The sequence below is a fragment of the Caballeronia jiangsuensis genome (genome assembly GCF_046030135.1).
GTDB lineage: Bacteria > Pseudomonadota > Gammaproteobacteria > Burkholderiales > Burkholderiaceae > Caballeronia > Caballeronia jiangsuensis.
In genome coordinates this window covers 1-113,008 of sequence record NZ_JAQQDB010000012.1, presented here as the reverse complement: position 1 = coordinate 113,008, position 113,008 = coordinate 1, and the positions used below count along the sequence as shown (strand labels likewise).

Sequence of the window (113,008 nt, the reverse complement as noted above, 5' to 3'; positions counted from 1 at the left end):
CGGCAGGGACGGAGCCCACAGGCGCGTTCGGTCGAGTCGATCGTCGACGGTAACGGATTTTTGGTCAAAAAGAATTTTATCGGCGAGAAGCGACGGCGCCCGGCAAGCAAAGCCGGATGCCAGCCCGAATCGACCCTGCCATCGAGCGGGAGAAATAGGCAAATCGAGGCTCGCCGGTTTTGCGAACAATTGCCGGCGAAAACCGCTGCTGCGCTGAATTCTGCGAAGCGCGGCGACGCCGCAAAATGAGGCGAGACACACGGCTGCGAGCCGACGGGAGCAATCGAGCCCGCGGCCGCGCCGGCGCGGTATGGCAGCGAAGAGGATCGGTCACGAAGCATCGCGCTGGTTTGCGCGAGACCGTTCGTCCCCGCAGCCGCCGTTGGGAGGAATCAGGCTTTTCGCAAGAGCGCGGTCGGTTCGGCGCGTCTTTTTTGAGACGCGCAGCCGCAGCGCCGCCGTTCATCCTCGCCACGCGCCGCGCGACGCATCCGACGCCTCGCAGTTGTTTCGCAATGAGCCCCACGGCGCGGCTGCCCCATTCGGGCGCCAACGCCTGCTTTCGGCAATTCTCCCGCCAGAAGTCCCGCTCCAGCGTGCTTTGTGACAACACACAAAAAAGCGTGGCACGCCCACCCTCCCGCTTCGCGCGCGTGACGTTACCTGTCACTGACGCCGATTCGCCCGACGAGGAAGGACGGAGCCGCTCTGGAGCCGTTTCATGAAACGCATGCTGTTTAACGCGACGCAGCAAGAAGAATTGCGCGTCGCCATCGTCGATGGGCAGAAGCTCATCGACATCGACATCGAAACCGCCGGACGCGAACAGCGCAAAGGCAATATCTACAAGGGAGTCATCACCCGCATCGAGCCGTCGCTCGAAGCCTGCTTCGTCAACTACGGCGAAGACCGCCACGGCTTTCTGCCGTTCAAGGAAGTCGCCCGCCAGTATTTCCGCGATGGCGTCGAGATGCGCTCCGCGCGCATCCAGGACGCGCTGCGCGAAGGCCAGGAACTCATCGTTCAGGTCGAGAAGGAAGAGCGCGGCAACAAGGGCGCGGCGCTGACCACATTCATTTCGCTGGCCGGACGCTATCTCGTCCTGATGCCGAACAACCCGCGCGGCGGCGGCGTGTCGCGCCGGATCGAGGGCGACGAGCGGCAGGAACTGCGCGAAACCATGGCGCAGCTCGAACTGCCGGAAGGCATGAGCATCATCGCGCGGACTGCCGGTATCGGCCGTTCGGCGGAAGAGCTCCAGTGGGACCTGAACTACCTGATGCAACTCTGGCGCGCGATCGAAGCCGCGTCGCAGAGCGGCGTCGCCGGCCAGCCGATGCTCATTTATCTCGAATCGAGCCTCGTGATCCGCGCGATCCGCGATTACTTCCAGCCGGACATCGGCGAAATTCTCATCGACACGACCGAAATCCATGATCAGGCGCGCGCCTTCATGGACATCGTGATGCCCGACAACCTCTCGAAGGTGAAGCGCTATCACGACGACGTGCCGCTCTTCTCGCGCTTCCAGATCGAGCATCAGATCGAAACGGCGTACTCGCGCACGGTGCCGCTGCCCTCGGGCGGCGCGATCGTGATCGATCACACCGAGGCGCTCGTCGCCATCGACGTGAACTCGGCGCGCGCGACCAAGGGCGCGGATATCGAGGAAACCGCCACGCGCACCAACCTCGAAGCCGCCGACGAAGTCGCGCGCCAGTTGCGTCTGCGCGATCTGGGCGGGCTGATCGTGATCGACTTCATCGACATGGAGTCGGCGAAGAGCCAGCGCGAAGTCGAGCAGCGCCTGAAAGATGCGCTCAAGCACGATCGCGCGCGCGTACAAATGGGCAAGATTTCGCGCTTCGGCCTGATGGAACTTTCGCGTCAGCGTCTGCGTCCGGCGCTGTCCGAAGGCAGCCACGTGACCTGCCCGCGCTGCAACGGCACGGGTCATATCCGCGATACCGAATCGTCCGCGCTGCAAGTGCTGCGGATCATTCAGGAAGAAGCGATGAAGGAACACACCGCGGCGATCCATTGCCAGGTGCCGGTCGAGGTGACAGCCTTCCTGCTGAACGAAAAACGCTCGGAAATCAACAAGATCGAGTCGCGCTTCAAGGTCAACGTCGTTCTGATTCCGAACAAGCATCTCGAAACGCCGCACTACAAGCTGGAACGTCTGCGTCACGACGATGCACGTCTCGACGAACCGCGCTCGTCGTGGAAGATGGCCGTCGAAGCGGCGAGCGAACTGGAGTCGGAGACCGGCTACAGCAAGCGCACCGAAGAAGTGAAGCCGAAGCAGGAAGCGGCCGTGAAGGGCATCACGCCCGAAAAGCCGGCGCCGAGCGCACCGGTCAAGCCCGCGCCCGTCGAGGCCGCGCCCGTTGCGGCGCCCGCGCCGGCGAGCGGCGGTTTCATCGCGTGGATCAAGAATCTGTTCGGCATTCAGCCGCAAGCGCAGCCCGCTCCGGCACCGGTGGAAGCTCAGCCGGCCACGCGCGCTCCGCGTGAACGCGGCGAGCGCACGGGCGGCGGCGATCGCAATCGCAACCGTCGTGGCGGTAGCAGCGGCGCCGGGCGTGAAGGCGCTGCGGCAGGCACCGCGACGGGTAGCAACGGCGCGAGCCGCCAGGGCGCGCGTCGCGAGGATCGCGAACCGCGTGGCGGCCGTGAAGGACGTGAGCTGCGTGAAGTCCGCGAGCCGCGCGAGACCCGTGAACCGCGTGAGGCACGCGAACCCCGTGAGCCGCGTGAAGCCCGTGAACCGCGTGAAACGCGCGATCGCAACGCGGAACGCGCCGCCCGTCCGGAAGCGGCCGAGCGTCAGGAACGCCGCGAACGCCCCGACCGTGGCGAGCGTGCCGAACGCGGTGAACGCACTGATCGCGGTGAGCGCACCGAGCGCGCGGAACGCGGCGAGCGCCGCAAGCCGCAACCGGAAGCCGCCGTCGAGGCGCTGACGCAGGGCGAAACGGTGCCGTCGGAAATCGTCGAAGCGACGCAACTCAATCTCGATGCGCAACAGGCTGGCATCGACGCCGCCGAACAGGCAGCCGCGCGTGAGGGCGAAGAGCGTCGCCGCCGTCGCCGTGGCCGTCGTGGTGGCCGCCGCGACCGCGATGAAGACGGCATGACCGTGAATCACGCCGCCGACGTCGCCGAAGCAGAAGGCTCCGCCGAAAGCGTCTCCGCGCAAGCCGGCGTGTTCGACGCCGAAGCCGCGCAGGAAGCGTCCGCGCGTCGCGAAAGCCGCCCGGTCGCACCGCAACCGGTCGAGCAGGTCATCGAGCAGCCGGCTGCGACGCCGGTCGAGGCGAAGGCAGAAACGCAAGAGCAAGCGCCTGTAGCGGCCGAAGCAGCGCCGGTCGCCAAAGCCGTCGAAGCCGAGCCGTTCGAGCTGAAGTCGCAAACGCCCGAACCGGCCACGTTCGATGTCTTCGCGAAGCCCGCTTCCGCGACGCCGGTCGAGAATCCGTTCGGCCCGTCGCCGAAGGTTGCCGACACGACGATCGCCGATCCGTTCACGCCCACCGTGACGGAAGAGCCGAAGCCGGTCGAAGCGGTAAAGCCCGTCGAAACGGCGCCGACGCCCGTCGAGCCTGTAGCGGCTGAGCCCGTCGAAGTCGCCGAGCCGGTGAAAACCGCAGCGGTCGCGCCGACGCCGGAAGCGACGATCGTCGAGCCGGTAACGCCTGTCGAGAGCACGGAAGTGCAAGCGCCGGCGCCCGTGGCCGCGCAAGAGCCGGTCGCCGTCGTTGCCGAGCCGGTGAAGTCCGCCGCGCCGGCCGCACCCGCGACGTCGAAGCCGATCGCCGTCGAAACGCTCATGCCGATGCTGGAGCAAGCGGGTCTCGTCTGGGTCAACACCGACGAAAGCAAACTGCGCGAGGCGAATGCCGCCGCCGCGCGCGAGCCGGCCGCGGTGCGCGTGCCGCGTGAGCGCAAGGTGCTCCCGCCGGCCGACACCACGCCGATGCAGCAAGTGGAAACCGGCAAGCACGTCCACTAAGCGCGCGCGCACGAGCCGGTTCGCTTCGGTGAACCGGCAGCAGCAGAAAAAACGCCATCGATCCCGGTCGATGGCGTTTTTTTTGGTCGATGACAAGGGAAAACCGCGACTTAGTGCCGGTGCGTCCTTACGTCCGGTTCCGCTAAAATGAGACGGTGTAACCATCATTCGAACAAGGCCGCAGGCCAAGCCCCGAGTCATCATGTCCCGACGCATCATTCCTCTCGCCGACGTCAGCGCAATCCCGGATTTCTCCGGCGTGACGGCGTCGCCGTCCGGATTGCTCACGGACACGCTCGCGCGCCCGCTGCGCGACTTGCGCATTTCGGTGACGGACCGCTGCAACTTCCGCTGCGTGTACTGCATGCCGCGCGAAGTGTTCGACAAGGATTACCAGTTTCTCCCGCACGCCGCCCTGCTCTCATTCGAGGAGATCGAGCGGCTTGCGCGCGTGTTCGTCGCGCATGGCGTCGAGAAGATTCGCCTGACGGGCGGCGAGCCGCTTCTGCGCAAGAACATCGAATTCCTGATCGAGCGGCTCGCGCTCCTCCGCACGCCGGAAGGCCGTCCGCTCGACCTGACGCTCACCACGAACGGCTCGCTGCTCGCGCGCAAGGCTCGGTCTCTGAGGGACGCGGGCCTGTCGCGCGTCACGGTCAGCCTGGACGCACTGGACGATGCGCTCTTCCGCCGTATGAACGACGCCGATTTCGCGGTCGCCGACGTGCTGAACGGCATCGAAACGGCCCAAGCCGCCGGCCTCGATCCGATCAAGGTGAACATGGTCGTGAAGCGCGGCACGAACGATCAGGAAATCGTGCCGATGGCGCGCCATTTCAAAGGCAGCGGCGCGGTTCTGCGCTTCATCGAATACATGGATGTCGGTGCGTCCAACGGCTGGAACATGAGCGAAGTGCTGCCATCGGCGCAGGTGGTCGAGCGCATCGACGCGCATTTCCCGCTCGAACCGCTCGAAGCCCATACCGCGGCCGAAACGGCGCAGCGCTGGGGCTATCGCGACGGCAGCGGCGAAATCGGCGTGATTTCCAGCGTCACGCGCGCCTTTTGCGACTCCTGCACGCGCGCGCGGCTCTCGACCGAAGGCAAGCTCTATCTGTGTCTCTTCGCGGTATCGGGCCACGACCTGCGCGGCCTGATCCGCAGCGGCGCGAGCGACGAGGAAGTCGCGACGGCCGTCGCACGCATCTGGGAAGCGCGCGGCGACCGCTATTCGCAATTGCGCGGCAGCGCGTCGGCGCCGACGCGTGACGATGCGCGTCGCGTCGAGATGTCGTACATCGGCGGCTGAGCGCGTTGGATCGCTCGTGCTGAACGCCCATTCCGCCTCGACTGTCACCGCGCTCGTGCTCGCGGGCGGACGCGGTTCGCGCATGGGCGGCGTCGACAAAGGCATGCAGCCGTTTCACGGCGAGCCGCTCGCACTGCATGTCATGCGACGCATCGCGCCTCAGGCTGACACGCTCCTGATCAGCGCGAATCGTTCCATCGAAGACTACGAGCGCCTCGGCGCTGCGTTCGGCGCGCGCGTCATCCCCGATACGCGAGCGGATTATCCGGGGCCGCTCGCCGGCATCGCCGCCGCACTGCGCGCCGCCACCACGCAATATGTGCTGACCGCGCCTTGCGACGCGCCTTTCGTCGACGAACATATCGGCGTCACGTTGATGCAAGCGCTCGACGCGCATGGCGGCGACGTTGCGTACGCCGCAACAATCGATGCGTCCGGAGAAGTCACGGCGCATCCGGTTTTCGCGCTCCTGCGCACCTCGCTCGCCGACGATCTCGACGCCTGGCTCGACCGCGGAGAACGCAAGGTCCGCGCGTGGTACGCGCGCCACAAGCCGGTGGAAGTGCGATTTCACGATGAACGCGCGTTTTACAATATCAATGATTTACAGCAGCTGGCCGAGCTGGAACGCCGCTGATTCTCACGTCCGCCATTGCGGCAATCCGCGTACAGGCGTTCTACCACCGCGCGGCCTCGTGGCTGCTTCTTCGCCGGGTTCCGGCGCGATCCACGCCGATTCATGACCACGTCCAAGGACCTCTCCGCCTGCGTCGCCCAGTACGATCCGAATGCGCTTCCTGTCGAAGCCGCGCAGGAAATCGTGCGTCAGTGGGCCATGCCGCGCACGCGGGACGCTCACGTCGAGCGCGTGGGCCTGCACGACGCGCTCGGCCGCGTGCTCGCCGACGACGTGATCTCGCCCATCGACGTGCCTGCGTTCGACAACTCCGCGATGGACGGCTACGCGTTCGCCGGCGAGGCGCTCTCGCGCGGCGGCGATACGATCGACTTGTCCGTCGCGGGCACCGCGCTCGCGGGACGACCTTTCGAACGCGCGCCGGGTGCGAGCGAGTGTGTACGCATCATGACGGGCGCGCTCATTCCGCCGGGCTGCGACACCGTCGTGCCGCAGGAGCTCGTCACGCGCGAAGGCGATGCGATCCGCTTCTCCACCGCGAAGATCCGCGCGGGCCAGAACCGGCGCCTCTCAGGCGAGGATCTCGCGAAAGGCAAGCCGGCGCTGCTCGCTGGCCGCATCGTGCGCGCATCGGATCTGGGTCTGCTCGCGTCGCTCGGCATCGGCGAAGTGTCCGTTCGCAAGCGCCTCACCGTCGCCTTCTTTTCGACGGGCGACGAATTGCGCTCGGTCGGCGAAACGCTGAGCCCGGGAAGTCTCTACGACAGCAACCGTTACACGCTCTTCGCGATGCTCAAGCGCCTAAACGTCGAAACGGTCGATCTCGGCATCGTGCGCGACGACCGCGCATCGCTCGAAAAGGCGCTGCGCCATGCGACCGAAAGCGCGGATGTCGTCATCAGTTCGGGAGGCGTGTCGGTCGGTGATGCGGACTTCACGTGCGAACTGATGAATTCGCTCGGCGACGTCGCCTTCTGGAAGATCGCGATGCGCCCGGGCCGGCCTCTCGCGTTCGGCCGCCTGTGGTCGGGCGCGCGCGCGGGCACGGGCAAGTCGGCGCTCTTCTTCGGCTTGCCGGGCAATCCGGTCGCCGTGATGGCGACCTTCTACTTCATCGTGCGCGAGGCGCTGACCGCGATGTCCGGCGCGACGCGCCAGCCGCTCACGGTCATCCGCGCGAGCGCCGCCGAGCCGATGAAAAAGCGCGCGGGCCGCACGGAGTTCCAGCGCGGCATCGCAACGCGCGACGACGACGGCCGCTTTCGCGTCGTCACGACCGGCCCGCAAGGTTCCGGCGTGCTCAGCTCGATGAGCGAAGCCAACTGCTTCATCGTGCTCGAGCACGCGCGCGGCGACATCGACGCCGGCGACGAAATCGAGATCGTGCCGTTCGACGGCCTGATCTGACGCGCGCCGCAACGAACGTCGCCAGCACACATATTCCTACATCGATAGACGGGGCTTTCCTTCCATGAAAAAGCAGATCTCATTCATTGCACCCGGACAGACCGCCAAGGCGCTGATCCTCGTGTACCTGACTTTCAGCGTGCCCATCGTGCTGCTCGGCGTCGTGGTCGCGTTCGTGCGATACGGCTCGGTGGAAGTGAGCACGGTCACGAGCGCGCTGCTGCTCAACGCGATTCTCGGTTTCATCCTGCTGTGGATCGCGTGCCACGCGTACAACTGGGTGGCGTCGCGTTTCGGCGGCATCGAAATCGTGTTGTCCGACGCGCCGGAGGAAGCATGAGCACGGCGAACGGGAATGCGACGATCCGCGCGGCCACGCCCGCCGACGTCGCCGCGATCTTCGGCCTGATGTACGAGCTCGCGGAGTTCGAGAAGCTCACGCATCTGTTCATCGCGACCAAGGAAGGCGTGCACGAGGCCCTTTTCGGGGCGCGTCCCGCCGCGGAAGCGCTCGTCGCGGAGCAGGAAGGGGAAGTCGTGAGCTATGCGCTCTTCTTCCAGAACTTCTCCACCTTTCTCGGCAAGCGCGGCCTATATCTCGAAGACCTGTACGTGCGTCCGTCGATGCGCGGCAGCGGTCTCGGCACGCTGATGCTGAAGAAGCTCGCCGCCCTCGCGATCGAGCGTCAGTGCGGTCGCTTCGAGTGGTCGGTGCTCGACTGGAATCAGAACGCCATCGACTTCTACGAGAAGATGGGCGCGACGGTTCTCCCCGACTGGCGCATCGTGCGCGTGACCGGCGAGCCGCTCGAACGCCTCGCCCAGTAAGTCACAGGTCGTCGTCGCTTTCCGGCGATGACGGATCTCCGAGCGCATCGCCCAATAGCCCCGCCGTCTGTTCTCCCGGCAGCGCCTCGACATCGCGCAGGCGCTTGCCCATCTGCCGCGTGCGCGTCTGCGCGGCTTCGATCGAGCGCGTGACGGTTTCGAGCTGCGACTTCGTTCTCGCCAGCACTTCGCCGAACTTGCCGAACTCGGTCTTCACCGCGCCGAGGACCTGCCACACTTCGCTCGAACGCTTCTCGATGGCGAGCGTGCGGAATCCCATCTGCAGGCTGTTGAGAAGCGCGGTCAACGTGGTCGGTCCGGCGATCGTCACCCGATAGTCGCGCTGCAGTGAATCGCTCAGGCCGGGGCGGCGCAACACCTCCGCATAGAGTCCTTCGGTCGGCAGAAAGAGCAACGCGAAGTCCGTGGTGTGCGGTGGCGCGACGTACTTTTGCGCTATCGATTTCGCTTCCGCGCGCAGGCGGCCTTCGAGCGCGCGCGACGCGTCTTCGACTCCGACCACGTCCGCCCTCTCCTGCGCGTCGATCAGGCGCTCGTAGTCCTCACGAGGAAACTTCGCGTCGATGGGCAGCCACACGGGCGTCGCGGCATCGCCCGGCGCGCCTGGCGCATCGTGCCGGCCCGGTAGTCTGATCGCGAACTCGACGCGCTCGTTGCTCTTCGGAATTGTCGCGACGTTCTTCGCGTACTGATCCGGCGTAAGCAATTGCTCCAGCAGCGATTCGAGCTGCACTTCGCCCCAGATGCCGCGCGTCTTGACGTTGGTGAGCACCTTCTTGAGATCGCCGACACCGGCCGCGAGCGTCTGCATTTCGCCGAGCCCGCGATGCACCTGTTCCAGCCGGTCCGACACGAGCTTGAACGACTCGCCGAGCCGCTGTTCGAGCGTTGCGTGCAGCTTTTCGTCGACGGTTCGGCGCATCTCGTCGAGCTTCGTCGCGTTGTTGGCCTCGATGTCCTTGAGACGCGCTTCGAGCGTTGCACGCACTTCGCCGAGCCGACGCTCGTTCGCATCCGACATCTGCGACAGATGCAGCGACATCGAATCGGCGAAACGCTTCAGCGCGTTGCCCTGATCCTCGCGCGCCTGCTGGCTTTGTTGCGCGAGTTGCTGGGCGAGCGCGTCGAACTGCGCGTTCTGCACGCTCGACGTGCTCGCCAGTTGCGTCGCGAGCGTCTGATGGAATTGCGTGAAGCCGCTTTGCGATTCCATGCGCGACACGCGCGCGCTCTCGGCAATGTCGCCGCGCAGCCCGCGTTCGAGCCGCTCTTGCGCGCGCGCATGCGCCTCGCCCATGTCGTTCACGCGATCGGTGAGCGCCTCGAATTCATCGTAAATATGCGCGTTCGAGTTACGCCGTATCACGACGATAAGCGCAAAAAGCGACACGACCAGCGCGATCGCCAACGCAGCGACAGCGCCATACAGCAATTCCGTCATTTCTTCAGCACGTCCGGATTGATCGGGTTGGGCGGATTTCCGGCGCGCGGCCCTTCGCCGAGCCCGGCGATGAGGTTGTCCGCCGCCAGATTGGCCATCGCGCGGCGCGTGCCCTCGGTCGCGCTCGCGATGTGCGGCGTCAGCACCACGTTGTCGAGCAGCAGGAAATCCGGGTTGAAGTCCGGCTCTCCCTCGAACACGTCGATGCCCGCCGCCGCGATGCGCTTGTCGCGCAATGCGACGATCAAGGCCGCATCATCGACGATGCCGCCGCGCGCGATGTTCGTGAGCGTCGCTGTCGGCTTCATCAGCGCGAGCTCGGACGCGCCGATCGTGTGATGGTTCTCCTTCGTGTACGGCAGCACGAGCACGACATGATCCGCGCGCTTGAGCAGGTCTTCCTTCGACACGTATTCGGCGTTCAGCTGCGCCTCGATCTCGGGCGCGACACGCGAGCGATTGTGATAGATCACGCGCATGTCGAAACCGCCCGCCCGCCGCGCGAGCGCCTGTCCGATGCGCCCCATGCCGATCACGCCGAGCGTCGATCCGTACACATCGGCGCCGAGGAACGAATCGAACGACCACTTCTGCCACTTGCCCGCGCGCAAATAGTGTTCGGATTCGGTGACGCGGCGCGCAGCCGCCATCATCAGCGCCCAGCCGAAATCGGCGGTGGTTTCGTTCAGCACGTTCGGCGTGTTGGTGCCGAGGACCTTGTGCGCATCGAATGCCTTCATGTCGAAGTTGTTGTAGCCGACCGCCATGTTCGCGACGACTTTCAGGTTCGGTGCGCCCGCCAGTTCCTTCTCGCCGACCCACTCGCCCGCGGTGAACGCACCGTCCTTGTCGGCGATACGGCGCGCGAACTCGTCCTGCGGGAGCACGTCGCCGAGGTTCACGTCGACATCGAAATACTGTTTCAGGCGCTCGATCACATCGGGAAAAGTGGGACGCGCGACAAGTACCTTCTTCATAGATTGCTCCTAGAAAAATAGCCAGCCCAGAACGGCGAAAATCGGCAGGAGGACCACGCCCGACCATGCGATATAGCCGAAGAAACTCGGCATGCGCACGCCGCGCGATTCCGCGATCGCCTTCACCATGAAATTCGGCGCATTGCCGATATACGTGTTCGCGCCCATGAAGACCGCGCCCGCGGAGATGGCGGCGAGCGTCGTGGCGTCGGTGGTCATGAGCGTGTGCGCATCGCCGCCCGCGAGATTGAAGAACACGAGGTAAGTTGGAGCGTTGTCGAGGAACGAGGACAGCAGGCCCGTCGCCCAGAAGTAAGCGATGTCGATCGGCTTGCCGTGCGCATCCGACACCGCGTGCACGATGCCGGCGAACGCGCCCGCCTCGCCCGCGCGCAGGATCGTGATGACTGGCGCGATCGTGATGAAAATTGCCGCGAACAGTTTCGCCACTTCCTCGATGGGCGCCCAGTCGAACGCGTTGCCCGCGCGCGCACTTTTCGGCGTGAGCGCGAGCGAGGCAAAGAGCACGGCCATGAGGAGCACGTCGCGCACGAGATTCTGCAGTTTCACCTCGGTGCCGAACACGTCGAACGCGATGCCGGGCTTCCATATGCCGCTCATCAGCACGAGCACGACGATCACGGCGAGCAACGCGAAATTGATCTTGCCGTCGATACCGAGCGGCGGCGTGTCGGGCGTCGGATCGAGAAAGGCGGGCCGCGCGTCGTGCCTGCGCCAGTAGTAGCTGTCGAGCACGTGGAACACCACGAGCAGCACGCCGCAGACGAAGAGCATCGGCAGTGCGAGATGCACTGTCGTCCAGAAGAAGCCAACGCCATTTAGAAAGCCGAGAAAAAGCGGCGGGTCGCCGAGCGGCGTGAGCGAGCCGCCCGCATTCGCGACAAGAAAAATAAAGAACACGACGACATGCACGACATGCTTGCGATTGTCGTTCGCGCGCAAGAGCGGACGGATCAGCAGCATGGCTGCGCCCGTCGTGCCCATGATGCTCGCGAGCGCGGTGCCGAGCGCGAGCAGCCCCGTATTCAGACGCGGCGAGCCGTGCAGATTGCCGCGCACGGAGATACCGCCCGCGACCGTATACAGCGACGCCAGCAGGACGATGAACGGCACGTACTCTTCGAGCATCGCGTGAACCAGTACGCCGCCCGCCGTGCCGGGCCCGAACGCGAGCGCGAACGGCGCGAGAAACGCGACGGTCCACGCGGCCGCGATCTTGCCGAAGTGGTGATGCCAGAGCTTCGGCGCGATGAGCGGAAACACCGCGATGGAAAGCAGGACGCCGATGAACGGAATGCCCCACGTAGCCGGAAGCGTCGCGCCATCGGGAGTCGCCGCGCTGGCCGGTGCGGCGATGAGCGCCAGCCCCGCGCACAGCGCGCCGGAAACGAAACGTCGCATCGTGCTCAGGCCCCGCGCACGATGATCACATGCACGCGATACGGCCCATGCGCGCCGAGCACGATGGTCTGTTCGATATCGCCGGTGCGCGACGGCCCCGAAACGAAGTTCACCGCGCGCGGGAGATCGCCCCGCTCGGCGCGCATCAACGCGAACGCGTCTTCGTGCGCCGCCACGATACGCGACGCCGGCACGATGGCGATATGCGTCTGAGGCAGAAGCGCGCCGGATGCGGGTGTATCGGCGCCCGAGAGCAGCACGAGCGAACCGGTTTCGGCCGTCGCGCAAAAACATCCGGTGATGCCGACGAGGTCTGCGTCGGCCGGCTTGCGCAGCGCCGCCTGAATGCCCGCTTGCGCCCAGGGCAGATCGCCGAGCGCGGGCCACGCGACGACATCGACGGGAAGGTTCAGCGACTGAAGATAGCGCGCGGCTTCGACGGGTGCATCCGCGAGCGATTCCACTTCGGCGATGGTCGTGGAAAGACGCTCGGCTTCGAGCCTGAAGCGCGCGATCAGCTCATCACGGTCCTGAGGCAACGGAGGACGCGGACCCGCCGGATGCCGTTCGACATACTCCTGCGCCGCCTCGCGCTCGGCTTCCGTTGGCGTGCCGCGACGGCCCTGCGCGCTGCGAATGCGCGCGAGAATATTGCGGCGCGCGACCGATGTATCCATGGTGCCGTCCTCGTGTTGGCGTACTTGAGATTCGAACGCGCCGGACTGATCGACGACGCGTTCGAATTATAGCGAGCGACATACGCGCACGAACCTCGGCCGAACGGCATAGGCCCAATGCACGGCTGCGATGCCGTCAGTCGTCGCCGACCGGCTGCTCGATGCCGAACACCTGACGGAGATAGGCGAGATAGGCCTTGTCGTCGCACATGTTCTTGCCGGGCGAATCCGAGAGCTTGGCGACCGGCTGGCCGTTGCAGCGGACCATCTTGATGACGATCTGCAGCGGCTGATAGCCGAGATCGTTGGTGAGATTCGTGCCGACGCCGAACGCCAGCTGGCAGCGCCCGCGAAACTGCTGATAGAGCTGCAGCACCTTGGGGATGTCGAGCGCGTCGGAAAACACGAGCACCTTGGTGCGCGGGTCGCAGCGGTTCTCCTCGTAATGCCTGAGAAGGCGCTCGCCCCAGTCGAAGGGATCGCCGGAATCGTGGCGCGCGCCGTCGAACAGCTTGCAGAAGTACATGTCGAAGTCGCGCAGGAACGCCTTCATGCCGTAGACGTCCGACAGCGCGATGCCGAGATCACCGCGATATTCCTTCGCCCACATCTCGAAGCCGAAGATCTGCGAGTCGCGCAGCCGCGGGCCCAACGCCTGACACGCCTGCAGGTATTCATGCGCCATCGTGCCGAGCGGCCGCAGGCCGTGCTTCATCGCATAGAAACAGTTGCTCGTGCCGGCGAACTGCGCGCCGAGCTTGTCCTTCAGCGTCAGCACGACTTCCTCGTGCCACTGTCCGGAAAAGCGGCGGCGCGTGCCGTAATCGGCGATCTTGCAGTCGGAATATTCGGGCGGCGTAGCGAGCAGCTTGATCTTCTCGCGCAGACGCGTGCGGCCGGTTTCGTACTCGGGCTTGCGCTGCGTGTTGCGGAAATAGACCTCGTTGACGATCGCGAGCACGGGAATCTCGAAGAGGATCGTGTGCAGCCACGGCCCTTCGATCTCGATGTCGATCTCGCCATTATTCTTGGGCGACGGCGCGATACGGATGGACTTCTCGTTCAGATGAAAGAGCGCGAGGAAATCGATGAAGTCGCTCTTGATGAAGCGCATGCGCCGCAGATAATCCAGCTCTTCTTCCTTGAAGCGCAGATTGCAGAGCTGGCGCACCTCGTCGCGAATCTCGTCGATGTACGGCACGAGATCCACGTTCGGCGTGCGACAGCGGAAGCGATATTCGACATGCGCTGCGGGAAAATGATGCAGCACGACCTGCATCATCGTGAACTTGTAGAGGTCGGTATCGAGCAGCGAATTGATGATCATGGTTCTGACTGGAACATCCACGCGAATTGGCCGTGCGCCCGGCGCCAGGCCGTATGCCTTTAGGGCCATGTTACCCGAATGTGTTCGACGGCATGATCCATGCCCTCCCTTACCGAAGCCGCGCATACATACATCACGAATCGATATAAAGCGCGTCGCGTGCGGCCCGCGCCCGCTTTTACCGTTACGCTACAATATGCGTTTCGATACGCGCACCTCCCGGCCCACGTAGCCGCTCAGGGCGCCGCCCCCAAGAATTCCGCATGCAGGAGCCTGAATGACTCACGTTGTGACCGAAAGCTGCATCAAGTGCAAGTACACCGATTGCGTGGACGTGTGCCCGGTGGATTGCTTCCGCGAAGGTCCCAACTTTCTCGCGATCGATCCGGACGAGTGCATCGACTGCGCCGTTTGCGTGGCCGAGTGCCCGGTGAACGCGATCTACGCCGAAGAAGACGTACCCGGGGACCAGCAGCACTTCACCGAACTGAACGCCGACCTCGCGCGTAACTGGCCCAGCATCACGAAGACGAAGGGCTCGCTTCCCGAGGCCGACGACTTCAAGGACGTCAAGGACAAGCTGAACCTGCTCGAGCGTTAAATCGCGCGTTTGCCCGCATCACGCTTCGGTTTGACTGCAAAAATTTGCTTTTCGAGTGAAGATTGGGCGTTGACACGATAATCTCGGCCCCCTATAATTTCGCTTCTCTGCTGTAGATGTTCCCCGATAGCTCAGTCGGTAGAGCGCCGGACTGTTAATCCGTAGGTCCCTGGTTCGAGCCCAGGTCGGGGAGCCAAAAACTCCAGCAAGTCGGTTTCAAAAGAACCCAGTCAATCGGCTGGGTTTTTTATCTCAGCAGCAGATATCTCAGTTGTTCCCCGATAGCTCAGTCGGTAGAGCGCCGGACTGTTAATCCGTAGGTCCCTGGTTCGAGCCCAGGTCGGGGAGCCAAAAGCTTCAGCCAAAAAGCCCAGTCATATGACTGGGCTTTTTGCTTTTCCACCGCCTGGAAGCACTGACGCTTCACGCAAGCCACACGACAGTGAGCGAGCGCACGCCTTGAGCGCCGCGAATCAGCACGCCTTCGATATCCGCCGTCGCGGACGGTCCCGTCACGAGCACCGCATAGCGCGCCGATGCGAAATCGGGCCGTCGATACACCTGTTGCAAGCCCTCGACGAGCAGCGCGGGATCGAGCAGCACGACGAGATGTTGCGACAGATAGCCAACTGAGTTCACGACATACTCTTGCTCGCTGAACCACACCGAGCCCGTTTCCGCGACGCCGAAACGCCCTCTCACGACGCCCACATCGACATCCTGCAGCGACGCCGGCGGCGTATCGGGCGAAAGCGGCCGCGTGCCGTCGACGCCCGGCACCGCCGACGCGATCACCTTCGCATCCGGGAAGCGCGAGGCGATCAGCGCGTTCACATCGTCCAGACCACCAGCGTCGATACACGTTCCGCCCATCGCGGTGAGCGCCGCCGTGAAACGCGCCTTCAGATCGCCTTCGAGCGTCGGAAAGAGCGGCACATCGGGACGCGGACGCGATGCAGGCTGCGCCGCGCGGATCTTCGACAGAAAAGCTTCGCGAGTCGTCATTTTTCAGGCTTCCGGTTTTTCTTGTACCACTCGTGAAAAGTCTCGGCGGGCGCTTCGGGCAGATCGCGCTGTCGTCCCCAGATGTTGAGCGGGTTGTAGAGCACGAAATTGGGCAGACGCTTCAGCGCGCCGCCGAGCGACGCGACCGTCGCGCGATAAAGCGTCGGACTCGCGAGCAGGCGCCCCGCCATCTTCAGGACTTCCTGCTTCACGAACGGCACTTCGTGTTTCTCCGCAATCACCTCGCGCCACTTGTAGATCTGCTCGTGGATGTTCACCTTCACCGGGCAGACGTTGGTGCAACTGCCGTTCATCGTCGAGGCGAACGGCAGCGCGCTGTAGCGCTTCAGGTCGTGGGTCGGATTGATGATCGCGCCGATCGGCCCGGAATACGTCCCGCCATAGGAAAGCCCGCCGCTGCGCCGATACACCGGACACGTATTCATGCACGCGCCGCAGCGGATGCATTTGAGCGAGTACCAGAAATCGTCCATCGCGAGCCGCTCGGCGCGGCCGTTGTCGACGAGGATGTAGTGCATCTCCGTGCCCGGACGCGGCTGGCGAAAGTGCGATGTGTACTGCGTGATCGGCGACCCGAGCGCGCTGCGCGACAGCATGCGCACGAACACGCCGAGATCGGCGATCGTCGGAATGAGCTTCTCGATGCCGATCGACGCAATATGCAGCGGCGGCACGTTCGCCGACAAATCCGCGTTGCCTTCGTTCGTGCACACGACGACCGTGCCCGTTTCCGCGACCGCGAAGTTGCAGCCGGTCATGCCCGCCGTCTTCTCGCGCACGAAGTACGGCCGCGTGTTCATGCGCTGGCTTTCGGCGAGATAGTGAATGTCGCTGTTCTGCGGATCGGTGCCGATGGTCTTGCCGAAGAGCTCGGCCACGTCCGCGCGCAGCTTGTGCACCGCCGGCACGACCATATGGCTCGGGTCCTGATGATCGAGCTGCTGGATACGCTCGCCGAGATCGGTTTCCATCACCGTGATGCCGCGCGGCTCGAGATAGTCGCGCATGTAGCACTCGTCGGTGAGCATCGACTTGCTCTTGACGAGCGAGGTCATGCCGCGCTCGCTCATCAGCTTATAAACGAGTTCGTTGTGTTCCTGCGCATCGGCCGCGAAATGCACGACGACGCCATTCTTCTCGGCCTGATCGACGAACTGCGCGATGTAATCGGCCAGATTGGAAAGCGTGTGCTCCTTGATCTGCGACGCGAGATTGCGCATCGTCTCCCATTCCGGGATGCCGTGCGCCTGCGCGTCGCGCTTGCTGCGCAAGTCCCACAGACGCTTGTCGTGGAACGCGACGTGATCCGGCTTTTGCAGGAACGCGCCCGCCGCCTTCGCGTGATCGATGCGAACGGTCTTACTCATGCGCGTGCTCCGTTCAGGACCTGCGCGATATGGATGAACTTCGCATCGGCCTTCATGCGCTCCGCGCAGCCTTGCTGATGCATGAGACACGACATGTCGCCCGACACGATGTACTCCGCGCCCGCCCCGACGTGATCGCGCACCTTGTCCTGCCCCATGCGCACGGAGACCGCCTCTTCGGTGACCGAGAACGTGCCGCCGAACCCGCAGCATTCGTCGGGACGCGCGGGCGTGACGAACTCGATGCCCTTCACGCCTTCGAGCAGCGCGCGGGGCTTCGAAAACGGCGTGCCCGCGACTTCCGAATTCGATGTCTCGCGCAGATGCCGCACCGCGCTGCAACTGTTGTGCAGCCCGACCTTGTGCGGAAACTCGGCCCACGGAAACTCGCGAACCTTCAGCACGTCATGCAGGAATTCGACGAGCTCAAACGTATTGCGACGAACCTTCTGTACCGCGCTCGTCTGCTCGATCGCGGTGAAGTGCTCGCGGACATGATGCACACAACTCGCCGACGGCCCGACCACATAGTCGTAGTCGGCGAAATTCCGCGCGAACACGCGCTCGGCGCCCGCGGCGTCCTTGTGCGCGCCGCTATTGGCCATCGGCTGGCCGCAGCACGTCTGATCCGGCGGATAGTCGACGTCCACGCCGAGCCGCTCGAGCAATTCGAGCGTGGCGATGCCGATCTGCGGATAGAACGCGTCGATGAAACAGGGGACGAACAGGGCAACTTTCATGAGGTCCGATCGTGGGGTTGGACAATCAATTTTGGTAAGCTTGGTCTGACCAAGACTTTAATGAGATGCCTCTTTCGTGTCAAACTCGGACATTCACCAGCTTTCAACCGGCCTATACGTCCAGCGATGAGTTTTCAGCCCGTCCATGCGCACTCGTACGCTCGCGTGCGCCTCTCCGATGTCGTGTCCGGTCAGATTCGCGAACTGATCTCGAACGGCACGCTCCTGCCTGGCCAGCGTCTGCCCGCCGAGCGCGATCTGGCCGAGCAGCTGAACGTGTCGCGCCCGTCGCTGCGCGAGGCGCTGATCCGGCTGGAATCGGACGGATTCATACGCGCGGCGGGACGCGGCGGTTTCGTCGTGTCGGATGTGACGGCGCCGCTCGTGTCGCATCCGCTCGCCGCACTGCTCGAACAGCAGCCGAACGCCAGCGCCGACGTGCTCGAACTGCGCCACGGCCTCGAAACGCTGTCGACCGCTTACGCCGCCGAGCGCGCCACCGATGCCGATATCGCGCGCATCGCCGCCGCGTTCGACGCGCTGCAGACCGCCGTCGCCGACAAGAGCACGCGCATCGCGGAAAAGGATGCGGCGTTCCATCTCGCGATCGCCGACGCGACGCACAACGTGGCGCTCACGCACGTCATGCACGGCCTCAACGAACTGGTTCGCGAATCGATGCTGACCTCGCATCGTCTCGTCGATTACGACGATGAAGTCGAAGCGAATCTGATGACGCAGCATCGCGCGATCTTCGATGCGATCGTCGCGCGCGATCCCGCGCGGGCGCGCGAGTGCGCGGGCGCGCATCTCGACTACGTGCGCACGCTCTACGCCGACATCGCGGCACGGAAGAAGCGCGTCGCCTGAATCGAATCGCCTTACGAATCTGTAAGCCGCGAGAAAGTCCTGATAGGACAACACCTACACAGATTTCGGACATGCACGGCTAACGCCCGCCGGCCTTCCTCGCGATACTGGAATCGTCAACAACAACACGCGAAGGAGGACGACATGCCTTACCTACTTGGATGGTTGCTCGGCGTGCCGGTGATCGTGCTGGTGATCCTGTATCTGATCTTTCATTGACTGCATGCGAAGCGCGAGATGCATCGAAGAGCCAAGGGCGTCGATACAATACGACGCCCTTTCTCTTTTCCGGAAGACGACGATGAAACCCTCCGTCCTTGCGCTCGCCCGAAACCTGGCCTTGCTCGCCACCCTCCTCGGGGCGGGATTCGCGCACGCGGAGGAAATCGCCAGCGTCAACACCAATTTCCGTTTCACCGGCTCGGATCGCGTGAGCGTCGACGCTTACGACGACCCGCTCGTCCAGGGCGTGACCTGCTATGTGTCGCGCGCGCGCACGGGCGGCGTGAAAGGCACGCTCGGCATCGCGGAAGACCCGACCGAAGCGTCTATCGCCTGCCGTCAGGTCGGGCCGATCAAGATCTCCCAGCCGCTCAAGCAGAAAACCGATGTGTTCTCGGCCGGCATGTCGTTCATCTTCAAGACGCTGCACGTGGTGCGCATCGTCGATGCGAAACGCAATACGCTCGTCTATCTGACGTATAGCGACCGCGTCGCGACCGGCAGCCCGAAGAACAGCGTGACGGCCGTGCCGGTGCCCGAAGGCACGACCATACCGGTGAAGTGATGCGCAACTGTCCTGTCCGGCGCGTAGCAAAGTTGTAAACTGAGCGATTCCGCCCGCCTCAGACTTTCCCGACGATGAACGCCGACCGTTTCCGCAACGCCGCACGCTACTGGCGCTCGCCGCTCGTGCCGGACGCGGACATGGTCACGGCCGAATACTACGATCACGAATTCTCGCCGCACTGGCACGACGCCTACACGGTGCCCGTCATCGAAGCCGGCGCGGAATGCTACGACTATCGCGGTGCGCATCATGTGGCCGAAACCGGCTCGGTGCCGGTGATCAATCCCGGCGAGGTGCATACAGGCGCGCGGGCCGTCGATGCGGGCTGGCGCTATCGCGTGTTCTATCTGCCGGTGCCGTTCGTCGAAGGCCTCGCGCGGGACATGTCGGGGCGGCGGGAATCGTCGCCCTGGTTTCCCGATGACATCATCCGCGATCCCGATCTGGCGCGGCGCCTGGTCGTCGCGCATCGGCTACTGGAAAGCGGCGCGGACCCGCTCGCCGCGGAACTGGCGCTCGTCGATGCCGTGACGACGCTGCTCGGCCGCCACGCGCTGGAACGCCCGGACATCGCGCCGCTTGCCGCCGACACACACCGCGTCACGGCGATGAAATCCCGACTCGCCGACGATCTGCTCGAACCGGTCACGCTCGCCGAACTCGCCCAGACTGTCGGTCTCTCGACCTTCCATGCGGCGCGTCTCTTCACACGCGAAACGGGCCTCGCGCCGCACGCATGGCGCAACCAGTTGCGTATCGTGCGCGCGTTGCCGGCATTGCGCGCGGGCGCTTCCGTGACCGACGTGGCCGCGGCGAGCGGCTTCACCGACCAGAGTCATTTCACGCGCCATTTCAAGCGAACGTTCGGCGTGCCGCCCGGCCGCTGGCGCTGAGCGCTTCGCCCAGCCAGGAAAGCGCAAGAACGTACAAGCGTGTAAGCCGGCGTCTTGCGTATCCTCGCTTCCATAGGAGGAAACCTTGAAAGCAACACCCGCACAACCTTCCGGCGCCGCATTGCGCGAATTCGCTGCCGGCGCACGCGACACCATTCCGATGATGATCGGCGCCGCGCCCTTCGGCGTGATCTTCGGCACGCTCGTCACCGCAAGTCCGCTCGCGCTCTGGCATGGCCAGCTGATGTCGCTCGCGGTGTTCGCGGGCTCCGCGCAGTTCATCGCGGTCGGCCTGATCGCGTCGCATGCGAGCTTCGCCGTCATCTGGGCGACGACGCTCGTCGTCAATCTGCGACACGTGCTCTATTCGGCGACGCTCGCGCCGTATGTCGCGCATCTGCCGCGCCGCTGGCGCTGGGCGCTCGCGGGCACTCTCACCGACGAAGTCTTCGCCGTCGCCTACGCGCATTATCAGAAGCGCGCGCCGGGCGAGACCGGCCCGCATTACTTTTTCGGCTCCGGCGTCGCGATGTACCTGAACTGGCAGTTGTGGACGCTCCTCGGCCTGTTGTTCGGCGCGGCGTTTCCCGGTTTGAAATCGCTCGGCCTCGACTTCGCGATGGTCGCGACGTTCATCGCGATCATCGTGCCGCAGCTTGTCGCCGTGCGTTTCGTCGCGGCGGCGCTCGCATCAGGCGTGCTGTCCTTCGCTTGGCAGGGCTGGCCGTACAAGCTCGGGTTGCTTGCGGCGGTGTTCGTGGGCGTCGCGGTCGGCATGGTGCTCACGCTGATGGAGAACCGCCCGCACGAGAAAAACCGCCTGAAGAACGCCAAGGAGCGCACGCAATGAACTACATCACGCTGATCCTCGGCATGGCGGTGGTCACATATGTGATCCGCGCCGCCGTATTCGTGCTGGGCGAGCGCCTGCCCTTTCCGCCGATCGTGCGCACCGCGCTTTCGTTCGTGCCGGTGACGGTGCTCACGGCGATCATCGTGCCGATGGCCGTCTCGCCGCACGGCAACGGCGCCGAAATCACCTGGCGCAATCCGCAGCTCGTGGCGGCAATTGTCGCGATCATCGTTTGCGCGCTCACGAAACGGCCGCTTTTGACGATTGCGGTGTCGCTGACGGTATTTTTCGTCTGGCAGTTCGCCGTGCTGCGCTAAACGTTTCCGTCAATTCGCTAGCCAACGGCTTTCAAAAAGCATCGAAAAATCCTCAAGTTCCCGGAAAGCGCGCCGATATCAGAAACGAATGGACTCCGCCCCGAGAGCGGCGCCAAAGGCATTTCTCGCGCTCCGGACCATCCGGACGCGGAACCGGGAACCAACATGCGTCAAATCACCCTTTCGTTGCGCGAAGAGACGATCGCTTCGCTGCATCGCGATTTCGAAGCGTTCATGCGCCTGTCGCTGAAGCTGGATCCGCAATTCGTCACGCCGACGTTCGAAGACTTCCTGCGCGCGAAGCTGCTGGACAACGACACGCCGCTGACCGAGCAGGCGGTGCAGCGCATGCTCACGCACGGCCAGTACGCGTGGGCCAAGCGCGCGCTCGACAAGGAGTTTCCCGATGTCGTCGAAATCCTGATCCGTCAGGCCTCCGAGCACGGATTCGCGTTCGCGATCCGCGCCGACTGGACCGCGGAGGATCTCATCGCGGCGTCGCGCGCGTGGGCGACCGCGATCGTCACCGAGGCGAAGGGCGATGTGTCGCAAGTGGACATGCTCGCGTCGCAAATGAAATCGGCTGCGGCGGACATCCGCGAAGTCGAAGAAAAGATGCAGACGCCCGCGTGGCGTCTCGCGGATTCGCTGCGCCAGCGCGTGTACGAAACGAAGATTTCCGTGGAGACGAGCATCGGCTCGACCGCGCGTGAAAAGCTGGGCGAACTGCGCTGCCTGCTGCGGCTCGGCATTTTCTATGGGTCGATCCAGAAGCAGGAAGCGCAACAGGTGCTGGAATATGTGCGCTCGCTGCGGCCCGAACTGTTCGTCGAAGAGCCTTACGACGGCTTCACGCGCTTCGCCGCGTGGCTGCGCAGCATCTTTGCACCGTCGCCGCGCGCTCCGCGACCGTCACGCGCGCAGCGTTAATCCCACATTCCCTTCAGGCGCGCCGCGATATCGATTTTCGCTTTCGCGGCCGCCGCCAGCCCCGCCGCCGTCGGCGCGGCGGGCGCGATCACCGGCGGCCACGCGGCCGCTTCGAAGTTCTGCATCAGATGCGGCGGGATGAAGCGCGTGCGCTGCGCCCAGACGTGCCGGTCGCCCAGATGCGTCTGGTTGTGCACGTAGAACCGCTGTGGCGTGATGATGTGCAGGTCTTCCTTCGCGCGCGTCATCGCCACGTAGAGCAGACGCCGCTCCTCGTCGATTTCCTCGTCGCTGCCCGTGCCCAGATCGGACGGAATGCAGCCGTCCACGCCGTTCAGCACGAACACGTTGCGCCACTCCTGGCCCTTCGCAGAGTGGATGGTCGAAAGAATCAGATAGTCCTCGTCGAGCATCGGGACGCCGGATTCGTCGCTCGTCGCGTCGGGCGGATCGAGCGTGAGTTCGGTGAGAAAGCGCTCGCGCGTGGGATACGTCGACGCGATGCTCTCCATCTGCAGCACATCGCCGATGCGGATCGCCGCGTCCTCGTGATTGCGCTCCAGGTGCGGCTCGTACCAGCGGCGGATCATTTCGAACTCGGCCGGCCAGCCGGATTCGCGGCCGCAAAGTTTCGCCATCAGCCCGACGAAGCGCGGCCAGTCTTCGCTGGCTCGCGCGGGAGCCTGAAATCTGGCAATCGCGCCTGGCGCCTGATCCTGCGCGACGCTATCCAGCAAGCGCCCGGCGATGGCCGGACCGATGCCCGGCAGCAACTGCGCGACCCGAAAACCCGCGACGCGGTCGCGCGGATTTTCCGCCCAGCGCAGCACCGCCAGCACGTCTTTCACGTGGACGGAATCGAGAAACTTGAGTCCCCCGAATTTCACGAAAGGAATGTTGCGCCGCGTGAGTTCGATTTCGAGCGTCGCGCTGTGATGCGCGGCGCGGAACAGCACCGCTTGCGCCTTCAACTTCATGCCCGCCTCGCGCGCTTCGAGCACCTTTTCGACGACATAGCGCGCCTGATCGGCTTCATCGGCGACGGAGACGACGCGCGGCTTCTGCGCCGATGCCTTGTCGGTCCACAGATTCTTCGTGTAGCGCTCCGACGCGAGCCCGATCACCGCATTCGATGCCTCGAGAATCGGCAGCGTTGAGCGATAGTTGCGATCGAGCGTGACGGTCGCGGCGGGCGGATCGAAATGGCCGGGAAAATCGAGGATATTGCGCACGGTCGCGCCGCGAAACGAATAGATGGACTGCGCGTCGTCGCCGACGACCGTGAGGCCGCGCCCGTCGGGCTTCATCGCGAGCAGGATGGACGCCTGCAGGCGGTTGGTGTCCTGATATTCGTCGACGAGCACGTGGTCGAACCGACTAGCGAGATCCGCCGCCACTGAAGGCTCCGCCGCGAGATGCGACCAGTAGAGCAGCAGGTCGTCGTAATCGAGCACGCTTTGCGCCTGTTTCGCGGCGACGTAGGCGGCGAACAGACGCTTAAGGTCGGCTTCCCACTCGCGGCACCACGGATACGACTGATCGAGCACGTTACCAAGCGACGCGCCCGTGTTCACGACGCGCGAGTAGATCGCGAAACAGGTCGACTTCGCGGGAAAGCGCTTCTCCTTCGACGACAACCCGAGCTCGTGCCGCACCAGATTCATGAGATCGGCGGAATCTTCGCGATCGTTGATCGTGAACGATGGCGCGAGCCCGACGAGATTGGCGTAATCGCGCAACAGCCGCGCGCCGACGCTGTGAAACGTGCCCGACCACGTCAGCCCCTGCGCGATCGCGCTCTTCTTGCCGAGCGCGTTCATCGCGATGCGCGAGACGCGTCGCGTCATTTCGAGCGCCGCGCGCCGCGAAAACGTGAGCAGCAGAATGCGATGCGGATCGGCGCCCTTCACCAGCAGATGCGCGACGCGATGCGCCAGCGTGTTGGTCTTGCCCGAGCCCGCGCCCGCGATCACGAGCAACGGCCCGCCCGTGCGACCCGGTTCATCGACGCCGAACTCGACGGCCTCACGCTGCGCCTCGTTGAGCTTCGCGAGATAGTCGGCGACCTGTTTCGCGGTGGAATCGGAAGCGGCGTCGGCGGTGTCGGGAAGCGTGAGCACGTGAAGGAAGGCGGCGGCAAAAGAGTGACGCACACTGTATATCCATACAACCCGCGCGCGCAAGTCTTTGGCTCGACTACGCTTTTGGCCCCAAATGAAACGAGCCCGGTTCGCGATGAACCGGGCTCGCGTCGCTACGAAAGCGCGTACTACTCCGCTTTCTTCGCGTTCTTCAGCTTCGCGTCGGCGGCGGCTTCGTTGGCGTCTGACTGCGCCTCCGTTTTCTTCTTGTCGGCCTTGGCTTGCGCGACGGCCGACTTCTTGTCGGCCTTCGACTGTTCCTTCGCGGCCTTCTGATCGGCGGCGGTCGGGGCGTCGGATGTCGTCTGCGCGAACGATGCCGCACTCACGCTCGCAAGCGTCCCGGCGATCAGCGCCGCCAGCAGCGCATTGGTTTTTCGATTCATGATGTCCTCCCTTCTTTTAGATGCCGCGAGCGCCGCGACGCGCGGCCTCGCGACGCGTCACGCTCAGTGCTGCAGGCCCGCGTCCTTCGGCGTGCCCGGCTCCGTCGCGTTCAGTTCCGCCTTGGCGGCGTCCTTGTCCGCCTTGCGGTTGATCTTCGCGTTCTGCACCTCTTCCTTGTATTGCGCCTTGGCCTGCTGGTTCTGCGCCTTCAGCTCGGCCTTCGACGCCTTCTTCGACGCGCGATACTCGGCGTTGGCCTGCGCGTTCGCGTTGCGGCGCTGGACGAGCGGATCGGTCGGCGCCGGCGCGACGACGTTCTGCTGCGGCGGCGTCATCGGCTGCTGGGCCTGCATCGGCTGCGGTTGCACCGGCTCGGGCTGTGTCGCGGTCTGAGCGTAAGCGCCCGAAGCGGCGAGCGTGGCGATGGCGGAGCCGATCAAAAGGATTCGTGCGCGAGTCATAAGCTAGTCCTCTCTGTAGTTGGCGTCGGCGGCGCGCTGAAAGCGGTGAAACGAGCGAGCCGCGCGACTTTTGTCGCTTGGAAAGATGACCGAAGCTTCATCGATCAAACGGTCGGACCGGGCACCGATCGGGCGAGTTCTTTAAAACCAGTCATTGTTACCGACGGTTTCATCTGGCTACATTTGCCAACCAGCTCGCTTGCGATCCGATTACCGGTCCCGCGATGGCACTCAGCACGACGCATGCCCGGCGCACGTTTGTGCGTGGTTTATCATGGAGGCCTTTCCCGCATCACCCGTCCCATGCCGCCACTCCAGTTCACCCTCACCGGCGATTACGTCGAACTCCACAATCTGCTGAAGCTGATGGGCCTCGCGGACAGCGGCGGCTCCGCGAAGGCGCGCGTCGCAATGGGCGATGTCACCGTCGACGGCAAGGTGGAGCTGCGCAAAACGTGCAAGATCCGCGCGGGTCAGCGCGTGAAGCTCGACGGCCAGACGATCCACGTGCGCGCGCCCGAATAGCATCGCCGCCAGTTGCGCGCACGCGCCGCGCACTTGAGAAAATCCGGCCATAAGCGATCGCGTCATCGACATGCCGCACGCGACGCAATAAGCTAGTCGTCTTTCGTTCTGGTTTCAGCGCCGGGTCTGTAGCGTCGGTTTTCCCGTCAGCGCACGTTTCGCAGCGCGCTCCGCTTGTTGCCCTTCCGCTTTCCAGTCCGCGACGCTCAGTGCGCTGAGCGCCGCCTTTGTTTTCGATCCGAGCAGCCATGCAACCGCAAGTCACGCGCACGACACGCGCGCATCAAGGACCGCCGAGCCTCTCGCGTCATGCCGTCGATACGGCGCGCCTCGCCGCGCCGCTCGCCATCGCGCAACTCTCGCAGATGGCGATGGGCGTCACCGACACCATCCTGCTCGGCTCGCTCGGCCCCGACGCGCTGGCGGCGGGCGGGCTCGGCGCGAACCTCTTCTTCGTCGTCGTGACGCTGCTGCAGGGCGTGCTGACATCGGTTTCCGTGTCGGTCGCGCACGCGCGCGGCTCGAACGCCGACGATCGCGTGCCGGGCATCTACTGGACGGGGCTCGTGCTTTCCATACTGCTCGCCGTGCCCGCGTTCGTGCTGCTGAGCTACGCCGAGCCGATCCTGCTCGCGTTCCACGAACCCGCGACGCTCGCGAAGAACGTCGGCGAATACTGCGCGGTGCTGCGCTGGGGGACGCCGGCCAGTCTTATCGGCGTCGGGATGATGCGCGCGTTTCTGCCCGCGATCGGTGCGGCGCGCAGGCTCCTGTGGATCTCGATCGGCGGCGTGTTCGTCAACGGCTTTCTCAACTACGGGCTGATCCACGGCGCGTACGGCCTGCCGCGCGAAGGCTTTCTCGGTTCGGCCGCTGCGACCACGATCACCGTCTGGGGCATCGCGATCGCGCTCGTCGCGGTGCTGCATCTGCGGCCGCGCTACCGGCATTTCGTCGTGCGCGCGCGCCCGCGTCTGCCGCTGATGGGCGAGCTCTTCGGCCTCGGCTGGCCCGTCGCGATCACCTACGGCGTCGAATCGACGCTCTTTCTCGCCACCGGCATGATGGTCGGCCTGCTCGGCGAAGCACCGCTCGCCGCGCATCAGATCGCGCTCAACGTCGCGTCGGTCGCGTTCATGGTGCCGCTCGCGATCGGTCAGGCGGCCAACGTGCGCGTCGGCTACTGGGTCGGCGCGGGGGTGCCGGTCGCGGCGCGGCACGCGGGCTTCGTCGCGCTCGCGCTCGGCGTCGGCTTCATGGTGTGCTCCGGACTCGTGCTGATCACCGTGCCGCGCGCGATCGTCGGCCTGTATCTGAATCTCGACGATCCCGCCAACGCGCATACCGTTGCGCTCGCGGCGTCGCTCCTCGGCGTCGCGGCCGTGTTCCAGATTGTCGACGGCATGCAGACGGTCGGCTCCGGCTGCCTGCGCGGCCTGAAAGACACGCGCATCCCGATGCTCGCCGCCGCGTTCGGCTACTGGGGCGTCGGCTTTCCGACCGGCTATGTGCTCGCGTTCCACTTCGAGCTGGGCGCGAAAGGCCTGTGGTGGGGACTCGCCGCCGGACTCGCGAGCGTCGCCGTATTGATGACGCTGCGGTTCCATCGCATCAGCCGGCGCTTCATCGAAACGGGCGTCGCGCCCCTGCCCGACGACACGGATGCCGCGAGCGCCGCGCCGCACGGACACGTCTGATAAGCACACGATGCGCGCGCCGATTTGCATAGCACGAATGCTTGGTTGGGCCGCACGGCGCGCATTGCTACGATGAACCCGTCTCCTCCTTGAGACATCTGTGACAGGGGTTGTCAGCCCGCTTCAGCCAAGCGGGCTTTTTTTTGTCTTCAGCGTCCTCTTCCACTCACTCGCGGGCATTCCGTCCGACCTTTTTCCGATTTCCCATAAAATAATTTCGAGATGCGCGGTGCGAGAACGCGCCTTGCTTCATCGTGCCGTCCGTCGAATGCGTCAGGACGTGCCGAGTCGCGACAGCTAAAAACGAGGAATCGAAGTGTCGGAAAGCCGGGGGATGTGGGAAGTGAAAGAGCGTGGCGCGAAGCACGCCAGCATCGAAAGAAGATTGAGCGACGCCGTGCGCAATGTGGCCATCGTCGTTTTGACGACGGCGCTCGCCGCCTGCGCGACGCGCCCGCCCGCGACGGCGTTCGATCGGCCGGCGAGCCGCGGGCTGGCGTCGAGCGAAGCGACGCCGCTCGCGAACGCGCTCGCGCCGCTGGAACGGCAGCATCCGCATCAGTCGGCGGTGCGCCTTCTGCCGACCGGCACCGACGCGTTGCAGGCCCGCATCGCGCTCGCGCGCGCGGCGACCAAGACGCTCGACATGCAGTACTACATCGCCGAGGAGGACAACACCGGCAAGCTGCTCTTGGGCGCGGCGCTCTATGCGGCGGATCGCGGGGTGCGGGTGCGCATGCTCGTCGACGATCTGAACTTCAAGGACATCGACCAGATCATGGCGGCGCTCAATTCGCACGACAAGATCGAGATTCGCGTGTTCAACCCGTACGGCAGCGCGCAGCGCAGCTTTTCCGAGCGCACGCAGAATTTCTTCACGAATCTCGGCCACTTCACGCGCCGCATGCATAACAAGGCGATGATCGCGGACAACCAGATCGCGATCGTCGGCGGACGCAATCTCGGCGACGAATACTTCAACGCGAGCCCGACGCTGCAATTCCGCGATCTCGACGTCTTCGCCGCCGGCCCGGTGACGCACGAAATCTCCGCGAGCTTCGACGATTACTGGAACAGCTCGCTTGCGTATCCGCTGCGCGCGCTGAACAAGCAGAAGTTCGATCCGTCCGAGCTCGACAAAACCCGCGACGACCTGCGCGCGCATTGGCGCCAGCAGGCCGAGCCGCTGAACGCGAAGCCGCTCAATGCGACGCCGCTTGCGCAGCAGATCACGCGCGAGGAAATGGGCCTCGTGTGGGCGCCGACGGAATTCCATGTCGATTCGCCGTCGAAGATCGAGCATCCGAGCGACGACTACAAGAGCCCGCCGATGCAGCGCCTCATCGACTTGCTGAAAGACGCGCAGAGCGAATTCCTGATTCTCTCGCCCTACTTCGTGCCGCACGACGCGGGCGTGAAGGCGCTCGGCGATCTGACGAAACGCCATGTGCGCGTCGCGGTGCTGACCAATTCGCTCGCCGCGACCGATGCCGTCGCCGTGCAGGCGGGCTACGCGCCGTATCGCATTCCGATGTTGCAGAACGGCGTCGAACTGTACGAATTCAAGCCGATTCAGGCCGAAGGCGAAAGCAGCCCGCGTGCGGGCCTGTTCGGCTCGCAGTCGCGCGCGAGCCTGCACGCGAAGGCCTATGTGATCGATCGGAGTATCCTCGTGATCGGCTCCATGAATCTCGATCCGCGCTCGGCCAAGCTGAATACCGAACTCGCGCTGGTAATCCACAGCAAGCCGATCGCCGAGGAAGCCGCGAGGCTCTTCGCGAACGGCATCTCGCCGAAGATGAGCTGGCGCGTGCAACTGGCGAGCGCGGCGGTCACCGAGGAGCTGAGGCGCACGGGCGCGCCGCAGTCGGGCCTCGTCTGGACGACCGAGGCGAACGGCGATCTCGTCACCTACAATTTCGATCCCGAGGCAGGTTTTTATCGCAATGCGATGACGGGCCTCTTCATGCTGCTGCCCGTCGACAAGCAGCTTTGATCCAACTTCGTAAGGGAACTCACGCCATGACACACGATGCGAAGGGCGACGTACGGATGGAGAAGGACACGTTCGGCGAAATCGCCGTGCCGAACGACAAGCTTTGGGGCGCGCAGACGCAGCGCTCGCTGCAGAACTTCAAGATTTCGACGGAAAAGCAGTCGCCCGAGCTGATCACCGCGCTCGCGATCATCAAGCACGCGGCCGCCGAGGTGAACGAAGGGCTGAAGGTGCTCGATTCGAAGAAGGCGAAGGCGATCATTCAGGCCGCTGAGGAAATCATCGACGGCAAGCATCCCGATGAATTTCCGCTCGCCGTGTGGCAGACCGGCTCGGGCACGCAGACCAACATGAACCTCAACGAGGTGATCGCCAATCGCGCGAGCGAGATCATGGGCGGCTCGCGCGGCGAAGAACGGCTCGTGCATCCGAACGACGACGTGAATCGCGGCCAGTCGTCGAACGACGTGTTCCCGACGGCGATGCACGTCGCCGCGGCGATGGCGATCACGAAGCATCTGATTCCGTCGCTGAAGACACTGCGCGATACGCTCGACAAGAAGGCGAAGGCCTTCGACAAGATCGTGAAGATCGGCCGCACGCACTTGCAGGATGCGACGCCGCTCACGCTCGGGCAGGAGTTTTCGGGTTACGTGGCGCAGCTCGATCAGGGCATCAGGCATGTCGAGGCGACGCTGCCGCATCTGTATCAGCTCGCGCAGGGCGGCACGGCGGTCGGCACGGGACTGAACGCGCATCCGGACTTCGCGGTGAAGGTCGCGGCGGCGATCGGCAAGCTCACCGGCCTGCCCTTCGAAACCGCGCCGAACAAGTTCGAAGTAATGGCCGCCGCCGATGCGCTCGTCGCCGCGCACGGCGCCCTGAAGACGATCGCCGCGGGCATGATGAAGATCGCCAACGACATCCGCTGGCTCGCGAGCGGGCCGCGCTGCGGGCTCGGCGAACTGTCGATTCCGGAGAATGAGCCGGGCAGCTCGATCATGCCGGGCAAGGTGAACCCGACGCAATCCGAAGCCGTGACGATGCTGTGTTGCCAGGTGTTCGGCAACGACGTCGCGGTGAACTTCGGCGGCGCGAGCGGCAACTTCGAACTGAACGTGTTCCGGCCGATGATCGCGCATAACGTGCTGCAGTCCGTCCGACTGCTCGCGGACGGCGCGCAGAGCTTCAACGACAACTGCGCGGTCGGCATCGAGCCGAACGAGAAGCGCATCGACAGTTTGCTCAATGAATCGCTGATGCTCGTGACGGCGCTCAATCCGCATATCGGTTACGACAAGGCCGCGCAGATCGCGAAGAAGGCGCACAAGGAAGGCACGACGCTCAAGGCCGCGGCGCTCGCGCTCGGTCATGTGACCGAGCAGCAGTTCGACGAATGGGTCAAGCCGGGCGATATGGTGGGGAACAAGTAGGCGCGCCCTTTTCCGACAAAAGCGGCGGGATCAGACCTTCCCCGCCGCGACCTCTTCCGGCTTCAGTTCGACAATCGCGTCGAGCGCATCCTTCACGTCCATCGCGTATTTCGCGAGGCGCTTTTCCTCGTCCGTTTCCGGCACGAAGGCCGGCACGGGCGTCGGCTGACCTTTTTCATCGACGGCGACGAAGACCATCAGGCAATCGGTCGTCTGCTGAAGCTCGCCGACTTTCGGATCGCCCGCGTGCACGGAGATATGAATGTGCATGCTGGTGCGCCCGGTCGTCACCACGCGCGCGCGCAACTCAACCAGATTGCCGACGAGAATCGGCCGACGAAAGCGGATGTTACCGACGCTGACCGTCACCGCGTAGCGACCGGACCACATCGCGGCGCAGGCATAGGCTGTTTCGTCGATCCATTTCATCAGCGCGCCGCCGTGCACCTTGCCGCCGAAGTTCACCGAGGTCGGCTCGGCGAGAAAGCGGAAAGTGGTTTCGGCGCGGCTTTTAGGAACCGCGGGAATGGGAGATGAGGTCGGCGTATTCATGGGGATGCCCGTCTGGTGCGGAAATGAATGCCGATTATAGGGTCGGCAATATTCAATCGTGGACGGTAATGCCCTGATCGATGGTGCCGTACATCGTGATGCTGCCGCCGCCGCCCGCCGATGACGACGGGCCGCCCGCGCAGCCCGCACAGAGCATGAGAAGGCTGATCACGCTCGCGAGAATGAATCTGGACATGGAAATTCTCCTGCTGGCTGAGATGCCAGCGGTCATTCTAGCTCTGCGCTTCGTGCATCGACATTTCGGCGCGCGGTGAAACATCGGATGCGGAGCCGCGCTAGAGTGGATAGGTCGATTACTACGCCCGACAGGGACATCGCCATGAACTCCGCTTTCGACGAAGCCGAATCGCGCGTGCGCCATTTTCCCGGACTGTCGCGCATCGGCGCGCTCATCGCCGATCCCGGCCGCGCCGCGATGCTCTGGTCGCTGATGGACGGCACCGCGCGCCCCGCCGGCGAACTGACGATGATCGCGGGGCTGTCGCCGTCGGCGGCGAGCGGGCATCTCTCGCGTCTGACCGAAGGCGGGCTGCTCGCGCTCGAAGTGAGCGGGCGGCATCGCTACTACCGCATCGCGACGCCGGATATCGCCGCGGCCATCGAGGCGCTCGCCAATCTCGCGCGGGCAAGCGCGCCGCAGCGCGCGCCGGAACGCCCGCCTTCCGCCGTGCCGGTCGAGATGCGTTTCGCGCGGACCTGCTACGACCATCTCGCGGGCGAACTGGCCGTGCAGCTCTTCGACCGGATGATCGCGCGCAACTGGCTCGCCGCCGCCGACGATCACGAACAGGCGCACGGCCCCGCCGCGCTTGACGCGACACCGGAAGGCGCGCAGGCGTTCGCCGAGCTCGGCATCGACCTGAAGACGCAACGCGCGCGGCGGCGCCGGTTCGCTTGCACGTGTATCGACTGGAGCGAGCGCCGGCCGCATCTGGGCGGCGCGCTCGGCGCGGCATTTCTCGAAGCGTGCGAGTCGCATGGCTGGATCGAGCACACGGCCACGCGGCGCGTATTGCGCGTGACGCCGGCGGGACATCGGCACTTCGACGGGTTTTTATCCACGCGATAAAGCTTTGTTACGCGCACCTGCGCGCCGTTACAAACGGCATCGTACGGATACACGCCCCGGCGATACATTGATCCGACAGGCTCGCGCACCGACAGCGTCACACACGACGCACGCGCGGCCGCCGGAGAATACGATGAAAACCAAGACCATCGCGGCCGCCACGTTATGGGCGCTCGTATCGATATCGGGGTCCGGCGCGTTCGCGCAAACACCGCCCGACGAGGCGGCGCAAGCGGGCCAGAGTGATCCGCCCGGACGCATCGCGCGCCTGAATTACATGGCGGGCACCGTGACGACCGAGCCCGCCGGCGCGTCCGACTGGTCCTACGCGCAGATCAACCGCCCGCTCACGACAGGCGATCAGCTCTGGAACGACGAGAACGCGCGCTCGGAAATGCACATCGGTTCGACGGCGGTGCGTCTGGGTTCATCGACGGCCCTTTCCGTCCTCGCCCTCGACGACAACACCGCGCAACTCAAGGTCGCCCAGGGCACGCTGTCGACGCGCGTGCGCGAACTGCCGCCCGGCACGCGCTATGAAATCGACACGCCGAACGCCGCGCTCGCCATCACGACGCCCGGCGACGTGCGCGTGGACGTCGCGCCCGACGGCCGTTCGACGACGGTGACGGTGCGAAGCGGCGGCGTCACCGCGTATGGCGACGGCGGTTCGGTGCAGCTCGCGGGCGGCCAGCAGATGACGTTCGAGGGTACGAATCTCCAGCAGGCATCGGCGAATGCCGCGCCCGCGCCCGATGCGTTCGATCAATGGGCCGCGAGCCGCGATGCGTCCGAGGATCGCTCGGTGTCGGCGCGTTACGTGTCGCGCGATATTCCCGGCTATCAGGATCTCGACGCCAACGGCACGTGGCGCAGCGATCCGTCCTACGGCCCGGTCTGGGTGCCGAATGCCGTTTCGGCCGACTGGGCGCCGTATCGGCAGGGACACTGGGCGTGGCAGGACCCATGGGGCTGGACCTGGATCGACGATGCGCCCTGGGGTTTCGCGCCGTATCACTACGGGCGCTGGGCGTATGTCGGATCGCAATGGGCGTGGGTGCCCGGCCCGATGGCCGTGAGCGCGCCGCCCGCCTATTCGCCCGCGCTCGTCGCGTTTGTCGGCGATGGCGGCAGCGGCGTCGACTGGAACGTCGCGCTGACGGTCGGCGGCATCGCGGCGGCGGGCGTCGCGTGGTTCCCGCTCGGGCCGGGCGAGGCGTGGCGTCCGCATCGCGATGGCTGGAGCCAGCGTTATTACGAGCGCGTGAACCGCAATGTCTACGTCGATCGCTCGGTGCGCGTGAACAACACGTACGTCAACTACCGCGCCCCGCGTGGGCTGACAGCCGTGCCGGCAAACATGTTCGTGCATGGTCAGCCGGTCGGACGTCAGCCGTATGCGGTCGATCCGTCGCGCTGGCGCAATCCGCATTTCTTCGCGGGGGCGCCGGGCATCGCGCCGGCGCACGACAGTTTTGCGCCCGGTGCGCGGCGCGCGGATTATCGGCCGCCACAGGGCGGATTCGGACGTCCGGTGGTCGCGACGCGCGCACCGGTTGCGCCGCCGGCTTTTCACGATCGATACCCGCAGCAGGATCGCGATACGCACGGGCCCGGCGCGCGCAACGAACAGGTGCATCTTGTGGCGACGCATGGGCCGGCGCGTTCGGTGATCGCGGGCGGCGCGCCGTCCTCGCCCGCTCCCGTGCAGCCCGGACAGCCGCATGGCAACGGCGTCCCGCATCCGCCTCAGGCATCACAGTTCGGCGGCGGCGATCCGCACTTCGCTCACGGCGACCCGTCGCGCGGCCACGATGTCCAGAGCGGGCCGCGTGCGCCGCAGCAGGCGTTTCAGCCGAACAGGCCGCCGCAACAAGGACAGCCGCCGATGCAACCGCAGCCCAACCACGCGCCGCATGTCGAGCGCGGTACGCCCAATCCATCGATGCAACCCGCGTTCGCCCAACACGCGCCGCCCGCGCCGCAGCAACACCAGCCGCGCGTCGAGCAGCCGCGTCACGAGATGCCGTCGCCTCGCCCGCAGCAGGAAGCGCAGCGGCCTCAATTCCATCCCGAACCGCCGCGCCAGCCGATGCATCAGGAAGTGCGTCAGCCACCGCATCAGGAACCGCATCAGCAGCCTCAACAACCGCAGCAGGCACAGCAGCCGCAACACGGCGGCGGCAACAACGATCATCATCGGAGTTGAGGCGATGAGCAGGCGGCACAACGAAAACGCGCGGCCCGAAGCCGCGCGTTTTCGCATGCAGAACCGAGGCGCTCAGACCGCCATCGGCGCCGTGAGCGGCTCGTGATGCTTGTAGCCTTCCAGCGCGAAATCCTTCGGCTCGATCTTCTCGAGCCATTCCGGCTCGTAGCGTTTCGTGACCGCGTAATCGGGCACGCGATCGGAGATGATCAACTGCGGCGACGGCAGCGGCTCGCGCTTCAATTGCTCCTGCAGCATGTCGAGCTGATTCTCGTAGATGTGCGCATCGCCGATGAAATACGTGAACCAACGCGGCTTGAACCCGGTCAGCCGGCCGACGAGATGCAGCAGCGCCGCGCCTTCGGCCAGATTGAACGGCGTGCCGAGCCCGACGTCATTGCTGCGGATATAGAGACACAGCGAAATCTCGCGCGTCACCGCGTTCGGGATGAACTGATACAGCAGATGGCACGCGGGCAGCGCGATCTCGTCGAGCTTCGCCGGATTCCACGCATGAAACAGAATGCGCCGGTCGGTCGGGCGCTCGATGATCGTGTCGAGACACTGACGCAACTGATCGATCGCCTTGTACAGCAGCACCTGTTCGCGCCCGTTCTCGACGAAGCTCGTCACGACCTGGAAGCCGCGATTGGTCGCATCGGCGATCTGGTCGTTCGCGCCGGCGTCGACGAGCTTGTACGCGGGCCATTTGCGCCACTGCACGCCGTAGACGTCGCCGAGATCGTCCGGGCCTTGCCGGTACGGATTCTCGAGCCATTGCGGATTTTCGTTCGCGTTCGCGTCCCAGACCTTGCAGCCGAGCGCGCGGAAATCCGCCGCGCTCTTCGACGCCCGCAGAAAGCCCACCAGTTCGCCGATCGCGGATTTGAACGCGAGCTTCTTCGTTGTCACGGCCGGAAAGCCTTGTTGCAAGTCGAAACGCAGCATCGCGCCGGGAATGCTGATCGTGCGGATGCCCGTGCGGTTTTCCTGCCAAGTGCCGGTATCGAGAATCGTCTGGACGAGCTCGAGATACTGTTTCATTCGATGTTCCCTGGGTGCGCCGCATACCCTCGCGAACGGAGGGCGTAAACACGAGATTTTACCAAGCGACGGGGACCGGCGCTTATTTCAGCGGCACGAAAAAACGGGCGCCTGAAAGCGCCCGTCCGGTGGTGAATCTCGGTGATGTGCGCTCAGCCGCGCGTGGCGTGCTCCGACGGTGCATCGACCTCGATGTGACGCATCCCATGCGCGCTCAATAGCCGATACAGCGTCACGCGCGAGATGCCCAACTCGTGCGCCGCGTCGCCCAGACGTCCGCGATGGCGCAGGAGCGCAAGCTCGATGGCCTGCCGTTCCGCCGCCTCGCGCGCCTGCGCGAGCGAAACCGGCGCCACTTCGACGTACTCGCCGAGTTCGAGATCGCGAGCGGTGATCTGCCGCCCCTCCGACATCACGATCGCGCGCCGCACGCGGTTGATGAGCTCGCGCACGTTGCCCGGCCAGCCGTAGTTGTGGATCGCGGCGATCGCATCGGGGGAAAATCCGCGCAGGCGCCGGCTCGCATCCTTCTTGAAGCGGTCGAGCATATGCTTCGCGAGCAGTTCGATGTCCTTGCCGCGCGCGCGCAGCGGCGGCTCGTCGATCTGCAGCACGCACAGCCGGTGATACAAGTCCGCGCGGAACCGCCCTTCGATCATCGCGGTCTGCATGTCGACGTGCGTCGCCGAGATGATGCGCACATCCACCGGCGTCGAGCCATGACCGCCCAGGCGCTCCACCTTGCGTTCCTGAAGGAAGCGCAACAGGCTCGCCTGGCTTTCGAGCGGCAGATCGCCGATTTCATCGAGGAACAGCGTGCCGCCATTAGCCGCCTCGACGCGGCCGATCTTGCGCTGATTCGCGCCCGTGAACGCGCCGCGCTCGTAGCCGAAAAGCTCCGATTGCAGCAGATGCGCGGGAATCGCGCCGCAGTTGATCGCCACGAACGGTTGATCGCGACGCGCGGAGCGCTCGTGAATGGCGACGGCCGTCAGTTCCTTGCCGGTGCCGGATTCGCCCGAGATGAACACGGGCGCATCGGTCATCGCGACCTTGCGGATCGAACGGAAGAGCGCGAGCATCGCGTCGCACGAACCGACCATCTCGCCCTCGGCGCGGCCTTCGCTGCGCGCATCGTGCGACGCGGCGTCGTGCAGCGAAACCATGCCATACGCATGACCGACGGAATCGACGATGCGGTCGTTCGACGTCGGCAGCGTCACGTAATCGAAGCAATAGTCGCGAATCAGACGCCGCACGGCAGCGTCTTCCAGTTGTCCGGCAACGGTGGCCGCGACCCAGCCCACGTTGGTCATCGTCAGCGACGATTCGAACGCCGCCAGTTCATGAGATTCGAAATGACTCGACAGATCCAGCAACCCGCCGGTCGCCAGATCGCTACGCAGTGCCTTGCGCGTGTCGCGCGCGCTCGCGACGATTTCGATATGCCAGCCGCGCTCCTCGAATCGCGCGCACAGCGTCTCGCTTGGATCGCGAGTCACATAGATGAGTTGCCGCCGAGCGACGTCCATTATTCAGATCCTTTGTTCAACATTCGTTGAAAAGGTCACGTAGTTCAGGCTCGCACTACATCGCAGACTTCGTTGCCCTCGCACGTTTCTCTCAAACGTATGGAGAGGGACTTGCCCATTCGATACGACGCCCCCGGGACATAGCGCGACACACCACGCGCTCTTCCACGAAACCCTTTATGTCTGATTCTGTGCCGTTTTTGAGAGACTACTATAACCCAGAAACCCCGAAAACAAATATCGCGAGAGCCGCCGGTTTAGCCACAAAACCCTGATAGGACGGGCCTCGCAAGAATTTCTCACACGATTATTAAAAACTTTACGCACAATTTAATAAGACAAAATCTTATACCGATTTCACGAGAACTTCATGTTTTTCTGCCTGTATGTTTCAACTGTGAAACGTTTTCGTCCAAGTTTCTGCAGCGCGCCTGCCGTCGACTTCCGCCATTCATTGCGTGGCAATGCTTTCCGACGCATGGCACATTATTCGCTCGACTCGGAACGCGTCGGATGGTAAGAAATACTGTCTATAGAACGCGCGTTCATATTCTGTCCCGCATTCATCTTCAGCTTAATCGTTCATACCGGCGAGACGATTACTTTATTTCCGGATCTTTCTGCGCCGGGAATAATTACCTTGGGTTATGTCGTTACGATGGCACTCGATAGTTCATACCGGCGCGACGAATCAGGCGGCGCGCAACAAGACCGCGAGGAAGCGGACGAACCGGGCGATGCGGAACAGCCCGCTATCCGTCCGACGGGCTCAGGCGTCAGCGTGATGCTATGGGACGAGGTCGCGCCCGCCCCGACTTACGCGCCGCCGCTCGACGACGATTCGCCCGAGGCGTGAGTCCGCGCGGCGCTCCTGCGGCAGTATCGGTCCGAGGTGTCGGTTAGAATCGAGGCCCCGGCGGCGCGGCCCGCGCGCCTGTTTGCCTCGACCTCCCTCACATGACGACGCTGACCCTGATCGTCGCCCGCGCGCGCAATGGCGTGATCGGACGCGACAACCAACTGCCCTGGCGCCTGCCGGAAGACCTCGCATTCTTCAAGCGCACGACGATGGGCGCGCCCATCATCATGGGCCGCAAGACGCATGAATCGATCGGCCGGCCGTTGCCGGGGCGGCGCAATATCGTCATATCGCGCGATGGCACGCGGCGCTACGACGGCTGCGACGTCGTGACGAGCCTCGAAGCGGCGCTCGCGCTCGAACCGGCGAAGGAAGCGTTTCTGATCGGCGGCGCGCAGTTGTATCGCGATGCCATCGCGCGCGCCGACAAGATGATCGTCACCGAGATCGACGCCGATTTCGACGGCGACACACGCTTTCCCGCGCCCGATCCGGAACTGTGGCGCGAAGTGTCCCGCGAGCCGCATCGCGCGGCGGCGCCGAACGATTTCGCATTCGCGTTCGTGACCTACGAGCGCATCGCGGCCTCGGAATGAAAAAAGGCTCCGGATGCGTTCCGGAGCCTTCGTCTTTCAGCGGATGCGGATCACTGTCCCGCGATCGTCATCCGTTCGATCAGCACCGAGCCGATTTCCTTCGTGCCACGCACGACGGTATCAGCGCCGATCGCCTCGATGTGGCGGAACATCTCCTGCAACGTGCTCGCCACGGTGATTTCCTCGACCGCATGCACGATCTTGCCGTTCTCGACCCAGAAGCCCGACGCGCCGCGCGAGTAATCGCCCGTCACGTAGTTCACGCCCTGCCCCATCAGCTCGGTCAGCAAGAGGCCGGTGCCGAGCTTCTTCAACATCGCTTCGAAATCGTCTTCGGGTTTCGTATGCGTGCTCTTCATCGTCAGATTGTGCGAGCCGCCCGCGTTGCCGGTGGTCTTCATGCCGAGCTTGCGCGCCGAATACGTCGACAGGAAATAGCCCTGCACGACGCCATCCTCGACCACGCTGCGACGCTGCGTGCGCACGCCTTCCTCGTCGAACGGCGCGCTGCCCATGCCGCCCTTCACATGCGGGTCTTCGACGATCTGGATATGCGGCGCGAACACCGGCTTGCCGAGGGTGTCGACGAGGAACGTGGTCTTGCGATACAGCGCGCCGCCGCTCACCGCCTGCACGAACGCGCCGAGAATGCCCGCCGCGAGCGGCGCCTCGAAGAGCACGCGGCACTTGCGCGTGTCGAGACTCCTGGCGCCCAAGCGTGCGAGCGCGCGCTCGGCGGCGTAACGTCCGACCGCTTCGGGCGCGGCGAGGCCGGACGCGTCGCGTTTGGACGTGTACCAGTCGTCGCGCTGCATGTCGCGGCCCGCTGCCGCGATCGGCGCGCACGCGATGTAATGCCGCGAGTACGGATAGCCCGCCATGAAGCCGCGCGAGGTCGCGAGCACGAATTGCGAATGCTGCGCCGAAACGCTCGCGCCTTCCGAGTTGGTCACGCGCTTGTCGACCGCGAACGCGGCGGCTTCCGCGCGGCGCGCGATCTCGGCGGCTTCCTCCGCATCGATGTCCCACGGGTGATAGAGATCGAGGTCCTGCGGCGCCTTCTCGAGCAGTTCCGCTTCGGCGAGGCCCGCCGCGCTGTCCTCGGCCGTGAAGCGCGCGATGTTGTACGCGGCGGCGACCGTGTCGCGCAGGGCGTCGCGCGTGAAGTCGGCGGTGCTCGCATTGCCGCGCTTCTTGCCGATGAAGACGGTCACCCCGACCATCTTGTCGCGGTTGTGCTCGATCGTCTCGACTTCGCCGCGCCGCACGCTCACTGACAGGCCGTCGCCTTCGGAGATCTCGGTGGCGGCATCGCTCGCGCCGAGTTCCTTCGCGTAACGCAGGATGTCGGAGGCGATCTCCTTGAGTTCGTCCTGCGTATGCGGGAAGTAGCGTTGCTTGACGTCCATGTCTGCTGCCATTTTTGGTTGCCTTTGGAAGTCGGGCGGCGCGCGCCCGCGCATGTCGTGGTTGCTTCGGAATGTCCGGCTCGACGCGCACGCAATCGGGCGTCGAGCAACGGAACTGGCCTATCACGCGATCATAGCAAGGACGGCGTGCATTCACCCGCCAAGCTTTGTCGCAGACCCGGACGCGCGCTTCAGGCACGGTGCGCACGCAAGCTACAATGTCGGGATGAACCGTAAAACCCGCATTCAACCGATCGATTCCGGCCGCGACGACGAGCGCGAGCCCGACGAAAACGGTTACGACCGTCCGAGCAAATCCCAGCTCAAGCGCGACATGCACGCGCTGCAGGAGCTGGGCGAAGCGCTGATCGCGCTGCCCAAAGATGCGCTCAAACGCATGCCGATGCCGGAGAATCTCGGCGACGCCGTGCGCGAGGCGCGCCGCATCACGGACCACGAAGGCAAGCGCCGCCAGGTGCAGTACGTCGGCAAGGTCATGCGCTCGCTGATCGAGGACGAGGTCGCGGCGCTGCGCACGGCGCTCGATACGTATCGTGGCGTGAACAAGTCCGAAACCGCGCGGCTGCACTGGATCGAGCGCACGCGCGAAAAGCTTCTCGCCGACGACGCCGCGCTCACCGAATTCATCCGCAATCATCCGGGCGTCGATCCGCAGGAAGGCCGCACGCTGATCCGCAACGCGCGCAAGGAGCGCGAGCAGCAAAAGCCGCCGCGCTATTACCGCGAACTGTTCCAGTGGATCAAGAACGCGGCGGGCGCGGAAGACGACGAAGACGTCGAAGGCGATGAGGACGATCGTGACGAAACCGAAGCGTAACCACCCGGACGAGCTGATCGTCGGGCTCGTGTCGATCAGCGATCGCGCGTCGCAAGGCGTCTACGAGGACAAGGGCTTGCCGTCGCTGCAAACGTGGCTCGGCGAGGCGCTGACCACGCCCTTTCGCGCCGAGACGCGCCTGATCCACGACGATGCCGCGACCATTTCTGCGACGCTCGTGGACCTCGTCGATACGCTCGGCTGCGATCTCGTGCTTACGACGGGCGGCACCGGCCCCTCGCGCCGCGACGTGACGCCCGAGGCGACGCTCGCCGTCGCCACGAAACCGATGCCCGGCTTCGGCGAGCAGATGCGCCAGATCAGCCTGAATTTCGTGCCGACGGCGATTCTTTCGCGGCAAGTCGCGGTCATCCGCGAGACGGAAGATCACGCCGCGCTGATCATCAACCTGCCGGGACAGCCGAAGTCGATCCGCGAAACGCTCGAAGGATTGAAAGACGCAGACGGCAAGCAGAACGTGCCGGGCATTTTCGCGGCCGTGCCGTACTGCATCGACCTGATCGGCGGACCGTATATCGAAACGCGGCCCGACGTGGTCAAAACGTTCCGCCCGAAAAGCGCGATCCGCCCGCCGAAAAGTTAAGACGCGGCAGCCGGCGCCGACGGAATCAAGAAGTGCTCGCGGTAATACTTGAGTTCGTCGATGGACTCGTGAATGTCGGCGAGCGCGCTATGCATCGCGCGCTTCTGGAAGCCCTTGTAGATCGCCGGCTGCCAGCGGCGGCACAGTTCCTTCAGGGTGCTGACATCGAGATTGCGGTAGTGGAAAAACGTCTCCAGCTCGGGCATCCAGCGCGCCATGAAGCGGCGGTCCTGGCAAATCGAGTTGCCGCACATCGGCGACTTGCCGGGCGGCACGTACTGGCCGAGAAACTCGCGGATCTGGCGCGTGGCTTCGGCTTCATCGACCGTCGAGACCTTCACGCGTTCGGTCAGCCCCGAGCGTCCGTGCGTGTTGCGGTTCCACTCGTCCATGCGGCCGAGCGCCTCGTCCGTCTGATGAATCGCGAGCACCGGACCTTCCACCATCCTGTCGAGCGTCGAATTCGTCACGACCACCGCGATCTCGATGATGCGATCGTTGTCCGGATCGAGACCGGTCATCTCCATGTCGAGCCACACGAGGTTCATGTCGCTGCGCACGAGCGCGTTTTCGTCTGATTCGGGGGCGGCGGAGATGTCGGTCATGAGAAGCGGCCTGAGAGATGGGAAAGCCACTGCGCGTCGGCACGGCCTAGAACCTATAATTCTCGCATAGTTCAATCGGAAGTCCCGGATGACCAACCTCACTCTTGCTTTCTCGACGATCTTCGTCGTCGCCCTGGTCGCGATGGTCTCGACCAAGCTCTGGCTCGCGTCACGGCAGATTCGCTATGTCGCCGCGCACCGCAACGGCGTGCCCTCGCAATTCTCCGGCACGATTCCGCTGACTGCGCATCAGCGCGCCGCGGATTACACCGTCGAGCGCACGCGCCTCACGATGATCGAGGTCGTCACGAGCGCGGTCGTGCTCGTCGCGCTGACGCTGCTCGGCGGCGTCCAGGCGCTCGATCTCGCCATTTCGGACTGGCTCGGCCGCGGCTATCTCGGTCAGATCGCGCTGGTGGCGTCGGTGGTCGCGATCACGAGCATCATCGATCTTCCGTTCGACTACATCCGCCATTTCGTGATCGAGGAAAAGTTCGGCTTCAATCGCATGTCGAAGAGGCTCTTTTTCGTCGATCTCGTGAAAGGCACGGTGCTCGCGGTCGTGATCGGCGCGCCGCTTCTGCTGCTCACGCTCTGGCTGATGGACCGCGCCGGCACGTTCTGGTGGCTGTGGACGTGGATGGTATGGGTCGCATTCCAGTTGCTCGCGATGATCATCTATCCGACCTTCATCGCCCCGCTCTTCAACAAGTTCGAACCGCTGAAGGACGAGGCGCTCGTCGCGCGCATCACGAATCTGATGTCGCGCACGGGCTTCGCCGCGAAGGGCCTGTTCGTGATGGACGGCAGCCGCCGTTCCGCGCACGGCAACGCGTATTTCACGGGCTTCGGCGCGACGAAGCGCATCGTCTTCTTCGACACCCTGCTCGCGCGTCTTTCCGGCAGCGAGATCGAAGCGGTGCTCGCGCACGAACTCGGCCATTTCAAGCGCCGTCACGTGCTCAAGTTGATGATCGTCATGTTCGGCATCAGCCTCGCGATGCTCGCGCTGCTCGGCTGGCTCATTCAGACGACGTGGTTCTACGAGGGTCTGGGCGTGCGGCCGTCGCTCGTCGGCAGCAACAACGGGCTCGCGCTCGTGCTCTTCATGCTCGTGCTGCCGGTGTTCATGTTCTTCATCACGCCGCTCGGCAGCCTGACGTCGCGCAAGAACGAGTTCGAAGCCGATGCCTTCGCCGCGAGCCAAACTGATCCGAAGGATCTCGTGAACGCGCTCGTGAAACTCTACGAGGACAACGCGTCGACACTCACGCCCGATCCCATCTACACCGCGTTCTATTACTCGCATCCGCCCGCTTCGCAGCGCATCGACCGCCTGATGCAACACGCCGCATGACGCGCGGGTCCAGGCGTCCGAGCGTGGGCGAGCGACTCGAAGGCACGGTGATCGCGGCGCACGGGCGTCACTATCTGGTGACGCCGGAAGACGGCGGCGCGATGCTTCAGTGCTTCCCGCGCGGCAAGAAAAGCGAAGTCGCCGTCGGCGATCGCGTGATCTACGAACAGTCGTCGGCGGATCAGGGTGTGATCGTCGAGATCGGCGAGCGGCGCAATCTGCTCTACCGATCGGATCAGTTCAAGTCGAAGCTCTTCGCCGCGAATCTCGATCAACTGCTGATCGTGCTCGCCACGGAACCGCATTTCAGCGAGGACCTGCTCGGACGCGCGTTGATCGCGGCGGAGGCGCATGGGCTGGAATCGCTCATCGTGCTCAACAAGATCGACGTCGGACATGCGGTGCCGCTCGCGCGCGAACGGCTCGCGCCGTATCGCGAACTCGGTTACACGGTCGTCGAGCTGTCGGCGAAGATGATGCCCGGCGATGTCCATCCGCAACTCGATGCCCGCCTGAAAGATCGCTCGACGATCCTGCTCGGCCAGTCGGGCATGGGCAAATCGACGCTCGTGAACCTGCTCGTCCCCGATGCCGACGCTGCCACGCGCGAGATTTCATCGGCGCTCAATAGCGGCCGCCACACGACCACGTTCACGCGTCTCTACGAGTTGCCCGGCGGCGGCGCGCTGATCGATTCGCCGGGTTTTCAGGAGTTCGGCCTGCATCATCTGTCCGAAGGCCAGCTCGAGCGCGCGTTCGCGGATTTCCGGCCCTATCTCGGGCATTGCCGCTTCTACAACTGCCATCATCTGCACGAGCCTGGCTGCGCGGTCCTCGAAGCCGTCGATGCCGGCAAGATTCGCCCCGGGCGTCACGCGCTCTACGCACAGCTCGTCCACGAAGCCAGCCAGATCGTTCGATGAAGCGGCTCACGCGCGCTCCCAACCTGATCACGGCGCAGCACTGGGTGAACGTGCTCGCGACCGCGGGCGTGCCGTGCGAGTTGCACAACCGCTATCTGAACGGTGCGATGGGCGAGATTCCGGCGGATCAGTGCGCGCCGGAGATATGGATCGTCGACGATCGCGACGAAGCGTTGGCCTTGCGCCTTCTGGAGCGCGCGAGAAAAGGGCCGGACGCGAACGCCCGGCCCTGGAGATGCAAGCATTGCGGCGAGTGGCTGGAACCGCAATTCACCGTGTGCTGGAACTGCCAGACGGCGCGCGATCCGCTCGACGACTGATTACGCCAGCCACACGGCGATCGTCAGCATCAGCAGCAACAGCATCCACAGAATCACCGCGCGCCACACGAGACCGACGGCCGATTGCAGCGTGCGCGGCGTGCAGTCGTCGCCGACGGGCAGCGGGCTCGCATCGCCCACGGCAAGTGCTTCGACCGAAAGCGGCTCCGCCAGCGGACCGGCGAGACGCGCGCCAAGCGCACCGCTGCCTGCGGCGAGCAACACGCCTTCGTTCGCGTCCGGCCACTGACGCGCGTGATTGCGCCAGGCGTAGATCGCATCCTCGAAATTGCCGACGATCGCAAAGCCGAGCGCGGTCAGACGCACCGGCACCCAGTCGATGACAAAAAACGCGCGCTGTGCAAACGACGAAAACTCGGCGGTCCGCTCCGGATTCGGCTTCGCCCACGCGCGCGCCAGATATTCGGCGATGCGATACAGCACCGCGCCGGCCGGGCCGATCGGAATCAGGAACCAGAAGAACACGCCGAACACATGCCGGTGCGACGCCACCACCGCGTGAACCAGCGTATGCCGCACGATTTCGCTGACGGGCATATCGACCGTGTCGATGCCAGTCCATTCGTTCAGCACTTCGCGCGCGCGCGGCACGTCGTCGTTGTTGAGCGCGAGGTGGATATCGGTGAAATAGTGGCTGAACTGCCGGAAGCCGAGCGTGAAGTACACGATCACCACGTTCCAGAGAAACGCCAGAGCGAAGTTGATCCGGTAGAGCACGTAATAGACGAGCCCGACCGCGAGCGTCCACGGCAGCACGACCACGAGCCACGCGACGATGCCGTGTTTCTCCTTGCCAGCATCGAAACCGTGCGCGGTGGATTCCGCATGATATTGGAGCAACGCCGAAATCGGATTGTGCGGCGACAAGGCGCGCATTTGCTCAATGACGAGAGCCAGCAATACGGAGAAAAAAGTCATGCGAAGCGCCGAAACGGTCGGATTAGTTCGAGTTTCGCGTAACGATAGCACAGCGCCATACGCGTTTAGCGCGCTGAGTAATTGCGCAAGCCGCGGCGAGCACGCGGACTTTCCGCGCCGTCACGCGCGAGCCGCGAGAAAGCGATAAAAATTGCGCAACATGCCGGCCGTTGCGCCCCAGATGAAATAAGGAGCCTTCCTTTCGCCCGGCGCGTAAGGCATCGCAAAAAAACGACGCTCGCCGCCTTCCCAGCGAAAAACGCGCACTTCGTGGTTCGCCGGATTCATCAGCCAGGCGAGCGGCACTTCGAAGATATCGGCGACTTCGCATGTATCGGCCTTCAGGGTAAAAGGCGGATGCACCAGCGCAACGACAGGCGTCACCTTGAAACCCGTGCCCGTCAGATATTCGGGCATCGCGCCGATGATCTCGCAATGTTCCGCGCCCAGGGCGACTTCTTCGTAGGCCTCGCGCAGCGCGGTGGCGGCGGCATCGGCGTCTTCGGGCTCGCGTCGGCCGCCGGGAAAGCTGATCTGCCCGGCGTGATCCGACAGATGATCGGCTCGCTGCGTCAGCAGCACGGTCAAGCCGCCCTCACGCACGACGAGCGGCACCAGCACGGAAGCCACGCGCGGATCGCCGCCGATCGCCTTGATGCGCTGCTCGCGTTCTTCCTGCGTCCAGTCGAGATTCATCGCGAAACGCGCGCGCAAGCCTTCCGGCGTGAGGCGCTCTGGCGGAATGGGCGGGAGTGTCTCACCCGTCGAGAGGACGGGCATCTTTTCGGGTTCGAGGATGCGGGGAGTCGAAGTCTTTCCGGTGGACACGGGGTCGAGAACTGGGCTGTCGAAGTCTCAATTTGAACACACCAAAGAAAAAAGCACCCACATGGGGTGCTTTTTCCGTACTACGCCTGGACAGCGGCTTACTCTGCGGAAGCAGCAGCCTTGTCTTTGAAGACCAGCTTTTCCTTGATCCGAGCCGACTTGCCCGAACGCTCGCGCAGGTAGTAGAGCTTCGCGCGGCGAACATCGCCACGGCGCTTCACGACGATGCTCGCGAGCAGCGGCGAGTACGTCTGGAACGTACGCTCGACGCCTTCGCCCGACGAAATCTTGCGGACGATGAAGTTCGAGTTCAGGCCACGGTTACGCTTCGCGATGACGACGCCTTCGTAAGCCTGGACACGCTTACGCGTGCCTTCGACCACGTTCACGTTGACGATGACGGTATCGCCCGGCGCGAAGTCGGGGATGCTCTTCTCGCCCAGAACGCGTGCGATCTCTTCCTTCTCGAGTTGCTCAATCAGATTCATTACTGACTCCTTGTGCCATCTTGCCGAAGTTGCGTGCCTTGTATTTGCGTCAGGCCTCGGTAGAGGATGGGTTTGCTTCAGGCGCCGATTTTCAGCCAGCGCCCCCATTTTCCCGCTCGTCCGCCCGAAATCTATGCAGACTTCGACGCTTCCTTCGCGAGTTCTGCGAGCCACGCCTCGTCGGTGCGGCTCAACATCTTGCTGTCACGCGCCCGTCGGATCAGATCGGGCCGCTTGTTGAATGTGTTGCGTAATGCTTCGCGCCTGCGCCAGGCGTCGATTTCCTTGTGATGGCCGCCGAGCAGCACATCGGGAACACGCACGCCCTCGTATTCTTCCGGACGCGTGTAGTGCGGGCAGTCGAGTAATACGTCGACGAAACTGTCCTGCACCGCCGATTGCGCGTCATTCAGCACGCCGGGCAACTGGCGCACCACGGCGTCCATCAGCGCCATCGCGGGAAGTTCTCCGCCCGAAAGCACGAAGTCGCCGAGACTTACCTCTTCGTCCACTTCACGGTCGATCAGGCGCTGGTCGATCGCTTCGTAACGGCCGCACAGCAGCACGAGACCCGGTTCCTGCGCAAACCGCATCACGCGGTCGTGGTCCAGTTTCGCACCTTGCGGCGACATCATCACGACGCGCGTCGACGTAATTCCCTGCTCGCGCTGCGCAGCCTTGGCCGCGTGGATCGCGTCTTCCAGCGGGCGCGCCAGCATCACCATGCCGGGACCGCCGCCATAAGGGCGATCGTCGATGGTGCGGTAGTTGTCCGTAGTGAAATCGCGCGGATTCCACGTCCGCAAACCGAACCGCTCCTGCTTCACCGCCCGGCTGGTAATGCCCCAGTCGGTCAGCGCGCGAAACATCTCGGGAAAGAGCGTCACGACATCGAACTGCATCGCTCTCTCCGTAACGTGACGATGTTCAATAGTCGGCGTCCCAGTCGACGACGATACGCTTCGCCGCCCGGTCCACCGTCTTCACATACACGCCGACGAACGGAATCAGCCGCTCGCCGGCGACGGGCTTGCCATCCTTGTCGGTACTCGGATACTCGATCCGCAGGATGGAATGCGCGCCGTTGTCGATCAGATCCGCAACGCGGCCCAAGGCCACGCCCGCTTCACTTTCGACATCCAGGCCGATCAGATCGACCCAGTAGAATTCGTCTTCGCTGTCGAGCTTCGGGAAATCGCTGCGCGCGATATTCACCGTGTGCCCTTTCAGCGCGAGTGCCGTATCGCGGTCATCACAGCCGGCGAAGCGCGCGACGATCGTATCGGCATGCACTTTCGACTGCAGACAGCGCGCGGACTTGTAATCGCGGCCTTTGACGAGCCACCAGCGTTTGGCGTTCAGCAGCGCGTCGCCGCCCTGCTTGCCGTTCGCGTGCGGCACGATCTTGACCCAGCCTTTGAGACCGTATGCATCGGCAATGAAACCGAGTTCGACGGCATCGTCAGGCAAAGCCTCGACCGATTCGATTCCGCCTTGCGGCGTCTTCGAGCTCGAAATGTCGACCGCCACGTGACGCGCGCCCGGCTTGCGGACGAACGCGCCAAACGTGGCGGAACTCTCATCGTGCCCCGGCTTTGTTCGGTCGATATCTTCCGGCACGCGACCGGATTCAGTATTGCGCGTAGACATCGGCGAATCTTTGGGCAGGTTTCGAGCGGCTGTTACAGCGTCGACGAAGCGAGCTTAAGCAGCCGGCTGGGCTTGCTGAGCTTGCTTGACGAGACGCTCGACGGTCGGCGACAGTTGCGCGCCAACGCCTTGCCAGTACGTCAGGCGATCCTGAGCGATGCGCAGCGATTCGCCTTTGGTCGCGACCGGGTTGTAGAAACCCACGCGCTCGATGAAGCGGCCATCACGGCGGCTACGCGAGTCGGTTGCAACGATGTTGTAGAACGGGCGCTTCTTCGAGCCGCCACGAGCCAAGCGGATGATGACCATGCTGAAATCCTTGAAAACCGGGGTTCGGAACAACGAGAACAGGCGATTATAGCCGGAATGTGAAGCTCTAACAAACACTTAACGCATTTTTTGGATGCAAGCCGGATTCGCAGCGATTCCAGCACGTTTCCGGATACCGGGAATCACGCCGACGCGGCGATGCGCCATTGGTGGTGCGGACACACGTCGGCGTAAAATGGCTGACCGCGTCGGCTTGCAAGCGACGCCCGCCTCTTTCCACCACCGCTTTCGCTGATGACTTCCTCGTCCGTCGCCACGCAAGCCGGCTCAAAACCGGCCGGCAAGCAGGTTCCACCCTATTTCCGCTCGAAGACGCTGACCGCCGCGCTCGCGTTCCTGTTCGGCTACATCGGCTTGCACCGCTTCTATCTGTATGGAATGCGCGACAAGTACGGCTGGGCGCATATCGTCGGTATCGTTCTGGGGGCGTTCGGCTATCTGTTGCTCGCGAAAACGGAGCGCGCTTCGCTTCTCGGCTGGGTGCTGGCGTTCCCGGGTGCGATTTCGCTGCTGGCCGCCTTTCTCTCGGCCATCGTCTACGGCCTGCGCCCCGACGCCAAATGGGACGCGCAGTTCAATGCACACACCGGCCGCAGCAGCCGCTCTGGCTGGACGGTCATTTTCGTCGTGATTTTTTCGCTCCTGTTCGGCGCGTTCCTGCTGATGACCGGTCTCGCGCTCACGTTTCAGACGTACTTCGAAAGTCAGGTCGAGGCGGCGAAAACGCTGTCGCAATAAAACGTCAGAACAGGTCGAGTTGCGGGCTGGACGGCGGGCCCGCTCGTTTCGCGGGCCGCTGGAACTCGGACATGTCAAGAATGCCGCGTTGCCGTGCATTAAGCCCGAGGCGTTTCGTCGCCTTTTGAAAGCGCTGCTTGAGCATATCGGCCCACAGACCCTCGCCTTTCATGCGCGTCGAAAAATCCGAGTCGTAGTCCTTGCCGCCACGCATGTCGCGCACGCGACTCATCACGCGATCCGCGCGATCGGGGAAATGCGCGGCAAGCCAGCCCTTGAAGAGCGGCGCAACTTCCCACGGCAGACGCAGCACGATATAGCTCGCGCTCGTGGCCCCTGCTTCGGCGCACGCTTCCAGAACACGCTCCATGTCCGGCTCCGTCACGAACGGAATGACCGGTGCGATGCTCACGCCTACCGGAATGCCCGCCTCGGCGAGCGTCCGGATCGTGCGAAGACGCCGCGACGGCGTCGCCGCACGTGGCTCGAGCGTTCGTGCGATATCGGCATCCAGCGTGGTGACCGTGATCGCCGCCATCACCTGGCCGCGCCCGGCCATCGGCGCAAGCAGGTCGATGTCGCGCTCGATCAGCGAATTCTTCGTGATCGCCGCGAACGGATGCCCGCAATCGTGCAGCACCTGAATGACACGCCGCGTGATTTGCAGATCGCGCTCGACCGGTTGATACGCGTCCGTGTTGACGCCGAGCGCGATCGGCTCGGCTTCGTAGTTCGGTTTCGCCAGTTCGCGTTCGAGCAATTCCGGCGCGTTGATCTTCGCGTAGATCCGGCTTTCGAAATCCAGCCCCGGCGATAGTCCGAGATAGCTGTGTGTAGGGCGAGCGAAGCAATAGATGCAGCCGTGCTCACAGCCGCGATAGGGATTCAGCGAAACGGAAAACGGAATGTCCGGCGAGCTGTTGCGCGTCAGAATGCTTTTCGCCCGCTCCTCGAAAATCTGGGTGCGCAGCGGTGGCGCGCCTTCGTCCTCGGGATCGGCGGTGTGCGCCCAGCCATCGTCGACACGTTCACGCTCGTCCTTCTCGTAACGCCCCTGGATATTCGTGACCGCCCCGCGCCCCTTCAGCGGAGCGGGTGGCGCGACGGGATACTCACGATCGTGCGATGACATTGCGACGAAATCCATCGATTAATACTGTATAAATATACAGTATTGCTTCGCCATCGCAAGCGGAAAATCACGTCTCGACGAGAATCTTCAGCGTCTCCTTTATCTCCTCCATCACCACATAGCTCTTGGACTGCACCGCGCCCGGTAACTGCAAAAGGATGTCGCCGAGCAGCTTGCGATAGTCCGCCATCTCGCCGATCCGCGCCTTGATCAGATAGTCGAAATCGCCCGATACGAGGTGGCATTCGAGCACCTCGGGAATCTTCTGAACTTCGCGCCTGAATTGCTCGAACATGTTGCCGCTCTTGTGATCGAGCGTGATCTCGACGAATACGAGCAGCGCAGCGCCCAGCTCGTTCGGATTCACGCGCGCGTAGTAGCCCATGATGACGCCATCGCGCTCCATGCGTTTGACGCGCTCGATGCAAGGCGTCACCGACAGCCCGACGCGCTCGGCCAGGTCTTTCATCGCGATGCGGCCGTCCTCTTGAAGAATGTTCAGGATCTTGTGATCGAGCTTGTCGAGAGCGCGTACTGGATTTCGCTGAGTTCGCATTGGTTTTTCCTGAAAATCGATAAAATACAATAACTAAAACTGGGTCGAAGTCCATACCATAGTCGATAACACTATACGAGCTTCAGTTTGTCGCGTCGATCGCCTTAAGGCCCGCGCACTCGGAAGTTTCATCGAATCTGGATGGAGATCACATGCGAATCGTTATTCTCGGAAGCGGCGTCGTCGGTGTCACGAGCGCGTATTACCTCGCTCGCGCCGGTCACGAAGTCACGGTCATCGACCGCGAAGCTGGCCCCGCCCTCGAAACGAGTTTCGCGAACGCCGGACAGATCTCCCCGGGCTACGCATCGCCGTGGGCCGCGCCGGGCGTGCCGCTCAAGGCTGTGAAGTGGATGTTCGAAAAGCACGCGCCGCTCGCCATCCGCCTCGACGGCACGATGAACCAGTTGCAGTGGATGTGGCAAATGCTGCGCAACTGCACGCAGGATCGCTACACGGTCAACAAAGGCCGCATGGTCCGCCTCGCCGAATACAGCCGCGATTGCCTGCAGGCGTTGCGCGCCGACACCGGCATCTCGTACGAAGGCCGTACGGGCGGCACGTTGCAACTGTTCCGCACGCAGCAGCAATTCGACGGCGCGGGCAAGGACATCGCGGTGCTGAAGGACGCGAACGTGCCGTTCGAACTGCTCACGACCGATGAATTGAAGACGGCCGAGCCGGCTCTCGCCGCCGTGTCGCACAAATTGACGGGCGGTCTGCGCCTGCCGAACGACGAGACCGGCGACTGCCAGATGTTCACGACGCAGCTCGCCGCCATGGCCGAAGCGCTCGGCGTCAAGTTCCGCTACAACACGTCGATCGACGCGCTCGCCGTCAGCAACGGCCGCATCGCGGGCGTGCAGTGCGGCAAGGAACTGGTGACGGCGGATTCGTATGTCGTCGCGCTCGGCTCGTATTCGCCGAAGCTGCTCGGCGATCTCGTGAAGATTCCGGTTTATCCGCTGAAGGGCTACTCGATCACCGCGCCGATCGTGGATGCGAAGCGCGCGCCGGTCTCGACCGTGCTCGACGAGACGTACAAGATCGCGATCACGCGTTTCGACGACCGTATCCGCGTGGGCGGCATGGCTGAAATCGTCGGCTATGACAGGAAGCTGAAGCAGGCCCGTCGCGAAACGCTCGAAATGTGCGTGAACGACCTGTTCCCGGGCGGCGGCGATACCGCGAGCGCCACGTTCTGGACCGGCCTGCGTCCGATGACGCCGGACGGCACGCCGATCGTTGGCCGCACGCCGGTGCCGAATCTGTTCCTGAATACCGGTCACGGCACGCTCGGCTGGACGATGTCGTGCGGCTCGGGTCAGTTGCTGGCGGACCTGATGTCGGGCAAGCAGCCCGCGATCCGTGCCGACGATCTGTCGGTGCACCGCTACTTCGGCGATGTCGGCGTGAAGACGCGTCCGGGATACGCGAACGCATGATTGCCGCTATCGCATGAAAAACAAAGGCGCCTTGCGGCGCCTTTTCTTTTAGTCTTTTAGAACTGGTCTTCGCTCAACGCGAGTACGCCTTCCCGCCCGTTCGCGCTGACGATCGACGCCTCGATCCCCGGCGCGAGCGACAGAATGTGCTCGGCGAAGAACTCCGCCGTCGCGATCTTCGCGGAATAGAAACGCTCGTCGTCCGCGCGCTTCGCCTGTGCGACGAGCATCGCGCGCGCCATCTGCCATCCCGCCAGCACGATGCCCGCGAGCCGCAGATACGGCACGCTGCCCGCGAACACCGCATTCGGATCGCTCTTGAATTTCGCGACGATGAACTCGACCGCGCGCGCCAGCGAAAGACTTCCCGCGCTCAAGTGCCGATGCATCGACTTGAACGGCTGGCCGTCCGCTTCCGCGAGCGCCGCGATGGTCTGATCGATCTGCGCGAGCAGCGCCTGCGCCGTGGCGCCGCCATCGCGCACGGTCTTGCGGCCGATGAGATCGTTGGCCTGAATCGCGGTCGTGCCTTCGTAGATCGGCAGGATGCGCGCATCGCGATAATGCTGCGCCGCGCCCGTCTCCTCGATGAAGCCCATGCCGCCATGCACCTGCACGCCGAGGCTCGCCACATCGACGGACATTTCCGTGCTGAAGCCCTTCACGATCGGCACGAGGTACTCGTAGATCGCCTGATGGCTCTTCCTGGCGGCGTCGTCCGGATGACCGTGCGCGAAATCGCTATGCGCCGCCGCGACATACGCGAGCGCGCGGGCGCCTTCGGTGTAGGCGCGCATCGTCGAGAGCATGCGGCGCACGTCGGGATGATGGATGATCGTTACGGGCTCCTTCGCGCTGCCATCGACGGGACGGCTCTGCACGCGCTCTTTCGCATACGCGACCGCCTGCTGATACGCGCGCTCGGCGACCGCGACACCCTGCATGCCGACGGCAAAACGCGCCGCGTTCATCATGATGAACATGTATTCGAGACCGCGATTCTCCTCGCCGATCAGATAGCCGATCGCGCCACCGTGATCGCCGTATTGCAGCACCGCGGTCGGGCTGGCCTTGATGCCGAGCTTGTGTTCGATCGATACGCAATGCACGTCGTTGCGTGCGCCGAGCGAGCCGTCTTCGTTGACGAGAAACTTCGGCACGAGAAAGAGCGAAATGCCTTTCACGCCTTCGGGCGCGTCGGGCGTGCGCGCGAGCACGAGATGCACGATGTTCTTCGCCATATCGTGCTCGCCGTAGGTGATGAAGATCTTCGTGCCGAAGACCTTGTACGTGCCGTCGCCCTGCGGCTCGGCGCGCGTGCGCACGAGCGCCAGATCGGAGCCCGCCTGCGGCTCCGTGAGATTCATCGTGCCGGTCCATTCACCTTCGATGAACTTCGGCAAGTAGAGCGCCTTCTGTTCATCGCTGCCTGCGGTGAGGAGCGCCTCGATCGCGCCGTCGGTGAGCAGCGGACACAATGCGAAGGAGAGATTCGCCGAGTTCAGCGCTTCGATGCACGGCGTCGCGATGAGCTTCGGCAAGCCCTGCCCGCCGAAGTCCACCGGATGGATGACGCCTTGCCAGCCGCCTTCCGCGAACTGACGGAACGCGGCCTTGAAGCCGGGCGTCGTCGTGACTTCGCCGTTCGCCCACGCGCTCGGCGTGCGGTCACCGGCGACATTCAGCGGCGCCAGGACTTCGCCGCAAAAACGCGCGGCTTCCTCGACGACGGCCTGCGCCGTGTCGAAGCCTGCATCTTCGTGACCAGGCAGCGCGGCGATGCTGTCGATATCCGCCAGTTCCTTCATTACGAACAGCATGTCCTTGACCGGGGCGCTGTAGCTCATCGTCTTGTCTCCTCTCTCTAACGATATTTCGGTACAAAAAAAGGGCGCAACGTTCGTCGCGCCCTTTGTTTTTCTTTGTGGCGAGTGTTCGACTCACACGGCGCGGTTTAGCCGAGTTCTTTCACCAGTTCCGGCACGACCGCGAACAGATCGCCGACGAGACCGTAATCGGCCACGCTGAAGATCGGCGCTTCCGGGTCTTTGTTGATCGCGACGATGACCTTCGAATCCTTCATGCCCGCGAGATGCTGGATCGCGCCCGAGATGCCGACAGCCACATACAGTTGCGGCGCGACGATCTTGCCGGTTTGACCGACCTGATAGTCGTTCGGCACATAGCCAGCATCGACTGCCGCGCGCGATGCGCCCAGCGCCGCGTTGAGTTTGTCCGCGAGCGGCTCCAGCGTCTTCGTATAGTTCTCGCCGCTACCCAGTCCACGTCCGCCCGACACGATGATGTGTGCGCTCGTCAGTTCCGGACGATCCAGCTTCGTCACTTCACGGCTCACGAACTGCGAGATGCCCGCGTCGGCTGCTGCTTCGATCTTTTCGATCTGAGCGTTACCACCTTCCGCAGCAACCGGATCGAAACCCGTTGCGCGAACGGTGACGACCTTGATCGGATCGCTCGATTGCACCGTTGCGATGGCGTTGCCCGCGTAGATCGGACGCTCGAACGTGTCTGCGCTATCGACGGCGGTGATATCGCTGATCTGCGCGACATCGAGATGCGCGGCGATACGCGGCGCGATGTTCTTACCGTAAGCGGTCGCCGGCGCGAAGATATGCGAATAGTCCTTCGCGATGTTCAGTACCGTGCCGTCAATGTTCTCAGCCAGGCCGTCGGCGAGTTGAGGCGCATCGGCGAGCAGCACTTTTGCGACGCCCGCGATCTTCGCTGCCGCATCCGCCGCGCCCTGCGCGTTCGAACCTGCGACCAGCACATGCACATCGCCGCCAACCTTCGTCGCCGCTGCAACCGTGTTCAGCGTCGCTGCCTTGATCGACGCATTGTCGTGTTCCGCAATTACCAGAATCGTCATTTTTTCGCGTCTCCTTTACAGCACTTTGGCTTCGGTCTTGAGCTTCTCGACCAGCGTCTTCACGTCGGGCACCATGATGCCCGCGCTGCGCTTCGGCGGCTCGACGACCTTCAGCGTCTTCAGACGCGGCGCGACATCGACGCCCAGATCGGCGGGCTTCACCGTCGTCAGCGTCTTCTTCTTCGCCTTCATGATGTTCGGCAGCGTCACGTAGCGCGGCTCGTTCAGACGCAGATCCGTGGTGATCACTGCGGGAAGCTTCAGCGACAGCGTTTCCGCGCCGCCATCGACTTCACGCGACACAGTCGCCTTGCCATCCGCGACCACGACCTTCGATGCGAACGTCGCCTGCGGCAGACCTGCCAGTGCAGCAAGCATCTGACCCGTTTGATTCGAATCGTCGTCGATTGCCTGCTTGCCGAGGATGACGAGTTCAGGCTTTTCCTGATCGACCAGCGCCTTCAGAATCTTCGCCACCGCCAGCGGTTGCAGTTCGTCGGCGGATTCGACGAGGATCGCGCGATCCGCGCCAATTGCCAGCGCAGTACGCAGCGTTTCCTGACACTGTGTCACGCCGCACGACACGGCAATCACTTCCGTCGCAACACCCGCTTCCCTCAGACGCACCGCCTCTTCGACGGCGATCTCGTCGAACGGGTTCATCGACATCTTCACATTGGCGATATCGACGCCCGTGTTATCCGACTTCACCCGGACCTTCACGTTGTAGTCGACCACGCGCTTGACTGGCACCAGAATTTTCATGCACACGCTCCAAAGTTACGATTACGTCAACCCAGCGTCATTATACGAGCGACGCGACGGATAACCCCTCCCGCGACGGGTGGGTTGAGGCATCGTGCAATAGCTATGCGCTTATTTTTATCGAACGGTCGTTCTATTTCTATCCACGAAAACCCGAACATCACCCGTGAAATCGATTACCAGGCCGTAATCACCGCCCCCGCATATTTGCCTTCGACGAACTGCTTCACCTCCGGCGAGTGATACGCCGCGATGAGTTTGGCGACCCACGGCTTGTCCTTGTCGGCCGCGCGGATCGCAATGATGTTGACGTACGGACCGCGCGGATCCTCGATGGCGATCGCGTCCGACTTCGGCTTGAGGCCGGCTTCCATCGCGAAGTTCGTGTTGATTGCGGCGGCGTCGACGTCGTCGAGCGAGCGCGGAATCTGCGCGGCGTCGAGTTCGACGATCTTCAGTTTCTTCGGATTCTCGACGATATCGAGCGGCGTCGCCTTCAGGCCCGCGTCCGCGCGCAGTTTGATCAGGCCTTGCTTCTGCAGCAGCAACAATGCACGGCCGCCGTTGGTCGGATCGTTAGGCACCGCGATGCGCGCGCCGTTGCCGAGCGCCGACAGCGACTTCAGCTTCTTCGAATAGATGCCCATGGGAAACGTCACGGTATCGGCGATCCGGATGAGCTTGTAGCCGCGGTCCTTCACCTGTGCGTCGAGATACGGCAGATGCTGATAGCTGTTCGCGTCGAGATCGCCGGCGGCGAGCGCGGCGTTCGGCTGCACGTAATCCGAGAACTCGACGACCGTGATCTTGAGGCCGTTCTTCGCGGCGACCTGCTTCACGACATCCATGATCTGCGCGTGCGGGCCGCCGGTCACGCCCAGCTTGATCGCGTCTTCAGCGTGCGCGACGCCGTTGAACAGCGTTGCGCTCAGAAGCGCGGCGGCGAACTTCAAAATGAATCGACGTTGCATGGTTTTCTTGAGTGGTTATTTATGGCTGAGACGACGAACGAGCCAGTCGCCGAAGGATTGCACGAGCTGCACGAACACGATGAGGATGACCACGACGGTGAGCATCACTTCAGGCAAGAAGCGCTGATAGCCATAGCGGATGCCGAGATCGCCGAGACCGCCGCCGCCGATCGCGCCCGCCATCGCCGAATAGCCGACGAGCGACACGAACGTGATGGTGAGCCCCGCCACGACGCCCGGCAGCGATTCCGGCAGCAGCACCTTGAAGACGATCTGGCTCGTGGTCGCGCCCATCGCCTGCGCGGCTTCGATGAGACCGCGATCCACTTCGCGCAGCGCGGTTTCGACAAGCCGCGCGATGAACGGCGCAGCGGCGATGGTCAACGGCACCACAGCGGCCGCGGTGCCGATCGACGAGCCGACGACGAGCCGCGTGAACGGGATCACCGCGACGAGCAGGATGATGAACGGCGTCGAACGCACCGCATTGACGATGCCGCCGAGCACGCGATTCACGCCGATGTTCTGCAACACGCCATCGCGATCGGTGAGATAGAGCAGCACGCCGAGCGGCAGGCCGACGGCCGCGCCGACGAGCCCCGAGATGCCGACCATGATCAGCGTTTCCCAGAACGACTGCACGAACATGTCGAACATTTCACTCAACATGGGACAACTCCTCCACGACGACGCCCTGAGAACGCAAATACTCGATCGCTTCCGCGATCTTCACCGGCTGACCACCCGCGAGCACCGCGAGCGAGCCGAACGCCTGGCCCTGAATCTCGTCGATCTGGCCGTGCAGGATGTTGAAATCGAGCTCGTAACGGCGGATCGTCTCCGAGAGAATCGGCTGATCGACGCCCGAGCCGGTGAACGCGAGCCGCAGCAAATGGCCGCTGCCGGTCTTCAGGCGCTCGATGACGCGCGCCTTCAACGCGGGCGGCAACTCATGCGCGATCACATCGCCGATCAGCGCGCGCGTGACTTCGTGATGCGGCTGCATGAAGACATCGACGACCTTGCCCTCCTCCACCACGCGGCCCGCGTCGAGCACCGCGACGCGATCGCACACTTGCTTGATCACTTCCATCTGATGCGTGATGAGCACGATCGTAAGACCAAGTTCGTGATTGATCTTGCGCAGCAGATCGAGAATCGCGCGCGTGGTTTCCGGATCGAGCGCGGACGTGGCTTCGTCGGAAAGCAGCACTTTCGGCCTGCTCGCGAGCGCCCGCGCGATGCCCACGCGCTGCTTCTGCCCGCCGCTGATCTGCGCGGGATACTTGTCCTTGTGCGTCGTGAGACCGACGAGATCGAGCAGCGGCAAGACGGCCGCCTCGATTTCCGCGCGCTTCTTGCCGGCGAGTTCGAGCGGCAACGCGACGTTGTCGTACACCGTGCGCGAGCTCAGCAGATTGAAATGCTGAAAGATCATGCCGATGTCGCGGCGCGCCGCGCGCAGATCGTCCTTGCCGAGCGTCGTGAGATCGCGTCCGTCGACGATCACGTTGCCTTCGCTCGGCCGCGTCAGCAGATTGATGGTGCGCACCAGCGTGCTCTTGCCAGCGCCGCTGCGCCCGATGATGCCGAACACTTCGCCGGCGGGAATCGTCAGATTGACGTTGTGCAGCGCCTCGACCCAGCCCCGGGGCCCCGCGAAGCGCTGCGAGAGATTGCGTATTTCGATCATGAAAAATGCAAACGGCGGAAGGCTCGCCGGGTGAAACGCACCCGCGCCGCCGGCCGCCGCCTGTTTGTAGTCGTAGTAGTACCGTCGCCCGCGATTTTACCGGACGCGTTACATTCTGTTTAATAATGATTTCAGATCGACTAATAACGTGGAGATATTTACAGGCTCATGTCCCGGCATATTTATTCGACGAGCGCAGTCACGACGCGAAGCGGCGTGGAACTGTTCCTGCATCGCTGGCAGCCCGCGCCGGATGTCGAACCGAAGGCGCGCATCGCGCTCGTGCACGGCCTCGGCGAGCACGCGGGGCGTTACGACGCGCTTGCGGTCGCGTTGAACGCGGCGGGCATCGAAGTGATCGCGATCGATTTGCGCGGTCACGGGAAGTCGTCGGGCGATCGGGCCTGGGTGCGCGTGTTCACGGACTATCTGCGCGACGCCGACGTGCTGCTCGAAGCGTGCGCCGCGACGCCGCCCGTCGCCACGCCGCTCTTTCTGATGGGCCATAGCATGGGCGGCACGATCGCGGCGCTCTATGCCGCCGAACGCGCGAAAGAGAAAAAGCTGGCCGGGTTGATTCTGTCGAGTCCTGCGTTGAAGATCGGCGCGGGCACGCCTCGCTGGAAGGCGAAATTTTCGCGCATCGTCGGGACTGTAGCGCCGCGTCTGGCCGCGTTCAGCATCGACCCGGCGCTGCTTTCGCGCGCGCCGGGTGTCGTCGAAGCGTATAAACGTGATCCGCTCGTGCTTCACGGCGCGGTCCCGGCGCGCACGGCCGCGCAGATTCTCGCCGGGATGGAGCGCGTGGCGGCGAAACGAGGCGAGATCGCACTGCCGCTTCTCGTCTTCCACGGCAGCGAGGACGCGATCTGCGATCCCGCCGGCAGCCGCGAATTCGAAGCGAACGCGGGATCGACCGACAGCACGCTCTCGATTCACGTAGGCAGCGCGCACGAGACGCTCAACGATCTCGACCGCGATCGCGTGATCCGCGAGCTCATCGACTGGATTCTGGTGCGCGCCGACTACGCGCGCACGCATACGCCCCGCTAGATTTCCGCGAGCACCCGTAGATGCGCGACGACGCTGCGACCCAGCGCCGACAGGTTGTATCCACCTTCCAGACAACTCACGATGCGCCCTTGCGCGTGACGCTTCGCCACCGCGCGGACCTGCTCGGTGATCCACGCGTAATCGTCCTCGACGAGACCCATGTTGGCCATGTCGTCTTCGCGATGGGCGTCGAAGCCGGCGGAGACGAAGATCATCTGCGGCTTGAATTCCTCGAGCCGCGGCAGCCATAACATGTCGACGACTTCACGCACCTGCATGCCCTTCGTGCGCGCGGGCAGCGGCACGTTGACCATGTTCGACGCGTGATTGTCGGCGCCGCTGAACGGGTAGAACGGATGCTGGAAGAAGCTGCACATCAGCACGCGCGAATCGCCGCTGAACGCGGCCTCGGTGCCGTTGCCGTGATGCACGTCGAAATCGACGATCGCGACGCGCTGCAAGCCGTGCACTTCGAGCGCATGACGCGCGGCGATCGCGACGTTGTTGAAGAGGCAGAAGCCCATCGCGCGCGCGGGCTCCGCGTGATGGCCCGGCGGGCGCACGCTGCAGAACGCGTTGTCGTAACGGCCTTCGATGACGGCATCGGTCGCCGCGATCGCCGCGCCCGCCGCGCGCAACGCGGCGCGATAGGACTCGGGGCACATCGACGTATCGGGATCGAGTTCGCTTCTGCCCGACTCCGGGGTGCGGCTCTTGATGTAGTCGATGTGCGCCTGCGTGTGCACGCGCGCGAGGTCGGTTTCCTCGGCGAGCGGCGCCTCCTCGCGCTCGATGAGCGAATCGATCCGGCTCGCGATCAGCTGATCTTCGATCGCCTGCAAACGCGCCGGACACTCGGGATGCCACTGGCCGTTGTCGTGTCGAAGGCAGTCGGGGTGGGAGTAAAAGCCGGTGGCCATGATGTCTCGCAATGCCGCTTTCGTCGGCTCTCGTCTCGTATTTTTTCGTCATACGCGACCACGTGTCGCGCAATTGACGTTAAGTTACCACACCGTTCGGCACGTCCGCCCTCCCTCCGGCACATGGACAGTATGGGCGCGATGCGTCGGTTATACTGCCCCGACGCCTTGCCGGCCGAGCGGTTGCGCGCGGCATCTCGCAGGCCGTTGCGTTCCGTTAGGCGTTTTGGCCGCTCGTGCATCTGGCATCGCCCCTACCGCCCTCAACCACGCACACTATGACTTTCCAGTTTGCTCCGTTCGACTTCACGGCTACGTTCAAGCCGGCAAAGCGCGCACTCGTTGCTTCCCTCGTCTGCGCGCTCGGCTTTCTTTCCGGCAACAGTGCCTTTGCGCAGTCGCAGCAACCGCAGGCCGCGACGCCGCAAGGGCAGATGTTCGAAGAAGAGATCGTGCCGCAGCGCTACGCGAACAATCCGAATGTCGAAGCCTTCATCAACGACATGGTCGCGCGCTACGACTTCGACTCGTCGGCGCTGCACGACCTGTTCGCCCGCGTGAGTTATTCGGCGACGGCGGCGAAGCTGGTCCTGCCGTCCCCCACGCCGCAAACCAAGAACTGGCGCGCGTATCAGGCGCGTTTCATCGAGCCGGTACGCATCAATGCCGGCGTGAAGTTCTGGCGCGCGAATCAGGCCACGTTGCAACGCGCCGCGGAGCAATTCGGCGTGCCGCCTGAAGTGATCGTCGGGATCATCGGCGTGGAGACGATCTACGGCAAGTACATGGGCAACTTCCGCGCGCTCGACGCGCTGACCACGCTCACCTTCGATTATCCGAACACGCCGAACCGCACCGAGCGCATGGCGACCTTCCGCAAGAATCTGGAAGACCTGCTCGTGTGGACGCGTGACTCGCAGATCGATCCGACGACCGTGCTCGGTTCGTACACCGGCGCGATCGGGATTCCGCAGTTCCTGCCGAGCAGCATCGTGCAATACGCGGTCGATTACGACGGCAACAGCCGCATCGATCTGCGCACGAGCCCGGCGGATGCCATCGGCAGCGTGGCGAACTACCTGAAGCAGAACGGCTGGGAGCCGGGTCGGCCGGTCGTGTGGCGTATCGCAGGGGATGTCGGCAGTCAGGGCATCGCGCAGGCCGCCGCAGACGGCGCGCCGGAACCGAAGTGGTCGCTCGCGCAGCTGACGAAGGCCGGCATGCTGCTCAACGAGCCGGGACTAAACATCGCGGCTGAAGCGCCGACGCCGCTCACCGTGGTCGATCTGCCCACGCCCGGCCGTGCGACCGAATACACGTTGGGGCTGAAGAACTTCTACGTGCTCACGCGCTACAACCGCAGCTTCTTCTATGCGCTCGCCGTGTATCAACTGGGCGAAGCAGTGAAGGCGCGCATGATGGCGGGCGATACGGGCACGAACCCGCAGTGATGTCGTCCCGGCGCTGAAAACACGAAACCCCGGCACGCCGGGGTTTTTTCATCGAGCGGGCGAAACGCGCGGCATCAAGCCGGAAACACGCCCGTCGACAGATAACGATCGCCTCGATCGCAGATGATGAACACGATGGTCGCGTTCTCCACCTGACGCGCGATGCGCAGCGCGACCTCGCACGCGCCGCCGGACGAAATGCCCGCAAAGATCCCCTCAACCGATGCGAGGCGTCGCGCCATCGTTTCGGACGCCGCCTGGCTCACGTTTTCCACGCGATCGACACGGCTGCGATCGAAGATCTTCGGCAGATACGCTTCCGGCCACTTGCGGATGCCCGGAATGCGCGAGCCCTCTTCCGGCTGTGCACCGATGATCTCGATCTTCTGATTCTGTTCCTTCAGATACTTCGACACGCCCATGATCGTGCCGGTCGTGCCCATCGACGAGACGAAGTGCGTGAGGCGGCCTTCGGTCTGACGCCACAGCTCGGGCCCTGTGCCTTCGTAGTGCGCGAGCGGGTTGTCGGGATTGGCGAACTGATCGAGGATGATGCCCTTGCCATCGCGCTGCATCTGATCGGCGAGATCGCGCGCGTATTCCATGCCGCCCGTCACCGGCGTGAGCACGATTTCCGCGCCATACGCGGCCATGCTCTGACGGCGCTCGACCGACAGATCTTCGGGCATCAGCAGCACCATCTTGTAGCCGCGCATCGCGGCGGCCATCGCGAGCGCAATGCCGGTGTTGCCGCTCGTCGCTTCGATCAGCGTGTCGCCCGGCTTGATGCGGCCGCGCTCTTCAGCTTTCCTGATCATCGACAGCGCCGGACGATCCTTCACCGAGCCCGCCGGATTGTTGCCTTCGAGCTTGCCGAGCACGATGTTGTTGCGGCTGCGGATTTCATCGTCCACGACGCGGACGAGTTGCACGAGCGGCGTGTTGCCGATCGTGTCTTCGATAGTCATGTAAGCCATATGCGAAAGCGGTCGATCCCCACGCACGACGCGTCTGCAGCGGGGAATTTGGTATAGGGGATGCGTCGATTGTAGCCCAGCGGTCCCGCCGATGCCGGCGCGCCCCTGATGCGCGGATGGCGTGGACGCCGAAACCTGCGTCGCGACCGCCGAGTTTGCGCCGCCGGGCGGTGCGGCGTTACCCGGTGTGGCGGCCGCTGCCGTCTTCGACGCGGCGCCCACCGTCAAGCCCTCCGCTTCGAGACGTTGAACCGTCTTGCCGCCCATACCCTTCACGCGCGTGCCGAGATCGTTGGCGTCCTTGAACGGGCCGTGCGCCTGACGTTCATCGAGAATGGCTTTCGCCTTCGCCGGACCGATGCCCTTGATGCCGCGCAGCGCGTCGGAGTTGGCGGTATTGACGTCGACGGCCGCCCACGCGCTACCGATGGAAAAGATGAGCGCGAACGCGGCGATCGACGAGAGTGCTTGCTTGAACATGACTGAGTCTCCGAGAAGAACCGGCCGGCACCAGCGCCGACCGTGAGACCCAGTGTAGAGAGACGCGAAACGCGTTTATAGCTGGCCGAATAGCCAACGCACGTAACGATCGACGCCTTCCTGAACGGTCAGAAACGGCGCGTCGTAACCCGCCGCGCGCAGGCGCGACTGGTCCGCCTGGGTGAAGCATTGATATTTGCCGCGCAGTGCGTCGGGGAACGGAATGTACTCGATGAGCCCGCGCTGCACCAGCTCCGCGAGCGACAGCGAAGCTTCGCCGTTGAGCGCGCGCAAAGAGTTCACGACCGTCGACGCGATATCGTTGAACGGTTGGGCCCGTCCTGTGCCGAGATTGAAAATGCCCGACTTCTCCGGATGATCGAAGAAGAACAGGTTCACCTTCACGACATCTTCGACCGAGATGAAATCGCGCGTCTGTTCGCCGGCCGCGTAGCCGTTGTATTCGCCGAAAAGCTTGACCTTGCCTTCCGAGCGGAACTGGTTGAAGTTGTGGAACGCAACCGAGGCCATGCGGCCCTTGTGCGTCTCGCGCTGGCCGTACACGTTGAAGTAGCGAAAGCCGACGATCTGACTCTGCGCCTTCGGCAATACCTGACGCACGATCTGATCGAAGAGGAATTTCGAATAGCCGTAGACATTGAGCGGCTTCTCGACTTCGCGCTCCTCGACGAAGCGGCTCGACCCGCCGTAAGTCGCCGCCGATGACGCGTACAGGAACTGCGCGCCCTGCGCGAGGCACGCGTCCATGACGTCGCGGCTGTAGCGGAAGTTGTTGTCCATCATGTAGCGGCCGTCGGTTTCCATCGTGTCCGAACAGGCGCCTTCATGGAACACCGCGCGCACCTTGCCGAAATCGCCGCGCCTGAAGCGCTCGACGAACTCGGTTTTATCGAGGTAATCGTCGATCTCGCAATCGACCAGATTCTTGAACTTGTCGGCGCGCGTGAGATTGTCGACCGCGATCACGCGGTTCTCGCCACGTTCGTTGAGCGCCTTGACGATATTGCTGCCGATGAACCCGGCAGCACCGGTAACGATGATGGTCATGGCGAAGTATCAGATAAGGTCAGGCGAAGAGTTCGTTGTAGTCGACGGTCGCCGTGCCGAGCTTGCCCACGACAATACCCGCCGCGCGGTTCGCATAGACGATCGAGTCGACGAGCGGCACACCCGCGCCCAGCATGGTCGCGACCGTTGCGATAACGGTGTCGCCCGCACCCGAGACATCATACACTTCGCGTGCTTCGGCCGACGTGTGCAGCACCTGGTTCTCGGTGAAGAGCGTCATGCCTTCCTCGGAACGCGTGAGCAGCAGCGCGGAGAGTTCGAGTTCGGCGCGCAGTTTCGTCACGCGCTCCAGCAGGTCTTCTTCGGACTTCCACTGGCCGATCACCTCGCGCAGTTCCGCGCGATTCGGCGTGATGAGCGTGGCCCCGCGATAGCGGTCCCAGTCATCGCCCTTCGGATCGACGAGCACCGGCTTGCCGGCGCGCTTCGCGTCCGCGATCATCTGCGTAACATGCGTCAGGCCGCCCTTCGCGTAATCCGACATGAGGATCACATCGTGCAGAGGAAGGAGTTCCGCGAAACGCGCGAGGCACGCGCGCAGCACCTCGTGATTCGGCGTGTTCTCGAAATCGACGCGCAGCAGTTGCTGCTGGCGCGACAGCACGCGCAGCTTGATCGTCGTGAGCAGTTCGGGGTCGCGTTCGAGGTGCCCCGCGACCTTGCTCTCGCCGAGCAGTTCGACGACCCGTTCGCCCGGCTCGTCGTGCCCGACCGCGCAGAGCAGCCCAGTCTGCGCGCCGAGCGCCGCCGCGTTTCGCGCGACGTTCGCCGCGCCGCCGAGACGGTCTTCCTTCTTCTGCACGTGCACGACCGGAACGGGCGCTTCGGGCGAGATGCGGTTGACGTCGCCGAACCAGTAACGGTCGAGCATCACGTCGCCGACCACCAGCACGCGCGCCGCCGAAATGCGCGCACGCGGCACGACGGGAATATCGGCTTTAGTTGCTGCTGCCGTTGCGGCCGAGTTCGACATGGGGACGTCCTATTGCAAAGTAGTCGATGCCCATTTCGGCCATCGCTTCCGGTTCATACAGATTGCGGCCGTCGAAGATCACCGGCGTCTTCAATGCGCTCTTCAGGTGCCAGAAATCCGGGCTCTTGAATTCCTTCCATTCGGTCACGATGACGAGCCCGTCCGCTCCCGTTAGCGCATCCTGTTGGGTCTTCATGAAGTGCAGGCGCTTCAGGTCTTCCGGGCGATCCGCGAGATCGAGCGCGAACACGCGCTCGGCCTCATCGCGCGCAACGGGATCGTAGCCGCGCACGGTGGCGCCGCGCCGCAGCAGCGCCTCGATGATGCGCCGGCTCGACGCCTCGCGCATGTCGTCGGTGTTGGGCTTGAACGCGAGGCCCCAAATGGCGAACGTGCGCCCGCGCAGGTCTTCGCCCATGCGCTTCACGATCTTGTTGACGAGCACTTCCTTCTGGTCGTTATTGACCGCTTCCACCGCTTCGAGAATGCGTAGCGTGTGGCCGTTTTCCCGCGCCGTCTGCGCTAGCGCCTGCACGTCCTTCGGAAAGCACGAGCCGCCGTAACCGCAACCCGCGTACAGGAAGTGATAGCCGATGCGCGGATCCGAGCCGATACCGCGCCGCACCGATTCGATATCGGCGCCGACGGTGTCCGCGAGATTCGACAGATCGTTCATGAACGAGATGCGCGTCGCGAGCATCGCGTTGGCGGCGTATTTCGTGAACTCCGCCGAGCGCACGTCCATGTACAGCGTGCGCTCGTGATTGCGGTTGAACGGCGCGTAGAGGCGCTTCATCTTCTCGCGCGCGCGATTGCCCGCGTCGTCGTCGTCGATGCCGATCACAATGCGATCGGGGCGCATGAAGTCATCGACCGCTGCGCCTTCCTTCAGGAACTCCGGATTCGACACGACCGAGAAGCGATGTTTGTCCGAGCCTTCGAGCCCGCGCGTCTTCAGTTCTTCGTCGATGACCTTCTGCACCTGCAGCGCCGTGCCGACCGGCACCGTCGATTTATCGACGATCACCTTGAAGCCGTTCGAATACTTGCCGATGTTGCGCGCCGCCGCGAGCACGTACTGCAGGTCGGCGGAGCCGTCTTCGTCGGGCGGCGTGCCCACGGCGATGAACTGGATATCGCCGTGCTCCACGCTCGCTTTCACGTCGGTGGAAAACTGGATGCGGCCGGCCGCGCGCGTGCGCCTCAGCATTTCCTGAAGGCCCGGCTCGTGGATCGGCACGCCGCCATTGTTGAGAATTTCGATCTTGCGCGGATCGACGTCCACGCAAAACACGTCATTGCCGATTTCGGCAAGGCACGCGCCGGTCACAAGACCGACGTAACCCGTGCCGACGATGGTTACTTTCATACGCTTTCCGGTGGTTTCTGAAATGCCGGTGGCGGAAGCGGCGCGCTCACGCGCCGCATGATGTCGTGCTTGCCGCGCGGGTTCAGGCCGAGTTCGTGATCGGCTCGACGCGGCGCGGTGCGTACGTCTCCCAGCCGCTGCAGCCGGGACATTGCCAATAGAATAGTCGAGCGCGGAAGCCGCAAGTTTGACACGTATAGCGCGGCAGATTCTTAGTGCGCTGTTTCACCAGATTACGCATCAGTTCGAGCTCGCCGCGGCGCGGCTCGTCGGCTGTCGCTTCCTGCGCTTCGAGCAGGCGCGTCATGCCCGCGAGATTCGGCGCGCTCTGCATCTGCTTGCGCGCGAGCGCGTGCGCCGCTTCCAGGCCGCGCAATTCCTGCACGTGCTTGTACGCGACATCGAGCAAATCGTTCGACGGATAACGCGTCGTGTAATCGATCAGCAGGTCGACGCCCTCGTCCCTGTGCCCGAGCGCGCTGTACGCCTTCATCAGCTTCTCGGCGACGAGCGGCAGATACGCTTCGTTCTGTTCCTCGACACGCTTCCAGTTCGCGATCGCAGCTTCGACATTGCCCGCGGCGGCTTCGACATCGCCCGCGAGGATCGTCGCGCGCACGTTGTCCGGGTTCGACGCCAGCGCGAGCTTCAGCTCGGCGCGCGCGCCATCGGGATTCTTGCGCTGCAAGGCTTCCTGCGCGAGCTCGCAGTGAAAATGCGCGATCTCCATATGCAGCGACGGCGCGCCCATCTTCTCGATCTGCTCGGCCGTCGTGATCGACTTCGGCCAGTCTTTTTCGATCTCGTAGATGGTCAGGAGCGCGCGCTGAGCGCCGAGCGAATACTCGCCCGAGTTCAGCGACTTGAACGTTTCCTCCGCGCGATCCAGCAAGCCCGCCTTCAGAAAGTCCTGACCGAGTTCATATAACGCGTGATCGCGTTCGGCGGCCGGCAAATCCGCGCGGCTCAGGAGATTCTGGTGGACCCGGATCGCGCGATCTGTTTCACCGCGGCGGCGAAACAGATTGCCGAGCGCGAAGTGCAGTTCGATCGTTTCCGGATCGAGCTTGGCGACCTCGATGAATGCGTCGATCGCCTTGTCGTGTTGTTCGTTGAGAAGAAAATTGAGGCCGCGAAAATACGAGCGCGGCAGGTTCGCATTCTCGGACAGCAGCGTTTTCAGGTCATAGCGGGACGCCATCCACCCCAGCGCGAACGCGACGGGAATGACGAGCAGCCACCAGAAGTCTAGATCCATGCGATTAGTCGTTGAATGTTAGGTGCCTGCTTTCGCGCCGCGTCAGATGAGCGGCGGCATCGGCGGTTCTTCCTTGACCACCGGCGTCTCGCGCGCGACGCGCAGTTCGCGCCTGAGGCGGCCGTTTTCCATGCGCAGACGCACCATCGCCGGCACCGCGGACACGAGTCCCGCCAGCAATCCGACGACGAAAAACGCGAGGCCGATCAGAATCAGCGGCGCTGTCCAGGCGTAGCCCGCGAGGAAGTTCAACGTCGCGGACTGAGTATTGGCGAGCGCCAGCACCAGCAACAACACGAATACCAGAACGCGGATCAGCCAGACGATGAATTTCATGTAGGGTCTCGCAAGAGCGGTTGCACCAGTCGACCCGCCTTTTTCGGCCGGGCCTGCGCGGTTGAACACCCAGGTCAAAGTGACCGGTATTGTAATTGATGCGTCCGGGTGCCGGCGGTCGCCGGTTCGCCGCTCGATTTTTTAGCAAACAATGAACCCGTCGCGTCACATCGTCGATGAATAAACGCCGCGCATAAAAAAAGCACCCCGAAGGGTGCTTTCCTGGTCGATTGCCTCGTGGCCGGACGCCGCGAACCGAAAATCCAGAAGGATCATCAGTCAGGATGCGCCGATCAGAGATCGTCCGCATCGTCGTCATTCGACGCCTTCAGAGGCTCGCCCGCGCGGCCGTCGACGCGTTCGCGCAATTCCTTGCCCGGCTTGAAGTGCGGCACGAATTTCTCCGGTACCAGCACCTTCTCACCCGACTTGGGATTGCGCCCGACGCGTGACGGACGACGATTGAGCCCGAAGCTGCCGAAGCCGCGGATCTCGATGCGGTGACCGTTGGCCAAAGCCTCCGACATCGCATCGAGCATCGTCTTCACCGCGAAATCCGCATCCTTGAGGACAAGTTGCGGAAATCGCGACGCCAACTGGGCGACCAATTCCGATTTGGTCATTCTGCAGCTGTGCCGTTAAGGGCTTAGCTGTTCTGGCCGTCGAGCTTGGCCTTGAGCAGCGCGCCGAGGTTGGTCGTGCCGGTCGCGGCGGCGTTCGAGTCGCCCTGCAGGCTGCGCATGGCTTCCTGCTGTTCGGCCGAATCCTTCGCCTTGATCGACAGGTTGATGCCACGCGACTTGCGATCGATGTTGATGATCATCGCGTTGACCTTGTCGCCTTCCTTCAGCACGTTGCGCGCATCTTCCACGCGGTCTTGCGCGATTTCCGAAGCACGCAGGTAGCCTTCGACTTCGCCGGACAGCGTAACGACAGCACCCTTCGGATCGACCGACTTCACGACGCCGTCGACGATTGCGCCCTTGTCGTTGATCGCGACAAAGTTGCTGAACGGATCGCCTTCGAGCTGCTTGATGCCGAGCGAAATGCGTTCCTTCTCGACGTCGATGCCCAGAACCACGGCTTCGACTTCGTCGCCCTTCTTGTACTTGCGGACGGCTTCTTCGCCGGTTTCCGACCACGACAGGTCCGACAGGTGAACCAGACCGTCGATGCCGCCAGGCAGACCGATGAACACGCCGAAGTCGGTGATCGACTTGATGGCGCCGCTGATCTTGTCGCCCTTCTTGAAGTTGCGGCTGAAGTCATCCCACGGATTCGGCTTGCACTGCTTCATGCCGAGCGAGATACGGCGGCGGTCTTCGTCGATTTCGAGAACCATGACTTCGACTTCGTCGCCCAGCTGAACAACCTTCGACGGCGCAACGTTCTTGTTGGTCCAGTCCATTTCCGACACGTGGACGAGGCCTTCGATGCCCGATTCCACTTCGACGAATGCGCCGTAGTCGGTGATGTTCGTGACCTTGCCGAACAGGCGCGTGCCCGACGGGTAACGGCGCGAGATGCCTTCCCACGGATCGTCGCCCAGTTGCTTGATGCCGAGCGAGACGCGGTTCTTTTCTTGGTCGAACTTGAGGATCTTGGCGGTGACTTCCTGGCCAACCGACAGCACTTCCGACGGGTGACGCACACGACGCCATGCGATGTCGGTGATGTGCAGCAGGCCGTCGATACCGCCGAGGTCCACGAACGCGCCGTAGTCGGTGATGTTCTTGACCACGCCTTCGACGATCGCGCCTTCCTTCAGCGTCTCGAGCAGCTTCGCGCGCTCTTCGCCTTGCGTGGCTTCGATCACCGCGCGGCGCGACAGCACCACGTTGTTACGCTTGCGGTCGAGCTTGATGACGCGGAATTCGAGCGTCTTGCCTTCGTACGGCGTCGTGTCCTTGACGGGACGCGTGTCGACGAGCGAACCCGGGAGGAACGCGCGGATGCCGTTGACCATGACGGTCATGCCGCCCTTGACCTTGCCCGTGATCGTGCCGGTCACGAGTTCGTTGTTGTCGAGTGCCTTTTCCAGCGACAGCCACGAAGCCAGACGCTTCGCCTTGTCGCGCGACAGGATGGTGTCGCCATAGCCGTTTTCCAGCGCGTCGATCGCGACGGAAACGAAGTCGCCCGCCTGCACTTCCACTTCACCCGCGTCGTTCAGGAACTCTTCGAGCGGAATATAGGCTTCGGACTTGAGACCAGCGTTGACGACCACGAAGTTGTGGTCGACACGCACGACTTCGGCGGAGATCACTTCGCCGGCGCGCATGTCCTGCTTGGTCAGCGACTCTTCGAACAGAGCCGCGAAAGATTCGGTATTCGGGGTGGAGGTTTGCAGGTCGGACATAAAAATCTGAATTTGCACAGCCTTTGCGCGGTGGTTCAGGATTGAACCGGTGAAGCGCAACGCCATACGGGGTTAACGGGTTTAACACACGCTCCGCTTTCGACGGAGCACCTTGCCTCTTCACTACACCAACTCGTTACACACGAATTGCGCTGTACCAGCCAATGATCTGTTCGACCGTTTGATCGATCGACAAACCGGAGGTGTCCAGCGTCTTCGCGTCCGCAGCGGGCTTGAGCGGCGCGGCGCTCCGGTTCATGTCCCGGTCGTCGCGTGCGCGCAAATCACGCAGCAAGTCATCCATATTAGCAGAAAAACCTTTTTGCATCAATTGCTTATGCCGTCGCGCCGCCCGTGCCTCGACGCTCGCCGTCAAAAATACCTTCAGCGTGGCGTCCGGGAAGATGACGGTGCCCATGTCGCGGCCGTCGGCGATGAGGCCGGGGCGCTTGCGAAACGCCCGCTGACGCGCGACCAGCGCCTGACGCACTTCGGGATAAACGGCAATCGCGGAAGCGCGGTTGCCGACCTCTTCCTGGCGGATTTCGCCCGAAACGTCGACGCCGTCGAGCTGCGCGCAGCCTTCGCGGAAGGTGATATGGAGCGCTTCGATCAGCTTTGCAAGGCCGGGCGCATCGTCCTTCGCCACCTCGTAGCGGATGCTCGCGAGCGCCGCGAGCCGGTAGAGCGCGCCGCTGTCGAGCAGGTGGAAGCCGAGCGTCGCCGCGACGATCGCCGCGACCGTGCCCTTGCCCGAAGCCGTCGGCCCGTCGATGGTGATCACTGGAGTAGGGTCGAAAGGACGGGTCGGTTTCATCGAGTCTGGCCGGTCTGGCCCGTTATTGCGGTCATTGAATTCGAAGTCATCGCGTTTCACGGTACAGCGCTCCGATTACGCTTTCACGAGCGTCGAGAAACGCTCGAAATAGTCCGGAAAAGTCTTGTTCACGCATTTCGGATCGTTGATGCGCACCGGCACGCCGCCGAGACTGACGAGCGAGAAGCACATCGCCATGCGGTGATCGTCGTAGGTATCGATCGCGGCGTTCGGCGTGAGCTTCGCCGGCGGGGTGACGACGAGAAAGTCCGCGCCCTCTTCCACGGTCGCGCCGACCTTGCGCAGTTCGGTCGCCATCGCGGCGATGCGGTCGGTTTCCTTCACGCGCCAGCTCGCGATATTGCGCAAGGTCGTCGTGCCGCTCGCGAACAGCGCGGCCACGGCGATGGTCATCGCGGCGTCGGGGATCAGATTGAAGTCCATGTCGATGGGCGCGAGCTTGCCGTCGTCCGACTCGACGCCGCGCACCTCGATCCAGTCCTCGCCCATCATCACGTTCGCGCCCATGCGATTGAGCGCGTCCGCGAAACCGACGTCGCCCTGAATGCTCGAACGCCCGACGCCTTCCACGCGCACCGGCCCGTGGCCGATCGCGCCCGCCGCGAGGAAATACGACGCGGACGACGCGTCGCCTTCGACCATGATCGCGCCCGGCGACTTGTAGCCCGCGCCGGCCGGAATCGTGAAACGCGACCAGCCCTCGCGCTCGACGGTCACGCCAAAGCGCTCCATCAAGCGGATCGTGATGTCGATGTACGGCTTCGACGTGAGCTCGCCTTCGATCTCGATCGCAACCGGACCGTTTCGATCAACGACGACCGGCAGGGTCATCAGAAGCGCGGTCAGAAACTGACTCGACACGTCGCCGCGCACGCGGACCGGCTTGTCGATCGCGATCTTCGCGGCGTGAATCCGCAGCGGCGGGAAGCCGTCGTTCAGTTCGTAATCGATCGCAGCGCCGATCTGACGCAGCCCGTCGACGAGATCGCCGATCGGCCGCTCGTGCATGCGCGGCACGCCATGCACGCGGTATTCGCCGCCGTTCACCGCGAGCGCCGCCGTCAGCGGCCGCACCGCCGTGCCCGCGTTGCCGAGAAACAGCTCCGCCAATTTCGACGGAAACGCGCCGCCCGTCCCGTCGACGATCACGCGCTCGCCATCCTCACGCACCGCGACGCCGAGCGTCTTGAGCGCGGCGAGCATGACGCGCGTGTCGTCGGAATCGAGCAGATTCGTGATGGACGTTTCCCCGCTCGCGAGCGCCGCGAGCAGCAGCACGCGGTTCGAAATGCTCTTCGAGCCGGGCAGGCGCACGGTGCCGGACGCGCGAGAGAAAGGTCCGAGATCGAGATGTTCCATAGTGGTTCCTTGGGTCACAGCTTATTTCGCGGCGATGTCGTTGGATGGCTTGATGCCGCCGCGTTCCTGCCACTCTTTGCGCGCCACGCGCGAGCGCGCGAACGCCGCTTCGAGCGCCGCGCCATCCGATGCGTCGATCGCCGCGCGAAACCGCGCGAGCACGGCCGTGTAGTCGTCGAGTTCGGCGAGCAGCGCGGCGCGATTCGCGAGACAGATATCGCGCCACATTTCCGGGCTCGAAGCCGCGATGCGAGTGAAATCGCGGAAGCCGCCCGCGGCGAACGAAAATTTCAGGTCGGCATCGGGCGTATCGAGGATCTGATCGACGAGCGCGAACGACAGCACGTGCGGCAGATGACTCACCGATGCAAACACGCGATCGTGCTGCGCCTCGCTCATCTCGCGCACGCACGCGCCGGTCGCGCGCCACATCGACGCGATGCGCTCGACATCGTCCGCTGCGTTGTCAGGCAACGGGCACAGTACGACATTGCGATCGACGTACAGATCGGGCAACGCGGCCTCGACGCCGCTCGACTCGCGCCCGGCGATCGGATGCCCCGGCACGAACTGCGCGATGCGCTCGCCCAGCGCGCGCCGCGCCGAAGCGACGACATCCGTCTTCGTGCTGCCTGCATCGGTGACGATGGTGCGCGCGTCGAGAAACGGCGCGATACGCGCGAGCAGCGGCTCGGTCTGCGCGACGGGCGCGGCGAGCAGCACCACGTCCGCGCCTTGAAGCGCGTTCGCGAGCGCGGTGTCGTCGCTGAGCGCGGCGGCTTCGTCGATCACGCCGAGTTCGAGCGCGCGTTCGACCGATGCAGCCGAACGCCCCACACCGACCACACGACCCGCGAGCCCCGCGCGTTCACGCAAGGCGCGCGCAAGCGAACCGCCGATCAGACCGACGCCGAAGATAACCAGTTTGTTGAATGAGAACGCAGCCACGGGACATCGATAAGAGCGCGTCGTCCGACGCAAGGTGAAACGAACCGCCGCGATTCATCGCAGCGGCGATGAGCCAATCAGCGCGCCCGCGGATACGAGCCGAGGATTTTCAGGAACGCGGACTTGCGCCCCAGCTCCTCCAGCGCGCCGGCCACGGCGGCATCGTCGCGATGGCCTTCGATGTCGATATAAAAGTAGTACTCCCACGCGCCGGAACGCGCCGGGCGTGATTCGAAGCGCGTCATCGAGACACCATGCTTGGCGAGCGGCTCCAGCAGCTTGTACATCGCGCCGGACTCGTTCTCCACCGTGACGATGAGCGACGTCTGATCGTGGCCGCTCGAATCCGTCGGCTGCTTGCCGATGATCACGAAACGCGTGCGATTATGCGGGTCGTCCTGGATCATCGAGAACACGACGCCAAGGCCGTAATGCGTCGCGGCGCGGTCGCCTGCGATGGCCGCGACCGTCGGATCATCGACCGCCATGCGCGCGGCTTCCGCGTTGCTCGACACCGCCTGCCGCTCCAGTTGCGGCGCGTTCGCGCTCAACCAGCGCTGACACTGCGCGAGCGCCTGCGGATGCGCGCATACGCGCTTCACGCCATCGAGCGTGCCGGACGCCGTCATCAAGTTGTGATGGATCGGCAGCGCCAACTCGCCGCCGATCAGAAGCGACGTCTGCAGCAGCAAATCCAGCGTGCGCGACACCGCGCCTTCCGCCGAATTCTCGACCGGCACGACGCCGTACTGCGCCGCGCCCGCTTCGACGGCGCGAAACACTTCGTCGATCGACGGACACGGCACGCCATGAATCGAATGCCCGAAGTATTCGAACATCGCCTGTTCGCTGTACGTGCCGACGGGCCCCAGAAACGCCGCGCTGATGGTCTGTTCGAGCGCGCGGCTCGCGGCCATGATCTCGCGCCAGATCGACGCGATGTGCTCATCGGCGAGCGGCCCGTCGCTCATTTCCTGCAGTCGCGCGATGACCTGCATCTCTCGCTCCGGGCGAAACACGGGCGCATTGAAATGCTTCTTCACTTCGCCGACTTCCAGCGCGACGGATGCGCGCTGATTCAACAGCGCGATGAGCTGCGCGTCGAGCACATCGATGCGCTCACGTAGCGGTTTGAGTCTTGAATTGAGATCGTCGTCCATGCGGTGCTTGAGCTTGTGCGGTTGAGTGAGCGTCGCGCCGTTAAGCGCTCGTGCGCTCGAATTCCTTCATGTAATCGACGAGAGCGTTGACTCCCTCGATCGGCACCGCGTTGTAGATCGATGCCCGCATGCCGCCGACGGACTTGTGGCCCTTCAGTTGCAACAGCCCGCGCGTCTTCGCGCCGGCCAGGAAATCGGTATTGCGCGATTCGTCGGCAAGGAAGAACGGCACGTTCATGCGCGAACGGTTCTGGCGCTCGACCTTGTTGACGTAGAAATCGCTGGAATCGATGGTGTCGTACAGCAGCTTCGCTTTTTCGACGTTGCGCGCCTCGATCGCTTCCAGGCCGCCCTGCTTCTTCAGCCACTTGAAAACGAGGCCCGCGATATAGATCGCGTAGGTCGGCGGCGTGTTGTACATCGAGTTGTTTTCCGCGACGATCTTCCACTCGAACGCGGACGGACAGATAGGCAGCGCGCGGTCGAGCAGATCTTCACGCACGATCACGACAGTGACGCCCGCCATGCCGATGTTCTTCTGCGCGCCGCCGAAGAGCACGCCGTACTTGGCGATGTCCATCGGGCGCGACAGGATGTGCGAGGACGCATCGGCGACGAGTGGAATGTCGCCCAGATCGGGAATCTCGAAGGCTTCGACGCCGTCGATGGTTTCGTTCGAGCACAGATGCACGTAAGCGGGATCGTCCGACAGCTTCCATTCGCTGAATGCCGGAACGCGCGTGAAACCTTCTTCGGTCTTGCCGTTGGCCGCGAGATGCGGCGTGCCGTATTTCTGCGCTTCCTTGAACGATTTCGTCGACCACGAACCGGTCACGACGAAGTCGGCGGTCTGCCTGTTGCCGAGCAGGTTCATCGGCACGATCGCGTTTTCGCCGATGCCGCCGCCCTGCAGAAACAGGATCCGATGCGACGCGGGCACCTTAAGCAAATCGCGCAGGTCGGTGAGCGCGGCCTCGTGGATCGACATGAATTCCGTACCGCGGTGGCTCATTTCCATCACGCTCATGCCACTGCCTTGCCAGTCGAGCATTTCATCGGCGGCTTGCCTCAGAACTTCTTCTGGCATGGCGGCGGGGCCGGCGGAGAAATTGAACACGCGCATCTGGAGATCCCGGAAATACGATTTGCAGACGCGGATGAACGGCGAATCAAACGAAGGCCGCGTTCTCACGTCCAAAAAGAAATGGCTGTTTGCGCGTCTTGCGCAAACAGCCATTATCGCACTGTCCTGAAAACCCGCCAATGCAAGGGACGGCAAGCGCCGTCCTGCGGATTCCGTTCAGACCGACGCCGCGCTTACTTGGCGCTCGGCTTGACGCTTGCCACTTCCTGATCGGCTTGCGTGCGCGTTGCCTTGATGGCTTGCGGCATGTACTTCTGCATCAGGCCGTTCACGACGTCGCGGCCAACCTGGTCCTGAACCTGGATGAACTTGCGGCCGGTCGGGCTCTTGTAGAAGTTGGTCAGATCCTTGATCTCGTCGGTCGAGTAGTACTTCGCGTACGCGTCGTACTGAGCCTGCATCGCGTCCTTGCGGAATGCGTCGGTTGCGAAGACCTGGCCAGCGGAATCGACCAGCTTCGGCACTGCATTCTTTTGCAGCGACGGAACAGCGGCTTGCTTCTGCTTGTCGTTCAGCGTCTTGTTCTCGGACAGCGCGTCCGAGAGGATCGCCGGCACGAGTTGCTTCGATTGCATCTGTGCGCTGTTACCGATCGCGCCGACCAGCTTCTGCGCATCGATCGCGTCGAGCAGGTCCTTGATCGCGGCTTGCTTGGCCGGATCAACCGGTGCTGCTGCGGCCGCCGGTGCGGCCGACTGTGCGGGCGCCTGGTTCTGAAGCGACTGAGCCATCGCGATAGTCGGCACGAAAGCGGCCAGCAACATCCACTGCTTGAAACGTCCTTGCATCATTACTCCCTGTAAAAAATATCCAGTTCAGCACTGGCGACGAGCTTTTGCCCGTTTTCCGACGCCGGCCTCGCCTGACGTCGATAACGAACTCACGTCGCGCAGCTTAACTAATCCGAGCTTTCAAAAGCGATAACGAGAGACCCGCGACACAAAAAATATCAGGCGCTTTCTCCGCCTTCATCATTTTCCGCGTCTCCGGGCTTGGCGGCAGAGTCGTCCGAACCGGCGTCTGCCTCGAGTTCGGCCTCGGCTTCCGCCTCGGCGATATGCTGCAGTCCCGACAACTTCGTTCCCTCGTCAAGGCTGATGAGTGTAACACCTTGAGTTGCACGGCCCATTTCGCGGATTTCGGAAACACGCGTGCGGATAAGCACGCCCGAAGTCGTGATCAGCATGATCTCGCTCTCCGGCTCGACGAGCGTCGCGGCGACGACCCGGCCGTTGCGCTCCGATGTCTGGATCGCGATCATGCCCTTCGTGCCGCGGCCGTGACGCGTGTACTCGTTGATCGGCGTGCGCTTGCCGTAGCCGTTCTCGGTAGCCGTAAGCACCGACTGATTCTCGCCGCCCGCGACCAGCATCGCGATGACCTGCTGCCCGTCTTCCAGTTGCATGCCCCGCACGCCGCGTGCCTCCCGGCCCATCGCGCGGACGTCGTTCTCGTCGAAACGTACGGCCTTGCCCGCGTCCGAGAACAGCATCACGTCATGCTCGCCATCGGTGATCGCCGCGCCGATGAGGTAGTCGCCGTCATCCAGACCGACCGCGATGATGCCCTTTTTCATCGGACGGCTGAATGCTTCGAGCGGCGTCTTCTTGACGGTGCCGAGCGCGGTCGTCATGAACACGTACTTGTCCGCCGAGAATTCCTTGATCGGCAGCACGACGTTAATCTTCTCACCGTCTTGCAGCGGGAACATGTTGACGATCGGACGGCCGCGCGAATTGCGCGAGCCCTGCGGCACTTCGTACACCTTGATCCAGTACACGCGGCCGCGGTTCGAGAAGCACAGCATGTGATCGTGCGTGTTCGCGATGAAGAGCGTGTCGATCCAGTCGTCTTCCTTCATCTGCGTCGCCTGCTTGCCGCGCCCGCCGCGCTTCTGCGCGCGGTATTCGGAAAGCGGCTGCGACTTCACGTAGCCCGAGTGCGACATGGTCACGACCATGTCCGTCGGCGTGATCAGGTCTTCGGTGTTGAGCTCCGTCGCGTTCATTTCGATGCGCGAGCGGCGGTCGTCGCCGAATTCGGCGCGGATCTGACCCAGCTCATCGACGATGATCTGGCGGATACGCTCAGGCCGCGCGAGGATGTCGAGCAGATCGGCGATCTGCGCCATCACTTCGCGATATTCGCCGACGATCTTGTCCTGTTCGAGCCCCGTCAGGCGCTGCAGGCGCATCTGCAGAATTTCCTGCGCCTGGACGTCCGACAATTTATACAGGCCGTCTTCCTGGAGACCGTATGCCGGATTCAACCCTTCCGGACGATAGGCGACGCGGCCGCCCGAAGCCTCGGTCTCGGTGCGCGTGAGCATTTCGCGCACGAGCGACGAGTCCCACGGACGCGCCATCAACTCCTGTTTCGCGATCGGCGGCGTCGGCGCGGCCTTGATGATCGCGATGAAATCGTCGATGTTCGCGAGCGCGACGGCGAGACCTTCGAGCACGTGCCCGCGATCGCGCGCCTTGCGCAGTTCGTATACAGTGCGCCGCGTCAGCACTTCCCGTCGATGCGACAGGAAGCACTCGATCATTTCCTTCAGATTCAGCAGCTTGGGCTGGCCGTCGACGAGCGCGACCATGTTCATGCCGAAGGTGTCCTGAAGCTGTGTCTGCTTGTACAGATTGTTCAGGATGACTTCCGGCACTTCCCCGCGCTTCAGTTCGATCACGACGCGCATGCCGCTCTTGTCGGACTCGTCGCGGATGTCGGAAATGCCTTCCAGCTTCTTCTCGTTGACGAGTTCGGCGATGCGCTCGAGCAGCGTGCGCTTGTTCACCTGATACGGAATCTCGTCGACGATGATCGCCTGACGCTGACCGCGATCGATCTCTTCGAAGTGCGTGGCCGCGCGCATCACGACGCGGCCGCGCCCGGTGCGGTAACCGTCGCGCACGCCCGCGACGCCGTAGATGATGCCGGCCGTCGGGAAGTCCGGCGCCGGCACGATCTCGATCAGCTCGTCGACGGTGGCCTCGGGCGTGTTCAGCAGATGCAGACAGGCGTCGACGATTTCGCGCAGGTTGTGCGGCGGAATGTTCGTCGCCATGCCGACCGCGATACCGGCCGAACCATTGATCAGCAGATTGGGAATGCGCGCCGGGAGAACGAGCGGCTCGCTTTCGCTGCCGTCGTAGTTCGGACCGAAGTCGACGGTTTCCTTGTCGATGTCGGCCAGCAGCTCGTGGCCGATCTTCGCCATGCGGATTTCGGTGTAACGCATCGCCGCGGCGTTGTCGCCGTCGACCGAACCGAAGTTGCCCTGGCCGTCCACCAGCATGTAGCGCAGCGAGAACGGCTGCGCCATGCGAACGATCGTCTCGTAGACGGACGCGTCGCCGTGAGGATGGTATTTACCGATGACATCGCCGACGATACGCGCCGATTTCTTGTACGCGCGATTCCAGTCGTTGTTCAGCTCGTGCATCGAGTAGAGCGCCCGACGATGCACCGGCTTCAAGCCATCGCGGACATCGGGAAGCGCGCGCCCGACGATCACGCTCATCGCGTAATCGAGATACGAGCGGCGCATTTCCTCCTCAAGGGAGATTGGCAGAGTCTCTTTGGCGAATTGATCCATTATCCGTGTCTTGAACTTTGCAGCGGCGACACGGCAGCGCGCGCGGTGATTTCGCGGGCTCGCCCGCCGGCCGCGCGACATGTGCCGGCGTGGCGCGTAGCCGACGTACGCTGCGCGCCGCATATGCAGCGCATGCCTTTTTATGCGTGCGAACGCAGCGCATCAGGAGATTCTACCATGCGCGACATTTGTGCCCGGACGCACGCTGTATACATACAGTGTGTGTCGAGCGCGAAAACCGGAATGCGCAGCGAGAATTCGCAATGTGCAATGCTGTACCAATTACTTACAAAAACCGGGGAACGCATTCCGTCAATTCGACATCTGGCCGGGCTATCATGCCGCCTCGTCGTTTTGCCAGACGCAAAAACACCGACGATAAAAACTCGCAGGAAATGGCTCTCGGGCACGCAATGTGCGCACGTTTCGCGCCTTCTTCAGCCTTGACCGTCTCCTGTCCCTTTCTTGTTGCGCATGCACCACATAAGGTTGCGGGCGTACAGCGTGCGGGGATATTTTTATCGTTGCAAGGGAACGATATGGCAAAATGCCAACGCACAAACTTAGACATTGCTCGAAGTCTATACAGCGCGTTTTGTTCCGTAGGGAATGTTATACTTCGAGCAATGTATGACTTGTCTTCGTCTACAGGCTCGCAGTAAACCTGCGGTAATCTCAATTTCGAGAGGAGAAATATGAATAAACTTTCAAAGCTCGCGTTCATTGCAGCTACCGCAGTTATGGCTGCATCGGCCTCGGCACAGTCGGTGCCGGCCTCGCGACAAGCTGTGAACGACAACTGGGTGAACGGCACGGGCGAGTATGTGTGGATGAACGGCACGAACGAACTGTGCTGGCGCGACGCATTTTGGACCCCGGCTACGGCAAACGCAAAGTGCGATGGCGCGCTGGTCGCGCAAGCACCGACGCCGCCGGCACCGGTCGCTCCGCCGCCCCCGGTCATCCAGAGCCAGAAGGTCACCTATCAGGCTGACGCTCTGTTCGACTTCGACAAGGCAGTCCTGAAGCCGGCTGGTAAGGAAAAGCTTGACGATCTGGCATCGAAGATCGGCGCGCTGAACCTCGAAGTCGTGGTTGCAACGGGTTACACCGACCGCATCGGTTCGGACAAGTACAACGATCGTCTGTCGCTGCGCCGTGCGCAAGCTGTGAAGGCTTACCTGGTCAGCAAGGGCATCGAAGCCAACCGTATCTACACGGAAGGCAAGGGCAAGCGCGACCCGGTCACGGGCAACAGCTGCCAGCAGAAGAATCGCAAGCAACTCATCGCCTGCCTCGCGCCGGATCGTCGCGTGCAGATCGAAGTTGTCGGCACGACGCGTCAGCCGCAACAGTAATCGCGAGTTGGATTGCCGCAGATCAAACCCCCGCCTCGGCGGGGGTTTTTTTATGCCTGACGCCTTTTGGGCATTCGCTTAATGAGCCGCCGATTAGGGTAGGCTTCATCTATTCCGCTTTTTGCCCGCCTATTGCGGCGCCTATATACTCGGTCCTAATCGATTCACGACTCAAAAAGGCACTTCCGAACATGACCAATGTCGATCCCCACGAACTACAGAAATTCAGCGAGCTCGCGCATCGCTGGTGGGACCCGAACGCCGAGTTCAAGCCGCTGCATGAGCTGAACCCGGTACGGCTCGACTGGATCGATGCGCACGCGCATCTGATGAACAAGCGTGTTCTCGATATCGGCTGCGGCGGCGGGATTCTGTCCGAGTCGATGGCCACGCGCGGCGCGAACGTGAAAGGCATCGATTTATCGTCGAGCGCGCTTGGCGTCGCTGATCTGCATAGCCTCGAAAGCGGTGTGGAAGTCGCGTACGAAGAGATCTCGGCTGAAGCACTCGCCGCGCGCGAGCCCGGTTCGTATGACGTCGTGACCTGTATGGAGATGCTCGAACATGTGCCGAATCCCGCAGGGACCGTCGCCGCGTGCGCCGCACTGGTGAAGCCGGGCGGCTGGGTGTTTTTCTCCACGCTGAATCGCAACGCGAAGGCGTATCTGTTTGCCGTGATCGGCGCGGAATACATCGCGCGCATGCTGCCGCGAGGCACGCACGATTACGCGCGCTTCATCAAGCCGTCCGAATTGGCCACGTTCGCCCGCGCGGCTTCGCTTTTGACGGTCGACATCAAAGGCATCACGTATCGGCCGATCTCCAAGCATTTCGGCCTGTCAAACGACACGAGCATCAACTACATGATGGCTTGCCGCCGCGAAGCCTGACGCCATGATCAACGACGATCCCTTGTCCACGGGCACCATCGATACCAAGCCCCTGCCTGAAGAAACGACTCCCCTGCCTCAGCGCCTGACCGAGGGCGATGGTCTCGGGTTGTGCCAGGCCGTGCTGTTCGATCTCGACGGCACCATCGCCGACACCGCGCCCGATCTCGTCGCCGCGGTGAACAAGATGCGGCACGACCGCGGCCTCGAGATGCGGCCGCTCGAAACGCTGCGGCCCTATGCATCGGCGGGCGCGCGCGGACTGCTCGGCGGCGCGTTCGAGATCGGGCCGGAGCACCACGACTTCGCCGCGATGCGCGACGAATTTCTCGCGAACTACGAGGCCGATCTGTGCATCGAGACGACGCTGTTTCCGGGCATCGCGGAGATACTCGATCAACTGGACGCGCGCGGCGTGCGATGGGGCATCGTCACGAACAAGGCGACACGGTTCGCCGCGCCGCTCGTCGGCTTGCTGGGACTGGATACGCGCGCCGGCTGCCTCGTCTGCGGCGACACCACGCCGCATTCGAAGCCGCACCCCGCGCCGCTCCTGCATGCGGCGGAATTGCTGGATGTCGCGCCGGAGCGCATCGTCTATGTCGGCGATGATCTGCGCGACGTGCAGGCCGGGTTCGCCGCGGGCATGATCACCGTGGCGGCCGCCTATGGCTATTGCGGCGACGACATTCCGCCACGTCGCTGGCACGCCAATCACGTGGTCGATTCGACGGAAGAACTTCAGCACTTGTTGCGCGACATCGCTTGAGTGGCGAGGCGAAACAGGCGGCTTGAAAACCGCGCCGTTCGCCTCACATCGTGTTTCGTGGGATAATCCCTATTCCGTTTCGGGGGCGACCTGGTTTCGACAGGGGTTGTGAAGCGGTCAGGGCATACCGAGGACCCGTCACCTCGTTAATCAATGGGAAAATCGTAACTGCAAACGACGATACGTTCGCACTGGCAGCCTAAGGGCCGCCGTCCTCTCACTAATTCGCTGACGGGTTAGGGTAGCAATGCCACGAGAGGTCATATACGTCAGATAAGCCTTTGCGGCGTCACGACGCCAAGGTCGAAAAATTAGTGAATCGCCGTAACGCAGCGTGTTCGTCCGCGTCGTTATGGTTAAATCAAAAGACAGAACTAAGTATGTAGAACTGTTCGTAGAGCGCTTCTGGACGCGGGTTCGATTCCCGCCGCCTCCACCAGAACACCCGCTAAAAACCCGCGATTGCGCAAGCATCGCGGGTTTTTCTTTGCCGGCGAAAGGACGAAAAAAACCCCGCGCGAGGCGGGGCAAACATCCTTGAGAGACGTAGCTCGGACAGAGACGACCTTCGCTACGCCCGAGAGAATAAGCGGCGACAGGTATCGGCCGAATCGGAGCGGTCCTAATACCGTTGCCTTGTGTCAGTTAACAACCGTTTCGACGCGTGCGCCTTCGGCAGCGGCCAAAGACGCCCCGCAGCAGCGTGAGAACACTCAGTTCGTCCCATCCTTCGGACACTTCAGATTGCAGCCGTTGGGATCGCCGTCGTCGCCGCGACGACGCATCGCCGACTTACCCTTCTGATACTTATCCGACGGCGCCGACGCCGCGAACTGCATCTGCGGATGCGCATTGAAGCGGAATTCGTCTTGCAGGACCCCGCCCGGCATGCCCGGGGAATTCTGCGCAAAGGCGACTGGAACCAGATACGCCGCGCCAGCGATGAGCGCGGCGGAGGAACAAGCAAGCAACGAGAGTTTCATGGCGGTATATCGCGCGGAGAATCGCGCTCAGAGCAGTAAAGTCGACAGCAAGCCGTTAGGTTAACCCAATTCGCCGCCGGCGGCAGTTTTATGCCCGCCCCGCTCTCTTACCGCGCGTTTCCGGTGCGCCTCACGCGCTTACTTCACCCGCGCAAGCCTTCGTCGACATCGACGAGCGAGCCGCAATGCGCCGGATCATAACCTTCCAGATGAGCGACGCTGTCCGTGAACCCCGGGCTGCGCAAGATGCGCAACACGGAGGCAAGCCGCGCCTCGTCGAGCCGCGCGCGTTCGCAAGCGAAGAAATAGTCCTCGTCGATGATCGGTATGAAATCGAGTGCGAAATGCTGCGCCGCCGGTTGCACGCCGAAGCCGAGATCGGCCATGCCGCTGGCGACGAACGCGGCGATCGCCGAATGCGTCAGTTCGGTCGTCGCGTAGCCATTGATCTGGTCCGGATCGACGCCCACGCGACGCAACGACAAATCGAGCAGCATGCGCGTACCCGATCCCGGCTGGCGATTGACGAAGCGCACGTCGCTGCGCGCGAGATCGCGCAAACCGGAGATGCCCTTCGGATTGCCCTTGGGCAGAAAAAGGCCTTGCGTGCGGCGCGTGAGCCGTATCAGCTGATGCTTGTTTCGGTCCAGATATGGCCGATAGATCTCCGCGCACGTCGAGCGGAATTCACCGATCGGCAGATGGAACCCCGCCAGTTCGCATTCGCCGCGTGCGAGCGCGCTGACCGCTTCGGCGCTCTCCCGATACTTGATATCGACCGGCACGCGCTGATCGCCGAGCGCGCGCACGAGCGTCGCGACCGCATAACCATGCGACGCGTGAATCCGCACCTGCGTGATGCCGCCCGCGAGACGCCGGTTCAACTCAACGGCGACGTCGTTCGCCACCGCCTGCAGCGGCGCTTCGAGCCGCTCGCCGCAAACCCGTTGCGCACGCAGAACCGACTCGCCCAGTTCGGAAAGCACCGAGCCGCGCCCGCGCGATTTCGTGATGAGCGCGCCGCCAAGCCGCGCTTCGATTTCGCGCAACAAACCCCACGCATGCCGATAGGACAAACCCTTAGCGCTCGCGGCATTCGCGATGCTGCCCGTCTGTGCGACGAGTTGTAAAAGCGGGACAACCGCGCTGAGACTGGTTTCCCGGCCATCGGCGTCCCGCAGGACCAGTTCGGCCCGGCATTCGACGTCCACCATATGCACTCCCCCATCCTATTGCCAAGATATATCACGACGCCTATTGTTCTTATACAGGCTCGGCACCCGTAATTATATCGACGTAAATATGTACCGACAAAACATATGCCGAGTGTTGGAGGAGCCCCATGACACATCCGCAGCTTTCCGCCGCTGCATCCGCTGAACTCGTCCGTCGCCACGCGGTACAAGACGCGACGTTGATGACCATTCTTCACGCCATCCAGAACGAAGTCGGCTACGTGCCCGAGACGGCCATCGCGCCGCTCGCGCAGGCGCTATCGCTGTCGCGCGCAGAAGTCCACGGTGTGATCACCTACTACCATCACTTCCGTTCCGCCCCGCCCGCCCGCGTGACCGTGCAGCTTTGCCGCGCGGAAGCGTGCCGCAGCATGGGCACGGAAGCGTTGAAGGACCACATCGAAGGACACACGGGTTGCCGCTTCGACAGCGGTCATGCCGAAGACACCGAGCTCGAATCCGTGTTCTGCCTCGGTCAATGCGCGCTGTCTCCGTCGATGATGATCAACGGTGAATTGCACGCGCGCGTGACGCCGGCGAAGTTCGACCGCCTGTACGCCGCGGCGCAAACGAAGGTCGCGGAGGTGACGGCATGACGCGCATTTACGTTCCCATCGATTCCGCCGCGCTCGCGCTGGGCGCGCAAGGTGTCGCTGAAGCCATCGCGAGCGAAGCGGAGAAGCGCGGCATCGACGTGCAACTGGTGCGCAACGGTTCGCGCGGGCTTTTCTATCTCGAACCGCTCGTCGAAGTCGAGACGGCGGATGGGCGCATCGGCTATTCGAACGTCGAAGCCGACGATGTCGCCGCGCTCTTCGATGCCGGCTTTCACGAGGGCAAGGCGCACGAGAAGAACGTCGGCGTCGTCGACGAGATTCCTTACCTCAAGAACCAGCAGCGCCTGACGTTCGCGCGCATCGGCATCACGGACCCGCTGTCCATCGACGATTACACCGCGCTCGGCGGCCTCGAAGGATTGCGCCAGGTGCTCGACATGAACGGCGACGCCGTCTGCCAGGCGCTGCTCGATTCCGGCCTGCGCGGACGCGGCGGCGCGGCGTTTCCCGCGGGCATCAAGTGGAAGACGGTGCGCGGCGCGTATGCGGATCAAAAGTACATCGTCTGCAATGCAGACGAAGGCGACTCCGGCACGTTCTCCGACCGTCTCGTCATGGAAAGCGATCCGTACATGCTGATCGAAGGCATGATCATCGCGGGCGTGGCGGTGGGCGCGACCAAGGGCTACATCTACGTGCGCAGCGAGTATCCGCATTCGATCGCGACGCTCAATCGCGCGATCGACAAGGCGCGCGATGCGGGCTGGCTCGGCGCGAGCGTGCTCGGCACGTCGCACGCGTTCGAGTTGTATGTCGCGAAAGGCGCGGGCGCGTATGTGTGCGGCGAGGAAACCGCGCTGCTCGAATCGCTCGAAGGCAAGCGCGGCATCGTGCGCGCGAAGCCGCCGGTGCCGGCGCTCACCGGCCTGTACGGGAAGCCGACGGTCATCAACAACGTCATCACGCTCGCGACCGTGCCGATCATCTTCGCGAAGGGCGCGGCCTTCTATCGCGACTTCGGCATGGGCCGCTCGCGCGGCACGCTGCCTTTCCAGATCGCGGGCAATGTGAAGCAAGGCGGGCTCGTCGAACTGGCGTTCGGCGTGACGCTGCGCGAACTGCTCTACACCTACGGCGACGGCACCGCGAGCGGCCGTCCGGCGCGCGCGGTGCAAGTGGGCGGGCCGCTCGGCACGTATCTGCCGGAAAGCCAGTGGGACATTCCGCTCGACTACGAGGAATATGCGAAGGTCGGCGCGGTGGTCGGGCACGGCGGACTCGTGGTTCACGACGACACCTCGAACCTCGCCGAACTCGCGCAATACGCGATGCACTTCTGCGCGCTCGAATCGTGCGGCAAGTGCACGCCATGCCGCATCGGCTCGACGCGCGGCGAGGAAGTCATCGCGAAGATTCGTGAAGGCGATACGTCGGTGAAGCAGATCACGCTTCTGCGCGAGTTGTGCGACACGATGGTGTCGGGCTCGCTCTGCGCGATGGGCGGCATGACGCCGTTCCCGGTGATGTCCGCGCTCGATCACTTCCCCGAGGACTTCGGGCTGCCCCGCACGCCTGCACAGAAAGCGGCATAGAACAAGGAGACGACAATGTCCAACACCATCAACGGCTGCGGTTCCGGCAACTGCGCGTGCAAGAGCGCGGCGTCGGTGCAGCGCCGCGATCCGCTCGATGAAACCGACTACGGCACGCCGCTGCGTCACGCCGATATCGACGTGACGCTGGAAATCGACGGCGAATCCGTCACGGTGCCCGCGGGCACGTCGGTGATGCGCGCCGCGATCGAAGCCGGCGTCAACGTGCCGAAACTCTGCGCGACGGATTCTCTGGAGCCGTGGGGCTCGTGCCGTCTGTGCCTCGTCGAGATCGAAGGGAAGCGCGGCTATCCGGCCTCGTGCACGACGCCTGTCGAAGCGGGCATGAAAGTGCGCACGCAAACCGACAAGCTTCAATCGCTGCGCCGCAACGTGATGGAGCTTTATATCTCCGATCACCCGCTCGATTGCCTCACCTGCCCCGCCAATGGCGATTGCGAATTGCAGGACATGGCGGGCGTCGTCGGCTTGCGTGAAGTGCGCTACGGCTACGAAGGCGCGAACCATCTGAAAGACAAGAAGGACGAGTCGAATCCGTACTTCACCTACGATCCGTCGAAGTGCATCGTCTGCAATCGATGCGTGCGCGCCTGCGAGGAAACGCAGGGCACGTTCGCGCTGACCATCGCCGGACGCGGCTTCGAATCGCGCGTCGCGGCGAGCGAGAACGTGCCGTTCATGGAATCGGAATGCGTTTCGTGCGGCGCATGCGTCGCCGCGTGCCCGACCGCGACGCTGCAGGAAAAGACCGTCATCATACTCGGCCAGGCCGAACACTCGGCCATCACGACGTGCGCGTATTGCGGCGTCGGCTGTTCGCTGAAGGCGGAAATGAAGGGCAACACCGTCGTGCGCATGACGCCGAACAAGAACGGCCAGGCGAACGAAGGCCACGCGTGCGTGAAGGGCCGCTTCGCATGGGGTTACGCGACGCACAAGGATCGCATCAAGAAGCCGATGATCCGCGCGAAGATCACCGACCCGTGGCGCGAAGTGTCGTGGGACGAAGCGCTCACCTATGCGGCAAGCGAATTCCGCCGCATCCAGGACAAGTACGGCCGCGATTCGATCGGGGGCATCACGTCTTCGCGCTGCACGAACGAAGAGACCTACCTCGTGCAGAAGCTCGTGCGCGCGGCGTTCGGCAACAACAATGTCGATACCTGCGCGCGTGTCTGCCACTCGCCGACGGGTTACGGCCTCAAGGCGACGCTCGGCGAATCGGCGGGCACGCAGACGTTCGCATCGGTCGAACAGTCGGACGTGATCATCGTGATGGGCGCGAATCCGACCGACGGCCACCCGGTCTTCGGCTCGCGCCTGAAGCGCCGCGTGCGTGAAGGCGCGAAGCTGATCGTGATCGATCCGCGCCGCATCGATATCGTCGATACGCCGCACGTGAAGGCGCAGTATCACCTGCAACTGCGGCCGGGCACGAACGTCGCGATGGTCAACTCGCTCGCGCACGTGATCGTCACGGAAGGCTTGCTGAAGGAAGATTTCATCGCCGAACGCTGCGAAGAGCGCGCGTTCGGGCAGTGGCGCGATTTCGTCGCGAAGGAAGAGAACTCGCCCGAAGCGATGGAAGCCGTCACCGGCGTGCCCGCACAACAGGTCCGCGAAGCCGCGCGCGTCTACGCGCTGGGCGGCAACGGCGCGATCTATTACGGCCTCGGCGTGACCGAGCACGCGCAAGGTTCGACCACCGTGATGGGCATCGCGAACCTCGCGATGGCCACGGGCAACGTCGGTCGCGAAGGCGTCGGCGTGAATCCGCTGCGCGGCCAGAACAACGTGCAGGGCTCGTGCGACATGGGCTCGTTCCCGCACGAACTGCCGGGCTATCGGCATATCGGCGACGCGGCAACGCGCGCGCTCTTCGAGGAAGCGTGGGACGTGCAGCTTCAGCCGGAGCCGGGTCTGCGCATCCCGAATATGTTCGATGCCGCGATGCACGGCACGTTCATGGGCCTTTACTGCCAGGGCGAGGACATCGTCCAGTCGGACCCGAACACGCAGCACGTGGCGGATGCGTTGTCGTCGATGGAATGTATCGTCGTGCAGGACATCTTCCTGAACGAAACGGCGAAGTACGCGCACGTTCTCTTGCCCGGCTCGACCTTCCTCGAAAAAGACGGCACCTTCACCAACGCCGAGCGCCGCATCTCGCGCGTGCGCAAGGTGATGCCGCCGCTGCCGGGCCTCTCCGACTGGGAAGTGACGATCAAGCTCTCGCGCGCGCTCGGCTATGAGATGAACTACGCGAACCCCTCTGAAATCATGGACGAGATCGCGCGTCTCACGCCGACCTTCCACGGCGTCTCGTACGATCGCCTGGACGAGCTCGGCAGCATTCAGTGGCCGTGCAACGAGAAAGCGCCGGACGGCACGCCGACGATGCACATCGACGAATTCGTGCGCGGCAAGGGACGCTTCGTCATCACGAAGTTCATCGCGACGCCGGAGAAGGTCACGCGCAAGTATCCGCTGCTGCTCACGACCGGGCGCATCCTGTCGCAGTACAACGTCGGCGCGCAGACGCGGCGCACCGAAAACTCGCAATGGCACGACGAGGACCGCCTGGAGATTCATCCGGTCGATGCGGAAGATCGCGGCATCAAGCAGGACGACTGGGTCGGCATCGAGTCGCGCGCCGGGCAGACGGTGTTGCGCGCGAAGATTTCCGAGCGCATGCAGCCGGGCGTCGTCTATACGACGTTCCACTTCCCCGAATCGGGCGCGAACGTCATCACGACGGACTCTTCCGACTGGGCGACCAACTGTCCGGAGTACAAGGTGACGGCGGTGCAGGTGATGCCGGTGGAACAGCCGTCGCAATGGCAGAAGGAGTACTCGCGCTTCAACACGCAGCAGCTCGAGTTGCTCAATCTCGCCACGACCACTTCAGGAAAATAATAAATGGACGTCGATAACCTGATTGAGATGGCGAACCGCATCGGCGAATTCTTCGATTCGATGCCGGACCGCGCCGAAGCCATCGACAGCATCGCGGATCACATTCGCCGCTTCTGGGAACCGCGCATGCGGCTCGCGATTCTCGCCGCGCTCGACGATCCGGAGGCGAACGCGTCGATGGAGCCGATCCTGCGTGAGGCGCTCAATCTGCATAAGGCGGATCTGCAGCCGAAGACAGCGACCGCCTGACGTCGTTCACGAAACGGACCAAAGCCCTGCACCGCAGGGCTTTTTTAATCCTCGCGATATTCGCGTTCCGGCTGCCGCTCGGTGCTCGTGTCCTGCGCGCCGAACCACGTCTCGCAGTGACGCAGCAGCCCATGCACATCCGATGGCGCGCGCCCGCGCGCGGCGATATAGCCATCGGGACGCACGAGATAAAACGCCGGACGCGTGCGGCCGTAATTGTCGGTGAGCGAATTAGCGCCCTCGCCGCGCGTATCGGTGATGCGCCAGACGCGCACCGCGTTCGGCATGATGTTTTCGAGGGCTTTCACGAAGCCGTCGAGGTCCGGGTCGCGCATCGCGTGCGCGACGGTGATGGTCGCGGGCGCAAGCGCGATGTCGTCCTCGCCCGACGGATTCAGGAGCAGAAAGAGCGAGAAGCAACCGGGATCGTGCAGATCGTAGAGACAGCCGACGCCGGGCAGCCTGCCGAGCGGCCCGTCGATGACATGCACGCGTGCATCGGGCGCGCGCTCGCCCGCTCGTGGACCGCCATCGAGCAGACGCTCCAGCGTGAGCGGGCTCTTGCGATAGTTGATCGACAGTTCGCTCACCGTGCGCCGCATCGCGTCGCGCAATGGGCCGATCGCGGCGAGAGCGGGCATCACATGCTCGCGCATCAGCTTCATCGGGCCGTGCTCGGCGCCGGCCATCTGCGTGAGCATGCTCGTCTGTCGCAGCACGTCGCGCTCGATCGGATGCCGCTCCGTGTGATAGCTGTCGAGCAGCCGCTCGGGCGCGCCGCCCGCGAGCATGCGCGCGATTTTCCAGCCGAGATTGAACGCCTCCTGAATGCCGGTGTTCATGCCCTGCGCGCCAGCCGGACTATGCACGTGCGCCGAATCGCCCGCGAGAAACACGCGCTCCATGCGCAGCTTGTCGACCATGCGGCTGTTCAGGTGAAAGTACGACGACCACGTCAGGTTCGACAGCGCGATCTTGTGATGCACGCGCCGCTCGACGAGCGCGCGGCATTCATCGAGCGTCGGGCCGGCTTTCGTTCCAGCCGCGTTGACGGCGTTCGCGGCCGGCGCCGGCATGTCCGCGATCAGGCGCGCGCGGTCGCCGCCCATCGGGAAGAGCGCAGCGAGCCCCTCGCCCGACGCGAAGATATGAAATTCGTCGTCGGGCCAGTCGGAGTCGGCCTGGAGATCGGCGAGCAGATAGGTTTGATCGAACGTCTTGCCGTCGAAACCGATGCCCAGCCGATGCCGCACGAAACTGTGGGCGCCGTCCGCCGCGATCAGATACGAAGGCCGCAGGAGTTCATCACGTCCGTTCGGATGACGCAGCCTCGCCTGCAAGCCTGCCGATCCTTGCGAGACATCGACCACTTCGACGCCGCGCTCGACATCGACATGTTGAGTCGCCAGATGCTCCGCGAGCAGGCGTTCGGTCTGCGACTGCTCAAGAAAGAGCAGATACGGATAACGCGTCTGCAAAGGATCGAAGTCGAGGCGCGCGAGGCGCTGCCCGTTCGAATAGAGATTCGCGACGCGCGCGCGATGGCCGAGTTCGAGAAACGGCTTGACCACGCGATGCTGCTCGAAGAGTTCGAGCGTGCGCGCCTGAATGCCGATCGCGCGTGAATGCGGCGACGGCTCGCGCGCCTTGTCGACGAGCCTGACCGGGATGTGCGCGCGCGCGAGACTCATCGCGGCGGCGAGGCCCGTCGGACCGGCGCCGACGATCAGAACGGGCGCCACATCCAGCTTGTCGTTCGGATTCAGCTTTGGCGCGAACATGCAGTCCTCCCCCAAAACGTCACGGCGTCTAGTGTACGCCCGTACCCTCCGCTTTTAGCATGCGCGCCGGCCGCACCGGACTCAGTGCGCGTGCCCGCGTTCGCTGAGCACGCACGCGTGGCAGGCCTCGCCGAACTCCACCTGCACGGTGGCATGATGCATCGAATATTCGCGGCGCAGCGTGGTGACGACGCCCTGCACGAAGGCATCGCCGGGATGGCCCTCGGGTATCACGAGATGGACCGTGAGCGCGTTTTCGGTCGTCGAGAGCGCCCACACGTGCAGGTCGTGCACATCGCGTACGCCGGGCAGTTGCTTCAGATATTGCTCGACGCGCGGCATGTCGACCGAGGACGGGACGGCGGCCATCGCGAGGCGCATCGCGTCGCGCCCGAGGCCCCACGTGCCGTAGACAATCACCGACACGACGATCAGGCTCATCAAAGGATCGAGCCAGCTCGCGCCCGTGAACAGGATGATGAGACCGCTGACCGCGACGGCGGCGGAGATGGCTGCATCGGCGGCCATGTGCAGAAACGCGCCGCGCACGTTGAGGTCTTCCTTGCTGCCGCGCATGAAGAGCCACGCGGAGAAGCCGTTCACGATCATGCCGAGCGTCGCGACGATGAACACGTCGAGCCCCGCGACGGGCGCCGGATTGAGCAGGCGCTGAATCGCTTCGAGCACGATCGCGCCGCACGCGAAGAGCAGCAGCGCCGCGTTGGCGAGCGACGCCAGGATCGACGAGCTGCCCATGCCGAACGTATAGCGCGAGTTGGGCTGGCGCTTGCCGAGCCACACGGCGCCCCATGCGAGCAGGAGACCGAGCACGTCGGAGAGGTTGTGGCCGGCATCGGCGAGCAGCGCGGTCGAATGCGCGAGAAAGCCGTAGACGGCCTGCACGATCACGATCACCACATTCAGGCCGACCGCAAGCGCGAACGTTCGGCCCTGCCCTTCCTGCGGCGCGCCGTGATGATGATGACCATGGCCGCCGTGGCCATGCGAATGCCCGTGCTCGTGACTGTGCGCGTGGCCTTCGTGGCCTTCGTGATGTTCGTGTTGCTCGTGTTCTGCGTGCTGATGCGTGCTCATGGGCGTACTCGCGATTCGGTGGCGGTCATTCGATGTCGGGGGCGTCGGCTTGCGGTTCCGCGATGTGCTCCAGCAGCTCGCCCAGCATCGCGCTGATGTGACGGTCCGCCGCCACGTAGAACACCTGCTTGCCCTGGCGTTCGGCCCGCACGATGCGCGCCGCGCGCAGGAGCCGCAGGTGATGGCTCACGAGCGAGGCCGACAGCCCGAGCAGCTCCGCGATCGCACCGACCGCGCGCCGCTGTTCGACGCACGCAAGCACGATGCGCAGGCGCGTCGGGTCGCCGAGCAGGCGGAACAGGTCGGCGAGCGGCACGACGCGGTCATCGGACGTGATCGGACTGGCGGTGGTGGACGGATCGGAAGCCACAATCGTCGCTAACATATGAATAGGTGTTCACATGTTAAGTGCCATCGCCGCAACATGTCAACCGCGCTTCTCCGGAAGAGCGGCGCCGGTGTGGGAAAATGCGGGGTTTGCTTTTCCCGGCCAGAAGTCTTCCCCGTCATGGACACCGTATTCGCCCGCGGTTTCGCGGCCCATCGCGATGGCCGCCTGACCGACGCGGAGCGCGACTATCAGGCCGCGCTTACCGCCGAACCTCGTCACGTCGACGCGCTGCATTACCTCGGCGTGCTGCGCCATCAACAGGGCCAGCACGCGGAGGCGGCCGAGCTCGTGGGCCGCGCCGTGGACCTGCGTCCGGGCGATGCCGGCCTGCAGCTCAACCTCGGCAACGCGCTGAAGGCGCTCGGCCGTCTGGACGACGCGATCGAGCGCTTTCGCAACGCGCTGACGCTCGCGCCGGGCTTTCCGCTCGCCCAGTACAACCTCGGCAACGCCTACACGGCGGCCGGCCGCCACGAAGATGCCGCCGATGCCTTCGAGAAGGCCTTGCGCCTGCAGCCCAACGATCCGGCCGCATGGAACAACTTCGGCAACGCGCTCTCCGCGCTGCGCCGCTTCAAGGACGCCGCGCACGCGTTCAAGCGCACGCTGGCGCTGCGCCCGCGCCATGCCGGCGCGCACAACAATCTCGGCATGGCGCTCAACGCGCTCGGCGATACGCTCGGCGCGATCTCGCACTTTCGCGCCGCGCTCGAGGCCGAACCGAATTACGTCGCCGCGCATTTCAATCTCGGCAATCTGCTCGATACGAACGGCCATCCCGAGGACGCGCTGCCCGTGCTGCGAAAGGCCGTCGCGTTGCAGCCGCATTTCGCGCCGGGATACTTCGGGCTCGCTCACGCGCTCGCCAAGCTCGGCCGTCACGATGAAGCCGTGCCGCATTTCGAACGCGCGGTCGGACTCGATCCGAAATATGGCGTCGCGTGGCTCTGCCTCGGCAACGCGCATCTGGCGCTCGGCGCACATCGCGCGGCGCTGCGCGCGTTCGATGAAGCATTGCGTATCGATCCTTCGATGCCCGCCGCGCATCTGAACCGCGCGCTCGCACTGCTCACGACCGGCGACTACGCACGCGGTCTGCCTGCCTACGAATGGCGTCTGCAAACGCCCGGCAGCGAACCCGCGCCGCGCCTGCCGCGCTGGAATGGCGAGCCGATGCCGGGCCGCACGCTGCTCGTGCGCGCCGAGCAGGGTTTCGGCGACACCTTGCAGTTCACGCGCTTCGTGCCGTTCGCGGCGAAGCTCGTCGGCAAGCTGGTGCTCGAAGTGCAGCCCGCGCTCGTGCCGCTGCTCGCGCCGGCCGCGCAAGCCGCGCGCGTCGAGCTGAAGAGCAAGTCGGACGGCGTCCCGACGCACGCGGACGCTTACTGCCCGCTGCTCAGCCTGCCGCTCGCACTCGGCATGACCTCGCCCGAAGCGATTCCGGCGCGCGCGCCCTATCTCGTCGTGCCCGCCGATTACCGGCGCAAGTGGCGCGGCTCGATCGGCGGCCAGGAACGGCGCAAGATCGGCATCGCGTGGTCCGGGCGGATGCAGCCAGGCGAGACGCGCTCGGTGCCGGTCAGTGAGCTTGCGCCGCTTTTCGCGCTCGAAGATGTCGACTGGATCGTGCTCCAGCCGTTCATCACCGGACGCGAGCGTGACATGTTGCGCGCGCATCCGAACGCGAGGTCGATTCACACGCTGGACGGCCGCCTGGAAAACTTCGCCGATACGGGCGCGATCGTCGATCGGCTGGACGCCGTCGTCTCCGTCGATACGTCCGTCGCCCACCTCGCAGGCGCGCTCGGCAAGCCGCTCTGGGTGATGCTGCCTTTCGCCGCCGACTGGCGCTGGGGCGTCGACACCGCCGACAACGCGTGGTATCCGCAGGCGCGGCTCGTGCGACAGCGCGCGCCGGGCCGATGGCGCGACGTCATCGAGGCTACGGCAGCGGCGCTGGCTTTGCTGCCCGCATAAAAAATCCCCGTCGAGACGGGGATTTTTTTCGACCTTTCGCTTGCATCAGGCCGTCTTGTACTGATTGCGCGCCTCGGGCGAGCGATACAGCACGAGCGTCGCGATCAACCCGCAGATCGCGGCCAGGCCCATCCACAGGCCGGGCGCGGCCTTGTTGCCGGTCGCGTGGATCAGATACGTCGAGATCGCCGGGGTGAAGCCGCCGATGGTCGTCGCGAGGCTATAGGCCATCGAGAATCCGGTCGTGCGCACATCGACGGGCATCACTTCGGTCAGCGCGACCACCATCGCGCCGTTGTAGCTGCCGTACAGGAACGAAAGCCACAGTTCGCACATGAGCAGGCGCGCGAACGACGGATCCGCGACCAGCCATTGCACCACCGGATACGACGTCAGAATGGTGAGGATCGTGAACACGAGCAGCACCGGACGGCGCCCCACCCGATCCGACACCGCGCCCATCAGCGGCAACCAGATCAGATTCGAGAGGCCGACGCACACCGTGACGACGAGCGCATCGGTGGCGGAGAGCTTCAGCACTTCCTTGCCGAAGGTCGGCGTGTACGCGGTGATCATGTAGAACGACACGGTCGTCATGATGACCATGCCCATCCCGGCGATCACGATGCCCCAGTTCTGCGCGATCGAGCGCGCGATCTCGCCCATGCTCGGCCGATGCTTTCTCGCGAGGAACTCGTCGGTTTCACGCAGCGAGCGGCGGATGATGAAGAGGAACGGCACGATCAGGCAGCCGATCAGGAACGGCACGCGCCAGCCCCAGGCGGTCATCTGCTCGGGCGGCAAGAGGCGGTTCATGATCACGCCGATCAGCGCCGCGAACACGACCGCGACTTGCTGGCTGCCGGACTGCCATGAACAATAAAAGCCCTTGTTGCCCTTGGTCGCGATCTCCGACAGATACACCGACACGCCGCCCAGTTCCACGCCGGCCGAGAAGCCTTGCAGCAATCGTCCGCCCAACACGATGATCGGCGCGAGCGCACCGATGGTCGCGTAGCCCGGCACCAGCGCGACGCACGCGGTGCCGACCGCCATCAGCCCGAGCGTGAGGATCAGGCCTTTGCGCCGCCCGTGATGGTCGATGTAGGCGCCGAGCACGATGGCGCCGACCGGCCGCATCAGGAAGCCCGCGCCGAAGACGGACAGCGCGAGCATCAGCGACGCGAACTCGTCGCCGCTCGGAAAATAGGTCTTGGCGATCGCGGAAGCGTAATAGCCGTAGACCATGAAGTCGTACATTTCAAGGAAGTTTCCGCTGACGACGCGAAATACCGACTTGAACTTGGATTCGTTGGCGGGTGCGATGTGGGTCGTGGACATGACTTTCTCGGGGAACTAGGGGCGCACTTCAGTTCTGCGCGAACGCACGGCGACTGAAGCGGGGTCTCTTTCGTTTTTTGTAAACGCAACGCCCTCAATCTTAACGCCGCACCGCCCATGACTGCACATAACTTCGCGCAACATCACGTCAAACAACCTTAAAATACGGTTACATTCACCTAACTTCAAGCTGACATACGAGCAAACATGACTCCGAAAATCACGTTGCGCGCGGCGACTGTGGACGACACCGCGCTCATCGCATCGATGCATACGCGAAGCTGGGCATCGGCGTATCGCGGCATCCTGCCGGACACGTATCTCGATCGCGATTTGCAAGGCGAGCGCGTCGCTCACTGGAATACGCGCATGAAGGATGTCGCGGCGGGGGCGGCGAGCGTGTTCATCGCGGAACACGAAGGGGAACCGGTCGGCTTCATTTGTCTCGTCGAACCGGATGAGACCGGCAGCGTGCTCGTCGACAATCTGCACGCGATGCCGGGACATCGCGGCCTCGGCACCGGCACCGTGATGCTCGACGAAGCCGCGCGCTGGGCTCGCTCGCGCGGCGCGCGGCAACTGTATCTTTCCGTGCTCGAACAGAACGCCGCGGCAATCGGCTTCTACGAATCGCGTGGCTGGACGTGCGCCGAACGTGAAGCGGACCACGTGGGCGGCATCGACGTCTTCTCATTGCGTTACGTGTTTCCGCTCGACTAAGCACAAGAAGATCAAGTCGGTCAATAAGCATTCCTGTCAAAAATAGACAATAGGAATTTTCTGGTCGTCGGGCACATAACGGTTTCGTATGATCGCGGGTCGAAATTCTGGCCATCTCGCGCCGAACCCGCGGCGCCATCTCCATGCGCCACGATGGTCCGTGCGGGCCGTCTCGTTTGCCCGCGCCCGGGCGCATGCATGTGGAATCTTCATGTCCGAACCCTTGATCTTAGTGGAAGGCAATCTGCGTCTGCCGACGCTGCGCGCGCTGACGGAGCCGTCCTTGAACTTCGGATTCGAGTGGTCGCCTGCGCGCTCGCGCCCCGTTCAAACGCCGTCAGAATTCGCGCTCTTCGCGGCACGCCTCGTCACGGCCTATGTGCCGGCTCTGAGCCTGTCCGACATCCACTCGCCTTATCGCGCGACGAGCCTGTGGGGCATCTTCGCCAAGGAAGACATACCGCGCGCGATGCTGAACCTGACGCAAGGCTCGAACGCTCAAGACGATGCCGACGAACCCCGCGCCGAATCCGTTCATCTGACGGTCAATGCACCGGCGCACGCTCGCGGACATGGCTTCGGCAAGCTGGTCGTCGGCGCCATCGCGGCTGCTTGCGGCGTGCTCATCGTATGGATACTGTTCGCTCATCCACCGGTGTCGCGCCGCGTCACGCCCCCCGCGCCAGCCGAAGAAACCGCGACTCGCACGCAGCCGGCCCAGCCGGCAGCGCCTACCGGCCAGGCGGCGCGGGTCGAGCAGGAATCGGAAACGCCGATGCCGCCGGCAGTCGTCACGCCGCCGAGCGCGGACAGCCACGCCATCGAAACCGTCGGTTCGGCCGCGACCAAAACCGAGGTTGCATCCGCCGCGATCGAGCCGGAAGAGGCACCTGTGCATGTCGTCGCGCCAGCGGAAGACCGCAAGCACATCGCCCGGGTCAAAGCCGTGCTGACACCCCACACGAAGCGCGCCGTACATGTCGCTCAAGCAACCAGCGAGCGCGTCGTGAAACCGGCGGCGCCGCGGCGCGTGCGTGCGGCATCGGCTGAAAAAATCGCGAGCGGGCCGTCGAAGGCTTCCTTGTCGATGGACCCGGCCACGCTCTCCTCGATGCTCCAGCATTCACCGACCCTCGACAGCAACGCGGCCTCGTCCGGCCGCGGCGCTGCCAATGGCGCGCGCTGACCAGCGCAATACGCACCGCCAGCCCGATCAACCATTCCGGTCACGACGCCAACATGACGCAACTCAGTTATCTCCGTTACGCGACGCTCACGCTCGCCCTGTCCTTCTGCGGCCTGTTTGTGCCGTTCACGAACACGCTCGCCGCGCCCGCGACGGCGCAAGCTGTCGCAAAAGCAGTTCAGCCTGCGGCCACGACAAACGAGCCCGCACAGGCCGCGCTCGTCGACCTGTCCGATCTGAACGCCGACTCGAACGCGCCGCGCGTCGAAGGCAACATCGCCGAGTTGCAGAACCTCGTGCAGGCCGGAAGCCTCACGGAGTTACGCGCCACGCGCAACGGCAGCTACGGCGCGAAGCTTTTCTTCCTCGCGCAGGAGATGGTGTACTACGTCGCGCTCTCGCAGGACGCGCGCTGGTGGCGTGTCGTCAAAACGCAGGACACGGTCCGCGCCGAATCGATCTACGCGCAGTTCTCGCGCAAGAGCTTCGAACTCGCCGATGGCGAAATCCGCCGCACGCAATTGCAGGCACAGAAGGCGCTGCTCGATCGTGTGATCGCGAAATCGGCCGATCGGGCCAACCGTCTCACCGCCGATCTCCAGCTCGCGCAGCAGCAGGATTCGCAAGTGTCGCAGCGTCAGCAGCAACTGCAGGCCGAATCCGCCGTGCTGCAAACGGACAAGCTGGATGCCGAGCGCAAGCTGCGCGCGCTGCAGATGCAGGTCGAACAGCTTCAGAAGCAGACGGAAGCGGGACTCGCGCCGGTGAGCGTGACGCCATCGCGCTGAAAACGAAAAAGGCCCGCTCAATTCGAGCGGGCCTTTTGCTTTGCGACGTGCCGAAACGCGCTTGAACTCAGAAGCGCGTCTCTCGCGCAACGCGCAGGAACGTATCGAGCAGCGGCGTGCAATCGAGAAGCTCCGCGCCGCCCGCCCGATGAAACTCCGGGTGCCACTGCACGCCGACGACGAACGGCGCCTTCCGGTAGCGCACAGCCTCGATGATCCCGTCCGAAGCCGACACCGCTTCGATGTTCAGATCGCGCCCGATCGATTTCACCGCCTGATGGTGGATCGAGTTGACGATCGCCTCGCGCTGGTTCGGGAACATGTTGACGAGCGTCGAACCATCGGGGAAGCGGATCGAATGGCGATGCTGGTCGTAATGCTCGCTGACGTGAAGGCCAGCCGTCGGCACATCGGTCGCGATATCGCCGTAAAGCGTGCCGCCGAACGCCACGTTGATCAGCTGACAGCCGCGGCACACGCCGAGCACGGGCTTGCCCGACTCGACGAACTCGTGCAGCAGTTCCAGTTCATACATGTCGCGGACGCGGTCGCCCGGCCATTCGGGACGCGTCGTCGCTTCCTCGTAGGACTGCGGAGAGACGTCGGCGCCGCCTTGCAGCAAGAGGCCGTCGAGGTGCTTCGCATAGTCGCGCAAACGGATATTGCTCGGATGCAGCATGCCCTGGTGGCCGACCGTCGGGATCATGAACACGAGCACATCGCGCGACATGACCCAATGCGCAATCGATTCTTCGAGGTATTGCAGCGTCTTGCCGCGCAGTCCTTTCGCACCCGGCTCGGGATGAAAGATGCGCGCCGACACGCCGATGCGCAATGTGCGCTGCGTGATGCGCTGACCCGCGCGATCGAAAATCTGACGCGCACGCGCCGCGACGATCCGGCCGAACACCGACCACGCGGAGTCGGAGTGCTTGAGATACGCGGGCTGTGCCGGCGCTGCCGCCTGTTCGTGCAAGGGCAGCGGCGGCGGATTGAGCTTGCCGAAGTCCGGCGCTTCCGCGAATTCGGGCGGCAGGACGGTCGCGCGGCCACTCGGGGAATCGGATGAAGCGGATTGCGCGCTGGCCGTGCTCGCGGCTTCCGCTTCGGTCGCGGCTTCGAGATTCTCGGCGAGACTCGCTCTGGGTTTGCCGGATGCGCGCTGCTGTTCGCGCACCGCGGCTTCCTGCGCGGCAGTCGCGCTCGCCGCCGCCGCACGCCCTTCGCGGGAGGCCTGCTGCGCTTCGTCGCGCCGGGCCTGCGCGGTATCGACCGGTTCGACGTTCGATGCGCTCGAAGGCGCATCCGTCGATGCCCGCTCGGTCGCGCTCGCCTGCGGGCCGGGCGCGGCAGCCGCTGCCGCCGCTTCGGGCGATGCCGTGGGATTCGCGCTTCGCGGCGCGGCTTGAGAGTCGGCGCCGGTGCGGCGCGCGTCGGTGCTGCTTGCGTCGTTGGACGTTTTGTTATCGCTCATTCCGGATTCAGGCGCTTGAACGCCATATGGAGAATGCACAAATTCCAATTATCCGCCTCAGACCAGCACGGGGCAAACCAGCACACATTTGGTCACATAGGCTCACATTATCGCGGGAACCCGTGATGAGCCGCTGTCAGGGCTATCCCGTGAAGCGAGCCTTCAATGATCGCGCGGTTCCTCGAAGGTCTCGCGCAAGGCGATCTGCATCGTCGCGTGGATTTTCACGCACCAGCGCCAAAGCACGGTCAGCAGGAGCGCCGCGCACAGCAGCACGCCGACCATCAGGCCGAACGGCGGCAGGATGCCGCCCGAGAGCGCCGCGACGAGCAGAAAGACGCCGAACATCGCGACGATCGGAATCAGTCCGGAGATCGCCGAGCGGATCGCGCGCGTGAAGCGCCCCGCTTTCGCGGGCTGCACGCTCACTTCGGCGAGCAGCAGCGCGAGCGATTCGAGCTTGCGATACACCGCGACCAGAAACGGCAGCGCGACCACGAGCGCCGCGCTCCACAGCACGACGCGTTGCGCGTTGTCGGTATCGAGCCAGCGCGCGAGATAGCCCGACGCGAACGGCGCCGAATACGACGCGCCGAGAAAGATCGCCGCGACGAGCGCGAGATTCACCGCGATCTGCACAACGATGCGCCGGGTCATCGAGAAGAGCGTCGGTCCGCCGGAGACGGGCGTGAGGCTCGCGAGCCACTGCGAGTAGAGGCCGAAGGTATCCGCGAGCGGTGCGGGCATCGCGCGGGCGAGGCGCATCGTGAGCGGATCGGCGGCGCGGATCAGATACGGCGTGAAGAGCGTCGTGAGCGCGGACACGGCCACCGCGATCGGATAGAGAAAGCTGCTCGTGACCTTGAGCGACAGCCCGAGCGACGCGATGATGAACGAGAACTCGCCGATCTGCGAGACGCTCATGCCGACGCGCATCGACGTGCGCCCGTCCTTGCCCGCGAGAAAGGTGCCGAGCCCGCACGAGACGATCTTGCCGAGCACGACGGCGAAGGTGATGACGGCGATCGGCCACGCGTAATCGACGAGCACGGCCGGATTCAGCAAGAGCCCGATGGTCACGAAGAAGATCGCGGAGAACATGTCGCGCACGGGCGCGATCAGATGCTCGATGCGCGCGAGATGCTTCGACTCCGCCATGATCGCGCCGATCAGGAACGCGCCGAGCGCGATCGAATAATCGAGCTTCACGACGAGCAGACAGAAGCCGAAGCAGAAGCCGAGCACGGTGACGAGCAGCATCTCGTCGCTCTTCGCGCGCGCCACGTAATTGAGCGCGCGCGGCACCGTCAGAATGCCGACGACGAGCGAAACCGTCATGAAAAGCAGCAGCTTGCCGAGCGTGACGGCCGCGACGCCCGCGCTCACCGAACCCGTTTGCGCGATGCCGGAGAGCAGCACGAGCATCGCGATCGCGAGAATATCTTCGACGATCAGAATGCCGAACACGATCTGCGCAAAGTTCTCGCCCTTCATGCCGAGTTCGGAAAGCGCCTTCACGATGATCGTCGTCGACGAGATCGCGAGCATCGCGCCGAGAAAGAGCGAATCCATCGCGTTCCAACCGAACCATCGCCCGATCTCGTAGCCGACCCAGATCATCAGAACGATTTCCGACAGCGCCGCGACGATAGCCGTCGCGCCGACCTTGAAGAGCTTGCGCAGGCTGAATTCGAGCCCGAGCGAGAACATCAGGAATACGACGCCCAGTTCGCCGAGCGTCTGGATCGTCACTTCGTCGTGAATGAGATTGAACGGCGGCGTGTACGGCCCGATGATCACGCCCGCGGCGATATAGCCCAGCACGACCGGCTGCCGCAGACGATGAAACAGCACCGTCACGACGCCCGCGATGGCCATGATTACCGCAAGATCCTGAATGAAGCCGATCGCGTGATGCATCAAACGATTCCTTACAAAGAACTAACCGGAATTCGATGTTACCGCACGGACGGGGCAATCCGAGGTCGGCCGATGAATACGCGCGAAAAAAACGGGCATCGCGCTGGTGCATGCGCGAATCGAAGGACGAAGGAAAAAGGCCCGCGCGAACGGCGGGCCGGATCGGCAAAAACGAAATCGCGGCGCTCAGACCGCCGCTTCGTTTTCCTCGCCGGTGCGGATACGGATTACGCGCTCGACATCGGCGACGAAGATCTTGCCGTCACCGATCTTTCCGGTGCGCGCGGCGCCGATGATCGCATCGATGACCTGATCGGTTTGATCGTTCGCGACGACGACTTCGATCTTCACCTTCGGCAGGAAGTCGACGACATACTCTGCACCACGATAAAGCTCGGTATGCCCCTTCTGGCGGCCAAAGCCCTTCACTTCCGTGACCGTGAGACCCGTGAGGCCCACTTCGGCGAGCGCTTCGCGGACTTCGTCGAGCTTGAACGGTTTGATGATGGCGGTGATGCGTTTCATGGCGTGCCTCGCGTAAAGATCGATTCAAGGGGTTCGAAAAAACGTCGTGCCCCGCGTGGGGCAGATGTTTTCGATTCTAGCCGCGTTTCATCGCGCAAGCGGTCCGGAAAATCGCGAGGTGTCCGGTAACGCGCGATATCACTCTTTCTCAGGGACGCGTTCGAGGTCCTTGAGCCACACCGTCGCTTGTCCGTCGCTCGGCGCGCGCCAGTCGCCGCGCGGTGAAAGCGAGCCGCCCGAGCCGACCTTCGGCGCGTTCGGTATGCATGAGCGCTTGAACTGGCTCGTGCGGAAGAATCGATCCAGAAAGATCCGCAGATTCTTGCGGATCTCGCCGAGGTCGTATTGATTCCGCGCGACCGTCGGACCTTCGGGCCACGCACCCGCATCGCGATCGCGCCACGCATGCAGCGCGAGAAACGCGACCTTCGTTGGTGCAAAGCCGAAGCGCAGCGTGTAGTAGAGGTTGAAGTCCTGCAATTCGTACGGCCCGATGACGCTCTCGGTCTTCTGCTCGACCACGCCGCTCGTCTTGCCGGGAATGAGTTCCGGACTGATGTCGGTGCTCAGCACGTTTTCGAGCACGTCGGTTCCGGTGCCGCCGATCTGCCCCAACTCCGCGACCCAGCGCACCAGATGCGTGATCAGTGTCTTCGGCACGCTCGCGTTGACGTTGTAGTGGGACATGTGATCGCCCACTCCGTAGGTGCACCAACCAAGTGCGAGCTCGCTCAGATCGCCCGTGCCGATGACGATCGCGTTGTTGAGGTTCGCGAGCCGGAACAGGTGGCTCGTGCGTTCGCCTGCCTGAACGTTCTCGTACGTGATGTCGTACTGCTCGGCACCCGAACTGTGCGGATGGCCGATGTCCGTCAGCATCTGCATGCAGCTCGGCCGAATGTCGATCTCGCTCGCCGTGCAGCCGACGACTTCCATCAGCTCGCGCGCCTGGCGCAGCGTGCGATCGCTGGTCGCGAAACCCGGCATCGTGTAGGCGAGGATGTTCGAGCGCGGCAGTCCGAGACGATCCATCGCCTTCGCGCACACGAGCAGCGCATGGGTCGAGTCGAGCCCGCCCGAAATGCCGATGACGACCTTCGACATACCCGAAGATTGCAGCCGCTGCAACAGCGCCTGCACCTGAATGTTGTAGACCTCGTTGCATCGTTCGTCGCGGCGCGCGGCGTCGGCGGGCACGTAGGGAAAGCGCGCGACGCGGCGTTCGAGCGGCAGCTTCCCGTCGGCGGGAACCGTCAGCGGAAACTCGACGACATCGAACTGTTCCACTTCGTTCGCGTGCCGGTGCGTCGATCGGCCGAACGTGGTTTGCCGCATGCGCTCGCGCGAGAGCCGTTCGAGATCGACATCGGCGAAGATCAGATGCGACCGGTCCGAGAAGCGCTCGGACTCCGCGAGCATCTCGCCGTTTTCGTAGATGAGGCCCTGCCCGTCCCAGGCGAGATCGGTGGACGATTCGCCATTGCCCGCCGACGTGTACAGATACGCCGCGACGCAACGCGCGGACTGCTGCCCGACGAGTTGATGCCGATACGCCGACTTGCCCACGACGATATTCGACGCCGACAGATTCACGAGCACCGTGGCCCCGGCGAGCGCCGCGAACGACGACGGCGGAATCGGCACCCACACGTCCTCGCAAATCTCGACGTGGAATCTGAAGAGCGGCAGGTCCTTGATCTGAAACAGCAGCGATGCACCGAACGGCACATCCTGACCGCAGAGCGTGAGCGTGTTCGTCGCGGCGGCATCGGCGGGGCTGAACTGACGCGCCTCGTAAAACTCGCCGTAGTTCGGCAGATAGCTCTTCGGCACGACGCCGCGAATGAAGCCGTCGGCGATGACGATCGCGCAATTGAAGAGCTTGTGCTCCGTCTTGATCGGCGCGCCGACGATCATCGCGATATTCAATCCCTTCGACGCATCCAGAATGCTTTGCAGCGCGTCTTCGCAGGCATCGAGCAAGGCGCGCTGATGGAAGAGATCGTCGCAGGTGTAGGCGGAAATGCCGAGCTCGGGAAACGCGACGAGAACCGCGCCGCGCGCGGCCGCCTCTCTCGCCAGTTCGATCGTCTGCGCCGCGTTGAACGCGGGATCGGCCACCTTGCAGGACGGAACGCCGACCGCGACGCGCGCGAAGTCGTGGCTGTACAGGTTGAAGAAGTTTCTGCTCATGGTCGGGATGGATGTGCGTGCGCGTGTTGCAACGAAAGGTCTCGTCGATTATCGCATCAGGTTTTCTTCCTGAACGGCGTATGCGCTTCGAGTTCCTCGATATGCTGATCCATCGCCTGCGTCTCGGCGTCGAGAAACTCGGCGATCGCGTGCGCGAAACGCTGATCGGCGATCCAGTGCGCGGACCATGTCGGCGTCGGCAAAAGGCCGCGCGACATCTTGTGCACGCCCTGCGCGCCGCCCTCGAAACGCGCGAGCCCGTGTTCGATGCAGTACGCGATGCCCTGCATATAGCACGTCTCGAAGTGCAGCCCGGAGATGAACTCGCGCGTGCCCCAGTAACGGCCGTACATCGTGTCGCCGCCGATCATGTTGAGCGCACACGCGAGCCGCGCGCCGTCTGCTTCGGCGATCACGAGCAACATGCTGTCGGGCGCATCCGCGTGAATCCGGCCGAAGAACTCGCGCGAAAGATACGGCGCGTTCCAGTGCTCGCGATACGTGTTGTCGTAGCAATCGTAGAAGAAATCGAGCGCGCTTTCGTCGATCTCCTTGCCGCGCAGCCACGTGTACGTCACGCCCGCTTCCGTCACGCGCCGGCGGTCCTGCTTCACCTTCTTGCGCTTGTCGTGACTCATCGTCGCGAGAAAGGCGTCGAAGTTTTCGTAGCCGTCGCCGGGCAGGTTTTCCCAGTGGAACTGCACGCCTTCGCGCAGCATGTAGCCCGCATCCGTCAGCGCCGCGACATCCTGCGCGTGCGGAAACAGCACGTGCAGCGACGAAAGCTCGAGACGCCGCGTCAGTTCGATGGCCCCACGCGCGAGCAATACGCGATCCTCGTGATGCGCGGCGATGAGGCGCGGGCCCGTCACCGGCGAGAACGGCACGGCGGACAGCGCCTTCGGGTAGTAGCGCAGGCCGTGGCGCTCGAAGGCGTCGGCCCACGCGTGGTCGAACACGTACTCGCCGCGCGAATGCGACTTCAGATAAAGCGGCATCGCGCCGGCAAACTCGCCACCGCGCTTCAATACCAGATGATGCGCGCGCCAGCCGGTGCGCTTGACGGCGCACCCGGTCTCCTGCAACGCCGAGAGAAACGCGTGACGCACGAACGGGTTATCGCCGGCGAGCCGGTTCCAGTCGTCGGCCGGGATTTCGTCCAGCGCATCGACCACATGAATTTCGACCTCGCGATTCAACAGGCTACCTCGCTGAAATATCGATGAGCGCTAGCCGTGCAAAGCCGCGCCCGAAAGCGGCTATTCTCGCGCAACTCGCTGCGGCACGCCGAAGCGGACAAAAGCGCCCCGACGCGGTGCTTTCGGCGATAATGCGCGGCAAATCTTTCATCGAGCGCCGACGAAACGCGATGCCGTGGTTCCTCTATCTGATCGAATGCGCCGACGGCAGCCTCTACACGGGCATCGCAACGGACGTAGAAGCGCGCTTCTGCGCGCATGCGAGCGGCAAGGGCGCGCGCTATACACGCGCAAGAAAGCCGCTGCGTGTGCTCGCGTCGTTCGAACTGGCGGGGAGATCGGAGGCGTTGCGCGCCGAATATCGCGTGAAGCGTCTGACCGCGCAGCAGAAGCGCGCGTTGATCGCGGGAGAGCGGACGCTCGAATCGTTGTTGCCCCGGATCGAGGCAAGCGAAGAAGAATAAAAAACGCCGCCGCGTTTCGGCAACGCGGCGGCGTTTCGTCAAAAAGCGCGCTTACTTCTTGAAGTTCGCGACGCCTTCCGAGATTTCCTTGTGCGCGGCGTCGATGCCCGCCCAGCCCTCGACCTTCACCCACTTGCCCTTTTCGAGCGACTTGTAGTTCTCGAAGAAGTGCTTGATCTGGTCTTTCAGATATTCGGGCACGTCGTCGATCGACTTGATGTTCGCCGTCATCGGGCAGATCTTGTCGTGCGGCACGGCGACGAGCTTCGCGTCCACGCCGGATTCATCGGTCATCTGCAGCATGCCGAGCGCACGCGCGCGTACGACCGAGCCTGCCAGCAGCGGGAACGGCGTGATGACGAGCACGTCGACCGGGTCGCCGTCGCCGGAGAGCGTCTGCGGAATGAAGCCGTAGTTGGCGGGATAGCGCATGCCGGTGCCGATGAAGCGGTCGACGACCAGCAGGCCCATGTCCTTGTCCGCTTCGTATTTGACCGGATCGCTCTGCGCGGGAATCTCGATGATGACGTTGAAATCCTGCGGGAGATCCTTGCCGGGAGGTACGTTGTTGAAGCTCATGAGCACTCTCTGGAGAAGTTGAGGTCGGAGATGGAATCGCACGGGCGGACGGTCATTCGCGAACCGTCGTGGCCCTCGCGCGCGTAGATGCGTGATTGCGTCATTATAGCCAATCGGTTTGCGCGTCCTTTGCACGCACGGCGCGGGGCGGGCGTTGGCGCGATAATCGGAAGCGGCATCGAATTCCGGCAGCAGAAACCCGTATTCAGGAGACATGCATGGAAGACGCGAAGCATTTCATCAATAACCGATGGGTCGCGCCATCGGGCAACGAGACGATTCCCGTCGTCGATCCATCGGACGGGCAGATTTTCGCGCAGATCGCGCGCGGCACGTCGGCCGATATCGACCGCGCGGTCGCCGCCGCCCGCGCCGCGTTCGAAGGCGAATGGGGCGCGATGAGCGCCGTCGAGCGCGGGCGCATTCTCGCGCGCCTGTCGATGCTGATCGCCGCGTGCCACGAAGACATCGCGCAAATCGAGGCGCGCGACACCGGCAAGCCGCTGAAGCAGGCGCGCGCCGACGCCGCCGGCATCGCGCGCTACTTCGAGTTCTACGCGGGCGCCGCCGACAAGCTGCACGGCGAAACCCTGCCCTATCAATACGGCTACACCGTGCTCACGATCCGCGAGCCGCACGGCGTGACGGGCCATATCGTGCCGTGGAACTATCCGCTGCAGATTTTCGGACGCAGCGTCGGGGCCGCGCTCGCGACCGGCAATGCGTGCGTTGCGAAGCCTGCCGAGGACGCGTGCCTGTCGCTGTTGCGCATCGCCGAACTGGCGGCTGAAGCGGGCCTGCCCGACGGCGCGCTCAATATCGTCACCGGCTATGGACACGAAGCGGGCGCGGCGCTCGCGCGGCATCCGGGCATCGATCACATCTCGTTCACGGGCTCCCCCGCGACGGGCGCGGCCGTTACCAAAATGGCCGCCGATAACCACGTTCCCGTGACGCTGGAGCTGGGCGGCAAGTCGCCGCAAATCGTGTTCGCCGATGCCGATTTCGACGCCGCGCTGCCCGTGCTCGTCGCCGCGATCGTGCAGAACGCGGGGCAGACGTGCTCGGCGGGCAGTCGCGTGCTGATCGAGCGCGCGGCCTACGAGCCGCTTATCGAGCGCCTGTCGCAGGCGTTCGCGGCGCTGAAGGTCGGCCCGAGCAAGCTCGATCTCGACTGCGGCCCGCTCATCAGCGCGAAGCAGCAGCAGCGCGTGTGGGACTTCCTGTCCGATGCCCAGCACGACGGCATCCCGATGGCCGCGCACGGCGAAGTCGTCGGCGATGCGCCCGAAGCGGGCTTCTATCAGGCGCCCACGCTGCTGCGCGACGTCCCGCCGACGCACCGTCTCGCGCGCGAGGAAGTGTTCGGTCCAGTGCTCGCCGCGATGCCCTTCGACGACGAAGCCGAAGCGCTGAAACTCGCCAACGGCACCGACTACGGCCTCGTTGCCGGCATCTGGACACGCGACGGCGCGCGGCAGATGCGCCTCGCGCGCCGCGTGCGCTCGGGGCAGGTGTTCATCAACAATTACGGCGCGGGCGGCGGCATCGAATTGCCGTTCGGCGGCGTGAAGCATTCCGGACACGGACGCGAGAAAGGATTCGAGGCGCTGTACGGCTTCACGACGTTGAAAACCATTGCCATCAAACACGGATAACGGGAGACGATATGCGACTGCAAGGCAAGACGGTGATCGTGACGGGCGGCGGCTCGGGATTCGGCGAAGGCATCGCGAAGACCTTTGCGCGCGAGGGCGCGAACGTCGTGGTCAACGATCTCAACGGCCCGGCCGCCGAACGCGTGGCGAGCGAGATCGCGCTCGCGTCGTCGGCGGAAGTGAAGCACGGGCGCGCGATCGCCGTGGCGGGCGACGTCACGAAGCGCGCCGACTGGCAAACGCTCTTTGATGCGGCCATCCAGGACTTCGGCAGCGTGCAGGTCGTCGTCAACAACGCGGGCACGACTCATCGCAACAAACCCGTGCTCGACGTGACCGAAGCCGAATTCGATCGCGTGTACGCGGTGAACGTGAAGAGCATCTACTGGAGCGTCGAGCAGTTCGTGCCGTACTTCCGCGAGCAGGGCGGCGGCGCGTTCATCAATATCGCGTCAACGGCGGGCGTGCGGCCGCGTCCCGGACTCGTCTGGTACAACGGCAGCAAGGCGGCGGTCATCATCGCGAGCAAGGCGCTCGCGGTCGAACTGGGCCCGGACCGCATCCGCGTGAACTGCATCAATCCGGTGATGGGCGAAACCGCCCTGCTCTCCGAGTTCATGGGCATGGAAGACACGCCCGAGAATCGCCGGAAGTTTCTCGCGACGATTCCGCTCGGCCGCCTCTCGACGCCGCAGGACATCGCCAACGCCGCGCTCTACCTCGCCTCCGACGATGCCGAGTTCATCACCGGCGTCGCGCTCGAGGTGGACGGCGGGCGCTGCGTCTGAGCGATGCCAGGCGCACGCCGCGCGACGCGTGCGGCGTGCGCCCAAACATCCGTGCTTTCCCTAGCAAGAACAAGCCCTTGGCGTGAATGCCGACGGGCTAGAATCCTTACGCGTCTGTAATCGCGAGCGGGCCCATCCGCTCGACCTAAAGCGCTAAAAAACTAGAGGAGACAAGCAACATGGCCAGCACCGCCAATCCCATGCCCCGCCCCGGCGCGGGCGTGCCATCGGCCTTCGAGGAGGCGACGTATCGCAAGGTCGCGTGGCGGCTCTCGCCGCTTCTTCTGATCTGCTACGTGGTCGCGTATCTGGACCGCGTGAACGTCGGCTTCGCGAAACTGCAGATGGCCGCCGACCTGCAACTCTCGGACGCCGTGTATGGCTTCGGCGCGGGCATTTTCTTCTTCGGCTATTTCATCTTCGAGATACCGAGCAACGTGATCCTGCATCGCGTGGGCGCGCGCGTGTGGATCGCGCGGATCATGATTTCGTGGGGCATCATCTCGGCGCTCACGATGTTCATCACCACGCCGACGATGTTCTACGTGATGCGCTTTCTGCTCGGCGCGGCCGAAGCGGGTTTCTTCCCCGGCATCATTCTTTATCTGACGTACTGGTTTCCCGCGCGCAGGCGCGGGCGCATGACGACGCTCTTCATGACGGCCATCGCGTTGTCCGGTCTGATCGGCGGCCCGATCAGCGGCTGGATCATGAAGACCTTCGACGGCGTGCACGGCTGGCACGGCTGGCAATGGCTGCTGTTGCTCGAAGGCATTCCGTCGATCATCGTGGGTTTCTTCGTGTTTGCGCTGCTCGACGATCGCATCGCGAAAGCCAAGTGGCTCACGCAGGAAGAACGCGAGCTGCTCGAGCGCAATATCGTGGCGGATAACGTCGCGAAGGAAGATCATTCGCTTGGCAAGATTCTGTCGAGCCCGAAGGTCTGGTTGATGAGCCTCATCTACTTCTCGTTCGTGATGGGCCTTTACGGCGTGAGCTTCTGGCTGCCGACGATCATCAAGTCGATGGGCGTCTCCGATGCCTTGCAGGTCGGCCTGCTGTCCGCGATTCCGTATGGCGCGGCGGTGATCGGCATGCTGTACGCGGCGCGCAGCGCGGACCGGACCGGCGAGCGTCGCTGGCATATCGCGATTCCGGCGTTCATCGGTGCGATCGGGCTGGTGCTGTCGGTGGTGTGGTCGTCGAACACGACGCTCGCGATGATCGGCCTCACGCTTGCGACGATGGGTATTCTTACCACGCTGCCGTTGTTCTGGAGTCTGCCGACGGCATTTCTCGCCGGTACCGGTGCGGCGGCGGGGATTGCTATGATCAATTCTTTGGGTAACTTGGCCGGGTTTTTGAGTCCCTATCTCGTTGGATGGCTCAAGCAGGTGACCGCTTCTACCGCGAGCGGGATGTATATGCTTGCAGGGTTTCTCGTGCTTGGTGCGTTGCTCGCGTTGAGCGTGCCGGCGCGGATGGTGAATCGTTGAGGTTTTTTGCTGGGGCTTTGTGTTAATGGGCTTTCGTGGAATCCCGATTTCGCGGTGGTCTATTAGCACTGCCCCTCCCCGGGGCGGGGGTCACTTTCTTTGC

104 protein-coding genes, 2 tRNA genes, 1 other RNA gene and 1 pseudogene are annotated in these 113,008 nt (G+C 63.8%); 48 read left to right on the top strand and 60 right to left on the bottom strand.

What is annotated here, in order from left to right; all coding sequences use genetic code 11:
- Positions 1-721: 721 nt before the first annotated feature.
- The 6 genes from PQR08_RS14885 (at position 722) to PQR08_RS14860 (ending at position 8,196) form a co-directional block, all read left to right on the top strand.
- Entirely contained in the window at positions 722-4,015 is a 3,294-nt protein-coding gene (locus PQR08_RS14885) for an Rne/Rng family ribonuclease (protein WP_250483883.1), read from the top strand.
- A 202-nt stretch (positions 4,016-4,217) separates the two neighbouring features.
- Entirely contained in the window at positions 4,218-5,324 is a 1,107-nt protein-coding gene (moaA, locus tag PQR08_RS14880; protein WP_250483884.1) for a GTP 3',8-cyclase MoaA, read from the top strand.
- Positions 5,325-5,340: 16 nt separating this feature from the next.
- Positions 5,341-5,961 carry a molybdenum cofactor guanylyltransferase MobA gene (gene mobA, locus PQR08_RS14875; RefSeq protein ID WP_250483885.1) on the top strand — a complete coding sequence of 207 codons (621 nt, stop codon included), beginning with the start codon at positions 5,341-5,343 and terminating at the stop codon, positions 5,959-5,961.
- A gap of 102 nt (positions 5,962-6,063) precedes the next feature.
- Positions 6,064-7,368 carry a molybdopterin molybdotransferase MoeA gene (moeA, locus tag PQR08_RS14870; RefSeq protein ID WP_408161651.1) on the top strand — a complete coding sequence of 435 codons (1,305 nt, stop codon included), beginning with the start codon at positions 6,064-6,066 and terminating at the stop codon, positions 7,366-7,368.
- 64 nt (positions 7,369-7,432) lie between these two features.
- The gene (locus PQR08_RS14865) at positions 7,433-7,708 is read left to right on the top strand and encodes a hypothetical protein (protein ID WP_008342276.1); all 276 of its coding nucleotides are present in this window, start codon (positions 7,433-7,435) and stop codon (positions 7,706-7,708) included.
- Positions 7,705-8,196, top strand: a complete 492-nt coding sequence (locus PQR08_RS14860; RefSeq protein WP_250483887.1) for a GNAT family N-acetyltransferase — start codon at positions 7,705-7,707, stop codon at positions 8,194-8,196. Before PQR08_RS14865 ends, PQR08_RS14860 begins: the two co-directional genes overlap by 4 nt.
- Before the next feature lies 1 nt (position 8,197).
- Here PQR08_RS14860 and PQR08_RS14855 read toward each other — a convergent pair whose 3' ends face one another.
- The 5 genes from PQR08_RS14855 to pncB all read right to left on the bottom strand — a co-directional run bounded on the left by PQR08_RS14855 (position 8,198) and on the right by pncB (position 14,061).
- On the bottom strand, positions 8,198-9,658 hold the full coding sequence (locus PQR08_RS14855) for a DNA recombination protein RmuC (RefSeq protein ID WP_250483888.1): 1,461 nt from the start codon (positions 9,656-9,658) through the stop codon (positions 8,198-8,200).
- A complete protein-coding gene (locus PQR08_RS14850) occupies positions 9,655-10,635 on the bottom strand; it encodes a 2-hydroxyacid dehydrogenase (protein ID WP_238215466.1) in 981 nt (326 codons plus the stop codon). Before PQR08_RS14850 ends, PQR08_RS14855 begins: the two co-directional genes overlap by 4 nt.
- 9 nt (positions 10,636-10,644) lie before the next feature.
- Complete coding sequence (locus PQR08_RS14845; RefSeq protein WP_408161648.1) at positions 10,645-12,057, bottom strand: sodium:proton antiporter; 1,413 nt, start codon at positions 12,055-12,057, stop codon at positions 10,645-10,647.
- 5 nt (positions 12,058-12,062) lie between these two features.
- Positions 12,063-12,734 carry a LutC/YkgG family protein gene (locus PQR08_RS14840; RefSeq protein ID WP_250483890.1) on the bottom strand — a complete coding sequence of 224 codons (672 nt, stop codon included), beginning with the start codon at positions 12,732-12,734 and terminating at the stop codon, positions 12,063-12,065.
- A 136-nt stretch (positions 12,735-12,870) separates the two neighbouring features.
- Entirely contained in the window at positions 12,871-14,061 is a 1,191-nt protein-coding gene (gene pncB / locus PQR08_RS14835) for a nicotinate phosphoribosyltransferase (protein ID WP_035501715.1), read from the bottom strand.
- Positions 14,062-14,338: 277 nt separating this feature from the next.
- On the opposite strand from pncB, the gene fdxA reads away from it, so the two are divergent.
- The 3 genes from fdxA (at position 14,339) to PQR08_RS14820 (ending at position 15,013) form a co-directional block, all read left to right on the top strand.
- Positions 14,339-14,662, top strand: a complete 324-nt coding sequence (gene fdxA, locus PQR08_RS14830) for a ferredoxin FdxA (RefSeq protein ID WP_187605814.1) — start codon at positions 14,339-14,341, stop codon at positions 14,660-14,662.
- A gap of 120 nt (positions 14,663-14,782) precedes the next feature.
- Positions 14,783-14,858 (top strand) — tRNA-Asn (locus PQR08_RS14825).
- A gap of 79 nt (positions 14,859-14,937) precedes the next feature.
- Positions 14,938-15,013, top strand: a tRNA-Asn gene (locus tag PQR08_RS14820).
- Positions 15,014-15,085: 72 nt separating this feature from the next.
- On the opposite strand, the gene PQR08_RS14815 is transcribed toward PQR08_RS14820, so the two are convergent.
- From PQR08_RS14815 to PQR08_RS14805, 3 genes are read right to left on the bottom strand one after another with little or no spacing between them, the layout of a single operon-like run.
- Complete coding sequence (locus PQR08_RS14815) at positions 15,086-15,667, bottom strand: LutC/YkgG family protein (protein WP_250483891.1); 582 nt, start codon at positions 15,665-15,667, stop codon at positions 15,086-15,088.
- Positions 15,664-17,055, bottom strand: a complete 1,392-nt coding sequence (locus PQR08_RS14810) for a lactate utilization protein B (RefSeq protein WP_238215470.1) — start codon at positions 17,053-17,055, stop codon at positions 15,664-15,666. The genes PQR08_RS14815 and PQR08_RS14810 overlap by 4 nt, the downstream gene beginning before the upstream one ends.
- Positions 17,052-17,795 carry a (Fe-S)-binding protein gene (locus PQR08_RS14805; RefSeq protein WP_250483892.1) on the bottom strand — a complete coding sequence of 248 codons (744 nt, stop codon included), beginning with the start codon at positions 17,793-17,795 and terminating at the stop codon, positions 17,052-17,054. Before PQR08_RS14805 ends, PQR08_RS14810 begins: the two co-directional genes overlap by 4 nt.
- A gap of 126 nt (positions 17,796-17,921) precedes the next feature.
- Between PQR08_RS14805 and PQR08_RS14800 the strand changes: the two genes are divergently transcribed.
- The 6 genes from PQR08_RS14800 to PQR08_RS14775 all read left to right on the top strand — a co-directional run bounded on the left by PQR08_RS14800 (position 17,922) and on the right by PQR08_RS14775 (position 22,448).
- Complete coding sequence (locus PQR08_RS14800; protein WP_035501722.1) at positions 17,922-18,665, top strand: FadR/GntR family transcriptional regulator; 744 nt, start codon at positions 17,922-17,924, stop codon at positions 18,663-18,665.
- 301 nt (positions 18,666-18,966) lie between these two features.
- Positions 18,967-19,452, top strand: a complete 486-nt coding sequence (locus PQR08_RS14795) for a CreA family protein (protein WP_238215473.1) — start codon at positions 18,967-18,969, stop codon at positions 19,450-19,452.
- A gap of 74 nt (positions 19,453-19,526) precedes the next feature.
- Positions 19,527-20,348, top strand: a complete 822-nt coding sequence (locus tag PQR08_RS14790) for a helix-turn-helix transcriptional regulator (protein ID WP_035501725.1) — start codon at positions 19,527-19,529, stop codon at positions 20,346-20,348.
- A gap of 85 nt (positions 20,349-20,433) precedes the next feature.
- Entirely contained in the window at positions 20,434-21,198 is a 765-nt protein-coding gene (locus tag PQR08_RS14785; protein ID WP_408161644.1) for an AzlC family ABC transporter permease, read from the top strand.
- Complete coding sequence (locus tag PQR08_RS14780) at positions 21,195-21,518, top strand: AzlD domain-containing protein (protein ID WP_187605819.1); 324 nt, start codon at positions 21,195-21,197, stop codon at positions 21,516-21,518. The genes PQR08_RS14785 and PQR08_RS14780 overlap by 4 nt, the downstream gene beginning before the upstream one ends.
- 165 nt (positions 21,519-21,683) lie before the next feature.
- On the top strand, positions 21,684-22,448 hold the full coding sequence (locus PQR08_RS14775) for a DUF4088 family protein (protein ID WP_187605820.1): 765 nt from the start codon (positions 21,684-21,686) through the stop codon (positions 22,446-22,448).
- Here the strand turns inward: PQR08_RS14775 and PQR08_RS14770 are convergent.
- From PQR08_RS14770 to PQR08_RS14760, 3 genes are all read right to left on the bottom strand, one after another.
- Entirely contained in the window at positions 22,445-24,568 is a 2,124-nt protein-coding gene (locus tag PQR08_RS14770; RefSeq protein WP_250483911.1) for an ATP-dependent helicase, read from the bottom strand. The two genes, PQR08_RS14775 and PQR08_RS14770, sit on opposite strands and share 4 nt — an antisense overlap.
- Positions 24,569-24,717: 149 nt before the next feature.
- Positions 24,718-24,975 carry a hypothetical protein gene (locus tag PQR08_RS14765; RefSeq protein ID WP_187605821.1) on the bottom strand — a complete coding sequence of 86 codons (258 nt, stop codon included), beginning with the start codon at positions 24,973-24,975 and terminating at the stop codon, positions 24,718-24,720.
- A gap of 63 nt (positions 24,976-25,038) precedes the next feature.
- Positions 25,039-25,437 carry a hypothetical protein gene (locus PQR08_RS14760; protein ID WP_250483893.1) on the bottom strand — a complete coding sequence of 133 codons (399 nt, stop codon included), beginning with the start codon at positions 25,435-25,437 and terminating at the stop codon, positions 25,039-25,041.
- 303 nt (positions 25,438-25,740) lie between these two features.
- Here PQR08_RS14760 and PQR08_RS14755 point away from each other — a divergent pair, with 303 nt between their 5' ends.
- From PQR08_RS14755 to fumC, 4 genes are all read left to right on the top strand, one after another.
- A complete protein-coding gene (locus PQR08_RS14755; protein WP_035501732.1) occupies positions 25,741-25,962 on the top strand; it encodes an RNA-binding S4 domain-containing protein in 222 nt (73 codons plus the stop codon).
- Positions 25,963-26,210: 248 nt separating this feature from the next.
- Positions 26,211-27,659: an MATE family efflux transporter gene (locus PQR08_RS14750; protein ID WP_250483895.1), complete on the top strand. Its 1,449-nt coding sequence runs from the start codon at positions 26,211-26,213 to the stop codon at positions 27,657-27,659.
- Positions 27,660-27,993: 334 nt separating this feature from the next.
- Entirely contained in the window at positions 27,994-29,655 is a 1,662-nt protein-coding gene (locus PQR08_RS14745; RefSeq protein ID WP_250483896.1) for a phospholipase D family protein, read from the top strand.
- 26 nt (positions 29,656-29,681) lie between these two features.
- A complete protein-coding gene (fumC, locus tag PQR08_RS14740) occupies positions 29,682-31,088 on the top strand; it encodes a class II fumarate hydratase (RefSeq protein WP_238215484.1) in 1,407 nt (468 codons plus the stop codon).
- 30 nt (positions 31,089-31,118) lie between these two features.
- Here fumC and PQR08_RS14735 read toward each other — a convergent pair whose 3' ends face one another.
- The gene (locus PQR08_RS14735) at positions 31,119-31,640 is read right to left on the bottom strand and encodes an acyl-CoA thioesterase (RefSeq protein ID WP_035501736.1); all 522 of its coding nucleotides are present in this window, start codon (positions 31,638-31,640) and stop codon (positions 31,119-31,121) included.
- A 52-nt stretch (positions 31,641-31,692) separates the two neighbouring features.
- On the bottom strand, positions 31,693-31,836 hold the full coding sequence (locus PQR08_RS14730; protein WP_187605827.1) for a hypothetical protein: 144 nt from the start codon (positions 31,834-31,836) through the stop codon (positions 31,693-31,695).
- Between the two features lie 144 nt (positions 31,837-31,980).
- On the opposite strand from PQR08_RS14730, the gene PQR08_RS14725 reads away from it, so the two are divergent.
- A complete protein-coding gene (locus PQR08_RS14725; protein WP_408161640.1) occupies positions 31,981-32,730 on the top strand; it encodes an ArsR/SmtB family transcription factor in 750 nt (249 codons plus the stop codon).
- Positions 32,731-32,863: 133 nt separating this feature from the next.
- The gene (locus PQR08_RS14720) at positions 32,864-34,939 is read left to right on the top strand and encodes a DUF6600 domain-containing protein (protein ID WP_408161638.1); all 2,076 of its coding nucleotides are present in this window, start codon (positions 32,864-32,866) and stop codon (positions 34,937-34,939) included.
- A gap of 72 nt (positions 34,940-35,011) precedes the next feature.
- Here PQR08_RS14720 and PQR08_RS14715 read toward each other — a convergent pair whose 3' ends face one another.
- On the bottom strand, positions 35,012-35,983 hold the full coding sequence (locus tag PQR08_RS14715; RefSeq protein WP_250483899.1) for a thymidylate synthase: 972 nt from the start codon (positions 35,981-35,983) through the stop codon (positions 35,012-35,014).
- A gap of 152 nt (positions 35,984-36,135) precedes the next feature.
- A complete protein-coding gene (locus PQR08_RS14710) occupies positions 36,136-37,515 on the bottom strand; it encodes a sigma-54 dependent transcriptional regulator (RefSeq protein ID WP_035503252.1) in 1,380 nt (459 codons plus the stop codon).
- Between the two features lie 640 nt (positions 37,516-38,155).
- Here PQR08_RS14710 and PQR08_RS14705 point away from each other — a divergent pair.
- Positions 38,156-38,371: a hypothetical protein gene (locus tag PQR08_RS14705; protein ID WP_250483900.1), complete on the top strand. Its 216-nt coding sequence runs from the start codon at positions 38,156-38,158 to the stop codon at positions 38,369-38,371.
- Positions 38,372-38,472: 101 nt separating this feature from the next.
- Complete coding sequence (locus tag PQR08_RS14700; RefSeq protein WP_238212520.1) at positions 38,473-38,970, top strand: dihydrofolate reductase; 498 nt, start codon at positions 38,473-38,475, stop codon at positions 38,968-38,970.
- Between the two features lie 50 nt (positions 38,971-39,020).
- On the opposite strand, the gene pmbA is transcribed toward PQR08_RS14700, so the two are convergent.
- On the bottom strand, positions 39,021-40,391 hold the full coding sequence (gene pmbA / locus PQR08_RS14695) for a metalloprotease PmbA (RefSeq protein ID WP_035503247.1): 1,371 nt from the start codon (positions 40,389-40,391) through the stop codon (positions 39,021-39,023).
- Between the two features lie 214 nt (positions 40,392-40,605).
- On the opposite strand from pmbA, the gene yjgA reads away from it, so the two are divergent.
- Positions 40,606-41,217, top strand: coding sequence for a ribosome biogenesis factor YjgA (gene yjgA, locus PQR08_RS14690; RefSeq protein WP_238212521.1), 612 nt, complete (start codon positions 40,606-40,608; stop codon positions 41,215-41,217).
- On the top strand, positions 41,186-41,821 hold the full coding sequence (gene mog / locus PQR08_RS14685; protein WP_250483901.1) for a molybdopterin adenylyltransferase: 636 nt from the start codon (positions 41,186-41,188) through the stop codon (positions 41,819-41,821). The genes yjgA and mog overlap by 32 nt, the downstream gene beginning before the upstream one ends.
- Here mog and orn read toward each other — a convergent pair.
- Positions 41,818-42,426 (bottom strand): oligoribonuclease, encoded by a 609-nt coding sequence (gene orn, locus PQR08_RS14680; protein WP_408161634.1) that lies wholly within the window; start codon positions 42,424-42,426, stop codon positions 41,818-41,820. The genes mog and orn overlap by 4 nt on opposite strands.
- An 88-nt stretch (positions 42,427-42,514) precedes the next feature.
- Here orn and PQR08_RS14675 point away from each other — a divergent pair, with 88 nt between their 5' ends.
- Genes PQR08_RS14675 through PQR08_RS14665 form a run of 3 tightly spaced genes read left to right on the top strand, consistent with a single transcriptional unit; the run spans position 42,515 to position 45,026 of the window.
- Positions 42,515-43,783 (top strand): M48 family metallopeptidase, encoded by a 1,269-nt coding sequence (locus PQR08_RS14675; protein WP_250483902.1) that lies wholly within the window; start codon positions 42,515-42,517, stop codon positions 43,781-43,783.
- Entirely contained in the window at positions 43,780-44,706 is a 927-nt protein-coding gene (gene rsgA, locus PQR08_RS14670; protein ID WP_408161632.1) for a ribosome small subunit-dependent GTPase A, read from the top strand. The genes PQR08_RS14675 and rsgA overlap by 4 nt, the downstream gene beginning before the upstream one ends.
- Complete coding sequence (locus PQR08_RS14665; protein ID WP_035503235.1) at positions 44,703-45,026, top strand: putative signal transducing protein; 324 nt, start codon at positions 44,703-44,705, stop codon at positions 45,024-45,026. The genes rsgA and PQR08_RS14665 overlap by 4 nt, the downstream gene beginning before the upstream one ends.
- On the opposite strand, the gene PQR08_RS14660 is transcribed toward PQR08_RS14665, so the two are convergent.
- The 6 genes from PQR08_RS14660 to rpsP all read right to left on the bottom strand — a co-directional run bounded on the left by PQR08_RS14660 (position 45,027) and on the right by rpsP (position 49,240).
- Positions 45,027-45,965 carry a CobD/CbiB family protein gene (locus tag PQR08_RS14660; RefSeq protein ID WP_035503234.1) on the bottom strand — a complete coding sequence of 313 codons (939 nt, stop codon included), beginning with the start codon at positions 45,963-45,965 and terminating at the stop codon, positions 45,027-45,029. It abuts the gene before it with no gap.
- Positions 45,966-46,085: 120 nt separating this feature from the next.
- Positions 46,086-46,745, bottom strand: a complete 660-nt coding sequence (locus PQR08_RS14655; protein ID WP_250483904.1) for a CoA pyrophosphatase — start codon at positions 46,743-46,745, stop codon at positions 46,086-46,088.
- Positions 46,746-46,891: 146 nt separating this feature from the next.
- Positions 46,892-47,281, bottom strand: coding sequence for a 50S ribosomal protein L19 (rplS, locus tag PQR08_RS14650; protein WP_035503232.1), 390 nt, complete (start codon positions 47,279-47,281; stop codon positions 46,892-46,894).
- A gap of 131 nt (positions 47,282-47,412) precedes the next feature.
- Positions 47,413-48,183, bottom strand: a complete 771-nt coding sequence (trmD, locus tag PQR08_RS14645) for a tRNA (guanosine(37)-N1)-methyltransferase TrmD (RefSeq protein ID WP_238212531.1) — start codon at positions 48,181-48,183, stop codon at positions 47,413-47,415.
- A 25-nt stretch (positions 48,184-48,208) separates the two neighbouring features.
- Positions 48,209-48,931 carry a ribosome maturation factor RimM gene (gene rimM / locus PQR08_RS14640; RefSeq protein ID WP_250483905.1) on the bottom strand — a complete coding sequence of 241 codons (723 nt, stop codon included), beginning with the start codon at positions 48,929-48,931 and terminating at the stop codon, positions 48,209-48,211.
- Positions 48,932-48,985: 54 nt separating this feature from the next.
- Positions 48,986-49,240, bottom strand: a complete 255-nt coding sequence (gene rpsP, locus PQR08_RS14635; RefSeq protein WP_008342343.1) for a 30S ribosomal protein S16 — start codon at positions 49,238-49,240, stop codon at positions 48,986-48,988.
- Positions 49,241-49,495: 255 nt separating this feature from the next.
- On the opposite strand from rpsP, the gene PQR08_RS14630 reads away from it, so the two are divergent.
- The gene (locus tag PQR08_RS14630; protein ID WP_250483906.1) at positions 49,496-49,999 is read left to right on the top strand and encodes a TM2 domain-containing protein; all 504 of its coding nucleotides are present in this window, start codon (positions 49,496-49,498) and stop codon (positions 49,997-49,999) included.
- 4 nt (positions 50,000-50,003) lie between these two features.
- Here PQR08_RS14630 and PQR08_RS14625 read toward each other — a convergent pair whose 3' ends face one another.
- Positions 50,004-51,131 carry a PA0069 family radical SAM protein gene (locus PQR08_RS14625; protein WP_250483907.1) on the bottom strand — a complete coding sequence of 376 codons (1,128 nt, stop codon included), beginning with the start codon at positions 51,129-51,131 and terminating at the stop codon, positions 50,004-50,006.
- Positions 51,132-51,198: 67 nt separating this feature from the next.
- Complete coding sequence (locus tag PQR08_RS14620) at positions 51,199-51,687, bottom strand: Lrp/AsnC ligand binding domain-containing protein (protein WP_035503319.1); 489 nt, start codon at positions 51,685-51,687, stop codon at positions 51,199-51,201.
- 152 nt (positions 51,688-51,839) lie between these two features.
- On the opposite strand from PQR08_RS14620, the gene PQR08_RS14615 reads away from it, so the two are divergent.
- Positions 51,840-53,132, top strand: a complete 1,293-nt coding sequence (locus PQR08_RS14615; RefSeq protein WP_408161627.1) for a D-amino acid dehydrogenase — start codon at positions 51,840-51,842, stop codon at positions 53,130-53,132.
- 56 nt (positions 53,133-53,188) lie between these two features.
- Here PQR08_RS14615 and PQR08_RS14610 read toward each other — a convergent pair whose 3' ends face one another.
- From PQR08_RS14610 to PQR08_RS14585, 6 genes are all read right to left on the bottom strand, one after another.
- The gene (locus PQR08_RS14610; protein ID WP_408161626.1) at positions 53,189-54,979 is read right to left on the bottom strand and encodes an acyl-CoA dehydrogenase; all 1,791 of its coding nucleotides are present in this window, start codon (positions 54,977-54,979) and stop codon (positions 53,189-53,191) included.
- A gap of 107 nt (positions 54,980-55,086) precedes the next feature.
- Positions 55,087-56,022 carry an electron transfer flavoprotein subunit alpha/FixB family protein gene (locus PQR08_RS14605; protein WP_250483913.1) on the bottom strand — a complete coding sequence of 312 codons (936 nt, stop codon included), beginning with the start codon at positions 56,020-56,022 and terminating at the stop codon, positions 55,087-55,089.
- Positions 56,023-56,037: 15 nt separating this feature from the next.
- Positions 56,038-56,787 carry an electron transfer flavoprotein subunit beta/FixA family protein gene (locus PQR08_RS14600; RefSeq protein WP_035503223.1) on the bottom strand — a complete coding sequence of 250 codons (750 nt, stop codon included), beginning with the start codon at positions 56,785-56,787 and terminating at the stop codon, positions 56,038-56,040.
- 176 nt (positions 56,788-56,963) lie between these two features.
- The gene (locus tag PQR08_RS14595) at positions 56,964-57,758 is read right to left on the bottom strand and encodes a MetQ/NlpA family ABC transporter substrate-binding protein (RefSeq protein WP_187605842.1); all 795 of its coding nucleotides are present in this window, start codon (positions 57,756-57,758) and stop codon (positions 56,964-56,966) included.
- A gap of 15 nt (positions 57,759-57,773) precedes the next feature.
- Positions 57,774-58,427, bottom strand: coding sequence for a methionine ABC transporter permease (locus tag PQR08_RS14590; RefSeq protein WP_238212538.1), 654 nt, complete (start codon positions 58,425-58,427; stop codon positions 57,774-57,776).
- Complete coding sequence (locus PQR08_RS14585) at positions 58,417-59,451, bottom strand: methionine ABC transporter ATP-binding protein (protein ID WP_250483914.1); 1,035 nt, start codon at positions 59,449-59,451, stop codon at positions 58,417-58,419. The genes PQR08_RS14590 and PQR08_RS14585 overlap by 11 nt, the downstream gene beginning before the upstream one ends.
- A 168-nt stretch (positions 59,452-59,619) precedes the next feature.
- On the opposite strand from PQR08_RS14585, the gene PQR08_RS14580 reads away from it, so the two are divergent.
- Positions 59,620-60,504, top strand: coding sequence for an alpha/beta hydrolase (locus PQR08_RS14580; protein ID WP_250483915.1), 885 nt, complete (start codon positions 59,620-59,622; stop codon positions 60,502-60,504).
- On the opposite strand, the gene PQR08_RS14575 is transcribed toward PQR08_RS14580, so the two are convergent.
- The gene (locus PQR08_RS14575) at positions 60,501-61,424 is read right to left on the bottom strand and encodes a histone deacetylase family protein (RefSeq protein WP_187605845.1); all 924 of its coding nucleotides are present in this window, start codon (positions 61,422-61,424) and stop codon (positions 60,501-60,503) included. The two genes, PQR08_RS14580 and PQR08_RS14575, sit on opposite strands and share 4 nt — an antisense overlap.
- Positions 61,425-61,702: 278 nt before the next feature.
- Between PQR08_RS14575 and mltB the strand changes: the two genes are divergently transcribed.
- Positions 61,703-62,875 (top strand): lytic murein transglycosylase B, encoded by a 1,173-nt coding sequence (gene mltB, locus PQR08_RS14570; RefSeq protein WP_250483916.1) that lies wholly within the window; start codon positions 61,703-61,705, stop codon positions 62,873-62,875.
- A 74-nt stretch (positions 62,876-62,949) separates the two neighbouring features.
- Here mltB and cysM read toward each other — a convergent pair whose 3' ends face one another.
- The 16 genes and pseudogenes from cysM to gyrA all read right to left on the bottom strand — a co-directional run bounded on the left by cysM (position 62,950) and on the right by gyrA (position 80,760).
- Entirely contained in the window at positions 62,950-63,852 is a 903-nt protein-coding gene (cysM, locus tag PQR08_RS14565) for a cysteine synthase CysM (RefSeq protein WP_187605847.1), read from the bottom strand.
- A gap of 249 nt (positions 63,853-64,101) precedes the next feature.
- Positions 64,102-64,332, bottom strand: a pseudogene (locus tag PQR08_RS14560) (ComEA family DNA-binding protein); the annotation flags it as partial.
- A gap of 75 nt (positions 64,333-64,407) precedes the next feature.
- The gene (gene rfaD / locus PQR08_RS14555; RefSeq protein WP_035503212.1) at positions 64,408-65,400 is read right to left on the bottom strand and encodes an ADP-glyceromanno-heptose 6-epimerase; all 993 of its coding nucleotides are present in this window, start codon (positions 65,398-65,400) and stop codon (positions 64,408-64,410) included.
- A 19-nt stretch (positions 65,401-65,419) separates the two neighbouring features.
- On the bottom strand, positions 65,420-66,394 hold the full coding sequence (gene rfaE1 / locus PQR08_RS14550; RefSeq protein WP_187605850.1) for a D-glycero-beta-D-manno-heptose-7-phosphate kinase: 975 nt from the start codon (positions 66,392-66,394) through the stop codon (positions 65,420-65,422).
- Positions 66,360-67,763, bottom strand: coding sequence for a UDP-glucose dehydrogenase family protein (locus tag PQR08_RS14545; protein ID WP_187605851.1), 1,404 nt, complete (start codon positions 67,761-67,763; stop codon positions 66,360-66,362). The genes rfaE1 and PQR08_RS14545 overlap by 35 nt, the downstream gene beginning before the upstream one ends.
- A gap of 82 nt (positions 67,764-67,845) precedes the next feature.
- The gene (lapB, locus tag PQR08_RS14540) at positions 67,846-69,021 is read right to left on the bottom strand and encodes a lipopolysaccharide assembly protein LapB (protein ID WP_187605852.1); all 1,176 of its coding nucleotides are present in this window, start codon (positions 69,019-69,021) and stop codon (positions 67,846-67,848) included.
- A gap of 42 nt (positions 69,022-69,063) precedes the next feature.
- Positions 69,064-69,357, bottom strand: a complete 294-nt coding sequence (locus tag PQR08_RS14535) for a LapA family protein (RefSeq protein ID WP_035503208.1) — start codon at positions 69,355-69,357, stop codon at positions 69,064-69,066.
- A 293-nt stretch (positions 69,358-69,650) separates the two neighbouring features.
- Positions 69,651-69,980 carry an integration host factor subunit beta gene (locus PQR08_RS14530; protein WP_008342376.1) on the bottom strand — a complete coding sequence of 110 codons (330 nt, stop codon included), beginning with the start codon at positions 69,978-69,980 and terminating at the stop codon, positions 69,651-69,653.
- Positions 69,981-70,003: 23 nt separating this feature from the next.
- Positions 70,004-71,734 (bottom strand): 30S ribosomal protein S1, encoded by a 1,731-nt coding sequence (gene rpsA / locus PQR08_RS14525; RefSeq protein ID WP_181291061.1) that lies wholly within the window; start codon positions 71,732-71,734, stop codon positions 70,004-70,006.
- Positions 71,735-71,852: 118 nt separating this feature from the next.
- The gene (gene cmk, locus PQR08_RS14520; protein ID WP_250483919.1) at positions 71,853-72,533 is read right to left on the bottom strand and encodes a (d)CMP kinase; all 681 of its coding nucleotides are present in this window, start codon (positions 72,531-72,533) and stop codon (positions 71,853-71,855) included.
- A gap of 75 nt (positions 72,534-72,608) precedes the next feature.
- Positions 72,609-73,913 (bottom strand): 3-phosphoshikimate 1-carboxyvinyltransferase, encoded by a 1,305-nt coding sequence (aroA, locus tag PQR08_RS14515; RefSeq protein ID WP_408161618.1) that lies wholly within the window; start codon positions 73,911-73,913, stop codon positions 72,609-72,611.
- A gap of 21 nt (positions 73,914-73,934) precedes the next feature.
- On the bottom strand, positions 73,935-74,861 hold the full coding sequence (locus tag PQR08_RS14510) for a prephenate dehydrogenase (protein WP_250483921.1): 927 nt from the start codon (positions 74,859-74,861) through the stop codon (positions 73,935-73,937).
- Between the two features lie 77 nt (positions 74,862-74,938).
- The gene (gene pheA / locus PQR08_RS14505; RefSeq protein WP_187605854.1) at positions 74,939-76,021 is read right to left on the bottom strand and encodes a prephenate dehydratase; all 1,083 of its coding nucleotides are present in this window, start codon (positions 76,019-76,021) and stop codon (positions 74,939-74,941) included.
- 40 nt (positions 76,022-76,061) lie between these two features.
- Positions 76,062-77,144: a 3-phosphoserine/phosphohydroxythreonine transaminase gene (gene serC, locus PQR08_RS14500; protein WP_250483922.1), complete on the bottom strand. Its 1,083-nt coding sequence runs from the start codon at positions 77,142-77,144 to the stop codon at positions 76,062-76,064.
- 194 nt (positions 77,145-77,338) lie between these two features.
- Positions 77,339-77,953 (bottom strand): DUF2059 domain-containing protein, encoded by a 615-nt coding sequence (locus tag PQR08_RS14495; protein ID WP_187606125.1) that lies wholly within the window; start codon positions 77,951-77,953, stop codon positions 77,339-77,341.
- Positions 77,954-78,114: 161 nt separating this feature from the next.
- The gene (gene gyrA, locus PQR08_RS14490) at positions 78,115-80,760 is read right to left on the bottom strand and encodes a DNA gyrase subunit A (RefSeq protein ID WP_371880732.1); all 2,646 of its coding nucleotides are present in this window, start codon (positions 80,758-80,760) and stop codon (positions 78,115-78,117) included.
- Positions 80,761-81,455: 695 nt separating this feature from the next.
- On the opposite strand from gyrA, the gene ompA reads away from it, so the two are divergent.
- The 4 genes from ompA to ssrA all read left to right on the top strand — a co-directional run bounded on the left by ompA (position 81,456) and on the right by ssrA (position 84,216).
- Positions 81,456-82,118 carry an outer membrane protein OmpA gene (gene ompA / locus PQR08_RS14485; protein ID WP_035503193.1) on the top strand — a complete coding sequence of 221 codons (663 nt, stop codon included), beginning with the start codon at positions 81,456-81,458 and terminating at the stop codon, positions 82,116-82,118.
- Positions 82,119-82,309: 191 nt separating this feature from the next.
- The gene (gene ubiG / locus PQR08_RS14480; RefSeq protein WP_187605857.1) at positions 82,310-83,008 is read left to right on the top strand and encodes a bifunctional 2-polyprenyl-6-hydroxyphenol methylase/3-demethylubiquinol 3-O-methyltransferase UbiG; all 699 of its coding nucleotides are present in this window, start codon (positions 82,310-82,312) and stop codon (positions 83,006-83,008) included.
- Between the two features lie 4 nt (positions 83,009-83,012).
- The gene (gph, locus tag PQR08_RS14475) at positions 83,013-83,777 is read left to right on the top strand and encodes a phosphoglycolate phosphatase (protein ID WP_238212553.1); all 765 of its coding nucleotides are present in this window, start codon (positions 83,013-83,015) and stop codon (positions 83,775-83,777) included.
- 81 nt (positions 83,778-83,858) lie between these two features.
- Positions 83,859-84,216: a transfer-messenger RNA gene (ssrA, locus tag PQR08_RS14470) on the top strand.
- Positions 84,217-84,490: 274 nt separating this feature from the next.
- On the opposite strand, the gene PQR08_RS14465 is transcribed toward ssrA, so the two are convergent.
- Positions 84,491-84,760, bottom strand: coding sequence for a hypothetical protein (locus PQR08_RS14465; protein ID WP_035503189.1), 270 nt, complete (start codon positions 84,758-84,760; stop codon positions 84,491-84,493).
- Between the two features lie 143 nt (positions 84,761-84,903).
- Entirely contained in the window at positions 84,904-85,974 is a 1,071-nt protein-coding gene (locus PQR08_RS14460) for a substrate-binding domain-containing protein (protein ID WP_238288611.1), read from the bottom strand.
- Between the two features lie 128 nt (positions 85,975-86,102).
- Between PQR08_RS14460 and PQR08_RS14455 the strand changes: the two genes are divergently transcribed.
- Genes PQR08_RS14455 through PQR08_RS14440 form a run of 4 tightly spaced genes read left to right on the top strand, consistent with a single transcriptional unit; the run spans position 86,103 to position 91,330 of the window.
- Positions 86,103-86,591 carry an NAD(P)H-dependent oxidoreductase subunit E gene (locus PQR08_RS14455; protein ID WP_250483924.1) on the top strand — a complete coding sequence of 163 codons (489 nt, stop codon included), beginning with the start codon at positions 86,103-86,105 and terminating at the stop codon, positions 86,589-86,591.
- Entirely contained in the window at positions 86,588-88,144 is a 1,557-nt protein-coding gene (locus PQR08_RS14450; protein WP_238212554.1) for a formate dehydrogenase beta subunit, read from the top strand. Before PQR08_RS14455 ends, PQR08_RS14450 begins: the two co-directional genes overlap by 4 nt.
- A gap of 15 nt (positions 88,145-88,159) precedes the next feature.
- Positions 88,160-91,081, top strand: a complete 2,922-nt coding sequence (fdhF, locus tag PQR08_RS14445) for a formate dehydrogenase subunit alpha (protein ID WP_250483925.1) — start codon at positions 88,160-88,162, stop codon at positions 91,079-91,081.
- A gap of 3 nt (positions 91,082-91,084) precedes the next feature.
- Positions 91,085-91,330: a formate dehydrogenase subunit delta gene (locus tag PQR08_RS14440; protein ID WP_250483926.1), complete on the top strand. Its 246-nt coding sequence runs from the start codon at positions 91,085-91,087 to the stop codon at positions 91,328-91,330.
- 44 nt (positions 91,331-91,374) lie between these two features.
- Here PQR08_RS14440 and PQR08_RS14435 read toward each other — a convergent pair whose 3' ends face one another.
- The 3 genes from PQR08_RS14435 to PQR08_RS14425 all read right to left on the bottom strand — a co-directional run bounded on the left by PQR08_RS14435 (position 91,375) and on the right by PQR08_RS14425 (position 94,591).
- Positions 91,375-93,111, bottom strand: coding sequence for an FAD-dependent monooxygenase (locus PQR08_RS14435; RefSeq protein ID WP_408161612.1), 1,737 nt, complete (start codon positions 93,109-93,111; stop codon positions 91,375-91,377).
- Between the two features lie 81 nt (positions 93,112-93,192).
- Complete coding sequence (locus PQR08_RS14430) at positions 93,193-94,206, bottom strand: cation diffusion facilitator family transporter (protein ID WP_187605863.1); 1,014 nt, start codon at positions 94,204-94,206, stop codon at positions 93,193-93,195.
- A gap of 25 nt (positions 94,207-94,231) precedes the next feature.
- Complete coding sequence (locus PQR08_RS14425; RefSeq protein WP_035503176.1) at positions 94,232-94,591, bottom strand: ArsR/SmtB family transcription factor; 360 nt, start codon at positions 94,589-94,591, stop codon at positions 94,232-94,234.
- A gap of 123 nt (positions 94,592-94,714) precedes the next feature.
- Here PQR08_RS14425 and PQR08_RS14420 point away from each other — a divergent pair, with 123 nt between their 5' ends.
- The gene (locus PQR08_RS14420; RefSeq protein WP_408161609.1) at positions 94,715-96,574 is read left to right on the top strand and encodes a tetratricopeptide repeat protein; all 1,860 of its coding nucleotides are present in this window, start codon (positions 94,715-94,717) and stop codon (positions 96,572-96,574) included.
- Positions 96,575-96,619: 45 nt separating this feature from the next.
- Here the strand turns inward: PQR08_RS14420 and PQR08_RS14415 are convergent, their stop codons facing one another.
- Positions 96,620-97,915: an MFS transporter gene (locus tag PQR08_RS14415; protein WP_035503173.1), complete on the bottom strand. Its 1,296-nt coding sequence runs from the start codon at positions 97,913-97,915 to the stop codon at positions 96,620-96,622.
- A 207-nt stretch (positions 97,916-98,122) separates the two neighbouring features.
- Here PQR08_RS14415 and PQR08_RS14410 point away from each other — a divergent pair, with 207 nt between their 5' ends.
- From PQR08_RS14410 to PQR08_RS14400, 3 genes are all read left to right on the top strand, one after another.
- Entirely contained in the window at positions 98,123-98,635 is a 513-nt protein-coding gene (locus PQR08_RS14410) for a GNAT family N-acetyltransferase (RefSeq protein WP_408161608.1), read from the top strand.
- Positions 98,636-98,846: 211 nt separating this feature from the next.
- Positions 98,847-99,821 carry a hypothetical protein gene (locus tag PQR08_RS14405; RefSeq protein WP_408161606.1) on the top strand — a complete coding sequence of 325 codons (975 nt, stop codon included), beginning with the start codon at positions 98,847-98,849 and terminating at the stop codon, positions 99,819-99,821.
- A gap of 53 nt (positions 99,822-99,874) precedes the next feature.
- Positions 99,875-100,609 (top strand): DUF2968 domain-containing protein, encoded by a 735-nt coding sequence (locus tag PQR08_RS14400; RefSeq protein WP_250483932.1) that lies wholly within the window; start codon positions 99,875-99,877, stop codon positions 100,607-100,609.
- A 67-nt stretch (positions 100,610-100,676) separates the two neighbouring features.
- Here PQR08_RS14400 and PQR08_RS14395 read toward each other — a convergent pair whose 3' ends face one another.
- The 5 genes from PQR08_RS14395 to PQR08_RS14375 all read right to left on the bottom strand — a co-directional run bounded on the left by PQR08_RS14395 (position 100,677) and on the right by PQR08_RS14375 (position 107,920).
- Positions 100,677-102,083: a gamma-glutamyl-gamma-aminobutyrate hydrolase family protein gene (locus PQR08_RS14395; RefSeq protein ID WP_187605869.1), complete on the bottom strand. Its 1,407-nt coding sequence runs from the start codon at positions 102,081-102,083 to the stop codon at positions 100,677-100,679.
- A 162-nt stretch (positions 102,084-102,245) separates the two neighbouring features.
- Positions 102,246-104,003, bottom strand: a complete 1,758-nt coding sequence (locus tag PQR08_RS14390; protein WP_408161603.1) for a cation:proton antiporter — start codon at positions 104,001-104,003, stop codon at positions 102,246-102,248.
- 186 nt (positions 104,004-104,189) lie between these two features.
- A complete protein-coding gene (glnK, locus tag PQR08_RS14385) occupies positions 104,190-104,528 on the bottom strand; it encodes a P-II family nitrogen regulator (protein WP_008342452.1) in 339 nt (112 codons plus the stop codon).
- A 138-nt stretch (positions 104,529-104,666) separates the two neighbouring features.
- Positions 104,667-106,721 carry an NAD(+) synthase gene (locus tag PQR08_RS14380; protein ID WP_408161602.1) on the bottom strand — a complete coding sequence of 685 codons (2,055 nt, stop codon included), beginning with the start codon at positions 106,719-106,721 and terminating at the stop codon, positions 104,667-104,669.
- 56 nt (positions 106,722-106,777) lie between these two features.
- On the bottom strand, positions 106,778-107,920 hold the full coding sequence (locus PQR08_RS14375) for a GNAT family N-acetyltransferase (RefSeq protein WP_187605872.1): 1,143 nt from the start codon (positions 107,918-107,920) through the stop codon (positions 106,778-106,780).
- Positions 107,921-108,090: 170 nt separating this feature from the next.
- Here PQR08_RS14375 and PQR08_RS14370 point away from each other — a divergent pair, with 170 nt between their 5' ends.
- Positions 108,091-108,384 (top strand): GIY-YIG nuclease family protein, encoded by a 294-nt coding sequence (locus PQR08_RS14370; RefSeq protein WP_035503311.1) that lies wholly within the window; start codon positions 108,091-108,093, stop codon positions 108,382-108,384.
- 51 nt (positions 108,385-108,435) lie between these two features.
- Here PQR08_RS14370 and ppa read toward each other — a convergent pair whose 3' ends face one another.
- Positions 108,436-108,963: an inorganic diphosphatase gene (gene ppa / locus PQR08_RS14365; RefSeq protein WP_035503159.1), complete on the bottom strand. Its 528-nt coding sequence runs from the start codon at positions 108,961-108,963 to the stop codon at positions 108,436-108,438.
- 218 nt (positions 108,964-109,181) lie between these two features.
- Between ppa and PQR08_RS14360 the strand changes: the two genes are divergently transcribed.
- From PQR08_RS14360 to PQR08_RS14350, 3 genes are all read left to right on the top strand, one after another.
- Complete coding sequence (locus tag PQR08_RS14360) at positions 109,182-110,621, top strand: aldehyde dehydrogenase family protein (protein ID WP_250483936.1); 1,440 nt, start codon at positions 109,182-109,184, stop codon at positions 110,619-110,621.
- 11 nt (positions 110,622-110,632) lie between these two features.
- Entirely contained in the window at positions 110,633-111,409 is a 777-nt protein-coding gene (locus tag PQR08_RS14355; RefSeq protein ID WP_035503154.1) for an SDR family oxidoreductase, read from the top strand.
- 179 nt (positions 111,410-111,588) lie between these two features.
- Positions 111,589-112,905 (top strand): MFS transporter, encoded by a 1,317-nt coding sequence (locus PQR08_RS14350; protein WP_035503152.1) that lies wholly within the window; start codon positions 111,589-111,591, stop codon positions 112,903-112,905.
- Positions 112,906-113,008: the final 103 nt, after the last annotated feature.

What these genes read in the sequence shown, in the direction of transcription:
- PQR08_RS14595 (WP_187605842.1), bottom strand. Translation starts at nt 57,758, where the DNA reads ATGCAACGTCGATTCATTTTGAAGTTCGCCGCCGCGCTTCTGAGCGCA.
- PQR08_RS14425 (WP_035503176.1), bottom strand. Translation starts at nt 94,591, where the DNA reads ATGTTAGCGACGATTGTGGCTTCCGATCCGTCCACCACCGCCAGTCCG.
- ompA (WP_035503193.1), top strand. Translation starts at nt 81,456, where the DNA reads ATGAATAAACTTTCAAAGCTCGCGTTCATTGCAGCTACCGCAGTTATG.
- PQR08_RS14600 (WP_035503223.1), bottom strand. Translation starts at nt 56,787, where the DNA reads ATGAAAATTCTGGTGCCAGTCAAGCGCGTGGTCGACTACAACGTGAAG.
- PQR08_RS14575 (WP_187605845.1), bottom strand. Translation starts at nt 61,424, where the DNA reads ATGGCCACCGGCTTTTACTCCCACCCCGACTGCCTTCGACACGACAAC.
- rpsP (WP_008342343.1), bottom strand. Translation starts at nt 49,240, where the DNA reads ATGGTCATCATCCGCTTGGCTCGTGGCGGCTCGAAGAAGCGCCCGTTC.
- PQR08_RS14715 (WP_250483899.1), bottom strand. Translation starts at nt 35,983, where the DNA reads ATGAAACAGTATCTCGAGCTCGTCCAGACGATTCTCGATACCGGCACT.
- PQR08_RS14535 (WP_035503208.1), bottom strand. Translation starts at nt 69,357, where the DNA reads ATGAAATTCATCGTCTGGCTGATCCGCGTTCTGGTATTCGTGTTGTTG.
- PQR08_RS14855 (WP_250483888.1), bottom strand. Translation starts at nt 9,658, where the DNA reads ATGACGGAATTGCTGTATGGCGCTGTCGCTGCGTTGGCGATCGCGCTG.
- aroA (WP_408161618.1), bottom strand. Translation starts at nt 73,913, where the DNA reads ATGGAACATCTCGATCTCGGACCTTTCTCTCGCGCGTCCGGCACCGTG.
- rfaE1 (WP_187605850.1), bottom strand. Translation starts at nt 66,394, where the DNA reads ATGTCGAACTCGGCCGCAACGGCAGCAGCAACTAAAGCCGATATTCCC.
- PQR08_RS14400 (WP_250483932.1), top strand. Translation starts at nt 99,875, where the DNA reads ATGACGCAACTCAGTTATCTCCGTTACGCGACGCTCACGCTCGCCCTG.
- trmD (WP_238212531.1), bottom strand. Translation starts at nt 48,183, where the DNA reads ATGCAGTTCGATGTCGTGACGCTCTTTCCCGAGATGTTTCGCGCGCTG.
- glnK (WP_008342452.1), bottom strand. Translation starts at nt 104,528, where the DNA reads ATGAAACGCATCACCGCCATCATCAAACCGTTCAAGCTCGACGAAGTC.
- cmk (WP_250483919.1), bottom strand. Translation starts at nt 72,533, where the DNA reads ATGAAACCGACCCGTCCTTTCGACCCTACTCCAGTGATCACCATCGAC.
- PQR08_RS14860 (WP_250483887.1), top strand. Translation starts at nt 7,705, where the DNA reads ATGAGCACGGCGAACGGGAATGCGACGATCCGCGCGGCCACGCCCGCC.
- PQR08_RS14625 (WP_250483907.1), bottom strand. Translation starts at nt 51,131, where the DNA reads ATGTCATCGCACGATCGTGAGTATCCCGTCGCGCCACCCGCTCCGCTG.
- PQR08_RS14455 (WP_250483924.1), top strand. Translation starts at nt 86,103, where the DNA reads ATGACACATCCGCAGCTTTCCGCCGCTGCATCCGCTGAACTCGTCCGT.
- PQR08_RS14350 (WP_035503152.1), top strand. Translation starts at nt 111,589, where the DNA reads ATGGCCAGCACCGCCAATCCCATGCCCCGCCCCGGCGCGGGCGTGCCA.
- PQR08_RS14845 (WP_408161648.1), bottom strand. Translation starts at nt 12,057, where the DNA reads ATGCGACGTTTCGTTTCCGGCGCGCTGTGCGCGGGGCTGGCGCTCATC.
- PQR08_RS14530 (WP_008342376.1), bottom strand. Translation starts at nt 69,980, where the DNA reads ATGACCAAATCGGAATTGGTCGCCCAGTTGGCGTCGCGATTTCCGCAA.
- gph (WP_238212553.1), top strand. Translation starts at nt 83,013, where the DNA reads ATGATCAACGACGATCCCTTGTCCACGGGCACCATCGATACCAAGCCC.
- PQR08_RS14730 (WP_187605827.1), bottom strand. Translation starts at nt 31,836, where the DNA reads ATGTCCAGATTCATTCTCGCGAGCGTGATCAGCCTTCTCATGCTCTGT.
- PQR08_RS14660 (WP_035503234.1), bottom strand. Translation starts at nt 45,965, where the DNA reads ATGACTTTTTTCTCCGTATTGCTGGCTCTCGTCATTGAGCAAATGCGC.
- PQR08_RS14885 (WP_250483883.1), top strand. Translation starts at nt 722, where the DNA reads ATGAAACGCATGCTGTTTAACGCGACGCAGCAAGAAGAATTGCGCGTC.
- ppa (WP_035503159.1), bottom strand. Translation starts at nt 108,963, where the DNA reads ATGAGCTTCAACAACGTACCTCCCGGCAAGGATCTCCCGCAGGATTTC.
- ubiG (WP_187605857.1), top strand. Translation starts at nt 82,310, where the DNA reads ATGACCAATGTCGATCCCCACGAACTACAGAAATTCAGCGAGCTCGCG.
- pheA (WP_187605854.1), bottom strand. Translation starts at nt 76,021, where the DNA reads ATGGACGACGATCTCAATTCAAGACTCAAACCGCTACGTGAGCGCATC.
- rfaD (WP_035503212.1), bottom strand. Translation starts at nt 65,400, where the DNA reads ATGACCATCATCGTTACCGGTGCTGCCGGGTTCATCGGCAGCAATATC.
- PQR08_RS14380 (WP_408161602.1), bottom strand. Translation starts at nt 106,721, where the DNA reads ATGAGCAGAAACTTCTTCAACCTGTACAGCCACGACTTCGCGCGCGTC.
- PQR08_RS14700 (WP_238212520.1), top strand. Translation starts at nt 38,473, where the DNA reads ATGACGACGCTGACCCTGATCGTCGCCCGCGCGCGCAATGGCGTGATC.
- PQR08_RS14495 (WP_187606125.1), bottom strand. Translation starts at nt 77,953, where the DNA reads ATGCAAGGACGTTTCAAGCAGTGGATGTTGCTGGCCGCTTTCGTGCCG.
- yjgA (WP_238212521.1), top strand. Translation starts at nt 40,606, where the DNA reads ATGAACCGTAAAACCCGCATTCAACCGATCGATTCCGGCCGCGACGAC.
- PQR08_RS14545 (WP_187605851.1), bottom strand. Translation starts at nt 67,763, where the DNA reads ATGAAAGTAACCATCGTCGGCACGGGTTACGTCGGTCTTGTGACCGGC.
- PQR08_RS14725 (WP_408161640.1), top strand. Translation starts at nt 31,981, where the DNA reads ATGAACTCCGCTTTCGACGAAGCCGAATCGCGCGTGCGCCATTTTCCC.
- PQR08_RS14710 (WP_035503252.1), bottom strand. Translation starts at nt 37,515, where the DNA reads ATGGACGTCGCTCGGCGGCAACTCATCTATGTGACTCGCGATCCAAGC.
- PQR08_RS14815 (WP_250483891.1), bottom strand. Translation starts at nt 15,667, where the DNA reads ATGACGACTCGCGAAGCTTTTCTGTCGAAGATCCGCGCGGCGCAGCCT.
- PQR08_RS14410 (WP_408161608.1), top strand. Translation starts at nt 98,123, where the DNA reads ATGACTCCGAAAATCACGTTGCGCGCGGCGACTGTGGACGACACCGCG.
- PQR08_RS14850 (WP_238215466.1), bottom strand. Translation starts at nt 10,635, where the DNA reads ATGAAGAAGGTACTTGTCGCGCGTCCCACTTTTCCCGATGTGATCGAG.
- moeA (WP_408161651.1), top strand. Translation starts at nt 6,064, where the DNA reads ATGACCACGTCCAAGGACCTCTCCGCCTGCGTCGCCCAGTACGATCCG.
- PQR08_RS14420 (WP_408161609.1), top strand. Translation starts at nt 94,715, where the DNA reads ATGGACACCGTATTCGCCCGCGGTTTCGCGGCCCATCGCGATGGCCGC.
- PQR08_RS14675 (WP_250483902.1), top strand. Translation starts at nt 42,515, where the DNA reads ATGACCAACCTCACTCTTGCTTTCTCGACGATCTTCGTCGTCGCCCTG.
- mltB (WP_250483916.1), top strand. Translation starts at nt 61,703, where the DNA reads ATGACTTTCCAGTTTGCTCCGTTCGACTTCACGGCTACGTTCAAGCCG.
- PQR08_RS14745 (WP_250483896.1), top strand. Translation starts at nt 27,994, where the DNA reads ATGTGGGAAGTGAAAGAGCGTGGCGCGAAGCACGCCAGCATCGAAAGA.
- orn (WP_408161634.1), bottom strand. Translation starts at nt 42,426, where the DNA reads ATGACCGACATCTCCGCCGCCCCCGAATCAGACGAAAACGCGCTCGTG.
- PQR08_RS14580 (WP_250483915.1), top strand. Translation starts at nt 59,620, where the DNA reads ATGTCCCGGCATATTTATTCGACGAGCGCAGTCACGACGCGAAGCGGC.
- PQR08_RS14430 (WP_187605863.1), bottom strand. Translation starts at nt 94,206, where the DNA reads ATGAGCACGCATCAGCACGCAGAACACGAGCAACACGAACATCACGAA.
- PQR08_RS14605 (WP_250483913.1), bottom strand. Translation starts at nt 56,022, where the DNA reads ATGACGATTCTGGTAATTGCGGAACACGACAATGCGTCGATCAAGGCA.
- PQR08_RS14435 (WP_408161612.1), bottom strand. Translation starts at nt 93,111, where the DNA reads ATGTTCGCGCCAAAGCTGAATCCGAACGACAAGCTGGATGTGGCGCCC.
- PQR08_RS14795 (WP_238215473.1), top strand. Translation starts at nt 18,967, where the DNA reads ATGAAACCCTCCGTCCTTGCGCTCGCCCGAAACCTGGCCTTGCTCGCC.
- PQR08_RS14460 (WP_238288611.1), bottom strand. Translation starts at nt 85,974, where the DNA reads ATGGTGGACGTCGAATGCCGGGCCGAACTGGTCCTGCGGGACGCCGAT.
- PQR08_RS14585 (WP_250483914.1), bottom strand. Translation starts at nt 59,451, where the DNA reads ATGATCGAAATACGCAATCTCTCGCAGCGCTTCGCGGGGCCCCGGGGC.
- pmbA (WP_035503247.1), bottom strand. Translation starts at nt 40,391, where the DNA reads ATGGCAGCAGACATGGACGTCAAGCAACGCTACTTCCCGCATACGCAG.
- PQR08_RS14360 (WP_250483936.1), top strand. Translation starts at nt 109,182, where the DNA reads ATGGAAGACGCGAAGCATTTCATCAATAACCGATGGGTCGCGCCATCG.
- PQR08_RS14655 (WP_250483904.1), bottom strand. Translation starts at nt 46,745, where the DNA reads ATGCCCGTCCTCTCGACGGGTGAGACACTCCCGCCCATTCCGCCAGAG.
- PQR08_RS14840 (WP_250483890.1), bottom strand. Translation starts at nt 12,734, where the DNA reads ATGGATACATCGGTCGCGCGCCGCAATATTCTCGCGCGCATTCGCAGC.
- PQR08_RS14735 (WP_035501736.1), bottom strand. Translation starts at nt 31,640, where the DNA reads ATGAATACGCCGACCTCATCTCCCATTCCCGCGGTTCCTAAAAGCCGC.
- rplS (WP_035503232.1), bottom strand. Translation starts at nt 47,281, where the DNA reads ATGAATCTGATTGAGCAACTCGAGAAGGAAGAGATCGCACGCGTTCTG.
- mog (WP_250483901.1), top strand. Translation starts at nt 41,186, where the DNA reads ATGAGGACGATCGTGACGAAACCGAAGCGTAACCACCCGGACGAGCTG.
- PQR08_RS14790 (WP_035501725.1), top strand. Translation starts at nt 19,527, where the DNA reads ATGAACGCCGACCGTTTCCGCAACGCCGCACGCTACTGGCGCTCGCCG.
- PQR08_RS14465 (WP_035503189.1), bottom strand. Translation starts at nt 84,760, where the DNA reads ATGAAACTCTCGTTGCTTGCTTGTTCCTCCGCCGCGCTCATCGCTGGC.
- PQR08_RS14800 (WP_035501722.1), top strand. Translation starts at nt 17,922, where the DNA reads ATGAGTTTTCAGCCCGTCCATGCGCACTCGTACGCTCGCGTGCGCCTC.
- PQR08_RS14805 (WP_250483892.1), bottom strand. Translation starts at nt 17,795, where the DNA reads ATGAAAGTTGCCCTGTTCGTCCCCTGTTTCATCGACGCGTTCTATCCG.
- PQR08_RS14665 (WP_035503235.1), top strand. Translation starts at nt 44,703, where the DNA reads ATGAAGCGGCTCACGCGCGCTCCCAACCTGATCACGGCGCAGCACTGG.
- pncB (WP_035501715.1), bottom strand. Translation starts at nt 14,061, where the DNA reads ATGATCATCAATTCGCTGCTCGATACCGACCTCTACAAGTTCACGATG.
- cysM (WP_187605847.1), bottom strand. Translation starts at nt 63,852, where the DNA reads ATGGCTTACATGACTATCGAAGACACGATCGGCAACACGCCGCTCGTG.
- rimM (WP_250483905.1), bottom strand. Translation starts at nt 48,931, where the DNA reads ATGTCTACGCGCAATACTGAATCCGGTCGCGTGCCGGAAGATATCGAC.
- serC (WP_250483922.1), bottom strand. Translation starts at nt 77,144, where the DNA reads ATGCGCGTGTTCAATTTCTCCGCCGGCCCCGCCGCCATGCCAGAAGAA.
- PQR08_RS14355 (WP_035503154.1), top strand. Translation starts at nt 110,633, where the DNA reads ATGCGACTGCAAGGCAAGACGGTGATCGTGACGGGCGGCGGCTCGGGA.
- gyrA (WP_371880732.1), bottom strand. Translation starts at nt 80,760, where the DNA reads ATGGATCAATTCGCCAAAGAGACTCTGCCAATCTCCCTTGAGGAGGAA.
- PQR08_RS14760 (WP_250483893.1), bottom strand. Translation starts at nt 25,437, where the DNA reads ATGACTCGCGCACGAATCCTTTTGATCGGCTCCGCCATCGCCACGCTC.
- PQR08_RS14750 (WP_250483895.1), top strand. Translation starts at nt 26,211, where the DNA reads ATGCAACCGCAAGTCACGCGCACGACACGCGCGCATCAAGGACCGCCG.
- PQR08_RS14440 (WP_250483926.1), top strand. Translation starts at nt 91,085, where the DNA reads ATGGACGTCGATAACCTGATTGAGATGGCGAACCGCATCGGCGAATTC.
- fdxA (WP_187605814.1), top strand. Translation starts at nt 14,339, where the DNA reads ATGACTCACGTTGTGACCGAAAGCTGCATCAAGTGCAAGTACACCGAT.
- PQR08_RS14395 (WP_187605869.1), bottom strand. Translation starts at nt 102,083, where the DNA reads ATGAGCGATAACAAAACGTCCAACGACGCAAGCAGCACCGACGCGCGC.
- PQR08_RS14765 (WP_187605821.1), bottom strand. Translation starts at nt 24,975, where the DNA reads ATGAATCGAAAAACCAATGCGCTGCTGGCGGCGCTGATCGCCGGGACG.
- PQR08_RS14390 (WP_408161603.1), bottom strand. Translation starts at nt 104,003, where the DNA reads ATGCATCACGCGATCGGCTTCATTCAGGATCTTGCGGTAATCATGGCC.
- PQR08_RS14620 (WP_035503319.1), bottom strand. Translation starts at nt 51,687, where the DNA reads ATGCGAACTCAGCGAAATCCAGTACGCGCTCTCGACAAGCTCGATCAC.
- PQR08_RS14780 (WP_187605819.1), top strand. Translation starts at nt 21,195, where the DNA reads ATGAACTACATCACGCTGATCCTCGGCATGGCGGTGGTCACATATGTG.
- PQR08_RS14775 (WP_187605820.1), top strand. Translation starts at nt 21,684, where the DNA reads ATGCGTCAAATCACCCTTTCGTTGCGCGAAGAGACGATCGCTTCGCTG.
- PQR08_RS14590 (WP_238212538.1), bottom strand. Translation starts at nt 58,427, where the DNA reads ATGTTGAGTGAAATGTTCGACATGTTCGTGCAGTCGTTCTGGGAAACG.
- fumC (WP_238215484.1), top strand. Translation starts at nt 29,682, where the DNA reads ATGACACACGATGCGAAGGGCGACGTACGGATGGAGAAGGACACGTTC.
- lapB (WP_187605852.1), bottom strand. Translation starts at nt 69,021, where the DNA reads ATGGATCTAGACTTCTGGTGGCTGCTCGTCATTCCCGTCGCGTTCGCG.
- PQR08_RS14755 (WP_035501732.1), top strand. Translation starts at nt 25,741, where the DNA reads ATGCCGCCACTCCAGTTCACCCTCACCGGCGATTACGTCGAACTCCAC.
- PQR08_RS14450 (WP_238212554.1), top strand. Translation starts at nt 86,588, where the DNA reads ATGACGCGCATTTACGTTCCCATCGATTCCGCCGCGCTCGCGCTGGGC.
- rsgA (WP_408161632.1), top strand. Translation starts at nt 43,780, where the DNA reads ATGACGCGCGGGTCCAGGCGTCCGAGCGTGGGCGAGCGACTCGAAGGC.
- PQR08_RS14405 (WP_408161606.1), top strand. Translation starts at nt 98,847, where the DNA reads ATGTCCGAACCCTTGATCTTAGTGGAAGGCAATCTGCGTCTGCCGACG.
- fdhF (WP_250483925.1), top strand. Translation starts at nt 88,160, where the DNA reads ATGTCCAACACCATCAACGGCTGCGGTTCCGGCAACTGCGCGTGCAAG.
- PQR08_RS14810 (WP_238215470.1), bottom strand. Translation starts at nt 17,055, where the DNA reads ATGAGTAAGACCGTTCGCATCGATCACGCGAAGGCGGCGGGCGCGTTC.
- PQR08_RS14615 (WP_408161627.1), top strand. Translation starts at nt 51,840, where the DNA reads ATGCGAATCGTTATTCTCGGAAGCGGCGTCGTCGGTGTCACGAGCGCG.
- PQR08_RS14720 (WP_408161638.1), top strand. Translation starts at nt 32,864, where the DNA reads ATGAAAACCAAGACCATCGCGGCCGCCACGTTATGGGCGCTCGTATCG.
- PQR08_RS14415 (WP_035503173.1), bottom strand. Translation starts at nt 97,915, where the DNA reads ATGTCCACGACCCACATCGCACCCGCCAACGAATCCAAGTTCAAGTCG.
- PQR08_RS14865 (WP_008342276.1), top strand. Translation starts at nt 7,433, where the DNA reads ATGAAAAAGCAGATCTCATTCATTGCACCCGGACAGACCGCCAAGGCG.
- PQR08_RS14610 (WP_408161626.1), bottom strand. Translation starts at nt 54,979, where the DNA reads ATGAGCTACAGCGCCCCGGTCAAGGACATGCTGTTCGTAATGAAGGAA.
- PQR08_RS14630 (WP_250483906.1), top strand. Translation starts at nt 49,496, where the DNA reads ATGACTTCCTCGTCCGTCGCCACGCAAGCCGGCTCAAAACCGGCCGGC.
- moaA (WP_250483884.1), top strand. Translation starts at nt 4,218, where the DNA reads ATGTCCCGACGCATCATTCCTCTCGCCGACGTCAGCGCAATCCCGGAT.
- PQR08_RS14370 (WP_035503311.1), top strand. Translation starts at nt 108,091, where the DNA reads ATGCCGTGGTTCCTCTATCTGATCGAATGCGCCGACGGCAGCCTCTAC.